Below are 100,456 nucleotides of genomic sequence, written 5' to 3' on the forward strand. Positions count from 1 at the left end.
CGACCTCGGCCTGCTGCAGGCGGGGGCGGGCGTGAAGGGCGAGTTCGAGCAGCGCCTGAAAAACATCATTGAGGCGGTGCAGCAGTCGCCGCTGCCGGTGCTGCTGTTTATCGACGAGGCGCACACCATCATCGGCGCGGGCAACCAGGCGGGCGGCGCGGACGCGGCCAACCTGCTCAAGCCCGCCCTGGCGCGCGGCGAGCTGCGCACCATCGCCGCCACCACCTGGAGCGAGTACAAGCAGTACTTCGAGCGCGACGCCGCGCTGGAGCGCCGCTTCCAGATGGTCAAGGTGGACGAGCCGGACGACGACACCGCCTGCCTGATGCTGCGCGGCCTCAAGTCCCGCTACGCGGAGCACCACGGCGTGCACATCACCGACGAGGCCGTTCGCGCCGCCGTCACCCTCTCACGTCGTTACCTCACCGGACGCCAGCTGCCGGACAAGGCGGTGGACCTGCTCGACACCGCCTCCGCGCGCGTGCGCATGAGCCTCGACACCGTGCCCGAGCCGCTGACCCGCATGCGGGCGCAGCTCACCGCGCTGGATATGGAAAAACAGGCGCTGCTGGAAGACATCGCGGTCGGAAGCCACTCCCACGGCGAGCGGCTGGCGGCGATTGAGCAGGAGGAGGGCCGCATCCTTCTGGCGCTTGAGGCGCGGGAAGCCCAGTACGGCGACGAGCTGACGCTCACGGAGCAGCTGCTGGCCTGCCGCCAGGACATCTCCCGCCAGGCGGACATCACCGATTTGCAGCGCCGGCTTGAAGGCGTGCAGCAGGGCAACCCGCTGCTGGGGCTGGACGTGGACGCCCGCACCGTGGCGACGGTCATCGCCGACTGGACCGGCGTGCCGCTCTCCTCGTTAATGAAGGACGAGCAGACGGAGCTGCTGAGCCTGGAGGAGAGCCTGGCGACGCGCGTGGTGGGCCAGGACGCGGCGCTGAACGCCATCGCGCAGCGCCTGCGCGCCGCCAAAACCGGCCTCGCGCCGGAGAACGGCCCGCAGGGCGTGTTCCTGCTGGTCGGCACCAGCGGCACCGGCAAGACCGAGACCGCGCTGGCGCTGGCCGACGAGATGTTCGGCGGCGAAAAATCCTTAATCACCATCAACCTCTCCGAGTACCAGGAGCCGCACACGGTTTCCCAGCTGAAGGGCTCCCCGCCGGGCTACGTCGGCTACGGCCAGGGCGGCATCCTCACCGAAGCGGTGCGCAAGCGCCCGTACAGCGTGGTGCTGCTCGATGAGGTTGAGAAGGCGCACCGGGACGTGATGAACCTGTTCTACCAGGTCTTTGACCGCGGGTTTATGCGCGACGGCGAGGGGCGCGAAATCGACTTCCGCAACACGGTTATCCTGATGACCTCCAACCTCGGCAGCGACCATCTTATGCAGCTGCTGAATGAATCCCCGGACGCGACGGAGGCAGACCTGCACGAGCTGCTGCGCCCGATCCTGCGCGACCACTTCCAGCCCGCGCTGCTGGCCCGCTTCCAGACGGTGATTTACCGTCCGCTGGGCCAGGCGGCGATGCGCACCATCGTCGGCATGAAGCTGAACCAGGTGAGCAAACGCCTGGCGCGCCACTACGGCATGAAAACCGTCATTGCCGACGGCCTGATGGACGCGCTAACCGACGCCTGCCTGCTGCCGGACACCGGGGCGCGCAACATCGACAGCCTGCTGAACCAGCAGATCCTGCCGGTGCTGAGCCAGCAGCTGCTGACGCACATGGCGGCGGGGCAGAAGCCTGAGTCGCTGAGCCTGGGCTGGGATGAGGAAGAGGGGATTGTGCTTGAGTTCAGCACAGGAGAGGCACCATGAGCACAAACCCCGTAACCCGTTTTACCCACAACCACCACCTGCTTTCGGTAAAGGACTGCCCGTCCACCACGGACGTGCTGGCGTTTACCGGCAGCGACGCGCTGAGCGTGCCGTTCAGCTACCGCATTGAGTTCACCAGCGATAACCACGCCATCGGCCGGGAGATGATGCTGATGAAGCCCGCGTCGCTGACCCTGCAGGCGCCGGTGGACCAGGGCTTCGGCATCAGGATGCAGCAGCCGGTGCGGGTGATTCAGGGGGTGGTGAGCGGGTTCGAGCGGCTCGGCACCTCGAAGGACGAGACGCACTACGCCCTGACCCTGCAGCCGCGCCTGGCGCTGCTGTCGCGCTCGCACCAGAATGCGATTTACCAGGACATGTCGGTGCCGCAGATAGTGGAGAAAATCCTGCGCGAGCGGCACGGCCTGCGCGGGCAGGACTTCCTGTTCTCGCTTTCAAAAGAGTATCCGCGCCGTGAGCAGGTGATGCAGTACGGCGAGGACGACCTGGGGTTCATCACCCGCCTGCTGGGCGAGGTGGGCATCTGGTTCCGCTTTACCACCGACACGCGGCTCAACATCGACGTGGTGGAGTTCTGCGACGGGCGGCAGGGGTATGAGAAGGGGCTGACGCTGCCGTCGGTGCCGCCGTCGGGCCAGCACGCGCAGGGCGCGGACTCGGTGTGGGGCATGCAGTGCCGCCACAGCGTGGTGCAGAAGCAGGTCAGCACGCGGGACTACAACTACCGCCAGGCGAATGAGGACATGAACGCCCTCGCGGACGTGACGGGCGGCGACGCCACCACCTACGGCGAGGCGTACCACTATGCGGACAACTACCTGACGGCGGGCGGCGCGTACGACCGCAGCCCGGCGCCGGAGACGGGGGCGTTTTACGCCCGGCTGCGCCACGAGCGCTACCTGAACGGGCAGACGCGGCTGTCGGGGGTGACCAGCAGCCCGGCGGTGGCGCCGGGGCAGGTGCTGACCGTGACGGGCGGGTTTGAGGTGGCGGAGGCGTTTGCACGCGGGGTGGTCATCACCGCGACGGAGAGCGAGGCCCGCCGGGACCGGGACTTTGAGGTGCGCTTTACGGGGATACCGGACGGCGCGGAGACGGCCTTCCGCCCGGAGCCGGGAAAACGCCCGGTGATGGCGGGGACGCTGCCGGCGCGGGTGACCAGCACCACGGAAAACGACGCCTACGGGCACATCGACAAGGACGGGCGCTACCGGGTCAACATGCTGTTTGACCGCGACGGCTGGGAGACCGGTTTCGAGAGCCTGTGGGTGCGCCAGTCCCGCCCGTACGCGGGAGACACCTACGGGCTGCACCTGCCGCTGCTGGCGGGGACGGAGGTGGCGATAGGCTTTGAGGACGGCAACCCGGACCGGCCGTACATTGCCGGGGTGCTGCACGACTCGGCGCACGGGGACCACGTCACCATCCGCAACTACAAGCGCAACGTGCTGCGCACGCCGTCGAACAACAAAATCCGCCTGGACGACGAGCGCGGGAAGGAGCACATCAAGGTCAGCACGGAGTACGGCGGCAAGAGCCAGCTGAACCTGGGGCACCTGGTGGACGGCGAGAAGCAACCGCGCGGGGAGGGGACTGAGCTGCGAACGGATGACTGGGCAGCCGTGCGCGGTGGTAAGGGGGTCCTTATTACTGCACAGGCTCAGCCTCAGGTGGCTGGTCAGCAGCTCAGTATGAACGAGATCAAGCAGCAGCTTTCCGATGCGCTTTCTCTGGCGGAATCACTGTCTGACGTGATGCAGACAGCACAGCTTGAACAGCTGGATAGCGGTACGCAGAAGAGTTTTCTTCAACAGAGCGTTGATTCTCTACAACAACCGGTCATTGTTGCGGGAGCCCCGGGGGGAATTGCCCTCTCCACATCGCAGCATATGCAGCTTAGTGCTAATGGTAACCAGATTCTGACAGCAGCGGGGAACACGGAAGTCTCCTCACTGAAACGGATGGTGCTGGCGGCAAAGCGTGGTCTGGTGGCTTTTGCCCATGAAATGGGGTTGAAGCTGATAGCCGCTTCTGGAAAAGTGACCATTCAGGCGCAGACTGATGCAATGGAAGTGACGGCAATGAAAGGCATCACCATCACCAGCACGCAGGATGAGATTGTGATCTCCGCACAAAAGAAAATCACCCTTCAATGCGGTGGCTCTTATGTGACCATTTCGCCGGATAAAATTGAAAACGGCACCAGTGGAGAATTCAAGGTGAAAAGCGCGAACTTCGATTATGCAGGAGGCGCTACCCTCAGCGCCACAATGCCAGGGTTTACGGCCTGTGAAAATACAGCTGCGGAGGCTGCTTCATCTGGTAGTGCTACTGTACCGCTAAGTTAAGGTTAAGATATGTTGCCCGAGAATTATCTTTCTGAACGTGCTGATTTTCATACACACCAATATGCATTAGTTGACCGCGTATTGTTTGAAAAATTACCAGATTCATTTCCTGCTATCGAGCTTGTTACCCCCTTAACGGCCCCGCAGGCTAAACTGTATCCCTGGTTAATACCGCTGCGGGAAATGAGTGGTTCTCAATGGCGGGATTTGATTAGCGATATTCAACGTGCTAACGATTCTGCAGAAATGCCGATGATTTGTCTTTTTTTGAAAAGCGAACTCCCTCCTGCTGTCATAAAAAACAGCTTATTAAGTATGATGTTCATGTTGGATGATCATAAGCGGAGACACATCCTACGTTTTTACGATCCGCGCGTTTTATTTCATATTCATTGGATGTTAAGTTCATGGGAGTTTCGCAGTAGATTTAATACGCGTGAGATCCCTTGCTGGACCTTCTGGCTAGAAGGGAAGTGGCATTCTCTGGCGTTTGAACAAACGCTTCCTTTTGATACAAACGTATCAAATTTTTCTTTTGAGAAAATCCAACGAATAAATTTGATCAATAAAGTGATGGCTGAACTGCCACAGGATAATAATAATACTGCCCGGCAAGAAATGAGTCGGCGAGTAGATTCTCTTCTGAAAGAATGCCCTCTTCAATCAGACGTGGACAAAATAGCATTTGCGACTCAGGGCGCGATATTTGGAGATGGGTTCTGGAATACGGGGAAAATTAAGGCGCTATTAAATGAATCCAGAAATGAACCAGGATATTACTCCAGAATAACATCAAGCTGGAACGATACTGACTGGCAAGAAATATTAAACAAAGATAATCATTGCACCTGAAGGAGCGAGACTGATGACAGACAGTAAAGGATGTACATTTTGTATCCGTCGTGGGTTACCGATCTTACCCGTTCGCCCGGCCCTCATGTCGCAGAATGAACCATTGCCAGTGTTACCCGGCACGATAGCCATGCCCGTCAGCCCGCAGGGAGAATCAGCCTATACAACGCGATTGTTACGAGAAGGATTCTTGTATATCTATGATGAAATGGTGAAAGGTTGGCTGGACTATTATGTCACCTCAGAAGGATATTATTATCCGTTACCAGTGAAAGGTCCGGTGCCGCCCGATTTGGTGGCAGGCAAGACAAAACCCTGTGCCAATAATCCTTCTGACCTTGCAAAAGCGTCTCTTATCACATTACCTGTGATGCCGTCAGGTAAGAAAAATGGTTTGTTCTGGTTCAGTTGGTCTCAGGTACAGTGGACGGATGAAACCCGTAAAAAACACGAAGATGCTGGTTATCGTGCAAGCCATATGCAACGGTTTGATATCGATGCATGGCTTAACACAGCGCAGGGAAAAAATGTACTCAAATTAGCCCAATTAAAAAACGTTGTAGCAGAGTACAGTGATTCTGCATCCAGCAGTAAAATTAGAGATTATTCTGGTACAACATGGAAGACATTTAAAAGCCAGGATGCTGACATGCTGCTTAATGAATCGCAGAAACTGTTACCCGATAAAGGTGCAATAGTTTTCTTGCAGGATCCCGCCGCTGTTTTACAAGATATTTCCTCATTAATCACATATCAGCTGGATAAAAATATTTATCAGCATCCAAAATATAAGCGTGAAGTGGCACTGTTATCATCCATCACGATGCTGAAAAAAACGCTTAGGGAACAGTTTGCCCGTGAAATGGTGCTTGAGAGTGAAAATTATGAAAATCTCGAGAGGAATTCCTATACGTACAGTGTCCCGGGTGATATCAGAGCGGATATTTCTGCCCGAAAATCCGATGCAACACTTAATGCCAGGGTCGATGCGAAATGGGCTGAATACGAAAAGTACTATGATACTGTAAAGGTGGAAGAATTCCGCAAAACTTTTGAGTCACTTCTGGCTCAATATAATTCCACCATTGTTGCACCAATGACGGAAATGTATCTGGACTGGATTCAGGGAAATTATATCCATAGTTACTTTCTGCATAACTTTGATCCAATGTCACCTGAAAATGGCATAGTGTACGTTGAAACGGTGAGCCAGTGTATACAGGGAATGCAGGATAAAATAGGAACGCAAGTCTATTTCCGAAAGATGCTGTTGGGCGATCCGAATGACACGACGAATATTGTTGCACGTGCGTTGTCACTGAATCAAAAAACGTTAATTGAAGCCACGCAAAAGGCGATGCAGGGCAGCCCTGACTGGATGTCAATTCAGTGGAATGCGATTGCAGATACCTATAAAACAACCCTGGACCGCATGGCGGAAAACACAGCGGGTGTAGTGGGCAGGCTGGTGGCCCTGCTCGGTGGCCCACTTATGGGGGCAATAGACAGCGCATTGTCTTCGGGCACGATGTTTCATGCCATGGTCTCTCTTGGGGCTCTGAGTAATAAAGCGATTGTCACATTAACTAAAACGGCAACCCGCAAAGAGTTTGTATCACAGGTCGTCAGACAATTGGCCATTGAAGGCGGAGTGAGTAGCCGTTCCGCCACGAGTTCGCTTCGTCACTATGTTGACCGGGAGCTGCGCCGTTTGCAGATTGATGGTTTGCCGCTTGATGGTGAGCAGTCGAAAAAGTTTATTGCGATGATCAATGTTGAGGATGCTACAAGATTACGCGCCCTGCCTGAAGCGGAGCGCGGCAAAGCCCTGGCTAAAGTCATCAGAACATCCGCTTCTGTTGAGGCCGAGCAGTTCACCCGCTGGCAGGGCAGCGTTACCCGAGGCATTCAAAATTCTCAGCAGGCTTTCCCCTTTTTGCTAGGGGCTATTTCTGTCGCTTTCCAGTCGTACGCGCTATATAGTTCAATGGATTATAGGAGCAATACGCTGACGCCAAACCAGGATGAGGCGCAGAAGCGCTTTGCAGGAAATGTTGCAGCTGGAGTTGGGACGATGTTCGGTATTGTTGAGTCGGGGCTGAAGAAGATGAACTGGCTGGGTAGTACGCCTTCAATGCGAAGAGTTATAGGGTATAAATCTGTGGAATGGGTTGGGAAGTTACTTGGTGCCGCGGGCGGAGCGGTGGCTGCATATTATGATTTTTCTCATGCAGTAGATGAATGGCAAAAGGGAAATGAACATCGTGGCCTTGCCATCGCTTATGGATTCCAAACCGCCGCAGATATAACACTTATAGTTGCTTGCATTATTACTATACCTGTATGGATAATTGTTGTAGCGGTTATAACAATATTATTTTCATCGATATATATATTGTTTAATTGTCAGACTAAAATTCAGGAATGGTTAGCATCTTGCCTATGGAGAAAGATTCCGGGAGGTATGCCTAGAGATAAATGGCCTGAGATCTGGCCTGCGGAAACTGAGATGCAAGAGTTGAAACTTGCACTGGAGGAGGGAGTATAAGATGGACTATTACGGGTTATATCCAAAGTTTAAAGTAAATCGTCCGCTTAATGAAAGTGAAAGTGAGTTTCAATTTGACCGGAAACAATCTGTTCAGTCAGTTTGTGCTAATGTCATGGTTTCAGATTGTTCGGTAGTAAAAATTAATTCTACCTATCTTGAAGTTGTTGATAAATATTATGAGCAAAAAGGCATTGTAAGTACTGTTACGGCGTTTGGTATATTCCTTCTTTTAGGAATGCTTTCTGCAATGATTTTCACCTCAATTACAAGAGCACATTTTGATTGGAGTGATATTTGGTATTTACTTGCATTATGTATACCAACCGTACCCGTTATCGTTCTTTGCATTATCATACTTAAAACGGAATGGTTTGCCTGGACACACTATCCCATTCGCTTTAACCGTAAAGAACAGCTTGTCCATGTCCATCGTCTTAACGGCACGGTTTTTACCGTCCCATGGGATAAGGTATTTTTCACCACCGGACTGAGCCACCCTAAGGGTCCAACCAAGGCCTGGTATATCAGCGGGCATGTGCTGGCCGATGACGGGATTACCGTGACGGAAACTTTCTGTTTGCCGGCATCACACCTGATCCGTGAAGAGCTGTTCCGGCACTGGGAGTTTATTCGCCGCTATATGGAGGAAGGTCCGGAAGCGGTGGTGGATGCCGTGGATATCTGCATGCCGGTTGACGGACGGCGGGAAGGGTATAGTTTTGGCCTGCTGCGTCTGCTGATGAACTTCAGCGGCTCTACTATTTTTCTTTTCCCTCTGACGTTTCCGGTGTGTCTGGTGTTAAGCGTCTCCCGCTACATTGCGATGCTGACCAGCAAAATACCGACGTGGCCGCAGGAAGTGGAAGCGCTGTGCCGGATTGACCCGGACGATCCCGTGAATCTTAGCGCAGCCACTAATTCCAGACATCTGTGGCGTGATTTGTTTACAAACCCACCCCGGCATGTGTACTAGAAAACGGATGAAGCGAGTCCCAAACAAGGAATGAAAATGGCTCAGTTAAAACTTGTACCATGGGAAGGCGCGTAAGATGGACTATTACGGGTTATATCCAAAGTTTAAAATAAATCGCCTGCTTAATGAAAGCGAAAGAAATCTTCAGCTTCATCAGAAACAAGCTTTTCATTTCACTAATGAACAGACCATAGTTTCGGATGTGTCAGTAATAAAAATGAATTCAACCTACCTGGAAATGGTTGATAAATACTATGGGCAAAAAGGGTTTTCGAGTATTTTTGTAGGCTTTTCAATATGCCTTCTTATCTACGGCGTGATATCTATATCATATATTATTGTTAATCGAGGCTGTTTTTATTGGGGAGATGTGGGGCTATTTTTGACTGTCGTTGGCAGTTTTATTCCAATTGCTCTTTTTTTATTAAAATTACTCAAAACGGAATGGTTTGCCTGGACACACTATCCCATTCGCTTTAACCGTAAAGAACAGCTTGTCCATGTCCATCGTCTTAACGGCACGGTTTTTACCGTCCCATGGGATAAGGTATTTTTCACCACCGGACTGAGCCACTCTAAGGGTCCAACCAAGGCCTGGTATATCAGCGGGCATGTGCTGGCCGATGACGGGATAACCGTGACGGAAACTTTCTGTTTGCCGGCATCACACCTGATCCGTGAAGAGCTGTTCCGGCACTGGGAGTTTATTCGCCGCTATATGGAAGAAGGCCCGGAAGCAGTGGCGGATGCCGTGGATATCTGCATGCCGGTTGACGGACGGCGGGAAGGGTATACGTTTGGCCTGCTGCGTCTGCTGATGAACTTCAGCGGCTCTACTATTTTTCTTTTCCCGCTGACGTTTCCGGTGTGTCTGGTATTAAGCGTTTCCCGCTACATTGCGATGCTGACCAGCAAAATACCGACGTGGCCGCAGGAGGTGGAAGCGCTGTGCCGGATTGACCCGGACGATCCCGTGAACCTTAGCGCAGCCACTAACTCCAGGCATTTGTGGCGTGATTTGTTTACAAACCCACCCCGCCATGTGTATTAGAAAACGGATGAAGCGAGGCCCAAACAAGGAATGAAAATGGCTCAGTTAAAACTTGTACCATGGGAAGGCGCGTAAGATGGACTATTACGGGTTATATCCAAAGTTTAAAATAAATCGCCCGCTTAATGAAAGTGAAAGAAACGATCAGCTTCATCAAAAAGAACCTTCCTATTTAACTGATCAGCAAATTATTATTTCAGATGCATCCGTAGTAAAAATGAATTCGACCTATTTGGAAATGGTTGATAAATACTATGCACAAAAAAGTGTATTAAGTTTTTTCGCTTTTTTGGGTGGGTGTATACTGACGTGCACATTCATCAGTTTGCTATATGTATTTTTAAGTAGGGGATATTTCGACTGGGGAGATATATGGGTACTGGTAATCGTAGCCATAGTTTATGCACCAATCATTTTTTTTTCATGGGTACTACTCAAAACGGAATGGTTTGCCTGGACACACTATCCCATTCGCTTTAACCGTAAAGAACAGCTTGTCCATGTCCATCGTCTTAACGGCACGGTTTTTACCGTCCCATGGGATAAGGTTTTTTTCACCACCGGACTGAGCCACCCTAAGGGGCCAACCAAGGCCTGGTATATCAGCGGGCACGTGCTGGCTGATGACGGGATTACCGTGATGGAAACTTTCTGTTTGCCAGCATCACACCTGGTCCGTGAAGAGCTTTTCCGGCACTGGGAGTTTATTCGCCGCTATATGGAAGAAGGCCCGGAAGCGGTGGTGGATGCCGTGGATATCTGCATGCCGGTTGACGGACGGCGGGAAGGGTATGGTTTTGGCCTGCTGCGTCTGCTGATGAACTTCAGTGGCTCCACTATTTTTCTTTTCCCGCTGACGTTTCCGGTGTGTCTGGCGTTAAGCGTTTCCCGCTATATTGCGATGCTGACCAGCAAAATACCGACGTGGCCGCAGGAGGTGGAAGCGCTGTGCCCGATTGACCCGGACGATCCCGTGAACCTCAGCGCAGCCACTAACTCCAGGCATTTGTGGCGTGATTTGTTTACAAATCCACCCCGCCATGTGTTTTAAAAGCTAGTGAAACGAGTCCCGAGGTCTAATTATTTTCAGTTAACAGTGAGTAATTTATTATTTCCAGACTTTCCATAATGAGGAAAGTTAATACCACTCTAATAAAATCGTATTTAGATGTGTGGACGTCGCAAGCCTACTAAAAGTAAATTCATAACAAGGAAAATACGATGAAAGGCATCATTCGTAAAAATGACAAATTGTCCAGCGGTGGGTATGTTGCGGAAGGTTCAACAACCATGAAGTTTGGCGGTATTGGTGTTGCGCACAAGGATGACCCGGTTAGTTGTCCATTGGAAGGCCATAATCCTTCTTTTATTGCCGAAGGCCATCCAACCTTTAAAGATAACGGCAGGCAGGTTGCCTTTCACGGCTATAAATGTACCTGTGGTTGTACGCTTATTTCTTCCCTCGGAAATGCCACGACGAGTAAATAATGCCAGTCGATCTCACTTGTATACCTGAGCGAGCTGAAAACCGACCAGCTCCCTCAATCAGACGCTGGCTAATAATGTTGACGGTGCTAGCGATCGCAAATGGGCTGATTGTCGCCTGGCTTTGGCCCAGCGGCGTATCCACGCGTATTCCGTTATTTTGGATCTATTTTCCGGGTGGGGCGATTCTTATCTGGTCAATGCTGATTATTTTTCGGTTCGCGGTTTTTCTTGCACCGGTATTCGACAACGGTGGCTGGAATGATGCGCGCGAAAACGATTTGGCACTGGAGATCCTGCGTGGGCAGCGTAGCGTGGCGATGCTGGCTCAGGTTGTCCAGCTTCCACATCTGGTCGGCTCCGGGTCGTTATCTGGTCAGTTGCTGCTGCCAGATGGGATCGCGTTACCTCCTGATATTGATAGCGTCACGCAGAATATCATTCATCAGGCCCGGTTTAATGATTCATCACTTGCGAGCATAGACAGACTACAAATACGGCTTCAAGAGCTGCTGTCAGACCACCTGCTGCAGAACGCTTTGCGTCGTCTGCCTGCGCAAAGCTCTCTTACTGTCGCATTGCTAACAAACCATCAGGAGTTGCCTACTCCGGAGCTTCAGCAGATAACAGAAAATCTTTTTAGAGAGATAACTGGATTGTCACTCCCCCTTTCTTTTATTGATGGCGTCGGGCTGGAGATTCTGGATTGCTGGCTGGACGAGTGGGAAACGACTCACCCTCTACTGGTACTTACGGTGAATCAGAGTGAAAAGGATAGCGATGGTATGGGCGAAGCCGCCGTTGCGCTGTTGTTACAGCAGGATGAACGCTTTATTGAGAACGCAGCGGTATCTGTACACCGGCCTGAGTTGACTCATCCAGAGCAAGGAATGGGGTATGCCTTGCAACAGGCATTGCTATGGGGGATGACCACGCCAGATGACATTAGACAAATTTGGCTGACGGGCACAGGAATTGAAAACAAAGCCGATGGGCTTTTTTCAACTGCGGGGGTTCGTTTCCTGGCAGCGGGACAGCCCTGCGATATTGATTTACGTACCGGGCAAACCGGATGCGCATCGGCATGGCTAGCGTTAGCTGTAGCAGCAGAAAATGTTGTAGCAACTTCATCTCCACAGTTGGTTATGTGTGTTGACGCAGAACGTCAGTCTCCATGGTTTACGGTGATCCGCTCTCCGTCCAACACCGACTAAATTCATCTCTTTTCACCGTTGCTTATTGCTGTAACAGGACAGTGTCTGCTGTCTGCCAGCTTTTGTGCAGGAGTAAACTTTAGTGAAGCGCTTTAGCTCATCATTAAATATTTTTAAAAATCCAGGTCTTCAGCTCTGGCTACTCTGCTTTGCCATTCTGGGATTGGGCGGCGGAATTTTTCTTATGCTGATGCTGCATCCTGAGTGGATCAGCTTAGAGCGAGACTCCGTCGTGTGGTGGGTCTCGGTAATTATCGTTGCATTTATCACCCTTTTTATATTTGCGGGCGTCTTGATTCTGATGTTTACCAGCAGAAGCGTAGGTGGACACCGATATTTAAAAGCGAAACAGCGGGAAGTGGGGCCTGGTAAAAATTCTCCCGACGATAAAACGATTATAAGTGAAAATAAACGCTGTTTTCGCAGCGTTATGGCCCATCTTCGCCGCCGCTATGGTGCATTATGGCGCCGTAAAGTCCGCCTTCTGCTTATTACCGGTAATACCGCGACAATAGAAAACCTCATTCCCGGCCTGCAAACCCACCAATGGCTGGAAGGCGATCGCACCGTGCTGATTTACGGTGGCAGCTTAAATGACGACATTGATTTAGACAGATACAGCGAACTGCGCAAGCTGCGCCGCGGTCGTCCTCTGGACGGCATTATCCGCGTAATTTCAGAAGCGCAACCGCTTACCCCGCAAATAAGCGATAGCGACCTGCGCGGTCTGGAAAAAATCAGCGAGGCGCTGCGTTACTCCGCGCCCGTCTGGCTATGGCAGGTTTGCGACAGCGCGTGGCCGCAAGCCGGGCGTGAGCCGCAGGCGGTCGGTATTACGCTGCCGTCGCGGGCCACGCCGGAATATGTCAAAGAGCAGCTAGAGCGACTGCTTCCTCAATTACGAGAGCAGGGGCTCTCTCAGGTGGCTGAAGAGCACCAGCATGATTTCCTGCTGCGGCTGGCTCAGCGGCTTGAGCACGGGGAAAGCGAACGCTGGGCGTCACGTTTGACGCCGTGGATGTTCCGCGCGCAACAGCGCATCCCTCTGCGGGGGCTGACGTTTAGCCTTGCGGACAAGCCAGAGCATAACCTTGAACGTGCAGAGAATAGCGGTTTTCACGGCCATAAAAACGCCCTGACGCTGCCGGAAACCTGGCAAGGCATCCTCACCGACTGTACCCGCGTGCGAGGCCGTCGGGTTGGCATGGCCTGGGAGCAGACGCTGGCGTGGGCCATCATGGCGGTACTGGGCGTCTGGGGCGCCGGGCTGCTGCTCTCCTTCGCGCTGAACTACAGCCAGATTTCCTCGGTTGCCGACAAGGCCCGCACCCTGGTCGATCACCCTTCGGTGTCGGACTACCAGCTGACGGCGCTCCACGATTTGCGTAACGATGCGGGCCGTCTCCAGCACCGTATTCAGGACGGCGCGCCGTGGTACCAGCGCTTTGGCCTGGATCATAACCAGCAGCTGCTGGGCGCGATGCTGCCGTGGTACGGCGTGGCAAACAACCGCCTGATCCGCGATCCGGCCAGCGCGGCGCTGATGCAGAAGCTGCAAGCGCTGGCAAACTCGGCCCCCAACAGCGACCAGCGCGCGCAGCTGGCGAAACCGGGCTATGACCAGCTGAAGGCCTGGCTGATGATGGCCCATCCGGACAAGGTCGACGGCGCGTTTTATGCGCAGACGATGCAGGCCGTACAGCCAACGCGGATGGGCATCTCCACCGCGCTGTGGCAAAGCCTGTCGCCCGACCTGTGGGCGTTTTACATCACCGGGCTTCCGGCACAGCCGCAGTGGAAAATCACGCCGGACGCGGCGCTCGTCGGCCAGAGCCGCCAGGTGCTGCTCCAGCAGATTGGGCGGCGCAATGCGGAAGGTACGCTCTACGAGAACATGCTCAAATCGGTGCGCCGCAACTTTGCGGACGTCTCGCTGGAGGATATGACCAGCGGCACCGATGCCCGCCGCCTCTTCACCACCGACGAGACCGTGCCGGGCATGTTTACCCGTCAGGCCTGGGACGGGGGCATTCAGCAGGCGATTGAGAAAGCCGCGAAGTCCCGCCGGGACGAGATTGACTGGGTGCTCAGCGACAGCCGCAGGACCGTATCAAGCGATCTCTCCCCGGAAGCGCTGAAGGCGCGCCTGACGCAGCGCTACTTCACGGACTTCGCTGGCAGCTGGCTGAACTTCCTCAACAGCCTGCAGTGGAATCCGGTGCAGAACATCGCCGACGTGACCGACCAGCTGACGCTGATGAGCGACGTGCGCCAGTCTCCGCTGATTGCCCTGATGAACACCCTGGCGTGGCAGGGGCAGACCGGAGAGCAGAGCGAAGGGCTGTCCGACTCGATCATCAAGTCAGCCAAAGATCTGATCGGCAATAAAGACAAGCCGGTTATCGATCAGCAGGCCGCCGGGCCGCAGGGGCCGCTGGATGAAACCTTCGGGCCGCTGCTGGCCCTGATGGGGAAAAACAAAGCCAGCAACGTGATGTCGGCGGACAACTCCCTCAGCCTGCAAACGTATCTCACCCGCATCACCCGCGTGCGTCTGCGCCTGCAGCAGGTGGCGAGCGCGTCCGATCCGCAGGAGATGATGCAGACGCTGGCCCAGACCGTTTTCCAGGGGAAAAGCGTCGATCTGACCGATACCCAGCAGTACGGCAGCCTGGTGGCGGCAAGCCTCGGGGAAGAGTGGAGCGGGTTTGGCAACACGATGTTTGTGCAGCCGCTGACCCAGGCATGGGAAACGGTATTGCAGCCGTCGGCGGCCAGCCTGAACGAACGCTGGAGCCGCTCGGTGGTGGCGAACTGGCGCACGGCGTTTGACGGGCGCTTCCCGTTTGCCGACAGCAAGAGCGACGCCTCCCTGCCGATGCTGGCCGAATTTATCCGCAAGGACAGCGGCCGCATTGACCGCTTCCTGACCACCGAGCTGAGCGGCGTGCTGCATAAAGAAGGCAGCCAGTGGGTACCGGACAACGCGCACAGCCAGGGGCTGACGTTCAATCCCGCCTTCCTGAAGGCCGTGAACCAGCTGAGCCAGCTGTCGGACATCCTCTTTACCGACGGCAGCCAGGGGATCACCTTCGAGCTGCAGGCGCGTCCGGCGCCTCAGGTGGTTGAAACGCAGCTGACCATTGACGGACAGAAGCTGCACTACTTCAACCAGATGTCGGACTGGCAGTCCTTCCGCTGGCCGGGCGAGACCTACAAGCCGGGCACCATGCTGACCTGGACCTCCACCAGCGCGGGCGCGCGCCTGTTCGGAGACTACACCGGCACGTGGGGCTTCATTCGCTGGCTGGAGCAGGGCAAGCGTCAACAGCTTGACCGCAGTCAGTGGATGATGAGCTTTACCGCGCCGGATGGCCGCACCCTGCAGTGGGTGCTGCGCTCACAGCTGGGCAGCGGTCCGCTTGCGCTGCTGGGCATGCGTAACTTTGCCCTGCCGGACAACATTTTTAGCGTGGATGCGTCTGCCGCCGCGCAGGCGCTGAGCACCACGGATAACTCCCCCATGGATGAGATGGAATAATGGCTGCATTACAGAATGTGCTCCACGCCTGCGGCGTGGATGAAAATACCCTGCTGAGCCAGGCCCGGGCGCGCTGCGCCGACTGGGAGCGCTGGCTGGTGCCCGTGCAGGAAAATCAGCCTACGGGCGACGATCCGGGCTATGACGACGACTTCCAGCGGATCCGCGAAGAGGTCAACAAGCTCTCCGGTATTGATACCGCGCTGATCTGCGAGCTGGCCGAAAAGCTGCTGACCACCACCTGCAAGGATGTGCGGGTCATTGGCTTCTACGCGTGGGCGCGGCTGCATCAGGACGGTGAAGCCGGTTTTGCGCAGGGCGTTGAGCTGCTGGCGGCAACGCTTTCGCGGTTCGGCAACGATCTGCATCCGCTGCGCGCCCGCAGCCGCAAATCGGCTCTGGAGTGGCTCGGCAGCAGCCGCATGCTCGACAGCCTTTCTCTCTATCCTGAGGTCGATATGTCGCTCATGCAGCGCATCGCAGGCGCGCTGCTGCTGGCGGAGCAGGCGTTTGAGACGCTTGACGAGGCGTCCCGCCCGGAGCTGGGCGGTCTGTATCTGGCCCTGGATAACCGGCTGGTTCAGAGCGGCGGCGCGAACTCGATGGTGCCGCAAACCAGCCGCGAAGAGAGCGCGGGGTCCTCCTCGGCGGCATCTTCCGCGCCGATGATGAATGCCGTGACGTCGGGGCGGGATCTGCTCGATCAGGCCAAAGTGCTGGCGAAATACCTGCGCGACCAGCCCGGCGGCTGGCTGGCGGGGCATCATCTGCTCAAAAGCGTCCGCTGGGACACGCTGACGGAGCTGCCCCCGCTGGATGCCGCCGGGCGCACTCGCCTGGTTCCGCCCAAGCCCGACAACAAGGCGCATCTTAAGCGCCTGTATCTGCAGAAAAGCTGGTCCGAGCTGCTTGAGCATACCGACACGCTGCTGGCGCAGGGCGTTAACCACCTGTGGCTGGACGTGCAGTGGTACGCCTGGCAGGCGCTGGTCAAGCTGGATGCCGACAGCGTGCGCGCCGACATCATCTGTCGCGACCTCAAGGGACTTCTGGCCCGCCTTCCCGGGCTGGAAGCGCTGGCCTTCAACGACGGCACGCCGTTTGCCGACGAGGTGACGCTGGCCTGGATCAACGAAAGCGTGCTGGACGACATCTCCGGCTGGCAGGATAAGCCGGTTTCAGCCGCGGCCGCGGGCAGCGATGACGTGCTGGCCCTCGAGCCTGAAGTGCTGGCGAAAGCCGACAGCGAGGGCATTGAGGCCGCGCTCGGCTGGCTTCAGGGGCAGCCGGGCTACGCCACGCCCCGCGAGCGGTGGCTAATGCGCCTGCTCATGGCCCGGGTGAGCGAACAGTACGGTAAAAACGACATGGCGCTGCATCTGCTGCGCGAGCTCGACGCCAGCGCCCGCTCGCTGACGCTTGAGCAGTGGACGCCGGAGCTGATGTTTGAGGTTAAGGCCCGCAGCCTCAAGCTGCTGCGCGGCCGGGCCGCTCGCGGTGAGGTCGATAAAACGCGGCTGCAGGCCGATATGGATACGCTCCTCTCCGGCCTTATCGCGCTGGATCCTGCGCGCGCGGCGGTGCTGTGCGGGTAACCCCTCCCTAATACCACGACTAACATCTTTAACGAGAATGGCATCATGGCTGTAAATACAAACGATCGTCGCCCCATCACGACGCGGGATAAAACCTGGGCCAAACAGAGCGCGCTGTGGCTAAAAAACAAAGGCGTCACGCCGAATCAGATTTCGCTGGCAAGTACGGGATGCGCGCTGCTTTCCGGTCTCTGCTTTTTGTTCGCCTTTAACTTCTCCTCGCTCATCATCCGGGATGGCATATTGCTGCTGGGCGCGGCGCTGATTCAGGGCAGGCTCATCTGCAACCTGCTTGACGGCATGGTAGCCGTGGAGGGCGGGCTGGCAACGCCCGCCGGGCCGGTCTACAACGAATTGCCGGACAGGGTGTCCGACACGCTGATTCTGGTGGGCGTGGGCTATGGCCTGAGCGCGATCCCCTTCGCCGGCACGCTCGGCTGGATAGCGGCGCTGCTGGCGCTGATGACCGCCTACCTGCGCCTTCTGGGCGGAACCTGCGGCCTACGTCAGCATTTCCTCGGGCCGATGGCCAAACAGCACCGAATGGCGTTCCTTTGCGGCGGCGCGCTGCTGGCGCTTTTCCTGCCCGCGGCCTACGGCCAAAGGCTGCTGTTTCTGTGCCTGATGGTAATCAGCATTGGGTCACTTTTCACCTGCTGGCGGCGCGGGAAATGCATTCTGGACGAGCTGCACCTGAACGCGGTGACGCAGGAGGCAGCGGATGAATAACGTGCCTGAGACCACCCTGAGCAGCCGCCTGGTGAGCGGGTGCCTGATTCGCATATGTCGGCTGCTTACCGGCGTGCGCGCGCGCTGGCTCGCGCCGGTGCCCGACAGCGCATCGGTCAGAATTTACTATGCCAACCACTCCAGCCATCTTGACGGCATTGTGATTTGGGCCAGCATGCCCGCCCGGCTGCGGCCTACCGTTCGCCCCGTTGCGGCGGCGGATTACTGGGAAGCCTCGCCGCTGCGCCGCTACATCGCCCGCCGCATTTTTAACGCGGTGCTGATTAAGCGTCGGCCTTCCGCGGAGGAGGGGAGTCAGCCAAATAACGCGCTTGAGCTGATGAGCGAGGCCCTGAACCACGCGCAGTCGCTGATTATTTTTCCCGAGGGGACGCGGGGAAACGGTGAAGATATCTCCGCGTTTAAGAGCGGCCTCTGGCATCTGGCGCGAATGAACCCCGGCGCTCAGCTGGTGCCTGTCTACCTTGAAAACCTCAACCGCGTTCTGCCGAAAGGCTCTCGTCTGGTGGTGCCGGTTTTATGCTCCGCGACCTTTGGCGAGGCGATCTCTCCGCCCCAGGACGGAGAAGAAAAACAGGCATTTTTACAACGCGCCAGGGAAGCGCTGGAGGAACTTAAGTCATGAATTTTCAGGATCATGCCCTGATCGCGCTGCTGGTCGGTCTCTTTGGCCTCCTGCTTTTTGCCAGCATTACGGGCTTCATTATTGAAAAAGCCAAAGGCAGAACGCCGGTCATTATTAACCTCAACGCCCGCATCCGCGCGTGGTGGGTGATGTGCCTGCTCTCCGTGGCGGCGATGCTGTGCGGCCCGGTTGGCTCAACGCTGCTGTTCGCGATGATGTCGCTGCTGGCCTTAAGAGAGTGCATCACGCTGACGCCAACGCATCGCGGCGATCATGAGGCGCTGTTCTGGTGCTTCTTTATTCTTCTGCCGCTGCAGTACGTGCTGGTGGGGATACAGTGGTACGGCACCTTTGCCATTTTTATTCCGGTCTTCGCCTTTTTATTCATTCCAACCCGCATGGCGCTGGCCGGGGATTCAAAAAACTTTCTCGAGCGCAGCGCCAAAATCCAGTGGAGCATGATGATTGCCGTGTACTGCATTAGCTATGCGCCAGCGCTGCTGATGCTCCCCATTCCGGGCTATGAGCATCAGAACATTAAGCTGCTGCTGTTCCTGATGATCGTCGTACAAATCTCAGACGTCCTGCAGTACGTCTTTGGCAAGCTGATGGGCAAACGCCCCATCGCGCCTCGCCTGAGCCCGAATAAAACCGTTGAAGGGTTCGTGGGCGGCATCGGCACGGCGACGCTGGTGGGAACGCTGCTCTGGTGGATCACGCCCTTCGCGCCGTGGCAGGCCGCGCTGATTTCACTGGCGATCACGCTGCTCGGCTTTGCCGGCGGGCTGTGCATGTCTGCGATTAAGCGTGACCGCGGCGTGAAGGATTTTGGCGCCACGATCGAAGGCCACGGCGGCATGATGGACAGAATTGATTCCCTGTGCTTCGCCGCCCCCGTTTTTTTCCATATCGTTCGGTTTTGGTTTACCTGAGCCCCGACAGACACTAAGCCTCGCACAGAGAAATTATGGACGACTTAACCCTGCGTTATTACGACGCCGAAATGCGCTACCTGCTTGAAGCGGGCGAAGAGTTTGCCCGCGCGCATCCCGAGCAGGCGGCGATGCTTAACCTGGATAAAGCGGGCGCGCGCGACCCGTACGTAGAACGGCTGTTTGAAGGCTTTGCCTTCATGATGGGGCGGCTTCGCGAAAAGCTTGATGACGATCTTCCCGAGCTGACGGAAGGGCTGGTCAGCCTGCTGTGGCCGCACTATCTGCGCACCATTCCGTCGATGTCCATCGTGGAGTTCACGCCAGACTGGCGCGGAATGAAGGAGCCGATGCGCATCGCGAAAAGCTTTGAGGTGCTCTCGCGCCCGCTCGGCGAAAAAGGGACGCGCTGCCGCTACACCACGACGAAAGCGATCGACCTGCAGCCGCTGGCGCTGGAGCAGGCTCGGCTTACCACCGATCCCGATGGGCGCTCGGTGGTGACGCTGCGGTTCACCTGCAGCGAGCTGGCCGACTGGAGCCGCGTCGATCTCAGCAGCATACCGCTGTACTTCAACGCCGACGCGCCGCTGGCCTGCGCCATGCACGAAGCCTTTACCATGAATACGGCGCGGATGTGGCTGCGCCTGCCAGGCGATCGGGACAGGCGCCCGCTTGACGGCCGCTTTACCGCGCAGGGCTTTGGCGACGACGATACCCTGTGGCCAAAGGGCAGCAGCAGCTTCAGCGGCTATCAGCTGCTGCTGGAGTATTTCACCTTCCGCGAGAAATTCATGTTTACCGCGCTGCGCGGCCTGGAGGCGATCCCGCTCCCGGCGCAGCTGCCGTGGTTTGAAATTGACCTGGTGTTGTCAGAGCGCTGGGAGCATGACTTCACCTTTACCGAAAAGAATTTACGCCTTAACTGCGTCCCGGTGATTAACCTCTTCCCGCTGGAGTCCGACCCGCTGACCCTGAACTCGCTGCAGACCGAGTATCTGCTGCGGCCGATGCGCGTGCAGGACGGGCACACGGAAATTTATGCCGTGGAATCGGTGATGTCATCCAGCCAGCACGTCTACGTGCCGTTTTCCAGCTTCCGCCACAAGGGAGGGATGATGCGGCACGACGCGCCGGAGTATTACTACCATACCCGCGTGCGCCGGGGGCCGTCCGGGCTGCACAACACCTGGCTGATCCTCGGCGGTGAAGCCTTCGACAACCATACGGTGCCGGAGGATGAAAGCCTCTCCCTGACGCTAACGGGCACCAACGGCCAGCTGCCGCGCCGCGCGCTGCAAAGCACGATGCTGGACACCGTGATGAAAACCACTTCCGCCAGCATCGCGGTGCGCAACCTTTGTGCGCCAACGCTGCCCTGCTATCCCCCGGCCCGGGATCGCTTCCACTGGCGCGTGCTGAGCCACCTTGGCAGCGGCTTCCTCTCGATGATGGACAACGCCGAAGTGCTGCGCGGCACGCTGGCGCTGTATGAGTGGACCGACAGCGAGATGAACCGCCGCCGCCTGGAGGCCATCATCGACGTTAAGCACAGCGAAACGGAGCGTTTCGAGCAGGGGTATCTGGTGCGCGGCGTGCAGATTGAGGTGACGCTCGATAGCCACGGCTTCGCCGGACGCGGGGATATCTGCCTGTTTGGCGAGATGCTGAGCCGGTTTTTTGCCCTCTATACCGATATTTATCTGTTTAACCGACTGATTATTATCCTGCAACCCACCGGAGAACGCCTTGAATGGGAAGAGAAACACAGCCGTCGCATTCCCGGCTGACCCCGCGGCTGGAAGCCGACCTGCATCGGATCAACTTTTACCGTTTTTGCCAGCTGCTTGAAAAGCGCCAGCCCGGTAAGGCTCTGCTGGGCGCGACCAGCCATCCCGCTGACGATCCGGTCCGCTTTTGCCCGCATCCCGGCATGGGCTTTCCCGCCAGCGAGCTTAAGGCGGTGGAGTACGATGAAGAGGATGACGGCAGGCCGCCCGTTATTCGCACCACCTTTATGGGCATGTACGGCGTCGACTCGCCTCTGCCGACGGCGTATCTGGATGACATCACCCAGCGCCGGGAAGGGCACGAGGCGCTGCAGGGCTTTCTGGATATTTTCAGCCACCGCATCCTGACGCAGTTTTATCGCATATGGCGCAAATACTCCTATCCGGCCTCGTTCGAGCCCGGCGGTTCGGACGCTATTTCGCAGTCGCTGCTGGGGCTGGTGGGGCTGGGCATTCCCGGCACCGCCGACCACATCGCCACGCCGGTATCGCGCTTTCTGGCGCTGCTCGGCGTGCTGCGCCAGCCCGGCAAAACGCAGGAGGGCATGCAGGCGCTGGTTAGCCTGCTGGCGCCGAACACCCGTGTGAACGTCAGCCCTTACTGCCTGCGCCCGATTGAGATCCGCCAGCCGCTGGGGTTTTATGCCGATGCGGACTTTATGCTCGACGGCAATACGCCGCTCGGCGACGAGGCGATGGACGCCAGCAGCCAGCTGCTGATCGCGCTATCCACGGACGATGAACGGGAAGCGCAGGGCTGGAAGCCGGATGGCCTGCTGTATCAGGATTTTCTGGTGATGCTGCGGGTCTATCTGGGCTGGCGGTTTAAGGCCCGAATCACGCTGACGGCGAAAACCGCCCTGCTGACCGCTCCCCCGCTGGGAGAGGGGGCGTTCTGGCTGGGCATGAACGGCGTGCTGGGCGCGGAAAAGGAACCGCTTTCGGACGATATTCCGCCAACCTTTACCACAGAGCTGGGCTACTACACGGGCCTGGAGCCTGCTATTACACAACAAGGAAATCGACGTGTTACGTACAAGTTTGACTAAAACCGCCCGCTGGCTGCTGCCCGCGCTGGCGTTCGGCCTGGCGGGCTGCGGGCTGACGCAGAGCGTCACGGACGGTACAAAATCGGCCTTCACCTCTGTTTTCTATAAAAAAATTAAGACGCTGCATCTGGATTTTACCGCGCGCGAAGCGCTGAACACCGACGCGCGGGAAAACAATTCGCTATCGGAGTCCGTCGTGCTGCGCGTGTATCAGCTCAAGGACCGCAAGTCGTTCGACAAATCGGTCTATCAGCAGCTGCTGAAGGATGACGATGCGGCGCTGAAGGGCGATCTCCTGGCAAGCCGGGACGTCATCGTGAAGCCGGGCGGAGATGCGACCCTCGATATGCCAATGGAGGCGGACGCGCAGTTTGTCGCCATCGTCGGGTTATTTCGCCATCCGGACATGGAGAACAACACCTGGAAAGTGGTGTTACAGCGCGAGGAGCTCGATCCGGATGCCGCGCGCGTTCTCGAAGCCGGGAATAATCAGCTCACGCTACAGCCCGTTAAGGAAAAATGATGCCGCAGGGATATAACACGCCGTCGCTGTATGAAGTTCTGTATGGCAATTTTGCAGGCGGCCTTGAACTGAACCAGGTCAGCGAGGCGAATCAGGTGATTCTGTCCGTGCTGGACAACATGCAGCGTATCCTGAACTGTCGGGCGGGAACGCTGGCGCACCTGCCGGACTACGGTCTTCCGGACATGACCCGGATCCTCCAGGGCATGCCGGGAACGGCGCACCAGCTGATCACAACGCTTTCGGCGGTGCTGCTGAAGTACGAGCCGCGCCTGAGCAAAATCATGGTCGTGATGCTGGAACAGACCCAGCCCGGAGAGCTGCGCTACGCTATCGACGCCGAGCTTAAAGGCATCGGCCTCGTGCGCTACGGCACCGAGTTTATGCCGGAGGGGCGGGTGCTCATCCGGCACATGAAACAGCAGCAGTATCTCGACGCCCGTTCTGCAATTTAGCGCCCACTCTGGCGGATATCATCATGACGACACAACCTGAACGTAGCCTGAAAACCGGCGGCGACCCGCGCACGCTTGTGGATTACGCGCGCCTTCGCGATGAAATCAATAAACTTTCCCATCCGGCGCGCCCGGACGTGGACTGGCACTTAGCCGAGACGCTTTGCCTGTCGCTATTCGAGCAAAACGGCGTTGAGCTACAGACCGCGGCCTGGTATACGCTGGCCCGCACCCAGCTTGCGGGGCTGTATGGCCTGAATGAGGGGCTGGCGATTTTGTCTGCGCTGGTCTCCAGGCAGTGGGGCAGTTTCTGGCCGCAGCCGGTTCATGCGCGAATGGAGATCCTGAGCGCGCTCAGCAAGCGTCTTCAGCAGCACATGCGCACGCAGACCCTGACCTATAGCGATCTGAGCCAGCTTTACCAGGCGGAAGCGCACCTGAAGTCGCTCGATGACGTGCTGCAGCGTCTGGAGCTGAAGCATGCGGGGCAGATGGAGGCGCTGCGCACGCTGCTGCACAACGCGTCGGTGAGGCTGGAAAATAGCGCCCAAGACGCAGCACCGGACGGCGGGCACGGGATCGCGCTTCCGGCGGCGGCAGGCGGCCCGCCTGAAGGCGCGAAGTGGGTTTACGTGGCGCAGCCGGAGCCGCAGCCTAATATTGCCGTTCAGGAGTCGATGCCGCCGCCGACAAAGCCCTGGAAGCCGTTCGCGGCAGGAATGCTGACCATGCTGGTGGTCGCGGGCGCGGCAGCGTGGGGCTGGCAGTACCTGCATCAGCCCGATCCGCTGCGGGAGCAATTTTCTGCCTCTATCTCGTCCTTGCCCGCACCGCTTTCCGCAGCGCAAATTCAGTCCGTCAGGGAGAAAGGATTGCCAGCGGAGGAGGGGATTACCGAGACGCAAAGGCAGTTGGCGCGGCTCGCTCAGCTGAAGCCAGACTGGGCGATACGCTACGGCGACAGCCTGGTGCAGCAGGCCCAGGCCCTGTGGCCCGAGCAGGCGAAAGCGCTTGCGCAGCAGTGGCAGCAGCAGATCGCCGCCCAGGCAATGCCGGAGGAAAATCTGGAAGGCTGGCATCAGGGGATGGCGCAGCTTGAGCAGCTGGCTAACCGCCTGAACGCGCTGGACGAGCAGAAGGGGAAATACATCACCGTGAGCGAACTGAAATCCACGGTGTTCACCACGATGCAGTCTTTTAACCGCGCGGTTCCGGCAGAAGAGCAGCTTCGCCAGCTGGCTATACTGCCTGACGAGAAGCCCTGGCCTGCGGCGCAGAAAAGCCAGCTTGAGCAGCACCTGAGACAGTTATTGGTTCGCTATGCCCTGTTGGATCGGAAAACAGCGGACTAACGCAGTAGATTAAATATCACTATGACACAGGGAGGAAAAGTGTCTGCAAGAGAGCGTTTTTTTGAAAAAGTTAAGCAAAACCAGGATGCCGTTCCGCCAGGGAAAAATACCGTCGAAGCGGAAATTCAGACGTTCCGTTTAAGGATGGACGCTCTGGCGCAGCAGATTGACGAGTGGTTCGCGGGCTCCGGGATTGAGATCGTACAAACGATCAAAAATATCCATGACATGAGCACCGTCGGCTATAGCCTCAGCAGCGGTATCTGTCGCTACGGCATCACTGCCATCCATTTGCAAAATGGAGAACGCAGCGTCAGCATTTCGCCGGAGCGGCTTTGCTGCGGCGCGGAAAGAGGCTACGTCACCCTGCGCGTGGTGGACGCCAGCGGAGCGCTAAGCGACCTGGCGTTCAATATGAGCATGGCGCCCGACGCCGGCTGGTACATATGGGGAGAGCATCAAATACCCGAGGCAAAAGTTCTTATGACGGAAGACGTGTTTTTCCGCGCGGTGGAGAGGCTGGCCTGACCTTCTGAAGGTCAACAAATAAGCCCGCAGGGTTTGCGCCCTGCGGGCTTTTTGCTGGTGTGCCGAGCAGGTTTGAGCTTTGTCCTGGTTTGATAAATATCTGTTACCTGAATTAAAGGGGGCATATATCGGTTCATTCGAATGCACATTTTGCGTCGATTATGTGATACAGCGGCTTAATAGTGCGGAGGGGGGACTGGTACGACGTTCAGTATACGGACAGCCTGTGCGAGGGGGCACAGGCTGTCCGTTATAACAAAGGCTAAAAAACTGAAATGGGTCTACATGCTGATTTTACTTGTAAACTTCAGCTGTCGCATCAAAGTTTGGGCCATGTTCACGAGCGGCTATGATAACGTAGTACTTGCCACCTTTTTCATCGGCTAATTTTGAAAGCTGCTCGTGCAGGTCAGACGGTGAAGAGAACTGGCCACCGGAAGGCCCTACAGAGATATCACCGATGTGAGTAAGTTTAAAGTGTGCCACCTCTTCCTTGGTAATTAACTGAGAGGCGGAGGCGCCAAAAGCAATAGCGGATAAAACCAGTGCAGCTAAAATCTTTTTCATTATAGTATTTCTCCAGAGAAAAGTTTATCGCAAGCGTTTTCAGTCTCTATCAGGTTGCCGTATAAAGTATAGTTTAAGAATGGGCCTAAGACAGAAATATTATTCATTTTAAGAACGGACGTACCAAACCTATATCCCCTGGCTACGTCTGCGGTGAGCCGCGTAATTTCCCCGTCACCGCAGCATATCAATTCTGCAAATTCACCCGCAGCGGGGAGTCGTATAAACGGCTAACGTGGACTCTTCGCTCGAATCAGAAACCTTATACTTCTGACAACGCCGTTTTATGCCTGAACATCCATTCCCTTAGCCCTGGATTTTCCCCTTCATGCGCAGCGCATCAACAACGAGTGAAAACGCCGGGGAAGGCTGCTTGCGGCTGGGATAGTAAAGGTAGTAGCCCGGAAAAGGATGGCACCAGGGCTCCAGCACGCGCACGAGTCGGCCTTCTTTGATGTGCGAACCAAACTCTTCTTCCGGTAAAAAGGCGATGCCTAACCCCGCCAGCGCCGCGTCGACAACATGTTCCGACGTGTTAAACGTCAGCTGTCCGTTAACCCGGACGTTCAGCTCCCCTCCCTCGTGATCGAATTCCCAGACGTAAATCCCCCCCGAGCGGACCATGCGCATATTGATGCACTGATGCTGCGTCAGGTCATGCGGCGTCAGCGGGACCGGATACCGCTCGAAATAATCAGGTGAAGCCGCTGCCGCCATGCGCAGCTTCGGGCCGATGGGCATCGCGATCATATCTTTATCGATCGTATCGCCAAGCCGCACGCCCGCGTCAAAACGATCCGCCACGATGTCCCGAAAACCGTGGTTAGCATCGAACTCGATTTGAATATCCGGATATTCCCGCAGCAGCGGCGTCAGCTTGGGCAGCAGCGTCGTTTTCAGCACGTTCGGCCCGCAGGTGATGCGGACGGTTCCCGCAGGCTTGTCCCGCAGCTCGGTCAGCATGTCCAGCTCGGCCTCAATCTCGTCAATGCGATGGCCCACCGACTGCAGCAGGCGCTCCCCGGCGGCCGTCGGCGATACGCTGCGGGTGGTTCGCGTCAGCAGGCGGATTTGCATCCGCTCTTCCAGCCCGGAAATCGCCTGGCTTAGCGCGGGCTGCGTCACGCCAAGCTGCGCGGCGGCACGCGTAAAGCTGCCTTCCCGCGCCACGGTGACGAAAGAGAGTAAATCGTTGAGGTTGCGTCTGGCCATCTTCGTTCCCGTCTATTTATAAATTTTACTTATAAGGCTATTAAGAATTCATTAGCTAGTTTTGCCGCTGCCTATTGGTAACAATAATGCGATGAAAAAGTCAACGCTAACCGACCGGCAAACAAGCACCGTGACGCGCTGCTGATGCCATAACGATCGTTTCCAACTAACAACGTTCCTTATCCCCGACATCCCGGGGAGGGCATCGTATTCTCTGAAGATAAGAAAGGCTAAATGCGTAATCAGAAAACTGACGCCAAAAACCACGGCGGAGTAAGTGAAAAACAACGGGCGCACTGGGGCGGCGTGTTTGCTATGACGCTGTGCGTCTTCGCCCTGATCGCCTCCGAATTTATGCCGGTCAGCCTCCTGACGCCGATGGCGCAGTCCCTGAACGTCACCGAAGGCATGGCCGGGCAGGGGATCGCCATTTCCGGCGCGTTTGCGGTGGTGACCAGCCTGTTCATATCCCGGCTGGCTGGCACGCTTAACCGCAAAACCCTGCTGCTCGGCCTGACGTGCATCATGGCGCTTTCCGGGGCCGTTATTGCGATGGCGCCAAACTACCTGACCTACATGATCGGGCGGGCGCTGATTGGCGTCGTGGTCGGCGGGTTCTGGTCTATGTCGGCGGCGACGGCGATGCGTCTGGTGCCGGTGCACCGCGTTCCGCTGGCGCTGGCTATTTTTAACAGCGGCAACGCGCTGGCGACCGTTGTGGCCGCGCCGCTGGGCAGCTGGCTGGGTTCGGTCATCGGCTGGCGGGGAGCCTTCTTCTGCCTGCTGCCCGTCGCCATCGTCGCGTTTATCTGGCAGCTGCTCAGCCTGCCCGCCATGCCGGTGACGCGTCAGACTGCGGGGGCCGGCAACGTCTTCGCGCTGTTTCGCCGCCGGGTGGTCACGCTGGGCATGCTGGGCGTTGGGATCTTCTTTATGGGGCAGTTCACGCTCTTTACCTATATCCGGCCCTTCCTTGAGGCGATCACGAAGGTGGACGCCTCAGCGGTGACCCTCATCCTGCTGGTCATCGGCATCGCGGGCTTTATCGGCACCACGCTGGTTAGCCGGGTATTGAAGCGCGGATTCTACCCGACCCTGATGGCGATCCCCGTGCTGATGGCGTTCGTGGCGCTGGCCCTGATCGTCTTCGGCAGCCAGGCGGCCATCGTGACGGCGCTGCTCGGAATATGGGGACTGATTTCAACCGCCGCCCCCGTGGGATGGTGGGCGTGGGTTCCGCGCACGTTTCCGCAGAATGCCGAAGCGGGCGGCGGGCTGATGGTGGCGATGGTGCAACTGTCCATTGCGCTGGGCTCCACCGTGGGCGGCCTGCTGTTTGACCATCACGGCTACCAGAGCACCTTCTTCGCCAGCGCCGGGATGCTGATTATCGCAACCGTACTGATTTTCCTGACCTCACGCGCAGACGCCTCTGCCGGTGGTCTTTCATCACGCTCGTCCTGATAAGGTAACCATCATGAACAGATTTACATTAGCCCTGGGGATGCTCATCAGCGCATTTGCCGCCTCCGCGGCGGATATGTCCAGAGGTGCGGATAACTTTTATAAAAGCGACAAGGTGACGCAGCAGAAGGTCACCTTTAAAAACCAGTATCAGATGAACGTGGTCGGCAATCTGTTTATCCCGAAAGCGATCGGTCAGAACGCCAAAACCCCGGCCATCGTCGTGGGCCACCCGATGGGCGCGGTCAAGGAACAGAGTTCAAACCTGTATGCGCAGAAGCTGGCGGAGCAGGGGTTTGTGACGCTGGCTATCGACCTCTCGTTCTGGGGGGAAAGCGAAGGCAAGCCCGGGCACCTGATTTCCCCGGAAATCTACGCGGATGATTTCAGCGCGGCGGTTGATTATCTCAGCACCCGGCCGTTTGTTGACCCGCAGAACATCGGCGTGCTGGGCATCTGCGGCAGCGGGAGCTTCGTTATCAGCGCCGCGAAAATCGATCCGCGCATGAAGGCCATCGCCACCGTCAGCATGTATGACATGGGGTCCGCGTTCCGTAACGGCCTTAACCATTCCCAGACTCTGGAACAGCGTAAGGCCTTAATTCAGTCGGCCATTGAGCAGCGGTTTGCCGAGTTCAACGGGGCAGAGACCGCCTACATTCCGGGCACCGTGAATAAACTGGACGCCTCCACGCCGGAAATTCAGCGCGAGTTCTATGATTTCTACCGCACCTCACGGGGCGGCTACACCCCGCAGGGGGAGAAAGAGGAGCTGACGACAAAACCGATGCTGAGCAGTATCGGCAAGTTTATGAACTTCTACCCGTTCAACGATATTGAAACCATTTCACCGCGCCCGATGCTGTTTATCACCGGCGATCGGGCCCATTCAAAAGAGTTCAGCGAGGACGCTTTCAAACGCGCCGCTCAGCCTAAAGAGCTGTATGTCGTCCCGGGAGCAGGGCACGTCGATCTGTATGACCGCACGGACGTGATCCCCTTCGACAAGCTGACGGACTTTTTCCGTAAAAACCTGAAATAACGCCTTCAGTTAAGGAGCACGAGACATGAAATACAAACATCTGGGCCGAACGGGCCTGCGGGTGAGCCGCATCGGTCTTGGGACCATGAACTTCGGTGAACTGACGGATGAGCCGACCAGCTTCAGGATCATGGATGAGGCCGTGGACGCGGGTATCAACTTTTTCGATACCGCCGATGTTTACGGCGGGCCGCAGTCGCCGGATATGGCAAAGGGGTACGGGACATCCGAAGAGATCATCGGTAATTGGCTCGCGCGCAGCGGCAAGCGTGACCGGATCGTGCTGGCTACGAAGGTCTATCAGCCGATGGATACCGGGCCGAACGATAAGTATCTGTCCGCCTACCATATCCGCCGGGCATGCGAAGCCAGCCTGAAAAGGCTCAAAACGGATCATATCGATCTCTACCAGATGCACCATATCGACCGGAACACCCCCTGGGAGGAGATCTGGCAGGCCATGGAACAGCTGATCCGCGAGGGTAAAATCAGCTACGTGGGCAGCAGCAACTTTGCCGGCTGGGACATTGCCACTGCACAGTGCAAGGCTGACGCGCGCAACCTGCTGGGACTGGCATCCGAGCAGAGCCTGTACAACCTGACCCAGCGCACGGTTGAGCTGGAGGTCATTCCGGCGCTGCGCCACTACGGCATTGGCCTGATCCCGTGGAGCCCGGTCGGGATGGGAATGCTGGGCGGCGTGCTGCGTAAAATGGCGGAGGGGCGCCGGGCCGCACCGCACATGCAGACGCGAATCAATCACCTGCGGCCACAGCTGGAAGCCTGGGAGCAGCTATGCGATGAAATGGGTGAAACGCCAGCAGACGTTGCGCTTGCCTGGCTACAGCAAAATCCGGTCGTCACAAGCGTTCTTAGCGGGCCACGCACGGTTGAACAGCTTCGCCAGAATCTTAACGCGCTGTCCGTAACGCTAACGCCTGAAACGCTTAAAAAACTGGATGCCATCTGGCCCGGACCGGGCGGGGAAGCGCCTGAAGCCTACGCGTGGTAAGCATTTATCAGCGTTAACAATTACCGGCCTTCGGGCCGGTAAGCTCGTTATTTCAGTTAAAATTATTTATTACATAGCGCTAAAATATTAATAGAATGACCTGAATTATCTGATAAAGACGGTAATTTACCTCATAAGGTCGGTCATGAAATCCCTCAGCTTGCCAGACATTTATCGTTCAACAAATTTAAACACCATTGGGATGTGGGAAGATAATGCTGGGATCGGGAAAATCAGAGAGGAAAACTACTACGACCCGGTAAAACACGCTCTGGCAACAGGCATAAAGCCGCCTGTGCCATGTTCGGTCTCGCAGCTTATTGATGAATTGAACGAGCTCACAAAGGGCGATCCCCTCGCCGACATCCTGCCAGCACACAGTTTCCATTTCACCTTCTTACCGCTGACTCTGCCACTCTATGAGGCAAACGAGCGATTGCCCACGAAAGTTGAGCAATTGAAAAAGATCTGGGCTGCATATCATTCGAAAAGGATTGCGATCGGGAACCTTCGTTTAATCGCTTTGCCCAGCCAGTTGTTACTGGCGGGTATCCCAGATGAGCCAGCGATAGCGATGCGTCAGTCATTCTGCGAGAAAATTCTGGAATCTGACTGGAAAGATGAGCTGCTGATGCGGCACGGCAGCAGTCCGTTACCGGCACCGTTCTGGCACAGCACGATCCTGCGTTACAGCGCTGCTTTTATACCCGCAACCGTGCGGGAGTTTTTTTTGGAGCGTCAGGAAATTGATTACGGGGATGGCGTCGGAGAATTGACGTTAGCGAGGATAAATTATAATTGGGAAAAATTTTATCCATTAGAGGTTTAGTATTGGCGACGTAGCTACATGCCGGATGAAATTGATGTATTCCGCAGTGAAAACGGGCAAGCTTAGGTTCGCTCCTCACGTAACGCAGTACCTTGCCCCCGCCCGATTTGATAAGTCAGCCATCCCTCACAGAATGGCTGCATATTTTTTAATTTAGTGAAATACGAACCACGCTATCCGGGCCTTTCGTCGTGTTGTCGTCCTTAAAGTCCTGCTTTACCGTTACGTATAACGTTTTACCGTCCGGTGTTACCAGGAGGCTGTTTGGACGGCTGTTGAACGTCCAGCTGTTTTTCACAGCATAACTGCCGGCGTCAAGCTGCAGCACCTTCTTTGACTCGCGCTGGCTAATGAAAATTTCGTTGCGCCTGGCGTCAAACTTAATCCCCAGAGCATCCCCCTCAAGGCGCTTAATAACTTTCCCGCTGCGCTCATCAAATACCAGGGTGGTTTTGGCCTTTGAATCATCGGTCACGAACAGGCGCCCGGTGGCCGGATCTTCTGCCATATTCAGGAACAAATACGTTTTTTTATCGCCTGGCGTCCAGCGCTGTTCGATTTTATGCGTGTCCGGGTTAATCACCAGAATTTCACCTCCGCCATTGGCGGCATAAATGCGGTCCGTTAGCGGCGAATAGATAATCCCCGTCACCCATTTTCCGGCATTCTCGATGCGGGTTTTTAGCGTCATGGTGCTGGCATCAACCACGGAGATAAACCCAGGGTCGGCAACGCCGCCGATAAACAGTAGCCCCTTGTGGAAGAGGATTTCACGCGCACCAACCGGGTCGCCATCCTTATCTTTACCTTCAAACATCAGGCGCTGCAGCACCTTGCCGCTTTGCACGTCTACTTTCGATACCCCGCCATCCAGGGTGTTGGTTGTGTAGTAGACCTTGCCATTATCGTCCGCCGCCATGCCGAAATTTTTCAGGTCGGTATGGGTTTCACCTTGCGTGGCAAGCGTTGTGGGATCCAGCTTATAGAGCACCCCACCGTTGACGTTTTTGAAACTCTGCGCGCTCGCGACGTACAGCGCATTTGCCGCTGGGGAGTAAACCATCTCATACAGACCGTCAGCGAGTTCGCGCTGCTTGAGCGCAGCAGCATCCAGGGAAGCTGCTGACGCCGTTACGCTGAGGGTTAGCGCCGCAGTAAGAACGCTGAAGCCCCATGCCTTTCCTTTTAACCATTGAGAGTTGTTCATTTTTTGTTCCTGCCTTACGAGACGCGGTAATTTTTTATAAATATACGTTTATTTACATTTAACTTACAAAATGACCTGTGCATAATAAAGCAAATAATTATCATTTCCATTCTTATTTAGATAAATGATTTGCAAAAACGACAACTACTGACAGGTAACATGATGATTCTTAAAGGCAGGGTTAATCGCGCGAAAGCGTCCGCAGGGCTCATTCCTTCTCCCTTCTCACTATCACTCTTTGCGCTGGCGATGTACGCCGTCATGCATCCGGCACAGGCGGATGACAATACAAATGAACAAGAAATGGTTGTCTACGGCGACGGGAATGGAAGCGCCGACTCGGAACAGGATTATGCGGTAAAAACAACGCGTTCAGGCACCAAAATGCTGCTGACGCCGCGCGACATCCCCCAGTCAGTAAGCGTCGTAACACGCCAGCGTATGCAGGATCAGGATCTGCAAACCATTGACCAGGTATTAACCAATGCTACCGGCGTTTCGTCGCAGCAGGTTGATAGCGAGCGTTCGAGCTACTTTTCCCGCGGCTTTGAGATCACCAACTTCGCCTATGATGAGATCCCCACATCAATGGGCGACGCGTGGAACTTTGGCGATGCGCAGGAAGATACCGCCATTTACGATCGTATCGAGATTGTGCGCGGCGCGAACGGCCTGTTAACCGGCGCTGGCGACCCGGGTGCAACGGTGAACATGGTGCGCAAACGTGCCGACAGCAAAACCTTCAGGGGCAACGTCAGCGCAAGCTATGGAAGCTGGAACAAACAGCGTTATGTGGGCGACATCTCCGCGCCGCTCAATTCCGACGGCAGCCTGCGCGGGCGCGTAGTGGCAGGGTATCAGGATCAGGACAGCTGGCTCGACAGATATGGCAAGCGCAAAAAATTTCTCTATGGCGTCATTGAAGGCGATGTCACGGAACACACGACGGCCTCGCTGGGCTGGGATTATCAGCAAACAAACACCGCCAATCCGACCTGGGGCGGATTACCCAGCCTGTACAGCAACGGCAGCCGCACCCATTACGATCGCAACGTCAACACCTCGGCGGACTGGACGGGGTACCGCGTTGAATCACGTAAAGTATTTGCTAACCTCACCCACAGCTGGGATAACGGCTGGTCGGTTCGTTTCAATGGAACCCACGGCGAGCAAACGTTCAACGACACCCTGCTCTACGTGATGGGCAATCCGGATGCCACCACCGGTGAAGGTGCATCAGGCTGGGGAAGTAAGGATCGCGGCAAGCGCACCCTGGACTCCTTTGATACTTACGCAAGCGGGCCTTTTGAACTACTGGGGCGTCAACATCAGTTGATGGCCGGGGCCAACTATAGCCGACAGCACAATGCCACCTTCAGCGAAGACGGGCCGATGGACAGCGCTCGGATTGGCATCTTCAACAACAGCTGGGACGGCAGCGTGGCCGAGCCGGAGTGGGGCGACTGGTATCAAAATGCGGATGATATCGTGCGGCAAAAATCGGCGTATACGGCGACACGCCTGTCGCTGGCGGATCCGTTGTCGCTGATCGTTGGCGCACGTTATACCCAGTACAGCTCAGACGGCAGCAGCGGCGATATGCGTAAATACAACACCACGCCTTACGGCGGGCTGGTGTATGACATCAACGACAGCCTTTCCGCCTACGCCAGCTATACCTCAATTTTTGCTCCGCAAACCAAACGTACGAAAGAGGGAACATGGCTCTCTCCCGTCACCGGTAAAAACTATGAAACCGGCCTGAAGGCAGACTGGATGGACGGTCAACTAACCACCAACGTTGCCGTATTCCGCATCGAACAGGAGAACGCGGGGGAGGCCATCAGCGGAGAATTTGTTAATGGATCCAGCGAACAAGCTTATCGCGCAACCAAAGGCGCAGTGAGCAAAGGGGCGGAATTTGAGGTAAACGGTGCCTTGACCGACAACCTGCAGCTTACCTTCAGCGCGACCCGCTACGTTGCCCGTGATTCAGATGGCCGTTTCAACAGCTTCGCGCCGCAAACGCAGCTGAAGATGTTCAGCCGCTACCGCGTCCCGACGCTTCCGGAGCTGACCGTAGGCGGCGGCGTGAACTGGCAGAATAGGGTGTACAAAGATGTCACCGGTCCTGACGGCGAGACGCAGCGCCTCTATCAGGGCAGCTATCCGCTCGTCGATTTGTTCGCGCAGTATCAGCTGACGAAACGGCTGGCGGTGCAGGCAAACGTGCGTAACCTGTTCGACCGCGAATACTACTCCTACCTCGATGACTCTGCCGTGTATGGCGAACCGCGTAGCGTCTCGGTAAGCATGAATTACACATTCTAATGTAGTCAGCGTATCGTTTTTCCGGCTATTACCTGTTCCGAGTCTACCGGCCTTCGGGTCGGTAGTGAGGCCGGGACTTTGCTGAGCCACCCGTTTTTTCAGCGCCGGGGGCGTATTTGAAGTTCCTAGACGCTCTACCGGATGGCTTATCAGCAGGGCCATTTAGCCGCTATCGCGGAGTCTATTTTCAGTCTGGAGAGGGGATGTTGAGGGGAAATGCGAATGAATGCTTTAAAAGCATCACTGTCGGATGACGGCGGAAAAGCGTTAATCGCACTAACGAATGCGATAATATGCGCCATCACTTAGCGGAAATTTTCTTACACAGGACCAGAGGGATATCATCCTGCCGGATTAGATAGCTTCCTTCATCCTGCTGCTGAAGCTGATAGAGATAATCAACATTTTCACTGGTAACAGTGAAGGGAAGCAGGTAAGGGAAATCATCACTGATTGCTTCCTTCCCGAGAGAATTCTTGAGGCCCGTAAAGCGAACGTGGTAATCCTGACCGTCAGCCTGATAAACAACACCGGCGATTAATTTTACCGGTACGGTTACACCCGCCGGCGAAATATAGTCTCCTATGATTTGCAAACTCCCTTTTTCCCGGTACAGATAAAGAATGACTGCGGCATGCAGGCGGCTGCTGTTAACCTGGCTGTCAAAGGCCGATCTGCAGTGGATAATTTTTCCGGCTTCGCTGTTTTTCATATTCTGCAGAACATGAATGGAATAAATTAATATCAGCAAGCTGACCGCCAATACGGCTATTCTGATAATCGTAGATAGCCTGTTTTGCATACCCTGTCAGCCTTATTTTTGTTGTCGCACGAAAGAAGGAAAATACTGAGATGATTACGGTAGGAAGATATATATATCAGTGGTAACGAGCCACAGTCGGCCGTAACGTAAGACCATTTTTTCAGAAGTCGTTCAGTTTCTCCGCCGGTAAGCTGTTGCTGCTTATTAGTGTAAATTTCACATCCATTATGTTTACCGGAAAATACATAGTCTCCGGTGAAATCATCTTGACGGCTTAATCCATATTTACTGTATGCGATAAAGAATACCACCACCGAAAGAACAATCAGGAGCAAAGAAGCAGGCATAAGAAGACGGACCGCCAGAGAAGGTGCTGTTCGTCTAATCATCGTATTATCGCCATCGAAACGATGAAATTGGTCCCGGCGTTCATCCGGGGAAAAAACAGGATTATTATGGCCGTCAGCGATCGTCACCGACAGCGCTTCATTAAAGCGGAAGCCCTGTCGAGGGACGGTGATGATAAAATCATCACTGCTTTCTGCAACCTTCCGGAAAGCCTTGCGGGCGAGAAGAATATTCTGATACAGGGTGTTTGGCGAGACGTCCTTACTGCCTTCTCCCCAGCCGGCTTTATATAGCTCCTCCTGGCTGACGATATTTCCCTGCGCCGCCAGCAGCGCTTCAAGACAGCGGGCACAGGGCTCATTCAGTACTTCCGAAAGGTCTGGGTGAAGCAGGTTGGCCAGTGCGTTCTGCCCGCTGTGAAAGACTAACCTGCCGTCGATCAAAAACGTTTTATCCATGACTCCCTGCCTGCCGACTGAATTTCTACCCCTTCCGAGCTTAGTCCACCCTTTCTCCTGCTGCTATAAAAAACTTCAGGTATCTTAACCTGCATCAGCGAATATGGTTTTTTTGCTATTTATTTCAGTGAATTACCCGTCATGCACTCTGGCAAAGATTCTCATCAGTCTTAATTAAGGTGTTGATCCCTTTACCCGGGTGCTGCAGGTGCTAAGCTGCGGTCAGAAAGAAAAATCCTGGCCGCTTCGGACAGCCAGTTTAACTGAAACCGAATGAAAAAGGGGTAAAGCTCGACAAAAGGAAAAAAAATGGCATAAAACACTTCATGAAATTTATGGGCTATTTAAGAGAAAGGAAAAGCTAAGCTGATATGAATCCAGTATGCCAGACTGAAAATATAACTTATATCAGAGTTAATGCCTGGTGAATCCATGGTTATCAGGTAAGTGTTTTTAGTAAAATATTTCGTTTGATATTATGTGTTTAATTTAATTACTATACTGTGAGGAATTGTGAATTAGGCTCGGCGCTATTGCGGGAATGCAGGGTATGAATATGGAGATGCCTACCTTTGAGAAAATTTGGTTATATTCTGGGTGATGACAAAAATGGAGTGATAGTTCTGCGGGAAAACCGAGTCTTGATATCGTTAAAAATCCAGAAAAATATTCAGAGTCATGTTTATCTGAGGCAAACAATGTTTCGGTTGCTCGAGTTTTTGCTGGAAAAAGGAAAGTCTGGCCTGCTCCTTGATGAAATAATCATGAAAGCCGTATGGGAAGGCTATGGTCTCAGATCCTCAGCGCCACGCCTATGGCAGGTGATGCACGAATTAAGGAAGAAGCTCGATGAGCTTGGCGTTGAAGATAATTTTATCCTACGCGTGGAAGGTCGGGGTTATATAGTGAATGCCGCAAGTTATGAGCCCGTCTATATCAGAGCATCCTACGATCGTCTGAGTCGATTTGTATTGGCTCGTCAACAAAACACAGATACAGTTAAACGATTGAAGTAAATTACTGTACTTCGGACATCATACCCCTTTAGTGCTAGTTACGGCGCGTTAAAGAACATTTTTTAGAATGCAAGCCAAAAGGATTTAATTATCTTTTTTCAAACCACGCTCATATCACCTTCGTGAGGGAACTCTACATATTAGAAAAATTTAAGCATCTCATATTTCTTACCTCAATATTTTATTTCACCAATACCAAAGGAACGCCTTATGCATACCTTATTTAAAATGAAGTATCTGGCTTTGCTGGTTGCTGTCTCTTTTAGCGCTTCTGCAGAAATTATTTTTGCAGGAGATACAAAACAAACGAATATTAACGGCTCATTAACATCTTTTAAAGGGAATATTGTTGTTGGCAGTGCGGATCCCAGTGGTACCCCTGAAGCGCCTGCCGGGGAATTACGTGTAAACGAGGGTAGCCAGGCCACAGGAGACAGCAGCCTGTATATCGGAAATTCCTCGGGCGCTACAGGCCTTGTTACCCTGACAGGTGCGGGAACGTCTCTTACTATGGCTAAAAATATTTTAGTCTCTGTTATGGCGGGATCGTACGGAAGATTAAATGTGCTTGATGGTGCAGCATTGACATCTGAATTTTATGGCTCAGGTGCCGGCAGCGTCGGTTATATGCGGGATTCCACCGGGGAGGTCAACATCTCTGGACAGGGCTCAGTCTGGAACAGCAATGGAGCACTAAACGTTGGGGAAAACGGAAACGGTACCTTAACTATCGACAAGGGCGGCGTTGTTAATGCTAAGCAGGTTTCAGTAGGGCTCTATGCTGGCTCTCAGGGGCTTGTCAATGTTGATAACGGAACGCTGATATCGTCCGGTTACACTGTTATTGGGAATAATGGTACCGGTGTGATGAATGTTTTAAATGGCAGCCAGGTCACAAACTCCTTTACCGTACTCGGTAACGTCAATGGGCGCGGGGAACTGAATGTTTCAGGTCCGGGCACAGTCTACAACAGCCTGGATCACGTACATGTTGGTTCTAACTCTCAAGGCAGCGGGATCCTTACAGTATCCGATGGGGCCACATTAAACACGTCGTTATCCGGCACCTCGACAATCGGCGAATCGCTGGAAGTGGGGCGTCTTGCCAAAAATACTACGGGTAAGGTACTCATTACCGGTAATAATTCAAAGCTCGACACCAACGGGGGCCGGACCATAATCGGTAATATGGGCAGCGGAAGTCTGACTCTTCAAGAAAAGGGAGAACTGATGACTGAGGATATTACACTCGCCGCCAGCGTAGGGTCAGTTGGCAAGCTTAATATTGGTGCTGCGGCCGGTGAAGCAGCAGCGTCAGCGGGGCTCCTTAATCCGTCTGCAGATATCAATTTTGGCGAAGGTGAGGCCACTCTGAATTTTAACCATATTAACAGTGATTATATCTTTGGGAATACAATTCAGGGAACCGGTAACGTTGATGTTAATAATGGCGAGACCGTATTGACTGCGCAAAATACCTGGATTGGAGCCACAAATGTTAATAATGGTATCCTCAAAGCCGGTGCCGAAAATACCTTTAGCCGCAATGCGACCTATCGGATTGCTGAAGGTGGCATGCTCGATCTGAACGGCTATAGCCAGACGATTGGAAGCGTAACAAACAGCGGAATTATCAGTTTGAGTCGTGAAAACCCTGGCACCGTTTTGACCATTAATGGAGATTATGTTGGTGATGGAGGTCTCCTTAGCCTTGGGGCCCGCCTGGGTGATGACAGCGCCTTAACGGACAGGGTAGTGATTTCGGGCAGCACTTCCGGGAGCAGTGAGGTTGCTGTGACAAATCTCGGTGGATCCGGGGCGGCGACGCTCAATGGAATTGAAATTATTTCCGTGGCCGGAGACTCAAAAGGTGATTTCACCCAGCAGGGACGTATTGTTGCTGGGGCCTGGGAATACACGCTTGCGCGTGGTATGGGTCAAAATAATGCCAACTGGTATTTATCCAGTACGGCAGAGGTAGTACCGCCTGAGGGGGGAGAGGAGCCCGGTCCAAAACCCGCTCCAGAACCTGTGCCAAACCCTGATCCTGAGCCAACCCCAGAACCGGTACCCAATCCTGAACCTGAGCCAACCCCAGAGCCTGAACCCGGCAATAATGGCGGCGAACCTGGTACCGATACAAGCGCTGGCGGTGACAGTGGCAAAGGGATTCATATCCTGAGACCTGAAGGAGGCGCTTACGCTGCGAATGCCTATGCTGCTGATAATATGTTCATTACGACGCTTTCAGATCGACTGGGTGAGACTGAATACACTGACATGATGACCGGCGAACGCAAGTGGACCAGTCTGTGGATGAAGCACTCCGGAGGTCATACCCGGTTCAGTGATTCCACTGGGCAGCTCAAAACGAAAAGCAATCGCTATGTCCTGATGCTTGGTGGTGATTTAGCGACAGCTTATTCCGATGACGGTGCCGCTTTCCGCTTCGGCGCACTCGCAGGCTACGGATACAATCACAGTAACACCCGGTCAGGTTTATCAGGCTACCATGCTAAAGGTGTTGTTAATGGTTATACGACGGGCCTTTATGGCACATGGTATGGTGCGGGAAATAGTGAAAGGGGCGCCTATGCCGATGGCGTTTTCCAACACAGCTGGTTTAACAACAGCGTAAACGGTCAGCAACTGGCGGAAGAAAAATATAGCGCTAAGGGTTTCAGCGCCTCCCTCGAGACAGGTTATGTATTCCCGATGAGTGAAGGGACGCAATCAGTCTCCTGGTTTGTTCAGCCAAAAGCAAAGGTTCTCTGGTCAGGCATTAAAACGAATGATTTCAGAGAAACGAACGGAACCGTTGTAAAAACAAAAGGTGAAGACAATCTTACGACCAGTCTTGGATTAAAAACGTTCCTTAAAGGGCATCATGCGATTGATAACCATAAAGAACGTAATTTTAAACCATTCGCTGAGGTGAACTGGATCCATAACGTTAATAACCGCGGCGTTGATATGGATGGCATTAACGTCAGTCAGTCAGGAACACGTAACATGGGGGAACTGAAAGTGGGAGTAGAAGGGCGGATTGCGCCGGATCTGAATATTACTGGATATGTTAACCAGCAGATTGGCGGATACGGATACTCTGACACCTCTGCATCGCTTGGTATCAAGTACTCGTTTTAAATAGTTAAGGCAGCCCTTAAAGGGCTGCTTTTTTTATAACTGTTCGCCGGATAATTATAAAAGTCAGAAGCATGAGCTTTTCTGAATGCCAGGGGACTTTTTAATCACCACAAATTTATCGTTAAAAAGATACTTATCTAATCTGTATTTCCACTATTTTAACCCTCTAACCGGACGGAGTCAGTCAGATCGGACGGGCGCATCACCGGCAACTCAATGCCCACCTCAGGGGGAGGAACTGAACCCGCAGCCTGCTGAGCTGGGCATTATTCTCTCGTGCCTTGTTACGCTATGCATCCCGGGTAGGGAAGGTTGTGCTGTTGATGAGCGTGGATTAACGGATGACTGTGCGGCGCTGCTGCCACTGGCGGAGTTCAGCGGCATCAAAAACCACCTGTCGGGAAGAGAGGTGGACGGGGCGGGGAAAGTCGGTGTTTTTAATCAGGCGGTAAACCGACGATGCACTCATCGCCAGAAAATGGACCACCTGCCGCATACGCACGTTACCGCTTCTGCCGTCAGCTTTGAGCGAAGAGCTGGCATCGCTGTTAACGTATTAACCAGACTGCCACCCAAAAGTGTGCTTAAATCAAAAGGATCCCCCTAAAAAACATACTGTTGGCCTGATAGCTCAGGAGATAAAATTGCGTATTCAAACAAATCGATTATACCTTCGCCCAGTAATCTCATCAGATGTAGACGATCTTTTTAAAATCTATGGTGATCCCGCTACGAATACGTTCAATCCTGCGGGACCCTATCCGAATATTGACCATGCAAAAACGGTTCTGAACGGCTGGCTCGATCACTGGCAAACTCGTGGGTTCGGAAACTGGGCAATTTCGCTTCTTGCTGACCCAGAAAAAATTATCGGTTTTGGCGGGCTCAGGATCCGTAGTTATGGGGATCTCATTGTTAATAATCTTGGATATCGATTATCTACAGAGGCCTGGGGGAGAGGCTTGGCCACTGAATTTGCTTCACACGCGATAAAATTTGGATTTGAGGAGTGTAAACTCACGGAAATTTCAGCGGTTGTCCGAGAGAACCATCTGGCATCGCAGAAAGTGCTTCAGAAAACGGGGTTGAGATTTATCAAAAAGATCCATGACGTTAAAGATGCGCCGCCAAGCCTTCTGTATTCAATAAAAATGAATGAATGGTTAAGTAACTTACCGTGAACACATACATTTAATATTCACTTAAGGTTCATCCGCGGATTTCACATACTCATTTGGGGTACGTACGTTTTTAAAATATTTTTTCTTATGTTAATTCATTCTTACCTGAGCTCAAAAACGCTTTCTTCACAACGAAAGGCCATAAAATGAATATCGAAGCATTTGCTTTTGGCACTACCAACTGGGGTGAAGTCGAAAAAACAGAACATCCAGGGGAAACAGGTATGGCCTACTGGCGCACACAATTTTTCGGTCACAAGCCGAACCAAATCCGTGTGCGAATGGTTGAATATACCCCTGGTTACCTTGCGGATCATTGGTGCAGTAAAGGCCATGTCCTCTTTTGCCTGGAGGGAGAGCTCGAAACGCTGCTCGCCGATGGCCGTAAATTCACTTTAACTGCGGGGATGAGCTATCAGGTTGGTGATAACGCAGAACCACATCAGTCCAGAACCGCGACAGGCGCCAAACTCTTTATTGTGGACTGACGGATTCGTCGTTGTTGCGATTGCGACGTCGGGTTCTGGTACAGAGCGGAGAAGCTAACCACTATCAACCGCCTCTCGATAATTGCGGACAAAGAGAACCGGACTAGCGCATTGTATTTTATAATTTTTCGGCATCAGTTGTAGTAGTTGCTACATGAACAGACGTCTTGTGGACAAGCTTATACTTGCCGTACGCATTGTTTGCATTAACTGAGGAAGTTGATCCGGGCGGATGCCTGGCATGTTTTGTTCTGCGGTTTCTCGAATGCTTTCCCGATGTTTACGCTGGGAACCGCAGCAATCAGGCCTGTATTCTGCGCATAAATCATGACTTCGTTAATACGCTGACAAAGGCGTCGAACAGTCTCTAATGCACCTCTGGCCTGAACTGGCTGAACTGCTTTAACCAGAGTATGAGCTTTAATCTCAGTCACACTCATATCACCGATTGCTGGAAAAACATCTCTCTCAAGCGAACGCCAGATATCGTCGGCATAGTCCTCTGTTACGCTGGCTTTCTTCACATTCCACAATGCTCAGCAACTAACAGGAAAGTGTTGGTTTGGCCTCCTGAGAATTTCTTACCTGTTCTTTCTGATGTTCCTGAGGATCAATGTCTTTCGCCAATAAAACTCGAGAATCGGCTCTGAGTTTACGCGCATCAGAACGTGAGACGGCAGGGTAAACACCGAAGCTCTGCTTGGTTCGCTGCTTTGTCAGAGATCGATAGTAACGGAACTGCCAGAGCTTACTATCACTGGACTTGATTAACAGAGTAATCCCGTCATCGTCTTACATCTGGTAATCGGCATCTTTAGGTTTGGCGGCTTTTATTTCCGTATCGGTTAACGGCTTGGTTTTTCTTGCCATTGGGAGTCTGCATGCGTTTAGGCCCAACGAAAACCATAGAGCTTTTCGTTGGGCCTAAAAGGTTCGGATTTAATTAGTTGGCATCAGAGTTCGCGGGACAAATTGAGGGCACAAAAAAGCCCGCAGGGCTTGCGCCGTGCGGGCTCTTAGGACTTCATCGGATGACTCTGGTAATCACCGATGGAGAATTTTGGTGGAGCTGGCGGGAGTTGAACCCGCGTCCGAAATTTCTACATCCTCGGTACTACATGCTTAGTTTGTCTTTACATTCGCACGTCAGCTGCGAACAAACACGCCACTAACGAACTAGCCTGATTAGTTTTAACGCTTCAACCCCAGGCAGGGCTTCCACGCGATCTCTTTTGGGTTTGACCTCTCTTTGATCCCCGTCTTAAGAGCGGAAGCTAGGGAGAGAGGGCTCAGAGCAGGTTATTAAGCTGCTAAAGCGTAGTTTTCGTCGTTTGCGACTATTTTTTTGCGGCTTTTTACGAGGCAAACCGCCCCTCGGCATGCACCTTGGGTTTCGCAAATCCCGTCGAATCCAGAATCAGCCCCAATAGTGTTGAACTGAGTATACCAGATTTTACATCCTGGATACCAGCCCGAAACGCTAACTTATTGAATAGTACAATAAGTGTGCAGAATCAACGTCCTGCATTTTTCATAATGCGCGCTTTATCCAGCTGCCATTCGCGTTCTTTCAGATCCGTACGTTTGTCGTGCTGTTTTTTACCTTTCGCTACGCCGATTTTGACTTTGCACCACGCGTTTTTCCAGTACATAGAAAGCGCAACCACGGTGAAGCCTTCACGGTTAATACGTCCGTAGAGGGACTCCAGTTCACGTTTGTTCAGCAGCAATTTACGGGTGCGCGTAGGGTCGCAAACGTAGTGTGAAGAGGCGACGGTCAGCGGCGTAAAGTTCGCGCCAAACAGGAAGGCTTCGCCGTCTTTCAGGATCACGTAGCTATCACCAATGTTTGCCTTCCCGGCGCGCAGCGATTTTACTTCCCAGCCCTGCAGTGCAAGGCCAGCTTCAAATTCTTCTTCAATGAAATACTCGTGGCGAGCACGCTTGTTTTGCGCAATGGTCGCCGAGCCTGGTTTATGTGCTTTTTTCTTCGTCATAAGTGTCGTAAAGCCGTCGGTAATCTGATTTCAAAAAGTCACCTCATTGCGTCCCGTGAGGTCTAACGCGCTATCTTAGCACGAGATACGGCTTAGCGTTTTTTTAACAGGTGATAAATGTTATTATTTGTAGGTTGTGTGACCATGGAAAACGCTATGCCTCAGATTAGCCGTACTGCGCTCGTGCCTTACAGCGCGGAACAAATGTATCAGTTAGTGAATGATGTCCAGTCTTACCCAGACTTCATTCCTGGATGTACGGGAAGCCGGGTGCTTGAATCTGGCCCGACGCAGATGACCGCGGCGGTGGACGTCTCTAAAGCGGGTATTAGCAAGACGTTTACCACGCGTAATACGCTGACCGATAATCAGAGCATTTTGATGCATCTGGTGGATGGTCCGTTCAAGAAGCTCATGGGAGGCTGGAAGTTCACGCCTCTGAGCGCAGACGCCTGCCGCATCGAATTTCATCTGGACTTCGAGTTTACCAACAAGCTGATTGAGCTGGCGTTTGGCCGTATCTTTAAAGAGCTGGCCTCGAATATGGTTCAGGCGTTCACGACCCGCGCCAAAGAGGTTTACAGTGTCGCATAGAATCGCTGTGGAAGTGGTGTACGCCCTGCCGGAGAAACAATATCTTCAACGCGTAAACCTCGAGGAAGGGGCAACGGTTGAAGACGCTATCCGCGCCTCCGGCCTGCTAGAACTCCGCCGTGATATCGATCTGGCAAAGAACAAAGTTGGCATCTACAGCCGTCCGGTTAAGCTAGTCGACGAGGTAAAGGACGGCGACAGGGTTGAGATTTATCGCCCGCTGATTGCCGACCCAAAAGAGCTGCGTCGCCAGCGAGCGGAGAAATCGGGTAAGTAGCGCTTTTTTCCACCTGCGGCGCTGCGCGTGGTGGGGCTACAGTTCTGTACTTGTGTTCAGATACAAAAAAGGTGCTCATTGAGCACCTTTTTGCTTTTCTGCGACTGATTATTTGGTCAGGGCAGGCTTGTTGTCGATGTTAGTTAACACACCGCTGCTGTTAAAGGTCAGCGTCAGGGTTTGCTGGGTCACGTCTTCGTGGCCAGGCTGCTGACGGAATACATAGAACCAGGTGTTAGTGCCGAACGGATCGGACATCATCGGGGTTCCCAGTGCATAAGCGACCTGCTGTTGCGTCATACCCACACGGATTTTTGACACATCGTTAGGGGTGAGATAGTTCCCCTGGTTGATGTCAGGACGGTAAACCACTTTCTCCAGAGTGGAACAGCCTGCGGTCAACATCAGAAGAACCGCTGCGGCAGCGGTCAGCATTTTACAACGCATAGTGATTTGATTCCTTTTCGGGCCCGAGCAGAACGCGGCTCATATGTAATATGCCGATGATAATAGACCTTGCCCCACTTTGAAACCGGTCTGGCGGCGTTTTTATTGTTCTGTATGACCCTGAGATCCCGAAAAAGTTTACGCTGCCAGCAGTTCTTTCGCGTTTGCGAGGGTATTGCGCGTGACTTCGCTACCGCCCAACAGGCGTGCCAGCTCTTGCAGGCGCGCGCGTTTATCCAGCGGTTTCATGTGCGTTTCGGTCATTTCACCATCGGTTTCTTTGCTGACGATAAAGTGATGATGACCACAGCCTGCAACCTGCGGCAGGTGGGTGACGCACATCACCTGGGTCGACTCGCCCAATTGGCGCAGCAGTTTACCTACCACGGCTGCGGTTGGGCCGCTGATGCCTACGTCCACTTCATCGAAGATCAGCGCCGGGGTTTCCATTTTGCGTGCGGTAATGACCTGGATGGCCAGGGCAATACGCGAGAGCTCACCGCCGGAGGCCACTTTGGAAATAGGCTGCAGGGGCTGGCCTGGGTTTGTTGTAACGCAAAACTCAATGCGATCTGCCCCTTCCGCCGTCAGATGATTTTCTTCAAGGCGAACGTCGATGGTGAATACGCCGTGCGGCATCGCCAGCGTGCGCATGCTATCGGTAATATGCTGGCTGAGCTCCTGGGCATGCAGCATGCGGACATCATGGAGCTGTCTGGCCGTTACCAGCGCCTGCTGGTGATGGAGATTTACCGCCAGCGATAATGTTTCGAGAGAATCAGCCTGATCGTCTAACTGCCGTTGCTCCTCCAGCAGGGACTGGTAGTAGACCGGCAGCTCTTCCGGCGTAACGTGGTGCTTGCGCGCCAGCGAAATTTGACGGGAGATACGTTGCTCGAGTTCAAACAGGCGGTTCGGATCGAGATCCAGACGTTCACAGTAGTGGCGCAGCTCATCCCCGGCTTCGGAAATCTGAATGGCGGCTTCTTCCAACATATCCAGCACGCCGGAGAGCTTATTGTCCATGCCTACCAGTTCGGTTAAGAGCTGGCGAACGTTATAGAGCTGGCTCTGCAGGTTTACATCTTCACCATCCGCCAGCATGTTAAGCGCGGTCTGGCTGGTTGAGAGCAAATGACCGCTGTTAGCCAGGCGTTTGTACTCTTCATCGATCTGCTCAAACTCGCCCGGCTGCGGGTTGAATTCGTTCAGCTCTTTTAGCTGGTACTCCAGCAGTTCAGCCCGCGCGGCGCGCTCCTGGCTTTGCTGCTGGTGCTGCGCGAGTTCGCGGCAGCTCTGGTGCCACTGGCGGTAGTGTTCTGCCATCAGCTGAGTAAGCGCATACTCACCCGCGTAACCATCGAGCAGGGCTTTTTGATGTTCAGGCTTGACCAGCTGCTGGTGAGCGTGCTGGCCGTGAATCTGGATAAGCAGCTGGCCGAGTTCGCGAAGCTGAGAGAGCGGAACCGCGGTGCCGTTGATGAAACCTCGAGAGCGCCCATCACTGCTGATCACACGGCGAAGTAAACACTCACGTCCGTCTTCAAGCTGATTCGTCTCAAGCCAGCGCTGTGCGGCAGGGGTATCTTTCAGGGAGAAGCGTGCGCAGAGATCCGCGCGCGCTGCGCCGGCACGGACCATATCGCCCTCTGCACGGCTGCCGAGGCACAGACCAAGGGCATCGATAGCGATGGATTTACCTGCACCGGTTTCGCCGGTGATGGCCGTCATGCCGCTGTGGAAATCGATTTCGAGCTCGCGAACAATGGCGAAATTGCTGATGGTCAGTTGTGCCAGCATAATTGTTTTCCTGTATGAAAAACCATAACTGTGTTTTCATACAGTATAAACTGGTTTTTTATACAGTAAAGCGCTGGATGCAAAATCAGAACAATTTTTTTGACCAACCAAGTTTTGAGCTTAACGTATTGAAATAGCTGTAATCTTTTGGGTGTATGAGGTTCAGGTGGTAGTCGCAGCGGCGAATTAACACGTCTTCGCCTTCCTGGATTGGCAGCGCTATTTGGCTGTCGCAGCTGATCTCCAGGTCGTTACGGCGGTGCGAGAACCGCAAACGTATCGTGCTATCGCCATTGATGACCAGCGGGCGGGCAGAGAGCGTGTGCGGAAACATCGGGACCAGCGTGATCGCGTCCAGAGAGGGCGTCAGTATCGGACCGCCCGCCGAGAGCGAGTAGGCGGTCGAGCCGGTGGGCGTGGAGATAATCAGCCCGTCGGAACGCTGGGAGAAGGCAAAGATTTCGTCGATATAGACCTCGAACTCAATCATGTGCGCCACTTTGCCGGGGTGAAGCACCACCTCGTTGATGGCGGTGCTGATGCGCTTTTGGCAGTCCTGCTGGCACACCTGCGCTTCCAGCAGGAAGCGCTTTTCGCTGATGTAGTGGCCTTCCAGCACGTCCGCCAGCTGCTGCTGCGCGTTGTCCGGGTCGAGGTCGGTCAGAAAGCCAAGATTGCCGCGGTTGATGCCGATGACTTTGATATCGTAACGCGCCAGCGTCCTCGCTGCGCCCAGCATATTTCCGTCGCCGCCGACCACCACAGCGAGATCCGCCTGCTGGCCAATCTCCGCCAGCGTGCCGGTTTTTACGCCCTTGAGCTGTAGCTCCTGGGCAATTTGTTGTTCGACCATCACTTCATAGCCTTTGCCACACAGCCAGCGATACAACATTTCATGTGTCGTCAATGCGGTAGGGTGACGCGGATGCCCGACGATCCCAATACACCTGAAATGATTATTCATTTTCTGGAGGTCCTTGTGCCTGATGAATGATGACAATCTGTCTTGTTCCCTTGAATCCCGGAAACTGATCCCCATAATAAGCGAAGTTAGCGAGATGAATGCAGAAAAACGCGGAGAAATTCATGAGTAGTAAAGAACAGAAAACGCCTGAGGGGCAAGCCCCTGAAGAAATTATCACGGAACAGCACGAGGAAGTTGAGGCTGTAGAGCCTGACGCTTCTGCTGAGCAGGTGGACCCGCGCGATGAAAAAATTGCGAATCTGGAAGCTCAGCTCGCTGAAGCCCAGACTCGTGAACGCGACGGCGTGCTGCGTATCAAAGCGGAAATGGAAAACCTGCGTCGCCGCACCGAGCTGGACGTTGAGAAGGCGCACAAGTTTGCGCTGGAGAAATTCGTCAACGAACTGCTGCCGGTGATTGATAGCCTCGATCGCGCGCTGGAAGTGGCGGATAAAGCCAATCCGGACAACGCGGCGATGATCGAAGGTATTGAACTGACGCTGAAATCCATGCTGGACGTCGTGCGTAAATTCGGTGTGGAAGTGATTGCCGATACTAACGTTCCGCTGGATCCAAACGTTCACCAGGCGATTGCGATGGTTGAATCTGAAGAGATTGAAGCCGGTAAAGTGCTGGGCGTGATGCAGAAAGGCTATACCCTGAACGGCCGTACCATTCGCGCTGCGATGGTGACCGTGGCAAAAGCGAAAGCGTAATTTGCTATCCGTAGTGCCGGGTGGCGGCGTTCGCCTTACCCGGCCTACATTTTACTCGGCAATACTTTCCCGAAGTGGCTTCACGGGCAGGACCTTCACCTGCTTAATCATATTGTCCTGCACGTCCAGAATATCGATGTCGTATTGCTCAATACGAACCCGCGTTCCCGCTGCCGGGATCTCCTCCAGCGCCTCAAGGATCATGCCGTTAATGGTGCGCGCCTCGTCTTCTGGCAGATGCCAGTTGAAGGCTTTATTCAGTTCGCGAATGTTTGCGCTACCGTCGATCAGCACGGAACCGTCGTTCTGCGGGGTGACTTCCTCCGCCAGAGACGGAGACATCGAGGTCGTAAAGTCGCCCACGATCTCTTCCAGAATATCCTCGACCGTGACCAACCCCTGAATATCACCGTACTCATTGACCACCAGACCGACTTTCTTCTTGTTGCGCTGGAATTTCACCAGCTGCGTGCTGAGCGGCGTGCCTTCCGGCACGTAGTAAATCTCGTCGGCGGCGCGCAGCATCACCTCTTTGGTGAACTCTTTTTTCTCGGTCATCAGGCGGTAGGCTTCCCGCACGCGCAGCATGCTGATGGCATCGTCGAGCGAATCACGGTACAGCACGATGCGCCCGTGCGGCGAGTGCGTCAGCTGGCGAACAATCGCCTTCCAGTCATCATTGATATCAATACCCACGATTTCATTGCGCGGCACCATGATGTCGTTAACGCTGACCTTTTCCAGATCCAGCACCGAGAGCAGCATGTCCTGGTTGCGGCGGGAAATTTGCGAGCGGGATTCGTTCACGAGGGTGCGCAGCTCGTCTTTGCTGAGCGCGCTGCTGATGGTGACGTCCGCTTTGATGCCGACCATGCGCATCAGCAGGCGGGTGACCATATTCAGCAGCCAGACCAGCGGCATCATCAGGATCAGGAGCGGTGCGAGCAGAAAGCTGCTCGGATAGGCGACTTTTTCCGGATAGAGCGCCGCGATGGTTTTGGGCAGCACTTCGGCGAACACCAGCACCACGAACGTCAGCACGCCGGTGGCAATGGCGACCCCGGCGTTACCGTAAAGCCGCATGCCGACGATGGTCCCGAGAGCGGAGGCAAGAATGTTTACCAGGTTGTTGCCGATAAGTACCAGGCTTATCAGCCGATCCGGTTTTCGCAGCAGTTTTTCTACGCGACGTGCGGCACGGTTTCCCTGCTTGGCGCGATGGCGTAACCGATAGCGGTTGAGCGTCATCATGCCGGTTTCCGAGCCGGAGAAATAGGCGGAGATGACCACCATGACGATCAGCGTGACGATCAGCGCGGTGGTTGAGATGTGTTCCAGGGGGAACTCCTTTTATAACTTAGCCAGCAAATTGCTGAATGAAGCGGCTGCCGAAATAGGCAAGGGTGAGAATGCCTGCGCCCGCGACGTTGAACCAGACTACGCGACGACCGCGCCAGCCCTCATGATAATGGCCCCACAACAGCACAATATAGACAAACCATGCGACGATGGAGAGCACCGCTTTATCGATATTTTCAACGCTGAACAGGTTTTTCATATAAAACAGGCCGGTGCAGAGCGTTAGCGTCAGCAGGACCACGCCCACCTGCGTGATATGAAACATTTTACGCTCTATCACCATCAGCGGCGGCATTTCATGGCTGAAGGCCAGCTTCTTGTTTTTCAACTGGTAATCAATCCACGCCAGCTGCATCGCGTAGAGCGCGGCGATGATAAGCGTGGCATAGGAGAACAGCGACAGGCCGATATGCACCAGCATGCCCGGCGTTGCCTCCAGGTGCGTAATAAACTCGTTGGGCATAAAGGTGGCCAGCGCCAGGTTGATCAGCGCAAAGGCGTAGACAATCGGCAGCAGCAGCCAGCCGCGGTTTTTGGACGCAACGATCGTCATGACCGTGCAGATCATCAGGCTGACCAGCGAGCCGACGTTGAGCACGCTGAGGTTTTGCACGCTGCCGTCGCCGGGGATGATGCGCGATTCCAGCGCAAAGGCGTGGCTCACCAGCGCGATGACTGCCGAAAGAATAGCCATGCGCCGCCAGCCGCTGTTTTTTTGCAGCAGGCCGGGAATGATCAGCGCGAGGCTGACAGAGTAGGCAACAAGGGCGATCAGTGCGAAAACAGGCATATAGGCGTCGACGGTTGTCTAATTAAGAAAGAGAAGCAGTATAACGTTACGTGACGCCTGCTCCAACCGTTGCATAACAACAAAGCTGCCTTCATGTTATACTCCGGCAAAATTCTGTGTATGTGTCGCTTAAGCGACCCAACGTTTCTACCCCCAGGCGAATGACAATGTTTGATAATTTAACCGATCGTTTGTCGCGCACGCTGCGCAACATCAGCGGCCGCGGACGCCTCACCGAAGAGAACATCAAGGAAACGCTGCGCGAAGTGCGCATGGCGCTGCTCGAAGCAGACGTCGCGTTGCCGGTTGTACGTGATTTTATCAACCGCGTGAAAGAGAAAGCGGTTGGCCATGAAGTGAACAAGAGCCTGACCCCGGGTCAGGAGTTCGTCAAAATCGTTCGAAACGAACTGGTTTCGGCGATGGGCGAAGAGAACCAGGTGCTTAACCTGGCCGCGCAGCCGCCTGCCGTGGTGCTGATGGCGGGCCTGCAGGGTGCGGGTAAAACCACCAGCGTCGGTAAGTTGGGTAAATTCCTGCGCGAGAAGCACAAGAAAAAAGTGCTGGTGGTTTCGGCCGACGTTTATCGCCCGGCGGCGATCAAACAGCTGGAAACCCTGGCAGAGCAGGTCGGCGTGGATTTCTTCCCGTCGGACGTGGCCCAGAAGCCTGTCGACATCGTTAACGCGGCGCTGAAAGAGGCGAAGCTGAAGTTCTACGACGTGCTGCTGGTGGATACCGCCGGTCGCCTGCACGTTGACGAAGCGATGATGGACGAAATCAAGCAGGTGCATGCCTCTATCAATCCGGTAGAGACCCTGTTTGTTGTCGACGCCATGACCGGTCAGGATGCGGCCAATACGGCGAAGGCGTTTAACGAAGCGCTGCCGTTAACCGGCGTGGTGCTGACCAAGGTGGACGGTGACGCCCGCGGCGGTGCGGCGCTCTCGATTCGCCATATCACCGGCAAGCCGATCAAATTCCTCGGCGTGGGTGAAAAAACCGAAGCGCTGGAGCCGTTCCACCCGGACCGTATTGCCTCCCGTATCCTCGGCATGGGCGACGTGCTGTCGCTGATCGAAGATATCGAGAGCAAGGTTGACCGCGCGCAGGCCGAGAAGCTCGCGAGCAAGCTGAAAAAAGGCGACGGTTTCGATCTGACCGACTTCCTTGAGCAGCTGCGCCAGATGAAAAACATGGGCGGCATGGCAAGCCTGATGGGCAAGCTGCCGGGCATGGGCCAGATCCCTGACAACGTGAAATCACAGATGGATGACAAAGTGCTGGTGCGTATGGAGGCGATCATCAACTCGATGACGCTGAAAGAACGTGCGAAGCCTGAAATCATCAAAGGTTCGCGTAAGCGCCGTATCGCCGCCGGTTGCGGTATGCAGGTGCAGGACGTAAACCGCCTTCTGAAACAGTTCGACGACATGCAGCGCATGATGAAGAAAATGAAGAAAGGCGGCATGGCGAAGATGATGCGTGGTATGAAAGGGATGATGCCCCCAGGATTCCCCGGCCGCTGATCGGCCTGGCTTGTTTGCCATTTCGGCACCGGGGTGTGCTCGCCATCCTCACGTACTGCGTGTACGCTCCGGTGGCTGCGCGCACGCCGGTACCGAACTGGCCGCACCGCCGACGGCCTTTTATAGCAGACTTATCAACTGTTGATTGCAATTTCCCCAGAAATCAGTAAAATTTTCGGGCTTTTAATATGACACCCGGGCTCCGTTCCTCGATGGGGCCCGGTTGTTTTATTCACACAAGAGGATGTTATGGTAACTATTCGTTTAGCTCGTCACGGCGCTAAAAAGCGTCCGTTCTACCAGGTTGTTGTTACTGACAGCCGTAATGCACGCAACGGTCGCTTCATCGAGCGCGTTGGTTTCTTCAACCCACTGGCCGCTGGCGCAGAAGAAGAAACTCGTCTGGATCTGGATCGTATCGCTCACTGGGTTGGCCAAGGCGCTACTGTTTCCGATCGCGTTGCTACGCTGATCAAAGCAGCAAACAAAGCAGCTTAATCTGTCACGGTGGTCATGATGAGCAACAAAGCACCTGTTGAACCGATCGTATTGGGAAAAATGGGTTCTTGCTACGGTATCCGTGGTTGGCTCAGAGTGTTTTCCTCCACTGAAGACGCTGATAGCATTTTTAATTACCAGCCCTGGTTTATCCAGAAAGCCGGTAAGTGGGAAGAGGTCGAGCTGGAAAGCTGGCGTCACCACAATCAGGACATCATCATCAAGCTGAAAGGCGTTGACGATCGTGATGCCGCGAATGCGCTGACTAATTGTGAAATTGTCGTGGATTCGTCGCAGTTGCCACAGCTGGAAGAGGGCGACTATTACTGGAAAGACCTTATGGGTTGCCAGGTGGTCACTACCGAAGGCTACAGCCTGGGGAAAGTCATCGATATGATGGAAACCGGGTCCAATGACGTTCTCGTCATTAAGGCAAACCTGAAAGATGCATTTGGCATCAAGGAGCGGCTGGTTCCGTTCCTCGATGGACAGGTTATCAAGAAAGTCGATCTCACTACTCAAACGATTGAAGTAGATTGGGATCCTGGTTTTTAAATTCTCCGGATAAACGGTAAAAGACGGCGCTATGTGGATTGGCATAATTAGCCTGTTTCCTGAAATGTTCCGCGCGATTACCGATTACGGGGTAACTGGCCGGGCAGTAAAGAATGGCCTGCTGAGCATCCAGAGCTGGAGTCCGCGTGACTTCACGCATGACCGGCACCGTACCGTGGACGATCGTCCTTACGGCGGCGGACCGGGGATGTTGATGATGGTGCAACCCTTGCGGGACGCCATTCACACAGCAAAAGCCGCGGCAGGTGAAGGCGCAAAGGTGATTTATCTGTCACCTCAGGGACGCAAGCTTGATCAAGCGGGCGTGAGCGAACTGGCAACGAATCAAAAGCTGATTTTGGTCTGTGGACGCTACGAAGGGATAGATGAGCGCGTAATTCAAACCGAGATTGACGAAGAATGGTCTATCGGCGATTACGTTCTCAGCGGTGGTGAGTTACCAGCGATGACGCTGATTGACTCCGTTGCCCGGTTCATTCCGGGTGTACTGGGCCATGAAGCTTCGGCAACGGAAGATTCCTTTGCTGATGGATTGCTGGACTGCCCACACTATACTCGTCCTGAAGTGTTAGAAGGGATGGAAGTACCGGCAGTATTGCTGTCTGGAAACCATGCCGAGATACGTCGCTGGCGTTTGAAGCAGTCGCTGGGCCGAACCTGGCTTAGAAGACCTGAACTTCTGGAAAACCTGGCTCTGACTGAAGAGCAAGCAAAGCTGCTGGCCGAGTTCAAAACTGAACACGCGCGACAGCAGCATGAACATGATGGGAATGCGTAATACGCTCCCGAATATCAGTTTACCCAGGATAAGAGATTAAATTATGAGCAACATTATCAAGCAAATTGAACAAGAGCAGATGAAGCAGGACGTACCTTCCTTCCGTCCAGGTGACACCGTGGAAGTGAAAGTATGGGTTGTTGAAGGTTCCAAAAAACGTCTGCAGGCATTCGAGGGCGTGGTTATCGCTATTCGTAACCGCGGTCTGCACTCTGCATTCACTGTTCGTAAAATTTCCAACGGCGAAGGCGTTGAGCGTGTCTTCCAGACTCACTCTCCGGTAGTTGACAGCATTGCTGTTAAACGTCGTGGTGCTGTACGTAAAGCTAAACTGTACTACCTGCGTGAGCGTACTGGTAAGTCTGCTCGTATCAAAGAGCGTCTTAACTAAGATTCGCTTAAGCGACATCCTGTTAGAAAGGGCTGGCCGAAAGGCTGGCCCTTTTTTTATCCCATCGCATCTCTCGCGTTAACTCTTTTGTCATAAATCATTTACAATGCTTGCCTCTTGAATGGAGGGGAAGTGGATAACGCACTGCATCAGCACAAACGGAAACGCGCAGCGGCATTGACCGCGCTGTTTGCGATCCTGCTGATCGTCGTTGCGCCGCTTATCTCCGTCTCCCTGCAAAAAGATCCCATGAGCGCTATGCCGGGGATGCACCATCACGACATGAGCACGATGTCGATGGATGAACACCACGGCGATACGCCGCACGCTATGCCTGTCGATCACGCGGAAGCGTGCGGCTACTGCGTGCTGCTGGCCCACGTGCCGGGCGTGATGCTCGCGCTTATCGTGCTGCTCAGCGCGGTGCTGCTGAGAACTCGCGAGAAGCCGCCTCGCCATACGGTCAGCCACTGGCACTTCTCCCCCTGGCTTTACCCCGACACCCGCGCGCCGCCGCGGCAGTCTGCTTATTCCCTTTAAAAAAATACATCGCTAACTTTTTGCCTTAAAAGGAAAAGTATGACTACCTGCACTCCGCGCGCGGCATGGGGAAACCTGCTGCGTCGACTTCATTTCTATATTGGGCTGTTCGTCGGCCCGTTTATCTTCTTCGCCGCGCTGACCGGTACGCTGTACGTGGCGACACCGCAGCTGGAAGAGGCGATATACCGGCACGCCCTGCACGCTGACTCCGCGGGCGAGCGTCAGCCGCTGGCGGAACAGATCGCGGCGGCGGAAAAAATCGCGGGCGGCGAACTGCGCTTGCATGCGGTTCGCCCCGGTCTTGCCGGAGGAGACACCACGCGCGTTATGTTTGCCGATCCCGCGCTCGGCCCGTCAGAGCATCGGGCCATTTTTATCGATCCCGTTAGCCTCGAGGTGCGTGGCGACATGACGGTGTACGGCACCAGCGGGATCTTGCCGCTGCGCCAGAAAATTGACTACCTGCACACCTCGCTGATGCTTGGGGACGTCGGGCGGCTGTACAGCGAGCTGGCGGCATCATGGATGTGGGTCGCCGCGCTCGGCGGGATCGCGCTGTGGTTTTACACCCGGCCAAAGCGTCGTATCCACAATCGTTTTCAAAACCGCCGTCGCCTGCACGTGACGCTGGGCTGGGTTCTGCTGGGCGGAATGCTGCTGTTTTCCGCAACCGGATTAACCTGGTCCCAGTGGGCCGGAGGTAACGTCGACAGGCTGCGCGCGCAGATGAACTGGCTGACCCCGCAGGTGAACACGACGCTTTCCGGCCAACGGGAGATCGTGGATGAACATGCCGAGCATCGGGGTCATCATGGTGGAATGATGATGCCGGAAATGGCGATGGATTTGACGCAGTTTGACGGCGTATTACGCGCTGCCCGTAAAGCAGGGATTGACGCTAACAGGCTGGAGATCCGCCCTGCGAAAGCCGCGGATCGGGCCTGGACGGTAACGGAAATCGATCGCCGCTGGCCGACCCAGGTGGACGCCGTTTCCTTCGATCCTCACTCCATGCAGATCCTGGACAGAACCCGCTTTGACGATTTTCCGCTAATGGCAAAACTCACCCGCTGGGGCGTGGATTTCCATATGGGCATACTGTTGGGCCTGGCGAATCAGCTGCTGCTCATCGCCTTCGGCACCGCGCTGTGCGTGCTGATTATCTGGGGCTACCGGATGTGGTGGATGCGTCGCCCTGCGATGCCCGGCGGAAGTCCCGTACAGACGCTGTGTCAAAGTTGGCTGGGGCTGTCGGGCTGGGGAAAGACAATCACGGCGGTGGGCAGCGTGCTATTAGGGGTTGCGCTACCGGTCATGGGCGCAAGCCTGGCCGTGTTTGTGCTTGTTGACTGGCTGCGCTGGCGAGCGGCATCCGCTGTGTCGCTCGCAGAATCAACGACAAAATGACGTTACGGCGTGCTGATAACGACCGCCACGCGGCGGTTTTCAGCGCGCCCCTGCGCGGTGCTGTTGCTGGCAACAGGGTATTTTTTACCTAGCCCCTGCGTGGTGAGATTCGTGCGGGGGATATTCGCGCCTTTTGCCCAGGCATCCGCGACCGCGTTCGCGCGTTTCAGGGAGAGCGCCTCGTTGTAGCGCTCTTCACCGTAATTATCCGTATGTCCGTCCATGCGCGCGTGGTTTAAACCGGTTGCCGCGAGGCGGGAGGCCATGGTCTGGATCTGCGTTTCGCTTTCCGGGCGCAGCCTGGCGTCATTTTTGTCGAACAGGATCTTATCGGACAGCCCGAGCGACCAGTCGCCGTTCATTTCGTTAAAGCCATAAGACTTCATTGCCGCGACTTGTTCTGGCGTAAACTTGCCTTTTGGCGCCTGGCAGCCGGCCAGGATAAGTGATGCCAGCAAGCAGGGGGCGAGATATCGCTTTAACATTGTCTCTTCCTTTTGAGGTTATTGTTTTGAGCGCAGGTTTTTCACCTGATACATATTGCGATCGGCTTGCTCCAGTAATGCTTCAAGAGAAGCATTTTCCCACGCCAGAGCAAAACCAATGCTGAGTGACATTGTTGCCGTATGTCCGTTGTGCAGATCGAACGGACGGATAAACTGCTGCGAAAGCGCAGCGCAAATATGCCGGACTTCACGTTCTGAATGGACGCCATGCAGGACCATGGCAAACTCATCGCCACCGAGGCGGTAAGACTGATGGCGCTTATTGCCAAACTCGACCATTCTGCTGGCGACTTCGATAAGTACGCTGTCTCCCGCCGCGTGTCCCCAGGTGTCGTTGATATACTTGAAGTTATCACCGTCCAGGAAGAGCAGGGCGGAATGCGTTTTTGCCGCTAAATCTTCCATCAGTGCCGCAATGCTGTTGCGGAACGCGGCGCGGTTTGCGAGACCGGTCAGCGGATCGTGCATGGCCGTGCGGAGAAGCTGCGCATTTTTGGCCTGAAGCTTCAGCTGCCACTCCTCCATTTCATCCAGCAGGCTGTTGAAGTCCTCGCCAAAATGGTGGAACTCTTCGATCTGTCCTTCCGTCACCCGGCGCGAGAAGTTACGGTTGGTGCGAACATCGTGCACGACGTCGGTGATATTCTGCAGCGCAGCCACCACGCCGTTATGCAACGAGCGCGTCAGCGCGAGCGCAACGGCTGACGCCAGCAGAATACAGCCCGTAAGCACGGCAAAGGAGAGCCAGATAAAGTGGCTTATCAGGCTGTCGCGGGCGGTGAGGCGAATTTCGCCGATAGGATTGCCGTTATGCATAATGGGCTGCGAGACAGGAACCGGGAACAGCCAGCGGCTGACCAGCGTTCCCAGCGTATCCGTGTTGTCCTCTGGATCCCACGACCAGTAGGCAAATCGATTATTGTGGACGTTTAGCACCTCTGCCGCAGCGAATTGCCCCTGCTTGCCGAGCGTGGAAAGGGTTTCGTTCGCCGCCACTGAATCATTAAATACCAGCGAGGCCTCAAGGCTGTGGCTCATGGTTGCGCCCGTTAATTCAAGGTTTTTTTGCGCATACTGTTTTAGCGTTACCACGGATGCAAAACAGAGCAAAACCCATATAAACGTCATTGTAATGACAACGCTTATCATGCTGATACGTCTCAACGTTCTTTTAAACGTCGGGCGTGGTGTAGACGTGAAATCCTTATTCATGCTTCGTATTCCGTGCAAGCATTAATACATCCGGATTGACTCTTACGCCGCTGCGCGAAAGCGCATCCAGATTGACGGAAAACCTGACCCGGTTGTCTTCTATTATCAGGCAAAACGCACTGCCAATAAGACACTCCGGGTTTCGCTCGGAGATTAATAACAACGCCCGGCCCTGAAGCTGGTTTATTAATTCTACCTGGCTTGCTGGCGATTCGGTGCCAAAATAAAGGGCATTACACTGCGCGGACAGCGCGTCCTGACCGTTACGTATTACCACCGGGCGATAGGGGAGCGAGCTTTGCGGGTCCTGGCGGCTGAGCGCTGGAACATAACGGGATGAGGCAAAAATACACAGCGTGGGCTGGCCGGAAAGCGCGGGCCAGCGGGTATAGCTGACAATGCCGGAAACGATTGAACGTACGGATTTATCGGTCTCCGTGAGCGCACCGGCGGCCGTCTGACCTGTAATAAGGAGCAGCATGAGCACAAGAGTAAGTCGAGACAAAGAGATCAAGAATGTCGTTCTCACCAGAATCCGCCATACCGCTCTGGAAATAGCCGTCCTTAAGAGTTGGTGGCAGAGTATCATTGTTTATCAAAACCGTCATTATGTCAGAAATGCAACTATCTGGACTTAGGTTAAATCTTACAGTTGCTTTTGCCGCGGCGGGCTGAATGGCGAAATTAATTAAGCCTGCTGGCCCTCATGCTTTCATTCATTCCCTGCTGCCATGCCTCGCGCAGTTTTACAACATTCTCCGTACTCTCACAGCTTGCGGGAAAAGACTTACCTGCCAAACCCCAGGCGTGAATAAATCCTTCTTCACAGACTTTCTTTTGACCATCGGCATAGCCGCGAAGATATTCACCGCGATCGACTTCTTGACCGTGATAATTATCGGCAAGCGTCTGGTTATCTTTAACCGAAATACCGTTCATGGCGTCTTCCTTACCGAGCGTGAACCAGTCGGTGCCAGTCCAGTTCGGCTGGAACGTGTAGGGATTGATTTGACAGCCCGATAAGAGCAATACCAGAAGTGCAAGCGGGAACGGGCGCATGTCTATTCTCCTGTTTTCTTCAGCATAGCCTGGCAAAAATTAGTTGGGTGTAATTTTTTGTTTACTATTTTAGAGGCGTTTTTTGGCTTTAAATTGCTTGTTGTAAACTAATATTTACGTATTTTGGATTGAAATCTTTACTTGTTGTGATATTGTGGTTTCACCTCATCGAGGAAACCCACTATCGCAAACGAGCTTTACAGGATCGCAATCATGCAAAAAGACGCGCTGAACAACGTACATATTACAGATGAACAGGTTTTAATTACCCCGGATCAGCTGAAAGCCGAATTTCCGCTGAGCGTCGCGCAAGAGGCTCAGATCGCGCAGTCTCGCCAGACGATTTCGAACATCATCGCCGGTCGCGATCCGCGCCTGCTGGTGGTATGTGGCCCTTGCTCTATTCACGATCCTGAAACCGCCATTGAATATGCTCGTCGATTTAAAACATTAGCGGAGGAGGTCAGCGATAGCCTCTATCTGGTAATGCGCGTCTATTTTGAAAAGCCACGCACCACCGTTGGCTGGAAGGGATTGATTAACGATCCGCATATGGATGGCTCGTTTGATGTGGAAGCAGGCCTGAAGATTGCGCGTCGCCTGCTCGTAGAACTGGTCAGCATGGGTCTGCCGCTGGCAACCGAAGCGCTGGATCCGAACAGCCCGCAGTACCTGGGCGATCTGTTTAGCTGGTCGGCAATCGGTGCGCGCACCACCGAATCGCAAACCCACCGCGAGATGGCCTCTGGCCTGTCGATGCCGGTCGGTTTCAAAAACGGCACTGACGGCAGCCTGGCGACGGCAATCAACGCCATGCGCGCCGCCGCTATGCCGCACCGCTTTGTCGGGATTAACCAGGCGGGCCAGGTGTGCCTGCTGCAAACTCAGGGTAACCCGGACGGGCACGTGATCCTGCGCGGCGGGAAAGCGCCTAACTACAGCCCGGCAGATGTGGCTCAGTGTGAAAAAGAGATGGAACAGGCGGGACTGCGTCCGGCGCTGATGGTAGATTGCAGTCATGGTAATTCAAACAAAGATTACCGTCGCCAGCCTGCGGTTGCAGAATCTGCCGTGGCGCAGATTAAAGATGGCAACCGTTCTATTATCGGGCTGATGATTGAGAGCAACATTCATGAAGGCAATCAGTCATCGGAACAGCCGCGTAGCGCAATGAAGCACGGCGTGTCCGTCACGGATGCCTGCATCAGCTGGGAAACCACCGATGCGCTGCTGCGTGAAATCCACAAGGATTTGAGCGGCCATCTGGCGACGCGTCTGGGTTAAGAGGTTAGGTATGGTTGCTGAATTGACCGCGTTACGCGATCAAATTGATGAAGTAGATAAGGCGCTGCTGGATCTCCTGGCGCGCCGCATGGCGCTGGTAGCCGAGGTTGGTGAAGTTAAAAGTAAATACGGCCTGCCGATTTACGTGCCGGAACGCGAGGCGTCTATGCTCGCTTCCCGGCGTAAAGAGGCGCAGGCGCTGGGCGTGTCTCCGGATTTGATTGAGGACGTTCTGCGCCGCGTGATGCGCGAGTCGTATTCCAGTGAAAACGATAAGGGCTTCAAAACCCTCTGTCCGTCGCTGCGCCCGGTGGTGATTGTTGGCGGCGGCGGCCAGATGGGCCGCCTGTTTGAGAAGATGCTGACGCTCTCTGGCTATCAGGTGCGCATACTGGAAAAAGAGGACTGGGCGCGTGCGCCTGAGATCGTGAGCGATGCGGGCATGGTGATTGTCAGCGTACCTATTCACGTGACCGAACAGATCATCGAGAAGCTGCCGCCGCTGCCGAAGGATTGCATCCTGGTTGATTTAGCGTCCGTCAAAAATGGGCCGCTGCAGGCAATGCTGGCGGCGCACAGCGGTCCCGTACTTGGCCTGCACCCGATGTTTGGTCCGGACAGCGGCAGCCTGGCAAAGCAGGTCGTCGTCTACTGTGACGGCCGCCAGCCGGAAGCGTACCAGTGGTTCCTGGAGCAGATTCAGGTGTGGGGCGCGCGTCTGCATCGCATTAGCGCGGTCGAGCACGATCAGAACATGGCGTTCATCCAGGCGCTGCGCCACTTTGCAACCTTTGCATATGGCCTGCATCTGGCGGAAGAAAACGTTCAGCTCGAACAGCTGCTGGCACTCTCTTCGCCAATCTATCGCCTGGAGCTGGCGATGGTGGGGCGTCTGTTTGCGCAAGACCCGCAGCTGTACGCCGACATTATTATGTCGTCCGGTAACAACCTGGCGCTGATCAAGCGCTATTACCAGCGGTTTGGCGAGGCCATCACACTGCTTGAGCACGGTGATAAGCAGGCGTTTATCGACAGCTTCCGCAAGGTTGAACACTGGTTCGGCGACTACGCGACGCGCTTCCAGAGCGAGAGCCGCACGCTGCTGCGCCAGGCAAATGACAGTCGCCAGTAACGCGATGATGTATATACTGAAAGCCAGCATTGCTGGCTTTTTTTATTTGGGGAACTGTCATGGCTGAACCACAGCTGCTGTTGAACTATACCGGGCATCTGCCGGAGTGCCCGACGTGGAGCGAGGAAGAGAGTGCGCTCTACTGGGCGGATATTCTGGAAGGGGAGATCCACCGCTATCACCTGCCCAGCGCGGAACACACGGTGCTCTCTTTCCACGAAGAGGTAGGCTGTTTCGCCCTGCGTGAACGAGGCGGATTTATCGTCGCGATGCGTAACGCTATCTGGCTTGCCGACAGGCACGGGCTGCTTCAGCGCAAGGTCTGCGATAACCCTTCCAATCCGCAGCTTGCGCGCTTTAACGACGGGGGAACCGATCGCCAGGGGCGTTTTTATGCCGGTACGTTCTGGGGGCCGGGAGATTACAACGGCGCTATGCTGATGCGCATTGATAACGACCTGACGCCAAAGGTCATCCAGTGCGATATTCAAGGACATAACGGCCTGGCGTTTAGCCCGGACGGGCAGTGGATGTTCACCTCCGATACGCCAAACGGCGTTATCTACCGCACGCCGCTGGACGAGCGGGGCGAACCCGGCACGCGTGAGATCTTTCGCCGCTTTAAGGCGGGTGAGGGCATCCCCGACGGTGCCGCCGTGGACGTTGAGGGCTGCTACTGGAGCGCGCTGTTTGACGGCTGGCGCATCGCGCGGTTTTCACCGCAGGGGGAACAGATGGAAGAGCATCGGCTGCCCGTTCGCTGCCCGACGATGGTCTGCTTTGGCGGCGAGGGAATGAAAACGCTCTTTATCACCACCACGCGGGAAAACATGGACGCAGAGGAAGTGGCAAAATACCCGCTCTCCGGAGCCATCTTCACCCTGCCGGTTAACGTGGCAGGGATGAAGAAAAACCGCTTTATTGAGCGTTAAACGGGATCGACCGGCACTACGTTTTCGCTTGGATAGCAGCCCAGCACTTTCATCGAACGGGTGATTTCGCCCAGTTCGCGCAGGGCCTTCTGCATGGATGCGGATTCCAGGTTGGCCTGAACGTCAAGATAGAACATCTCTTCCCACGGGTTGCCGTTAATCGGGCGGGATTCCAGCTTCGTCATGATCAGGTTGTGGTTGCGCAGAACCAGCAGCGCTTCAACCAGGGCACCCGCCTGCTGGCCCGTCGCCATCAGCAGCGTTGTTTTAGCCGGTACCTGCTCAGAGACGTTAATGGCCTTGCGCGCCAGCACCACAAAACGAGTGATGTTTTGCGTCTGATTTGCCAGGTTGCGTTCCAGCACCTGTAAACCGTACAGCGCGCCGCCCGCTTCGTTGCCAAGTGCGGCGACGGTCGGGGAATTTATCTGCGCCACTTTCTCCATCGCCGCCGAGGTGCTTTCAGTGTACTCAATTTTCCAGTGCGGGTAGCGGTTCAGGAACTGGCTGCACTGCTGGAAGGGCTGCGGGTGGCTATAGACCGTCTCGATTTTGCTCAAATCCGTTGAGCCGGAGACCAGCACGCAGTGATCGATAGGGAGCGTCATTTCGCCGACCAGCGACAGGCTGGTGTGCTGCAGCAGATCGTAGACGTCGTTGATGGCGCCCGAGCTGGTGTTCTCGATCGGAACCACGGCGTAATCTGCCTGACCGGTTTCAACCTGATTAAAGATATCCGCGAACTTGGCGCAGCCGCTCTCAATAAACTCGTCGAAATGGCGAGCGGCGTACTGGCGGGCGGCCAGGTGCGAGTAGGAGCCTTTAGGACCCAGAAAAGCGATGCGCGCCGAGTGCGGGTTAGTTTTATTCAGATGCTGCTGGAGCAGCGCCTGCTGGGTCAGAACCGAGTCTTCAATGATGAGCTGGAACAGGCGGGTGATGTAATGGGCATCAAGGTGGTGCGCCTTGCCGAGCTGAATCAGGCGCTCCAGTAAATCACGTTCGCGGTCGATGTCGCGCACGGGGCGGTGGGACTCCAGCTTGGCCTTACCCACCTCGACGGCGAGCAGGCGGCGTTCAGCCAGCAGCGCCAGCAGTTTCTCATCCAGTGCGCTAATTTTTACGCGCAGATCCAGTAACGGGTTTTCCGGGGTCATAATGTTGTCTGTCTCGTTTATCGTTATCAATAAAAAAGGCCTCCCGCTGTGGGAGGCCTTGTTGTTCGTCTTCGCATTCTTTATCACACGACGAAACGCCTCCCAGTCAGGGGAAGGTAAAAAAGAATGCGAAGAAAAACGGCGTACGTTTCATTGATTCATCCTGTGATTGATAACCTTAAAGTACCCGTACTGTTTTAACCCTGTCAATAAAAAACGCGCCCGAAGGTGCGTTTAATAAGCCTGTCAAACAAGGCGCTCAACGTAAAATCAACACGTTACGAGCGCCTTTTAGTGCCTAATACACCCTAAAATGACCTAGTCGGTGGACATTATGTGGACGCGCCCACGCATAGGGTTAAAGCGTATGGCATCGGTCAAATAGTCAGGAGCAAAATGCGCATACACCATTGTCTGTTCAATTTTTGTATGCCCCAGTATCCTTTGCAGAGTGATTATGTTGCCGCCATTAATCATGAAGTGGGTCGCAAACGTGTGGCGGAAAACATGAACTGCCTGGCCTTTCGGGAGGTCTGGTTTAATTTTGCGCAGCACCTTGCGTACACGGTCATAACTCGTATCAAACAGCTTCCCTGATTTTCGTGTCAGTATGTAATCGGCAACTTCCTGAGATATCGGAACGGTGCGGGCAGGTCCGGTCTTTGTCTTCACAAAGTTAACCCTGTTCTTGATCACGTTCCTGCCATCCAGCTTGCTGGCCTCTCCCCACCTTGCCCCAGTGTTGAGGCTAAGAACAACAACACGGCGGTCATCATCGGTGAGTTCACTGGAACTCAGAAGCGCTTGTGTTTCCTCCTCTGACAGAAAGGCCATTTCTGTATTTTCCAACCGCAGCTTGCGTACGTTATGGAAGGGGTTATCGTGATGAAACTCTTCCATATCAATCAGGAGGGTAAACATGCTGGATATAGCGCAGAAATCTCTGTTAACCGTTCCGGCGGATACACCGCTATGTAACCTGTCAGCGCGATACTTCATCAAAAAGTTGCGAGTCAGCTCGTACACACGCGGCTCACCCATTTCACGATTGATTTTCTCCAGGCGTTTTCTGTATGAATCGCCGTAATTGTGGTTCTTCCCGTGATAGCTCCACCATAACGAGATCAACTCTGAAACAAGTCTTCTGTCCGCAGGTTTGTCCTGCCATTCTTTATCGTGAAAGTTTGTCAGTACGTACCGCTCGTACGCTTGTGCTTCGGCCTTCCTGTCAAATTTGCGTCGGATCCTTCTTCCTGAGGTTCCGCGCGGTCTAACGTCCACTTCAAAACGACCATCATCAAGCTTCTTAATCGACATAGCGAAGCCCTCCGATGTATGAATCATTATGTAAATTTTGCGCTAACGCATAGAAAAACCAGATGTTTAACCAGTTTTCCGGGTGGAGCGGGATGATGTTGTGTTGTCGTGCCCATCAGGGGAGAGAGACGGGGACACCTGCCCCGCGCTTGGTGCCGTCTTATCTGTCATTAACCAGAGTGTGTATTTTTCGAAGCGAGGGTGTCTGAGAACGGCGTCGATAATAGATAAACCAGCTTCCCTTTGACCGCTTTCATAATTACGTACAGTGCTGTGAGCAATGCCAATCAGCTCGGAGAACGCTATTTGAGTTAGACCTTCCGCCTTCCTTATTTGACGAAGTTTATGTCCATGTAGTCTTGACAATGTACTCATGTGAAGCTTATCCTCATTGTGTACTCAAATGTAGATTAAAAAGACCTAAGACGCCTTAAAGCGCCCTAGGAAACCAAACTAACGGAGGATACCACAGATGAAGGAGCCAGCAGAAAACGCACTTTCAGACCTGGTGACGCCTGAACTTTTTGCTGCGTATATAGGCAAAACACCCGCAGCGATTCGCAAAATGGCAATGGCTGGAAAATTGCCGGTGATCCGTATGAAAGACCCTCTGAACCCATCAAAAAAAGGAGGGGAAATTTATATTCATCGGGGGGAGTGGGATGCTTATGCAGCGCATTTGGCTCAGATTGCCCCACCTGAATGGCATGACTGGAAGAATCGTTTATTCACGACCGATAAAAGCGCTTGTTAGTAAAATAAATAGGATTGGGTCTTATCATGAAAACTAAATACGCCACTCTTATTCGTAGTCTGCTGCAAAACTATCATGCACAGGCAAAAGCCATCGATAAAGAAACATTCTCTGTCCATAGCGACGGCTTACAGTTAATGGAATTAAATATTCAATTGGCTAAATGTCTTGAGGGCATAACCTCTACTGCTCGCTTTAATAACGACAGTGATGATTTTGAAGAGCTACACAAAATCACGCTTATGGTCTTTGGTGGAAATATACCAACTGAAAATAATATTTCTGGCCTTATGTCACTGGCTACGTCTGCATTAAAAAGTAATAACTCGCATCTTAAATCTGTTGCAGCCTCACAACGATAAGGAACCGATATGAAACATTTAATGATTGAAATTGAAGCTATGGACGATAAACCAACAGCAGCAGTAACGGCTATCGCTGCCATATTCTTTAATCCTGAAACGGGGGAATTGGGGAAAACATTTTATCGTCGTATCAGTCTGGACGATGCAATGAGCAATGGCGGAACGGTTAGCGCTGCGGCGATCAACTGGTGGTTACAGCAGCCGTCTGAGGAACGGGACCAGCTTCTTTATGAAGATTGCCAGGACATTGAGCTGGCAGTTTGTGACTTCTATGATTTCGTTAATAAGAACATGACTCCTCTGGCGACGAAACTATGGTGCGGTTGCCCTTCTATGCATTGCAATATTCTGCGCCATGTTCTGGACAAGTATACCGGCATGGGCTTCGAATATGGTAATGAACATTCAGTCGTGACCATGGTTGAGCTGGCAAAAGCTCTTGGTCTGAATATGGATGCCATCATTCCATATACATTCACAAGAAACGCGTACAATCACGCTATCCACAATATTAAAATCGTTTCATATATCTGGATGTATCTCGACAAAATAGCCAGTGTGAAATAACGATGATTACAGTGACCTCTCATGCAAGTGAAAGTGTCATTAACAAGGCATTTTCAGTGCTGTCAGAATACTACAGTGGCAAAAAGGTATATCAGGTAATAAAGCCGCATCATTATTTTTCTGTGCATGTCTCTTATCGCTGGCGATTACTGAGCAAAGATAAGGGGCGGCACTGGGAGTTAATGACGCATGAACGATATAACAAACAATACCGAATATAGTTTTTGCCTTTAACACCTTTTTATATCTGGATTAATTATGAATGCCACAATACAGCAGGACGTTGTGCGCCGGCTCGTTCAGGATTTTGAGTTCAAGGAACGGGATAAATATTTGCAGCAGGGCGTATGCCCTAAATGCCGTAAACGCGAATTATTCACCAGCATTGAAAAGCCCTGGATCCTGAAGTGTGGCCGCGAAAACAACTGCGGACATCAAGTCGTTGTTAAAGAGCAGTATCCGGAAATCTTTGAGGACTGGTCAAAGCGCTATCAGGCCACGCCTGAAACCCCACACGCCGCAGCTGAGGCGTATCTGCGAGAGGCGCGGGGGCTGGATACTGAGCCGCTCAAGGATTGCTTTACCCAGGGCGCGTTCGTCAAAGACAACATGGGTTCGGCAACAGTCAAATTTAAGCTGGCGTGTGGTGCGACGTGGGAGCGCATCATTGACCAGCCGCAGCGCTTCGGTAAGCAGAAAGCGAACATCAGAGGCAGCTACGTTGGCCACTGGTGGGTTCCGCCGTCCGTGAACCTGCTGGAAGTGAACGAAATCTGGATCACTGAGGGTATTTTCAACGCGCTGAGTCTGTGCCAGGCGGGTTTACCTGCCGTGGCCACGCTGAGCAGCAACAATTACCCACTGGCGGCGCTGGATACCCTGGCGAAAGAGCTGGGCGAGAAACCCCGCCCACGCCTGGTATGGGCGTTTGATGGCGACAAAGCCGGCACAAAGCACACACTGGCCTTTGCTCCACGAAGTGAGGAGGCCGGCTGGAAGGTTCGCGCGGCGCAGCCGGTGAAATCCTCCTCCAGTCTGGACTGGAATGACCTCCTTTTGCGAGGTCGTTTCAACAAATCGGACATCAAAAATTATCGCTACTATGGCGATATTCTCCTGGCGAAAAGCCCGACAGAGAAAGCGCTGCTCATGCATCAGCATAATGAGTGGCATTCGTTCTATTTTGAGCATGACTCCCGCATGTACTGGTTTGAGCTGGATCTGGACAGGTACATGCGAGCCTATGAGCGCATCACCAATACCGGTACCGAAGTAGTGATGGAGTGGGAGGCCAAAGAACGGGCGGTTAAAGAGTCAGGGGGCGTGACCGAAATCGCCAACTGCTGGCTGACGCCGCTTTACTTCCAGCGGTCTGAACCTACGGACGAATCCTGGTATTACGTTAAGGTTAATATGCCGAACCGGCCAGCCGTGAAAGACACCTTCACCGCCAATCAGCTCACCAGCTCCGCCGAGTTCAAAAAGCGTCTGCTGCACATCGCCAAAGGGGCGGTGTACACCGGCAGTACCAAGCAGCTGGATAAGTTCATCCAGATGCGTCTTCCGGAAATCAAAGAAGTTAAGACGCAGAATTTCATCGGATATAACAAAGATTACACCGCCTGGTTGTTTAACCGTGTGGCCGTGTGTGATGGCCGGCTGTATGAGATGAATGACGAGGATTATTTCGAAATCAACAGCGCCAGCGTCAAGAGCCTGAGCCTCACGCCGGCGCTGGATCTGAATCCGAAGCTGAACGAATTCACCACGGGCTGGGTTGACGATATCTGGACAGCTTTTGGTGAAAAAGGGTATGTGGCACTGGCGTTCTGGCTGGGGTCGCTGTTTGCTGAGCAAATCCGCGAGCGTGACAAGTCTTTCCCGTTCCTTGAAATCGTGGGCGAACCCGGCACAGGTAAATCCACGCTAATTGAATTTCTCTGGAAGCTCGCCGGCCGTGAAGAATATGAAGGGTTTGACCCGTCCAAATCGACCGCAGCCGCGCGCGGCCGTAACTTTGCACAGGTCGGTAATCTGCCGGTTGTATTGATTGAAGGCGACCGCACTACAGATAACGCCAAACAACGCGCTTTCGACTGGGACGAGCTGAAATCACTGTATAACGGTCGTGCCTCCCGCGCCGTGGGTATCAAATCGAACAATAACGAGACCTACGAGCCTCCATTCAGGGGCAGCATAGTGATAGCGCAGAACGCCGACACGGACGGCAGCAAGGCGTTTCTGGAGCGTATTATCCATATCTATACCGACAAACGTGGCCAGTCCATCCAGACCCGCTATGCCGCCGAACGCCTTGAGCAGATACCTGTCAGCCAGGTATCCGGTTTTACCCTGCTGGCCACCATGCGCGAAAAAGAAATCATGGAAGCGTTTGGCCGTGGCTACGAACGCGCCCGTAGTGAGCTGGAGACTAACACCAATATTCGCCATATTCGTGTCGCCAAAAACCACGCGCAGCTGGTCGGTTTAGTGGAAGCGCTGGCGCTGGTTGTGCCGGTATCGGTGGAACGTATTGAGAAGACCCGCGAGGCCATCACCGCGCTGGCCGTTGAACGCTGTCAGGCGCTTAAAAAGGATCACCCACTGGTACAGGAGTTCTGGGAGCTGTTTGATTACCTCGACGAGCTGGCACCGCACGGCATTAACCATTCCTCTGATGAAGGGGAGATCGCAGTCAACTTTAACCATCTGGAAGAAGTAGCCGCCGCCCACCGGCAGCGCATTCCGTTCACGTTAACCGAAATCAAGAAGCTGCTTAAAAACGGCAATGAGCGCCGTTTTATCGACACCAAAACCACGCGCAGCGCTGTGAGTGAGCGCCATAACCGTGGCAAAGGTGAAATTCAAAGAATGCCGGAAACCTTCCGGTGCTGGATTTTCCGCAGGGAGAAATAATTATGTCAGAACAAAATTACGAGCAAAGGTCATTAAAACTGCTGGGGATAACAGCCAGACTGCAAACGCTGATGATTAATTAGCGCATTACCCCTCTTGAGCTGGTTAACTGCGCCAATGCAGCCCGTGCAATGTATTTGACTGCTACCAGCAACAAAAAATACGAGGTAACAGGCTTGGTTTTTTGTGATTTTTGCGACAGAGATAGTAGCGAAAAAGGGATGTTACTTATTGCAGGATCGCGGAATACTCACATCTGCTCTGAATGCGTGAATATTTGCCGCGAGACGCTTGATAAAAAATGGCCTGGCGGGAAATGAAACCCCGCCAGAAGGTTCAGGCGGCGATGCCGGCCTTTAATAAATCCAGCGTCATTTGCTTCTGTTCAGGCGAGAAAGAATTGAGGATCGTCTGTACCATCAAGTCCCCGGTTTTGGCGCTGGGGCTTAACGTGTGTGAGAACGTCAGGTTAAGCACAAAGGTATGACCGCATTCCACGTCAGAACAGGCGCAGTAAATATCTGAAATATGCGGGTGCTTGGGATTCGTCTTTTTGATGATCGCCTTTGCTCCGCACTCCGGACATTTAACTTTTAGTACCCGCATATTCCGCGCTCCATGACCCTGAAAACGCCTATATTTTAGCCTTTTTGGGGGCATTAATCACCTTCCAGCTCGCTGTCTTTCAGGAAATTCAGGTACAAATGCTGTGGAATATCGCTCTGATTAGCGACAGCCGCCGTAAACATGCGCTGGATGGGTAAAATTTCAGCCTTACGGTAGGTTTTAGCCGCTTTCTCAATATCCCCCATTATTGCGCCGTTCGTCGGGATAATCCCCGCCAGTCCTGCCGGGAAGCGGTGTGCGGTCAGAACGTCCTGCGCGCTGATGCTCTTGATGTTCTGAAACTCATCTTTGGCGCTGATATCGCCAATCGGGATAAATTTAATGCCATCCGGATCCCCTTTGGGGATATTCACGAACATGGTGCTGAAGTTCCCGATCCCCTTTGACTGTTCCAGCTTGCTGATAATTTCTTCTTCCACCTCGTCGGTCATGTTCGGGTCGTTGCAATAAATCATGCCGCCTGTGTGGCCACCGTTGTGGTAATAGCGGCGGCGGAAGATTGTCGCCTCACCGTTCAGCAGGGCGGAGTGAATGCCGCTGATGTAGTCCGGCAGGCCATAGACCGCCTGCTGCGGATCGTACTGTTTCAGGAAAATGATATCCTCCTCCGGGTAAATCATCGGTTCAGCCTGTTGCAGTACGACAAATTCGCCTGTTTTACGCTGGCGGGTGTACAGCGCCGGGAGCGGATACAGCGCCACCACATCCCCCCATCCGTTACGCACTTTCAGAATGGCCACATCACCGAACGTCAGCCAGTCGAATACGGCAGCGCCGAGCTGCTCATGCGTCAGCCCGCCATTCTCATAGTTAGCCGTCACCATGTTGCGGCGGGCATACAATACACCGCCGTGCTGTGCATTCAGGTTAACCAGCTGCGCCAGCGCCAGCCGGTCAATCGGCAGCGTCCAGTGCTCTGCCTCGTTGTCGTACCAGACATCGGTATAGTTTGTGCCGGTGGTCAAAATGGGTTCAGGTTTACCCAGGCTGATAAGGCTCATATGACGCGGTTTTGGGGCGCTGCGGCGCTCCCGGAATTTGCGTTTCTTCATGCTGCTTTCCCTAAGTTTCCCCAGCGGGATTTACGCTGGTTTCCGTAATTGAGTGGTTCATTGTCGATTGCGTGGGCGATAGCCCAGAAACTGTCTGCGTGGCCTGTCTCTGCTGTGCGGTCGGCAACGAACGTCATCGCGTTGCCGCTGGCCGTGGACGTGCGGCGGATGGTCATAAAGCTGGCGGCAATTTCCGTCTGTTCCTTATCCCATTCCACACGGCCGTCTTCGATAACGTCGATCATCTTCATCACCAGGCGGTTTTTGGTCTCGACGCCGTAGCGGATAGCGACAGTCTGACGCATGGCAAAGTGCTGAACGTCTTCATAGACACCGCTACCCAGCCCGGTGATATCAATGCCGATATAGGTCATGTTGTACTGGCCAAACAGCTTCTTAATCTGTGCCGCCTGCCACTTCCAGTTCATCCCCTGCCAGTGAAAGACCCGGAGTACGCGGAAGTTTTCAACGGCCAGTACGGGAGGCGCGATAATCACAAAGGTGGACGTGTCGCCGCTGCGTGCCGGGTCATAGCCCGCCCACACCTCGCGGTTGCCGAACGGTCGGGGCAGGGTTTCGTCATGGTCTTCCCAGGTGGCAGGATCCACACAGCAGCGTTCAACATGGGAGAACGAAAACACGCTGTCCTTACTGTCCACAAACACGCACATGTAAAGCATGTTGAACGTATCGCGGTTGTAGCGGTTGCGTAGCTTCTCGATGCTGGCCAGATGAAAACCGCCTGCGATCGCGTCCTCCATCGTGATGATGTAGCGCCACTGACCGTCCGGGCAGAGGCCTCCGCCGTCACGCAGCTGCTTCTCTGTCGGAAATTCGATCCGGGCGCGTTTTTTGTCGCCGCGCTTCCATTCTTCCCCCGTCCAGAACGGGTACGCCTGGTGGGTTTTGCTGCTGGGCGTGGAAAAGTAGGTGGTGCGCCATTTGTCGTGCGTGGCCATCGCACTGGCCACTTCGTTAAGTTTGGCGAAGTTCGGCACCCAGAAATATTCGTCACAATACAGGTGGCCGCTGTAGGACTGGGCGGTATTCTTGTTGGTGGAAAGAAAGCGCAGCTCCGCGCCGTTGGACAGGCGGATGGGGTTGCCGCTGAGTTCCACCCCAAAATACTTCTCTGCGATGTTCACGATGTAGCTGCGGAAGACTTCCGCCTGGGCTTTGGATGCCGAGAGGAATATTTGCGGATCGCCGGTCATAACCGCATTTTCAAATGCTTCTATAGCAAAATACCAGGTCGCGCCAATCTGACGGCTCTTGAGGATGTTCCTGATTTGCTGATGAAGATTGGCACGGAGGTGCTTCTGGTACCCGAAAAGGGTTTCCTGCGCGAACCGGTCAAAGTCCTCCTGGGTGAGCTTACTGATATCGTTCTTTTTGTATTTTCCGCGCTTACGCGATTTTTCGCCGTCGCCGGACTGCCGCGACGCAGCTGCATCACCTTCGCTGTGTTTAATTTCAGCCAGCTTTTCCTGATGCTTGTTATGCTGCGCACGCAGTTTCACCAGATGCGCTACAAGACTGTCCAGCTCGCGCAGCTCCAGCTCCGATTTACCCTCACGCAGCGTCAGCGACTGCACGCGGCGATTAAGTGCGTCCTCTGTAGACTCATGGCTGAGCAGCTCCGCCCAGGCATATTTCTCCGCCCAGTAATAAACGATGCGCCGGTTTGGTAAATTAAGTTCGCTGGCTATTTCCTGCGGGGTATAGCGTTTCAGGTATAGCGCCCTTGCCACTCCTTTTAGTTCTTCGCTGTATTTCGCCATCGGCTTCCTTGCCTTTATTTCTGCCTTAGTCAATAAGCGAATTATTCAGCAATTCAGCCGTAAATTTCGAAAATTAATTCTGCTTAATTCGGTTAACAGGCATATCCGAATTTCTCCGAAATAACTGGAGTGCGTGAGCGTCTTTTATTGGTGATACTGAAACTCGCAGCATGAACGGAGGCAATATGTCAGGTTCACAACTGGCAACAAACTGGATTTGTATCGCCACTGCGGGTGAAACGGTTGATAAGCGAGCCATTGAAGAACAATGGTTACTTGATGCGGCTGAATTATATGATCCCAATGTATATACGGCGCTGTTATGGCCGGAACATACCCGAAATTTCGGGAATATGGGTGAAGTGCTGGAAGTAAAAACCGAGCGGGATGATGAAGGTATTCTTCGTTTATATGCCCGTCTCTGTCCGGCAATTGCATTGCTTCAGGCAAATGCGAAAGGTCAGCTTTTATTTTTATCACCGGAGTTTACACCGGACGGCAATTTCAGAAGTACAGGAAAAACCTATCTGGAAGGGCTGGCTGTTACTGACAGTCCGGCCGGGGTAAATACCACACGGCTACGTTTCAGCCGCACAAAAGGAAAACGCGTGGGGCCATATAAGCCGCTGGCGTTTGATGAAGTCAGGGAATTTAAAAAGGAAAAGGGAATGTCAAAAACAGCGAAGAAAGGCTGGCGTCATTTTTTCAGTATCGAAGAACCGGAACAGACGCCTGACCCGGATCCGGCACCGTCCGATGCATTGCAGGCGCTGGCGGATGCGCTGGCCGCACTGGAAGATCGCGTCACCGCGATTGAAACAGCCATGTCCGATGTGCAGGACGATGTTGATACCGTGAAAGAGGTGGTGGACACCGAAGATTTCGCGCGTCTGGTCGGCAACCTGCCGGAGCTGGTGAAGGGCTTTAGCAAGCTGAACGATAAAATCACCAAGCTGCCGAGCAAGCAGTTCAGCAAGGGCAAAACAGGCTTCAAGTTCCTGTAAGGGATGATGCTGATTTTCTTTAAGGAAAAAGAATATGCAATTGAATGCAAAAGCCCGTCAGTTTCTGCGCCAGTACCACACGGGGCTGCGTGAATCCTACGGCGCTAATGAAGATGATCGCTGGTTTGCGCTGACCGACCCGAAAGAGACCCAGCTGCGTAATGCGTTGATGGAACAGTCTGACTTTCTGAATCTGATCACTGTTGCTGATGTTGACCAGTTACAGGGGCAGGTTGTGCCGGTTGGCAGCTCTGGCCTGTATACCGGGCGCGTGCAGGATGGTCGTTTTCGTAAAAAAGTGGGCGTGAGCGGTAACGACTACAAGCTGGTCGAAACCGATTCCTGTGCGGCGCTGACCTGGCAACTGCTGTCTGTCTGGGCGAACGCCGGCGATGAAGGTGAGTTCTTCCAGCGCGTCCAGGAATTTACCAACCTGTCCTTTGCGCTGGATATGCTGCGTATTGGCTTTAACGGTAAAACCATTGAGGACACCACGGACGCCGAGAAGAACCCGAACGGTGAAGACGTGAACAAGGGCTGGCACCAGATCGTCAAAGAATGGAAGGATGGCCAGCAGATTATCACCGATTCTGTTGTGCTGGACGGCGACGGTAAAGGCGATTACGTGTCCCTCGATGCGATGGCATCCGACCTTATCAACGCCAAAATCCCGGCGCAGTACCGTAATGACCCGCGTCTGGTGGTGCTGGTTGGCGCTGACCTGGTGGCGGCTGAATCTTTCCGCCTGTACCAGAAAGCAGATAAGCCGACCGAGAAGATCGCCGCGCAGCTGCTGTCCGATAGTATTGCCGGCCGCACGGCTTACGTCCCGCCGTTTATGCCGGGTAAACGTATGATCGTCACCACGCTGCCTAACCTGCACATCTACACCCAGCGCGGCACGCGCCAGCGTAACGCTGAGTTTGTGGAAGATCGTAAACAGTACGAAAACAAATACCTGCGTAACGAAGGCTATGCGGTTGAATATCCGGAACTGTACGCCGCGTTTGATGAAAGTGCGGTAACTATCGGGGCACCTGTCGTGCCACCGGCTGGAGAGTAAGGGGAATCTGATGCAACTGTCACCGGCACAGCGCCACAGCGCACGAATTGCAGCAGAGAGGTTACTGCGACAGCAGCAGGCGCTGGACACGGAAACCAGCCTGCATATTCAGCTCGTGGCGCTCGAAAAAGATGTTGCCGCAGCTGCGGCCATTGAGAGCCGCGCCGAACGTATGGCGTTCAAGCGGGATGTACTGCTGCCGCGCTGGATGCCAACGGCGCAGGAGTGGCTTGACAGTGACGGTGCGAATCAGAATCCCGTTTTTGCCTGGTGTGTCGTCTGGCTGTTTGATACCGGCCAGTTTGACCAGGCGCTGGACTGGGCGGACGTGGCCGTAGCACTGGGGCAGGAAACCCCGGCCGCGTTCGGCAGTACGTTCCCGGTGTTTGTGGCGGATACGGTGTTGTCCTGGGCGGAAGCGGAAGCCGTTGAGGGACACGATGTAGAGCCGTATTTCGGCCGCACGCTGGGGAACGTGATGCAGCACTGGAATGTGTATGAGGTCATTAAGGCTAAATACGTGAAGTTTGCCGGTCTGCACCTGCTGCGCGATGAAAACGGAGAGCCACGCGCAGCGGCAACGGAAGACAGGGAAGTATTGCTCAGGGCGAAGGAACTGCTGGAGCAGGCGAAGGGATTCGACCCTAAATGTGGTGTTGGCACGATGTTGCAGCGTATCGCTGCACGTCTGCGGGTACTTGATAAGTGAAAGGCTACCGACCCGAAAGCGGGCGCGGTGGAGGGGATCGCATAAGCGTATCGCCCGTGGAAACCGGTCTGCCCGCTTTTTTTCCGGAGAAACAGGATGTTCAGCGGAACCTCGATTGATTTTGATGATGCCATTCTGACGAATGATGGCTTCTGGCCAGACCTGAGCGTGAAGGATTTTCAGTCCCAGCGCACCATTCCGGCCGATATCGACGCGGCCACCATCCGCCAGGCGCTGCTGACCGCAGCCGGCGAAATCAATGACGATCTCGTTAAGGTCGCCGCGAAATATCAGGGCGATGGCCACACCAGCGCGGAAGCCGTGCCGGGAGTGGAAATTGACGGTGAAAACCTGCTGTGCGCCCGCTACCGCAAAGCGGTATATGCCCGCGCCAAAGCTGACCTGATGGGTGAGTTTGCATCCATTGGACGGCGAGAGAGCCATCCGGGGCAGGAGAGCGACGAAACGCGTTCGAGCCTGATTGCAGAATCCACGCTGACGGTGCGGCGTATCAAGGGGCTGAAACGTATTACGGTGGCCATGATATGAGCCAGCTTAAGCAACTGACCGATTTTCTCATTGCGAACATGCCAAAGCGGGCAATGCAGGGATTTGACAGCCAGATGGACGAAATCACGTTCATTCCGGCACAGCGGGATAACGGGCTGGGGCAGTATCGCCTTGCCATCATCCGCTATAACGCCGTCCTGACGTGGGAGCGCTATCCGTACCGTGAGTACGATCCAAAAATCCTGATGGCGCTGTTTATGTCCTGGCTGACGCAGGACGATCGGGGGCTGCTGGAGGAAACCGGCATAGATAGCGAGCTGCCGGAGTTCGATATTGAAACCATCGACCAGGAGACAGCCATTATGGTTGTGACGCTGCCGATGGCCGAAGAACTCAACATGGTTCCTGACCCAAAGGGCGCGATCCCGTTCGATGGCCAGCGCTGGCGACTGGATGAGCCGGAAATCTGGACGGCGGACGAAATCAACATTATCCCACTTACTGAGGGGCAGGAATGATTCAGGGAGAGCTGAATCAGGAGCAGTTCCGGCAGCTCCAGATGGCGCTGGCCAGCATGGAATTACCGCCGCCGAAACGCCGCCGCCTGCTATGGCGAATGGCTAAATACGGTGTGGAAGCAGCGTCCAAACGTAACGTGCGCAACCAGCAGGCTCCTGAAGGGGAGAAGTGGCAGGCAAGGCAGACGCGCCGTAAAGGCAAGATGCTGCGCAACATGCCGAAGCTTATCCGCATCCGGGAGATGCCGGAAACAGAGTCCGTCAGGCTGTATCTTGCCGGCGGTCAGTACCGAAACGCGAAGGGTAAACTTTCTGCCGGGGTGGTGGGTTACGTCCAGCAGAACGGCATGAGCGTTACCGTAAATCGAAAGCAGGTGACGGGCAGTGAGCAGGGGGACAAGCCTGCATCACTTAGACAGGCGAAACGCCTGCGTAAAGCCGGGTATAAGGTCAGGCGTGGTAAACGCTGGCGTAAGCCCGGATATAAGGAAATACAGGAAAAAATGACCGCCCGGCAGGCTGGCCTGCTTATCCGTAAGCTGGAGGACAAGCCGGTCAAAACGTCATGGCAGATTGATTTACCTGCCAGGGCGTTTTTGGGAATTGGTCAGGAAGATTTTAACAAGGCGCTGGCACGACAGCTTCAGGCTGTCGGGTTCGGACTGGATGTTAACGCGCAGGATATCAGGGGGAGAGTATGACCTGGCCAATTGTAACCGTGAACCAGGTAAACCAGCTGCTGGGTGAAACCAATGAGGTGGAGCGCACGCTGCTGTTTATCGGTACCGGTACAACCAATGTTGGAAAGACGCTGGCCGTCAACGCTCAGAGCGATTTTGATGCGCTGCTGGGTGACGGTGACAGCCAGTTAAAAAAAGATGTGAAAGCAGCACAGGCGAACGCTGGCCAGAACTGGTGGGGATTTGTCCACGTACTGGCCGCAGACAGCGAGCCGGATGCATGGGTGAAGGCCGTTAAAGCTGCACAGGTATCGTGTTCTGTTGAAGGAGTCGTGCTGTCGGATGATGTCTCTGATAAAACGACGATTAACCAGGCGGCGACGCTGCGATCGGAGTTAGTGGCTGAATACGGCCGCTGGGTCTGGTTCATTCTGGCGGTTCAGGGGATGCAGGATGAGGAGGCGCAGGCCGATTACCTGACCCGCCTGTCCACGCTTCAGGATGGCATTGCCGAGAAATCTGTCCAGCTGGTTCCCCGTCTCTGGGGTAACGAACCTGGCGTGCTTGCCGGTCGCCTGTGCAATCGTGCCGTCACCATTGCTGACAGCCCCGCGCGGGTGAAGACCGGGGCGCTGCTGAACATGGGGAGCGATGATCTGCCGAAAGACGGTACTGGTGCGGTGCTGGAGCTGGCCACGCTTCAGGCACTGGAGGCGCAGCGCTACAGCGTGCCTATGTGGTATCCGGACTATGACGGCTATTACTGGTCTGACGGCCGCACGCTGGACGTTGAGGGCGGCGATTATCAGTCCATCGAGACGCTGCGCATTATAGACAAGGCCTCGCGCCGCGTACGTCTGCTGGCGATCGGTAAAATTGCCGACCGTGCGCTGAACAGCACGCCCGGAAGCATTGCCGCACACCAGACGTTGTTTGCCCGTCCGCTGCGCGAAATGTCCACGGCCGCGAACATCAACGGCGTGTCATTCCCCGGCGAGGTAAAACCGCCGCAGGATGGCGATATCACGATCGTCTGGAAGACAAAAAAGGCCGTAGATATTTACATGGTGGTGCGCACGTATGAGGTGCCGCTGCAAATTACTATCAGCCTGCTGCTGGATGCCAGCCTGGAGACAAGCGCATGACCAGACGTATTTCCGGAATGTCTTTTGACTTCTACATGGACGGTGAAATGGTTCATGCGGAGAAAATTTCGCTCGATATCACAGATAACACGGCCGCGGCGCAGACGCGCGGCGTGCCGGATGGCTGGGTGGATGGCGATGTTTCCGCAGAAGGTGAGCTGGAGCTGGCCACCAAGGCACTGAAATCGCTTAAAGCGCGCGCGCAATCTGCCGGTTCATGGCGTGGTATTCCGGAGCTGGACTTCCTTTTCTACGCAAAGGCTGGAAACGAAGAAACCAAAGTGGAGGCATTCGGCTGCAAGCTGCTACTGAACAATCTTCTGGATCTCGATCCCAAAGGCGGGGCGCTGTCCACGCGGAAAATTAAGTTTCTCGTGACCAGTCCGAAATTTATCAACATTGACGGCATCCCGTATCTGGAAGCGGAAGCCACGGAAAACCTGATTGGATAAGAAGGCAGGAATGCAGGAGTACGAGAAAGGATTTATTGCGCTGGCCGTCATGGGAGCATTGATTGCACTGGGAAAGATGCTGAACAGCGGTGAGCCAATCACCGTGCGTTTACTGGCCGGTCGCCTCATTGTTGGCAGCGCGCTGTCACTGCTGGCAGGTGTGGCTCTGTATGTGGTACCGGATATTCACCCCCTGGCGCTGGTTGGCATCGGTTCGGGGCTGGGGATACTGGGTCTTAACGGCGTGGAAGCCTGGCTGCGTAAGAAGGGTATTGGCGATTTTCTGAGTAAGGGGACAGGGAAATGACTCTGAGCGAGAAACAACAGCTTTTCACCGTGATGGTGGCAAATCTGATCCAGTGGGCTGAGGAGCGCGGCTACCGGCTGACGTTCGGTGAAGCATACCGCACGCCGGAGCAGGCCGCGCTGAATGCGAAAAAAGGCAGCGGAATCACTAACAGCCTGCACACCCAGCGTCTGGCCGTAGACTTCAATCTGTTTATTAATGGCCAGTACCAGACCGACAGCGCCGCATACCTGCCGCTGGGCGAGTACTGGGAATCGCTTGGCGGTACGTGGGGCGGGCGCTTTAAATCGCGTCCTGACGGTAATCACTTCAGCCTGGAGCACAACGGGGTTCGCTGATGGATCAGCCGCTTGCAAGGATAATTCTGGTTGCGCTGACGTTTGGAAGTGGCTGGACGGTGGCAGGGTGGTACCGGGACAGTATTGACCTGGCAATCCAAAAGACTGCCGCCGCTACGGGTAAGCAGCTGGCAGACGTGGCCAGTGCGTCAGGGCGAGTACTGGAGAATCAGCTGGAGGCTTTGAAAAATGCGTCACCGCGCGAAATCCGCACTGAAGTGGTTAAGCCGGTATTCACTAACGTGTGCATGTCTGATGACTTTGTCCGCATGTACAACGAAGCCGCAGCCGGCACCGAGCGTGCGCTTTCAGGAAAATCTGCTGACTAAATGCACCGCGCAGCTGCCGCGTCTGAGCGGTACGCGAGGTAAAGACGCAGCAGATGTATTAACACTTTATCTTGAACTGTACGGCCAATGTGCCGCACGTCATAACCAGCTTGTTAACGAAATTTATCTAAGAGAGAGACTTATTTATGGAAAAAATTAACCTTACTGTTTGCGGTACTAATATTACCTTTGAGCCAAATCAGACCGCGTATAATAAGTTTATTAACGAAATGTCGATAGATAATAAAGTTTCTCCGGCACACAATTATCTTACGCGTATTGTGGCGACTGACAGCAAAGAAGCACTGGCCGAAATTTTAAAACGCCCAGGGGCAGCGCTACAGCTTGTAGGTAAGGTAAACGAAATTTATGCGCCTGAGCTGGAAATTGAAGTAAAAAACTAACCAGACGAGTCCAGGCTATTGAAGAGAATGGACTCGAACAATATTTAATATTGCGTCGTCATTATCTCCCGCATGGTGAAGATACTATAGATGATATTTCAGCTGCTGTCTGGCTTGATAATCGTCATTGGGAATATATGCGCATTGCGGTAGCTAACGGAATTAGCACAGCGTTCAAAGGCACGGAATGAAACAATTAGATTTTACATTGAGCCTTATTGATAAACTGACTCGTCCGTTAAAACAGGCACAGGCCAGCGTGTCCGGCTTTGCGGAAAAATCTAAGAATGCCTTTAAACAGATTGGTGCCGGCGGGTTGGCCATGTGGGGAGTGGCGCAGACGATCAAAGTGTCACTTTCCCCGGCTATTGAGATGTACGACGCGTTGAACGATGCCGCCGCGAAAGGGATTGACGACTCCGCCATGAAGTCGGTGCAGCGCGATGCGTTGCGTTTCAGCATGACCTACGGTGCCAGCGCGGTGGACTTCGTGAAGTCAACGGAAAGTATCAATGCTGCTATCGCCGGTCTGAGTGATACCGAGCTGCCGAAAGTGACGAAAGTTGCCAATATGCTGGCCTTTACCATGAAATCCACTGCGGCAGACACCTCGGAATTTATGGGGCAGATGTTCGGTAACTTTTCCGCCGAAGCGGACAGGCTGGGGAAAGTCCAGTTCGCTGAGCAGCTGGCGGGAAAAATGGTCTACATGCGTAAAACCTTCGGTACCGAGATGGGAACCATCAAAGACCTTATGGAAGGTGCGCGCGGCGTCGGGACGAACTACGGCGTCGGGATGGACGAACAGCTGGCTGTGCTGGGGCAACTGCAACGCACGCTCGGAACGGAGGCCAGCAGCGCCTACGAAGGCTTTATGACCGGCGCGATAGATGGTGCCAAAAAACTGGGGCTGTCGTTTACCGATGTGAACGGCAAAATGCTGTCCATGCCTGACATGCTGACGAAGCTCCAGAATAAGTATGGCAAAAGTCTGGATGGAAACTTGAAAGCGCAGGCGGAGCTGGATGCGGCCTTTGGTGATAGTTCAGCGGTGGTAAAACATCTGTATGGCAATGTAGCGTTACTTCAACGCAACATCACCGAGCTGGGCGGAGCTGACGGGCTGAAGCGCACGCAGGAGATGGCGGCGAAAATGGTTAAGCCATGGGATCGCTTCGTGCAAATCCTCAAAGCTATCCAGACAGTCATCGGCCTGACGCTGATCCCCGTCCTGTATCCGGTGCTGAATCGCCTGGCAGATATGGGGCAGACGTTCGCACGCTGGATGCAGATGTTCCCCAATATTGCGCGCGTTATCGGGTATGCAACGCTGGCGCTGCTGGGGTTCGCGGCTGTGGGCGCGAGCGCCAACATTGTTATCGGTGTCTCTAAATTCATCATCATGGGGTTGACCGGTGTCTGGCGCCTACTCGTTGCCGTGGTGAAGTCTTACACCCTGGCGGTCTGGCTTGCGCAGAAAGCGGTGCTGGCGTGGGGCATTGTTCTGAAAACCCTGCGCGGTGTGCTGCTGGCGGTGCGTATGGCCGCGATGCTGGCCGGTATCAGTATCAACCTGATGAGCTGGCCGGTTCTGCTGGTCATCGCAGCCATTGCGGCACTGGTCGTCGGCTGTTACCTGCTGGTTAAACACTGGGATGCTATTAAAGCCGCCGTTATGGACAGCGCCGCCTTTAAGGCTGCGGCGGAGGTGGTGAAGTGGCTGGCGAGCGTGTTCAGTTCGGCCTGGGATTCGATCGTCGCCGGCTGGAACGGCTTCATTGCGCTGCTCACCGGCTTTTCTCCGTCAAAGGCGTTAAGCGGCATGGCCAGCGGCATCGTGACGCTGTTTGACAATATCTGGCAGACCATCAAAGGGGGGTTCCTGAAGTCCTGGAACTGGATCGTTGGGAAGCTGAACAAGATACCGGGCGTCAGTATCTCGATGGCGAGCGAGAGCCAGCCAGCGCTGACCAGCAATACGCTCTCAACGGGCGGAGAGTTAAAAGGCGTTGACCGGGGCGGTATCAGCAGCACGATCAGCAAAAATTCAAAATCTGTAACGGACAACAGCAAGAAGATTGGGGAAGTGCATTTCCATACGAAAGAGGCACTTTCGCCCGCCCAGCTAATGGAATGGCAGGAGCTGAATGCATGAGTGATTTACTTTATATCGACCTGCTTATTGAGGGGCGAGATTTTGTTCTTAATACGGGAAACGAGCCTGAGCTGTGCAATAACCGGAAAAGTATCGGGCAGGATATTGTCCACTCCATTATTGAAAGCGGCCTGGCCACGCAGCTGATTGCGGAGCGAAGCCCGACTCTGCGCGCGGATATTTTTACCCAGCTGGAGCTGCTGGTTGAAAGTGACGATCGCATCGTGCCGGGTACGGTGGAAATTAGCGAAGAAAGCGCAAAACGGCTGTGGGTAACAGCCAGTACATACGATTTCGGCAGCATTACCTACCAGGTGAACCTATGACGGAAAAGCCACAGGTCGATTTTGAAGAGGTGGTTAAAGCCAGCGGGATGCCGACTACGGAAGATGAAGCACGTTCTCGTTTTGATGCCGTAGTGGACGATGAAGGGATGATTACCAACACGTCCCGCATGTCACCGTTCTGGAGGCTAATCACGGCGATAGTCACCGCGCCAGTGATGTGGCTGAAGGATGTGCTGGTTGCCGTCGTGCTGCCCGGTATGTTCGTGGCCACGGCAACAGGCCAGATGTTACGCCTGCTGGCCTGGGCGGTGAACATCACCCCAAAACCAGCCAGCGCTGCCGAGGGGGTAATCCGCTTTTTCAAAGATGATAACAATCAGGCCGTGACGGTTAAGGCCGGCACCGTGATACAGACCGAGCGAATTAACGGAAGAGTTTACGCCGTGTCTACGGTCGCAGATGTGACGATCCCCGCCGGCACGCCCAGCGCGCTACTGGAAGTAAAAGCGACGGGGACGGGCGGGGCACATAACCTTGCGCCGGGGTATTACCGCATTCTGCCGGTAGCGGTGGACGGTATCAACCATGTGACCAGTGAAGAGAACTGGCTGACGGTGCCGGGGGCTGACGAAGAGAGCGACGACGAGCTGCGCGAAAGATGCCGTAACCAGTTTAACCTGGTGGGAAATTACCATACCGACGCGGTGTATCGCTCGATGATTGCCGGCGTTGCGGGGCTGAGTATCGACAGGATTTTTTTTGAGCATGACGCGCCGCGCGGGCCAGGTACCGCCAATGCGTTTTTGTTGCTGGACAGCGGGGTTGCGTCTGACCCGTTTATTGATGCTGTGAACGACTATATCAACACGCAGGGACATCATGGCCACGGCGATGATATGCAGTGTTTTGCCATGCCGGAAACCCGTCACGATCTGGTTGCGACGGTGTGGGTTAAAAACCTGAGCAACCTTGAGCAGGAACAGCAGGAAACCCTCAGGAAGGGTGTGGAAAACCTTATCCGTTGCGCCTTTCGTGAGAACACGGACTATGACGTGAAAAAAACTTGGCCATACTCGCGCTTTTCCTTTTCACAGCTGGGGCGAGAAATTCATAAGACGTTCCCGGACTCGGACTCTCTGGAGTTCACGCTGAAAGACATTACCAGCGAACTTAGCGTGCCGCGCCTGAGTTCGCTAACGGTGGAGTTGCGCGATGAATGACTTTCTGAAAAAGCTGGCCGGAATGGCGTTGCCGTCATGGATGGATCAGGGAGAGCCGAAAAAGCTTCTGAAGGCGGTACAGACTTTTTGGGCAGAAATTTACGGCTGGGTTACGTGGCCATTACGGCAGTTTGATCCGCTGACCTGCAACGAATCGATATTGACGCTTCTCGCCTGGGACAGAGATATCAGCCGGTTTAAAGGGGAACCGCTGAAGCTGTTTCGTCGGCGCGTCGCGTACGCTTTTGTAAACGCTGCTGATGCTGGCTCTGTTGAAGGGTTCATTAATATTTTTGACAGGCTGGGTATTGGTTACGTGGAGCTGCGGGAGCGCCAGCCAGGGATTGACTGGGACGTGATACTGGTGCGCGTCTCTGACAGCCAGATTGCGGACAATGCCGAACTGATGATCCAGATTATCCGGCAGTATGGGCGAACGTGCCGACGCTATCAGTTTGAGGTGATCACTTCTGAAAATTTAGCCATCCGTGCTGGATGGGATCAGGGTGAATATGTGGTTTATCCGGCGAGGATTGCCGGTGCGGAAACAAGCAGCGCGACATTCAGCGCGAGCTTACAGGGAGAGTAGTGTTTATGTCACAGACTGCTATCACGCTGGTATTTGAGCAGTGGGAAGCACAACAGGCGTCAACGGGGGAGCCGGTGCTGCTCGATGAGTTCGTTTTCGCCCTGGTGCCGGGGCTTGACCCTGATTCACCTGTCGATCGCAATGAAACTTTGCCGCCGGCTGCGCAGATTGTATGCCGCGAACCCGTTACCCGCAAAGGGGTGGTGAATGAAAATGCGGTTGTACACTCGGTTGTACTGGGTGCCGATGTTGGGGATTTTTCCTTTAACTGGATTGGGCTGATTAACAAGGCCAGCGGCACGCTGGCGATGATTGTTCATGCACCTGAACAGCAGAAGCTAAAAACGAAGGAGGGACAGCAGGGCAACGTCCTGACACGTTCGTTTCTGATGGAGTTCACTGGCGCGCAAACTGAAACAGCAATTAATACGCCGGCTGAAACATGGCAGATTGATTTCACCGCACGTATGGCCGGTATGGATGAGCGCCAGCGCCTTGAAAATATCGATGTTTACGGCGCTGCGGCGTTCTTTAATGACGGATATCTGGTTGCCAAAAAGGGGACGCAATATTTTGTGACCGCTGGCACGGGGTACGTTCGTGGCCTGCGCGCGCATCTTGCTGAAAACCAAAATATCACGCTAAAAGCCGGGGCGACTAAGATATGGCTGGACGTGGCATGGTCGGGAACCCTCACCAGCGTATGGAGTGTGGCAAGTAAAATCACGTTGGCTGAGAGTATGGAAGACTACGTGCAGAACGGTGTTCAGCACTACGTTTTTGCCGTAGCAAGGATTGATGAAAATGGCGTAATTACTGATCTGCGGCCTGTGGCACAGTCTATTCCAGATTTGGGCAGCAAGTTTTTACAGCGCTCGTTAAATCTGAGTGATCTTGATTCGAAGCAAGAAGCGCGCGAGGCGCTGGAGTTGAAAGGCGGCGCGCTTCTGGATGTTGGAATGTCTGCCGGAACGGTTGCTGCGGGTGATGACCCGCGATTTTATCCTGTGGGCGCACCTATACCGTGGCCGTCAGATGTAACTCCAGCCGGCCATGCAATTATGCAGGGGCAGTCATTCGACAAGGCTGCTTATCCTTTACTGGCCATTGCGTATCCGTCAGGCGTTATACCTGATATGCGCAGCTGGACGATCAAGGGTAAGCCAGCGTCTGGGCGTAACGTTCTGTCCTATGAGCAGGACGGCAACAAGTCACACGCCCACACGGCCACGGCAGCGGCAACTGACCTCGGTACAAAAACGACCACATCCACTGACCTTGGAACAAAGGCTACAACAAACACGGATTTGGGCACGAAAACATCCTCATCGTTTGATTATGGGACAAAAACAACCAGTTCGGCCGGTGCTCACACCCATACATTTCAGAAGATGAGTCTGCCTGGTTATCAGGGGCGAAAAGGGTCTGCGGGTACTTATTACGAGCTGGACAGCTACAGCAACGTCAATACCAGTTCAGCCGGTGCGCATACGCATACCGTTGCTATCGGAGCGCATACGCACACCGTAGCCATAGGAGCGCATAGTCATTCCGTCGTCATGGGGGCGCACGCCCATTCTGTCGTTCTGGGATCGCACACTCACAACATTACTGTTTCTGCGGCAGGTAATGCAGAAACGACCGTTAAAAACATTGCATTCAACTATTTAGTGAGACTTGCCTGATGGAATTTGAAATGTATGAAGAGGCCCGGACCATCCGGGTTTATAACCTGCGCGCAGACACGCGTGAATTTATTGGGGAGGGTGATGCATATATTCCCCCTTTCACCGGTCTGCCTGCTGACTGCACCAGCATCGCGCCGCCAAAAACGCCGAAAGGAAAAGTCGCTGTGTTTTCTGACGAAGCACAGTCATGGTCTTTGGTTGAAGATCATCGCGGCGAAACGGTTTACAGCACCGAAACCGGCGAAAGTTTTTTAATTCTTGAGTTGGGGCCCTTGCCAGACCTCTTTACGAAAAAAACACCTGCCGGTGAGTTTCAAAAATGGAACGGCAAAGCCTGGGTCAAAGATGTTGAAGCCGAACAATCTGCGATGCAAGAGGCCGCGATAAGTACAAAAGCTTCACTACTTGCCAGGGCTGGCGAGCAGATTTCATTACTTCAGGATGCGATCGATCTCGGAATGGCAACAGAAAAAGAATCCAGCCAGCTGACCGAATGGAAAAAATATCGTGTCCTTCTGAATCGTATTGAAGTCACCGGTAACGATGAAATTATCTGGCCGGAGGAGCCTGACAATGTGGCGTGAGGCCAGAATTGCATTTACTGATTCGGTGGCGGCGCTGAATTGTACCGTTATTCCAGCGCATCCGTGGATTTACGGGCTGGGGCAGCAGACAGAAAACGGGGCTTATCTTAGCCCTGTTAATGCGATTACATACATGGTTGATAAGCTGGCAGGCATGGGAGGGACGGCTGATATCGTGATCATGATGGTGGCTGGCCAGACGCACAGCAGCTTTATGGACGGACTGAATCAACTGGCCGATGTTTTTCCGCTGCCAGCGTTCGTCCAGGTTAAGCGCCTTGCCCAGTCAGCGGTGGAGCTGGCGGCAGAGAAAATGCAGATACCAGCGAAATACAGTCCTGAACTGGGTGCGGCAATCCCTCTGTCCGTTCCAACGAATCGCATGGCTCTGGCTGCTGCTGCCGTGAAAAAGGCACAGGAAGAGGCCGCTGCGGCTGTAGATATGGATGAACTCAAAAAGCAGTTGACCGAGTTCGCACAGCTGCGTGATGGGGTGCTGGGTGATATTGCCAGTGGGCTGGAAGAATTGCAGGGAAAAAGTGCAAAAGCATGGGTATTTACGGCGAGAGGCGATCTGACCGCTACCTTGTTGGAGCTGGTAAAAGGAATACCGCTTCAGTCTTCGGTCTATACGGCCGCGATGATGCTTATTGGCGATAATCTTGATGGCATAAAAGGGATGATACATGACATCGACACCGACTCTGGCGCTTAACGGTGAGGCGATTCTGCTGAAAAACATGCGGGTAACTGTTACGCAGCAGTTTCAGGACAAAGACCAGTCTGGCCAGACCAGCGCAACTACAAAATCCGAACAGGGCGCGAAGGGTAAGGAGCTGCGCATTACCGGCGAGGTGCCTTTTAAAAACAAGGCTGTGTTGCGGCGTATTTTCGAGCTGGCCAGCGCTACAGATGCCTGTGGCAAGCGGCAGAAATACCGCGTTGCGCATGATGTGGCAAGGTCGGTTAACTTCCGTGAAGCAACTTTCACCGGCACGCTGGATGCTCCACAACAGGACGGGAAAATGTCCTGGCTTGTAACGTTTACCCTGGCTGAACATATCAGCGTTCAGGAGAAGCGGGAGGCGAGAGCGACGGGTAAGACAACTGCTAAAAAGCAGGGGGGAGGGCAGGCCGGAAGCCAGTCTGCGGCAGAAGATGATGAAAAAATGACGTGGTTCGAACGTAAAATTTTGAAGCCTGTTAATGATGCGCTGGGGTAAAGATGAAGCCGATTAAACGCCTGTACCTTTCTACAGATGAGGTTCATCTGGCTGATGCCAGTCTGGTGCTGGAGTTGAACCGCTGCGGCCGGGGCTTTATCACTGCGGAAACCGCTCAGGACTATACGGGCAAAGTGGTGCGTCTCGATGTCGGTTACACCGATCTCCTTTTACGCTGGTTTACGGGATACGTGGAGCGCTCACAGCCAGCGGATAACGGATTCCAGCGGCTGTTTGTTCGTGAACTGGTTGGCGTGTTTGAGCGCCTATGGCTATGTTCACTTCAGCATCCGACATTGCGCAGCGTAGCCAGCTGGCTGGAAGAGAACAGCGGCATCACTGTGCTGGTGCCTGATGCTGATTATGCCGACAAACCAATCCCCCATTTTACCCATAGCGGTAGCGGGTATCAGCTGCTTGATAACCTGGGCAAAGCCTTTGGTATTACAGATTACATCTGGTATCAGCTGCCGGATGGCGGGTTGTATGTCGGAGGGGCGGAAAAATCACTCTTTTCCGGAAAGCCAGTCGAAATTCCTGCCGAGTTTAGCCAGGGCGCGGCGGCAGGGAATTGTATGACGCTGCCTGTTATTCAGAGCCTGCGGCCGGGAGTAGAGATGAACGGCGAGCGTATTACGCGTGTCCACCTAACAAACGACACGATCGCAGTCACATGGACACCGCGCAATAAGGCCACTGGCCAGCCACTGCAAAAAACGCCTGTACAGCGCCAGATTGAGAGCCATTATCCGGAGCTGGCATCCGGGCTGCACCTGCCAAAATTCGCGCGGGTCATCGCGCCCACCGAAGCCGTAAAGAGTGGTAATTTTGCCGATCCGTTCCGGCCGCGCTATGCCGTGGACGTGCAGCTACTTGACGCTGACGGAAACCCGGATAAAGGTACGCCCGTTTATTCAGCCGTCCCGCTGCCGGTTCCGATGGCCGGAAATGATTCCGGGATGTTCCAGTTTCCGCCTGAAGGGACGCTGGTTGAAATAGGGTTTACGGGGGGGCGGCCTGATAAACCATTTGTGCGTCAGACGCTGCCTGACGGTACCAGCCTTCCGGATATTAAGCCTGGTGAACAGCTCCAGCAGCAGCGTGCTGAAGTGTCGCAGCGAGTGACACAGGCCGGCGACTGGGTACGGCAGACGGATCAGGTTATCAGCGAAACATCGATGGCGCGAATCGTGACGGCGGACACCGAAAGCCGTGAGCTGGTGAGCCGGGAAACGACCATTAAGGCCACGGATAAGACCAGCGTTATCGGCACGTCCACGCTGATGGCCGGAGCCATTCAGCAGGTCAGCACAGGTAAGTTTAGCCAAGCGATTCAGGGTAGCCGGCTGGCCACTGTCGGCGGCAGTGATGAAATGGCCGTGACCGAAGATGCCACCGTTACGATCGGCAAGAACCTGACGGAGCAGATTGGCCAGATTCGGAAAAGCGTCGCGGCCATACAGCAGCAGATTATCGCGCCGGTTGTATGGATCGGTTCCGACAGCATTAACGTGGCGCAGCTGATGCTGGATACGCTTGACGTGGTTAAGCAGTTGGCAGAACTGACGGCCAGCCACACGCACAGCAATACCGGCACGCCGACAAACGCCGGCGATATCCGCAGCGCCGGCGCAAAAGCTGACACCCTGAACGGTAAATACTCCCCCGTAATCGGCAAGTAATTTGTTGATTGCATGATGGTTGATAGCGGGTACCTCAGGTTATAATGCGCGTATTAAATGAACATATTCGGGGCGCTAAACCGCTTCCGAAATTGGCGGAGAAGGGAATATGATTACACTGGAAGATATGCAGGTGGCGCTGGCAAAGGCGCATGCTGAGAAAGTTGAAGTGCAGGCACGTTTAAGGATGGCTGCTGCTGAGTTGGTCGATAGCTATCGTGAGTCACTGGGGGTTTCGACGGAACAGGGTAAAGCAATTGTGTCTACCGGTGTTGAGAAATATTCTGATTTCGTCAGTATGCCTGTTGCCATGATGGAGATTGGTACAAACCGAACGTTGGAGTTCTGTTTGTCAACGACCATTCAGGATTTGAGGGTGTCTAAGTTTGTAATCTCTGTTTCTATCAGTATGCGTGAAAAAGATGAGTTTATTAGTGTCAGAATCGAGAACGATACCGTACCTATCCTTGTGCTTAGGGACGGCGTGGAAGCACGATTCTCCGAGGCCGTTGAAGCAATCAAACAGGCTGTTATCCGTAGCATTGAACGTCTCGCCTGATATCAGGCTCTTTACTAAGCAAGCCCGCTCATCGTAGCGGGTTTTTTATATCCCTCTCAAACGACCCAGAACGCTCTCAGCGCATCGCATCATTACATCCAGGTAAACACTTTCCTGCAATCAGCGCAGCGGCGCATAACTGCGCCTGTGAATCCTGAGCGTGACGAAATAAAGACGGAAGTGACGAAAACGGCGCTACACCGCACCCGCCTGCGGTTTTCGTGTTGAAAATGATTTCAGTTTTTCCGGTGGTACAAAACACCCCGGCAGACCGCTCCAGCGCTGAGGCTTTGACGTCCGATCCCAAACTGAAATGTGTGAAACAGATTTCAGAGATTTCAGTTTTTGGACAATGGCCAGCTGGTCGCCTCATAAGTGAAAGCCCCGCGCCATGCGGTGTCAGGTGTGATTACGTAACTTTTTACGTAACGGTCGGAGCGGGATCTCGTTAGTGTTTAAAAACAGAGAGCCGCAGCTGGCGCGGGTTTGCGGGGAACCGCCCGAACTGGCGCAACTGAAATACTTTGCACAGCTCCGCCCGCGCCCATCCCTGCGCACACATACCGCTATCAGCGACCAAATCAGTAACAGAAAGAGATACAAATTTACCAACAAATCAGGGTGATTTCTGACCAATTCCGACATTTCCAAAAATTGAGGGGGGGCATCGGAAAACCGTCACAAACGTCACAAGATTTATAAATGCTCTGTATCTATATGAAATTTAATAATAAATAGGCATATCTATAACCATCACAAAAGCATCACATAAGCATCACAGTGTGACGGTCTCAAAACATCACAACTCTGTTTTATAAGTCACTGAATTTATTGTGTGTGACGGTTTGTGTTACGTTTTGTGATGGTTTGATCGTCACAAGATTTAGTCAATTAAATCATATGGTTGATGACTATTTTTAATGGCTGTGATGGTTGTGACGGTTTTCCGATGGCCGACTTAAATACAGGGCAGGGTTAAGCTCATGTTTATTGACATCCCGCGCCCTGATAGTTATTGATCGGCATGAGCGATCAATAAAGCGAAACTGATCGTCCTAAGTAATTGGAAATTAAACGGAGTGGGACATATGGTGAGCGCATTCCAGTAACCAGGTGATGATTATCAGATGAAACTTTTTGCAATGAAGCACTGCCAGGATTGCGGTCAGAAGCGTTCTTTAATTGAAAGATTGTTTGCGATTGATGACGAGCGCTGCGATCTATGCCACTTCCGCTTTGTCAGGTCGATACGTGAAAGAAGATAATCACGTTTGTATGCTGGCTCACGAATGTTTGAACGGTTGATGGATCTTTATACGGCGGGCGCTTTGAGGTATTCTTTAATAAGTATTTAAGGCTGTCTGTATCAGCAGCTTTGGTGTTACAGAGGTTAATATGGCCAAGCAATCAACTCACACAACTGTTGCAGCGTTCGCAGCGAGCCTTTTGGCTTCACTAGCGCCTGTGCCAGCACAAAGTACAACTTTGCCGGCAACGGCTGTTGAAGTTAGTGGTATGCACGGTGTAGCTGCGTCACTTACTTATAATTTACCGAGCGGACAGATTTTTCTGCCTCTCAATGAAGCCGCTGACTATCTTAACCAGCTCAATGAGCGTCAGAGATTTCTTTTGAATGCTGTCGTTCGCGACAGGCAGAGCAGAGGAAAGGGTCCATTGTTCGCGATCTCTTCGCGGATGAAGCGCCTTTGTTCTGATGGACTCAAAAATCATGAGCGCATTAAAGAAGCCATCCAGCTGGTGATGAAAGGGGATAATATTTATAAAACTTTCCCCGGCGATTTAGCGCGACAAGCTAAGTACAAAGCCGATCTTATGCGTTTTGGTCGTGCTCTTGCTCAGAGTGAGTTTCTTTACCGTGATATGTTGTCTTATATGGAACAAAGCGAGGCTCCTAAAAAGACTGTGCATTTAACTGACATGCCAGGGGACGAAGAAGTAAAAGCCTGGATTAAAGCAGAGCATAAAAAGCTTGGGCTTAATGCATAGGGGCTGTGTTGATGGTTTGCATTGTAAGCGTTCATGCTGACGTAGAAATGCCGGGTGTGGCCAGGAGTTATGCCAAAGCTTTTGAGAACTGGAAAAACTCAGGAGTATTACCGGATCGTTTTGGTAGTGAAGGTCAGTGGGAAGATAATTCAAGATTGTGCGATTCTTATGTTTACAAGCTCCACATTCGATTGCCCTCAGAGCCTGGATGGAAGAAGACCAAAGCACAGATTGACAGGCATTCAAACCATTATCTGGTCTTTTCGAGGCACTGGCTTGATTACGATAACATTCAGATTATCAGCATTATGAGTCCTAACGGCCATGAGAAGGCCAGAACCTCTTTCATGGCTGAACTGGAGAGAAGGGCCGAAGATTTTCAGAACAGCTAAACCCCGCATATGCGGGGTTTTTTATTGTGATGTGGTCGATATGTGGACATTGGTTGAAATAATTCCTTTTATTTCAATGTGCTACAAGGGAATTAAACGCGCCCGAAGGCGCGTTGGCGGTACACTCAATTTAAAGGATTACTCTTCTTCAACTTCTTCCGCGAAGCTGGCGTCTTTCACCGATGCTGCAGCGCGACGGGCTTCACCTTTGTGTTGCACTTTATTGAGCTGCCGTTCCAGCTTGTTGATCAAATCGTTGATAGCCGTATACATATCTTCATGTTTTGCGCTGGCGACCAGATGGCCGTTTGGAGTATTGATAGTTGCGTCAGCGATGAAACCCTGCGGCTCTTTGGACAGAATGATATGTGGGTTAATCAGATGAGTTTGCCATTTATCCAGTTTGGCGAGACGGTCTGCGACGTGCTGGCGAATTGCCGGAGTAATTTCCATTTGTTTACTGGTAATGTTCATTGTCATAAATTTTACCTCTTGTCTTTCCGTCTTGGTGATTCCAGCATACCTCTTCGAATGTCAAAATGTGTGATCTAAATCACGTATTTTTGTCACTTTTTGTCAACCGCATATTTTTGTGAGGAAGGGCATGAAGAGGCGATTTATACCTTGTCGAATGGTGCGTTTGGGGTCATAGTTGACGGGTTGTGTTGGCGCGATCTCACTCCAGTGCGACGATAAAATGGATACAAAAACGGCAGCCCGAGGGCTGCCGTTTTGCTTCTGTTCTTTTGCTGAACGTCAGTATCAGGTGTTGCTGCTGTTGGCCGCGATGATCTTCGCTACCTTGTCAGCCTGGGCGGTCATCTGCATCTGACGATAGGCGTTCTCCATCAGCTTCAGGCCATCGCGCGTTGCCTGAGTATCCGGGTAATCGCGCAGCATACCTTCTACACGGTTAACCACCGCAACCCACGCGCCGCGGCGGGTGTAGTATTCTGCGACCGAATATTCATATTTCGCCAGACGGTCTTTCAGGAAGACCAGACGTTTGGTGGCATCGGTGATGTACTGGCTGTTCGGATAGCCGCGAACCAGTTTGGAGAAGTCGTTGAATGCATCACGGGCGTGCTGAGGATCGCGGTCAGAACGATCGACGCCGAAGAAGCCCTGTAGCGCACTGTCATCCAGCGCCATATTAGTCAGGCCGCGCATGTACATGACATAATCGATGTTAGGATGAGTAGGATTCAGACGCATGAAGCGATCGATGGTCGCCTGAGCCAGCGGCAGATCGGCATTTTTATAGTAGGCGTAGATGAGATCTAACTGAACCTGCTGCGAATAGGGACCAAATGGATAGCGATTATCCAGCGCTTCCAGTTGCGTTATCGCCTGTTTCCAGTTACCGTCCTGCAGTTTTTGTTGTGCAGTCGCATAGATTTCATTCGGCGGATTGTCAGGGACCTGTTCATTTGAACCGGAGCAGCCCACCAAAGCCAGGCTCAACGTGGCCGCTGCCACCAGATATTTCATGCGCGTCATGACGTTTTGACTTTCCTCAAATGTTTGTCCGGGAGAATCTCAGTTCCTGCTCCCGATTAAGACCAGCTACAATAGCACACTATATTAAACGGCAAAGCCGTAAAACCCAACGTTAAACAAAGAAGCAGTTTATGGCACAACGAGTAGAACTCACCGCAACAGTCTCCGAAAATCAGCTAGGCCAACGCTTAGATCAGGCTTTGGCCGAATTGTTCCCTGATTATTCGCGTTCACGCATAAAAGAATGGATTTTAGACCAGCGCGTGCTGGTTAATGGCAAGATCTGGGACAAGCCAAAAGAGAAAGTGTTAGGTGGAGAAGCCGTCGCCATCAATGCTGAAATCGAAGAAGAAGTCCGCTTCGAGCCGCAGGATATCCCATTGAACATCGTCTATGAAGACGATGACATTCTGGTGATTAACAAGCCTCGCGACTTTGTCGTTCATCCGGGGGCGGGCAATCCAGACGGCACGGTGCTGAACGCGCTTCTCCATTATTATCCGCCGATTGCCGACGTTCCGCGCGCCGGTATCGTTCACCGTCTGGATAAAGACACCACCGGCCTGATGGTGGTGGCAAAAACCATTCCAGCCCAGACGCGCCTGGTGGAGTCGCTGCAGCTGCGCGAAATCACCCGTGAATATGAAGCGGTTGCGATTGGCCACATGACCTCGGGCGGTACGGTTGAAGAGCCGATCAGCCGTCACCCGACGAAGCGCACGCATATGTCCGTGCACCCAATGGGGAAACCGGCGGTTACGCACTATCGCATTATGGAGCATTTCCGTATCCATACGCGTCTGCGTCTGCGTCTTGAAACCGGGCGTACCCACCAGATCCGCGTTCACATGGCGCACATTACCCATCCGCTGGTGGGGGATCAGGTCTACGGCGGTCGTCCGCGTCCGCCAAAAGGCGCATCGGAGGAGTTCATCAGCGTTCTGCGTAAGTTCGATCGTCAGGCGCTGCATGCGACTATGCTGCGTCTTTACCACCCGATTAGCGGGATCCAGATGGAGTGGCACGCGCCGATTCCACAGGACATGGTGGATCTTATCGACGTCATGCGCGCTGACTTTGAAGAGCATAAGGATCAAGTGGACTGGTTATGACCAAGCTGATTGTCCCGGAGTGGCGGCTGCCGAAAGGCGTTGCGGCCTGCAGTTCAACCCGTGTCGGTGGCGTAAGCCAGGGGCCATGGGCGTCGCTGAACCTTGGCGCGCACTGCGGCGATAACCTTGAGCACGTTGAAGAGAACCGCAAGCGCCTGTTTGCTGCGGGGAATTTGCCCTCGAAACCGGTCTGGCTGGAGCAGGTGCACGGTAAGGACGTTCTGAAGTTAACAGGTGAACCTTACGCTTCAAAACGCGCCGATGCCTCTTACAGTAATACTCCGGGAACAGTGTGTGCCGTCATGACGGCCGATTGTCTGCCCGTTCTGTTTTGTAACCGGGCGGGTACAGAAGTCGCAGCTGCGCATGCGGGCTGGCGCGGCCTGTGTCAGGGCGTGCTGGAAGAGACCGTCGCCTGTTTCGAAGATGAACCTGCCAATATTCTTGCCTGGCTTGGCCCGGCAATTGGCCCACGCGCGTTTGAAGTCGGCCCGGAAGTTCGCGACGAGTTTATGGAGAAAGATCCGCAGGCGGTAGAGGCGTTTACGTCCGCGGGTGAAAAATATCTGGCCGATATTTATCAGCTTGCACGCCAGCGCCTCAATAATATCGGGGTGACGCAGATCTTCGGTGGCGATCGCTGTACCTTCACTGAAAAGGGTGATTTTTTCTCTTATCGCCGCGACAAGACGACCGGCCGTATGGCAAGTTTTATTTGGCTGATATAACCTAAAGAATCAAGACGATCCGGTACGTGCCGTTTTCTTTTCACATAATTCAGGTCATTAACCTTGAATAATTGAGGGATGACCTCATTTAATCTCCAGTAGCAAATTTGACCTGTTATGGGAGGAGTTATGCGTCTGGATCGTCTTACTAATAAATTCCAGCTTGCTCTCGCCGATGCCCAGTCTCTCGCACTGGGGCACGACAATCAGTTTATCGAACCTCTTCATTTAATGAGCGCCTTGCTGAATCAGGAAGGGGGTTCGGTACGTCCATTATTAACGTCTGCCGGTATTAATGCCGGGCAGTTACGCACGGCCATCGATCAGGCCCTGAGCCGTTTACCGCAGGTAGAAGGTACCGGCGGTGACGTCCAGCCGTCGCAGGATCTGGTGCGCGTCCTGAACCTTTGCGACAAGCTGGCGCAAAAACGTGGGGACAACTTTATTTCGTCAGAGCTGTTTGTTCTGGCGGCGCTTGAATCACGCGGTACCTTGACCGACCTGCTGAAGTCTGCCGGTGCGACCACCGCCAACGTGACCCAGGCGATTGAAAATATGCGCGGAGGTGAAAGCGTGAACGATCAGGGAGCCGAAGACCAACGTCAGGCTTTGAAGAAATTTACGGTCGATCTGACCGAGCGCGCCGAGCAGGGCAAACTGGACCCGGTGATTGGCCGTGATGAAGAGATTCGCCGCACCATTCAGGTATTGCAGCGCCGCACCAAAAATAACCCGGTGCTGATCGGTGAGCCTGGCGTCGGTAAAACCGCCATCGTCGAAGGGCTGGCGCAGCGTATTGTTAACGGCGAAGTGCCGGAAGGGCTGAAAGGCCGCCGCGTTCTGGCGCTGGATATGGGCGCGCTGGTGGCCGGGGCGAAATACCGCGGCGAGTTTGAAGAGCGTCTGAAAGGCGTGCTCAACGATTTGGCGAAACAGGAAGGCAACGTCATTCTGTTTATCGACGAGCTGCACACCATGGTTGGCGCGGGTAAAGCTGACGGCGCGATGGATGCCGGGAACATGCTGAAACCTGCCCTGGCGCGCGGTGAGCTTCACTGCGTTGGCGCAACCACGCTCGATGAATATCGTCAGTACATTGAAAAAGACGCTGCGCTTGAACGTCGCTTCCAGAAAGTGTTTGTTGCTGAGCCAAGCGTAGAAGATACCATCGCGATCCTGCGTGGTCTGAAAGAACGCTATGAGCTGCACCACCATGTGCAGATCACCGACCCGGCGATTGTTGCAGCAGCGACCCTTTCGCACCGTTATATTGCTGACCGTCAGCTGCCGGATAAGGCCATCGACCTGATCGATGAAGCGGCATCCAGCATTCGTATGCAGATCGACTCCAAGCCGGAAGAGCTGGACCGGCTCGACCGTCGTATTATTCAGCTCAAGCTGGAACAGCAGGCGCTGATGAAAGAGGCAGATGAAGCCAGTAAGAAACGCCTGGATATGCTTAACGAGGAGCTGGAAGATAAAGAGCGCCAGTACTCTGAGCTGGAAGAAGAGTGGAAAGCGGAAAAAGCATCGCTTTCTGGTACTCAGACGATCAAAGCCGAGCTTGAGCAGGCGAAAATCGCGATTGAACAAGCGCGTCGCGTTGGCGATCTGGCGCGGATGTCTGAGCTGCAGTACGGCAAAATTCCCGAGCTGGAAAAACAGCTCGAGGTTGCCACGCAGTCTGAAGGCAAAACGATGCGCCTGCTGCGTAATAAGGTGACGGACGCGGAGATTGCCGAAGTGCTCGCGCGCTGGACCGGGATCCCTGTAGCCCGCATGATGGAAGGCGAGCGTGAAAAACTGCTGCGCATGGAGCAGGATCTGCATAATCGCGTTATCGGTCAGAATGAGGCGGTCGAAGCGGTTTCTAATGCGATTCGCCGTAGCCGTGCGGGGCTTTCCGATCCAAACCGCCCGATTGGTTCGTTCCTGTTCCTTGGTCCTACCGGGGTGGGTAAAACCGAGCTTTGCAAAGCGCTGGCTAACTTTATGTTCGACAGCGACGACGCGATGGTCCGTATCGATATGTCCGAGTTTATGGAGAAACACTCCGTCTCGCGTCTGGTGGGCGCGCCTCCAGGATATGTCGGTTATGAAGAAGGCGGCTACCTGACTGAAGCAGTGCGCCGTCGTCCTTATTCCGTCATCCTGCTGGATGAGGTGGAAAAAGCGCACCCTGACGTATTTAACATTCTACTGCAGGTTCTGGACGATGGGCGTCTGACGGACGGGCAGGGGAGAACGGTCGACTTCCGCAATACGGTCGTCATTATGACCTCGAACCTGGGTTCTGATTTGATTCAGGAACGCTTCGGCGAACTGGACTACAGCCACATGAAAGATCTGGTGCTGGGTGTTGTCAGCCAGAGCTTCCGCCCTGAGTTCATCAACCGTATTGATGAAGTCGTGGTGTTCCATCCTCTGGGTGAGAAACACATTGCGTCGATTGCACAGATTCAGCTGCAGCGTTTGTATAAACGTCTGGAAGAGCGTGGGTATGAAATCCATATCTCCGATGAGGCGCTGAAGCTGCTCAGCGAGAATGGTTACGATCCGGTGTACGGCGCGCGTCCACTAAAACGCGCTATCCAGCAGCAGATCGAAAACCCGCTGGCTCAGCAAATCCTTTCTGGGGAGCTGATTCCAGGCAAAGTTATCCGTCTGGAAGCCAACAACGATCGCATTGTAGCAGTGCAGTAAGTCACAAAACGCAAAAACGGGCCGCTTGCGGCTCGTTTTTGTTTAAAAACCAGGCGAAAATGAAGGTCTGTTATCCCGATTGCCTGGAAAGTGAGCGGTTAGTAAATAATTTTCACTTTATTCTTGCGGCCGCGAAATAACTCCCTATAATGCGCCTCCACTGACACGGAACAACGGTTTACAGGCCGCCGGGTTAGCGGAGAAAAGCAAATTAAATGCTTGACTCTGAAGCGGGAAAGCGTAATATGCACACCCCGCGTCGCTGAGAAAACGAAGCGGCACTGCTCTTTAACAATTTATCAGACAATCTGTGTGGGCACTCAAAGTGACATGGATTCTTAACGTCCTCGGACGAAAAATGAATACCAAGTCTCTGAGTGAACACGTAATTCATTACGAAGTTTAATTCACGAGCATCAAACTTAAATTGAAGAGTTTGATCATGGCTCAGATTGAACGCTGGCGGCAGGCCTAACACATGCAAGTCGAGCGGTAGCACAGAGAGCTTGCTCTCGGGTGACGAGCGGCGGACGGGTGAGTAATGTCTGGGAAACTGCCTGATGGAGGGGGATAACTACTGGAAACGGTAGCTAATACCGCATAACGTCGCAAGACCAAAGAGGGGGACCTTCGGGCCTCTTGCCATCAGATGTGCCCAGATGGGATTAGCTAGTAGGTGGGGTAACGGCTCACCTAGGCGACGATCCCTAGCTGGT

General features: G+C 54.0%; 100 protein-coding genes, 1 rRNA gene, 1 other RNA gene, 2 pseudogenes and 1 other annotated feature. Of the genes and pseudogenes, 77 read left to right on the top strand and 27 right to left on the bottom strand.

Annotation, left to right across the window (positions count from 1 at the left end; genetic code table 11):
* From AB8804_RS16290 to AB8804_RS16385, 20 genes and pseudogenes are all read left to right on the top strand, one after another.
* A partial coding sequence (locus AB8804_RS16290; RefSeq protein ID WP_371187965.1) for an AAA family ATPase occupies window positions 1-1,825 on the top strand: 1,825 nt, incomplete at its 5' end.
* Entirely contained in the window at window positions 1,822-4,194 is a 2,373-nt protein-coding gene (locus AB8804_RS16295) for a type VI secretion system Vgr family protein (RefSeq protein WP_371187967.1), read from the top strand. The genes AB8804_RS16290 and AB8804_RS16295, both read left to right, overlap by 4 nt.
* Before the next feature lie 9 nt (window positions 4,195-4,203).
* Window positions 4,204-5,046, top strand: a complete 843-nt coding sequence (locus AB8804_RS16300; RefSeq protein ID WP_371187969.1) for a DUF4123 domain-containing protein — start codon at window positions 4,204-4,206, stop codon at window positions 5,044-5,046.
* Between the two features lie 13 nt (window positions 5,047-5,059).
* The gene (locus AB8804_RS16305; RefSeq protein ID WP_371187971.1) at window positions 5,060-7,594 is read left to right on the top strand and encodes a T6SS effector BTH_I2691 family protein; all 2,535 of its coding nucleotides are present in this window, start codon (window positions 5,060-5,062) and stop codon (window positions 7,592-7,594) included.
* Between the two features lies 1 nt (window position 7,595).
* Window positions 7,596-8,570, top strand: a complete 975-nt coding sequence (locus tag AB8804_RS16310; RefSeq protein ID WP_371187973.1) for a DUF6708 domain-containing protein — start codon at window positions 7,596-7,598, stop codon at window positions 8,568-8,570.
* 76 nt (window positions 8,571-8,646) lie between these two features.
* Window positions 8,647-9,621 carry a DUF6708 domain-containing protein gene (locus AB8804_RS16315; protein ID WP_371187975.1) on the top strand — a complete coding sequence of 325 codons (975 nt, stop codon included), beginning with the start codon at window positions 8,647-8,649 and terminating at the stop codon, window positions 9,619-9,621.
* A gap of 76 nt (window positions 9,622-9,697) precedes the next feature.
* Complete coding sequence (locus AB8804_RS16320) at window positions 9,698-10,672, top strand: DUF6708 domain-containing protein (protein ID WP_371187977.1); 975 nt, start codon at window positions 9,698-9,700, stop codon at window positions 10,670-10,672.
* Between the two features lie 170 nt (window positions 10,673-10,842).
* A complete protein-coding gene (locus AB8804_RS16325) occupies window positions 10,843-11,109 on the top strand; it encodes a PAAR domain-containing protein (RefSeq protein WP_371187979.1) in 267 nt (88 codons plus the stop codon).
* Complete coding sequence (locus AB8804_RS16330) at window positions 11,109-12,320, top strand: hypothetical protein (protein ID WP_371187981.1); 1,212 nt, start codon at window positions 11,109-11,111, stop codon at window positions 12,318-12,320. The genes AB8804_RS16325 and AB8804_RS16330 overlap by 1 nt, the downstream gene beginning before the upstream one ends.
* A gap of 442 nt (window positions 12,321-12,762) precedes the next feature.
* Window positions 12,763-15,861: pseudogene (locus AB8804_RS16335) on the top strand (ImcF-related family protein); the annotation flags it as partial.
* Window positions 15,861-17,456: a type VI secretion system protein TssA gene (gene tssA / locus AB8804_RS16340; RefSeq protein WP_371187983.1), complete on the top strand. Its 1,596-nt coding sequence runs from the start codon at window positions 15,861-15,863 to the stop codon at window positions 17,454-17,456. The pseudogene AB8804_RS16335 and the gene tssA, both read left to right, overlap by 1 nt.
* 45 nt (window positions 17,457-17,501) lie before the next feature.
* Window positions 17,502-18,185, top strand: a complete 684-nt coding sequence (locus AB8804_RS16345) for a CDP-alcohol phosphatidyltransferase family protein (RefSeq protein WP_371187985.1) — start codon at window positions 17,502-17,504, stop codon at window positions 18,183-18,185.
* Window positions 18,178-18,831, top strand: a complete 654-nt coding sequence (locus AB8804_RS16350; protein ID WP_112013075.1) for a 1-acyl-sn-glycerol-3-phosphate acyltransferase — start codon at window positions 18,178-18,180, stop codon at window positions 18,829-18,831. Before AB8804_RS16345 ends, AB8804_RS16350 begins: the two co-directional genes overlap by 8 nt.
* A complete protein-coding gene (locus AB8804_RS16355; protein ID WP_371187988.1) occupies window positions 18,828-19,763 on the top strand; it encodes a phosphatidate cytidylyltransferase in 936 nt (311 codons plus the stop codon). Before AB8804_RS16350 ends, AB8804_RS16355 begins: the two co-directional genes overlap by 4 nt.
* Window positions 19,764-19,798: 35 nt before the next feature.
* On the top strand, window positions 19,799-21,553 hold the full coding sequence (gene tssF / locus AB8804_RS16360; RefSeq protein ID WP_371187990.1) for a type VI secretion system baseplate subunit TssF: 1,755 nt from the start codon (window positions 19,799-19,801) through the stop codon (window positions 21,551-21,553).
* On the top strand, window positions 21,517-22,602 hold the full coding sequence (gene tssG, locus AB8804_RS16365; protein ID WP_371187992.1) for a type VI secretion system baseplate subunit TssG: 1,086 nt from the start codon (window positions 21,517-21,519) through the stop codon (window positions 22,600-22,602). The genes tssF and tssG overlap by 37 nt, the downstream gene beginning before the upstream one ends.
* A complete protein-coding gene (gene tssJ, locus AB8804_RS16370) occupies window positions 22,580-23,125 on the top strand; it encodes a type VI secretion system lipoprotein TssJ (protein WP_371187994.1) in 546 nt (181 codons plus the stop codon). The genes tssG and tssJ overlap by 23 nt, the downstream gene beginning before the upstream one ends.
* On the top strand, window positions 23,125-23,580 hold the full coding sequence (gene tssE / locus AB8804_RS16375) for a type VI secretion system baseplate subunit TssE (RefSeq protein WP_112013070.1): 456 nt from the start codon (window positions 23,125-23,127) through the stop codon (window positions 23,578-23,580). Before tssJ ends, tssE begins: the two co-directional genes overlap by 1 nt.
* A gap of 23 nt (window positions 23,581-23,603) precedes the next feature.
* Window positions 23,604-24,932, top strand: coding sequence for a VasL domain-containing protein (locus tag AB8804_RS16380; protein ID WP_371187996.1), 1,329 nt, complete (start codon window positions 23,604-23,606; stop codon window positions 24,930-24,932).
* Window positions 24,933-24,971: 39 nt separating this feature from the next.
* Window positions 24,972-25,460 carry a hypothetical protein gene (locus AB8804_RS16385; RefSeq protein ID WP_371187998.1) on the top strand — a complete coding sequence of 163 codons (489 nt, stop codon included), beginning with the start codon at window positions 24,972-24,974 and terminating at the stop codon, window positions 25,458-25,460.
* Window positions 25,461-25,754: 294 nt separating this feature from the next.
* Here the strand turns inward: AB8804_RS16385 and AB8804_RS16390 are convergent, their stop codons facing one another.
* Window positions 25,755-26,027, bottom strand: a complete 273-nt coding sequence (locus tag AB8804_RS16390) for a DUF1471 domain-containing protein (protein WP_371188000.1) — start codon at window positions 26,025-26,027, stop codon at window positions 25,755-25,757.
* A gap of 306 nt (window positions 26,028-26,333) precedes the next feature.
* Window positions 26,334-27,239: a LysR family transcriptional regulator gene (locus tag AB8804_RS16395; protein WP_371188002.1), complete on the bottom strand. Its 906-nt coding sequence runs from the start codon at window positions 27,237-27,239 to the stop codon at window positions 26,334-26,336.
* Between the two features lie 234 nt (window positions 27,240-27,473).
* Here AB8804_RS16395 and AB8804_RS16400 point away from each other — a divergent pair, with 234 nt between their 5' ends.
* The 4 genes from AB8804_RS16400 to AB8804_RS16415 all read left to right on the top strand — a co-directional run bounded on the left by AB8804_RS16400 (window position 27,474) and on the right by AB8804_RS16415 (window position 31,586).
* Entirely contained in the window at window positions 27,474-28,703 is a 1,230-nt protein-coding gene (locus AB8804_RS16400) for an MFS transporter (RefSeq protein WP_371188004.1), read from the top strand.
* A gap of 13 nt (window positions 28,704-28,716) precedes the next feature.
* Window positions 28,717-29,745 carry an alpha/beta hydrolase gene (locus AB8804_RS16405; RefSeq protein WP_371188006.1) on the top strand — a complete coding sequence of 343 codons (1,029 nt, stop codon included), beginning with the start codon at window positions 28,717-28,719 and terminating at the stop codon, window positions 29,743-29,745.
* Window positions 29,746-29,770: 25 nt separating this feature from the next.
* Window positions 29,771-30,757 carry an aldo/keto reductase gene (locus AB8804_RS16410; RefSeq protein ID WP_371188008.1) on the top strand — a complete coding sequence of 329 codons (987 nt, stop codon included), beginning with the start codon at window positions 29,771-29,773 and terminating at the stop codon, window positions 30,755-30,757.
* Window positions 30,758-30,902: 145 nt separating this feature from the next.
* Entirely contained in the window at window positions 30,903-31,586 is a 684-nt protein-coding gene (locus AB8804_RS16415) for a hypothetical protein (RefSeq protein ID WP_371188010.1), read from the top strand.
* A 148-nt stretch (window positions 31,587-31,734) separates the two neighbouring features.
* Here AB8804_RS16415 and AB8804_RS16420 read toward each other — a convergent pair whose 3' ends face one another.
* Complete coding sequence (locus AB8804_RS16420; RefSeq protein ID WP_371188012.1) at window positions 31,735-32,793, bottom strand: YncE family protein; 1,059 nt, start codon at window positions 32,791-32,793, stop codon at window positions 31,735-31,737.
* 162 nt (window positions 32,794-32,955) lie between these two features.
* Here AB8804_RS16420 and fhuE point away from each other — a divergent pair, with 162 nt between their 5' ends.
* Complete coding sequence (gene fhuE / locus AB8804_RS16425; RefSeq protein ID WP_371188126.1) at window positions 32,956-35,124, top strand: ferric-rhodotorulic acid/ferric-coprogen receptor FhuE; 2,169 nt, start codon at window positions 32,956-32,958, stop codon at window positions 35,122-35,124.
* A 301-nt stretch (window positions 35,125-35,425) separates the two neighbouring features.
* On the opposite strand, the gene AB8804_RS16430 is transcribed toward fhuE, so the two are convergent.
* Window positions 35,426-35,926 (bottom strand): hypothetical protein, encoded by a 501-nt coding sequence (locus tag AB8804_RS16430; protein WP_371188014.1) that lies wholly within the window; start codon window positions 35,924-35,926, stop codon window positions 35,426-35,428.
* Window positions 35,893-36,693: a transcriptional regulator gene (locus AB8804_RS16435; RefSeq protein WP_371188016.1), complete on the bottom strand. Its 801-nt coding sequence runs from the start codon at window positions 36,691-36,693 to the stop codon at window positions 35,893-35,895. Before AB8804_RS16435 ends, AB8804_RS16430 begins: the two co-directional genes overlap by 34 nt.
* A 572-nt stretch (window positions 36,694-37,265) precedes the next feature.
* On the opposite strand from AB8804_RS16435, the gene AB8804_RS16440 reads away from it, so the two are divergent.
* Window positions 37,266-37,709 (top strand): transcriptional regulator, encoded by a 444-nt coding sequence (locus AB8804_RS16440; protein WP_371188018.1) that lies wholly within the window; start codon window positions 37,266-37,268, stop codon window positions 37,707-37,709.
* Window positions 37,710-37,919: 210 nt separating this feature from the next.
* Window positions 37,920-40,856, top strand: coding sequence for an autotransporter outer membrane beta-barrel domain-containing protein (locus tag AB8804_RS16445; RefSeq protein ID WP_371188020.1), 2,937 nt, complete (start codon window positions 37,920-37,922; stop codon window positions 40,854-40,856).
* A gap of 334 nt (window positions 40,857-41,190) precedes the next feature.
* Here AB8804_RS16445 and AB8804_RS16450 read toward each other — a convergent pair whose 3' ends face one another.
* Window positions 41,191-41,352 (bottom strand): AlpA family phage regulatory protein, encoded by a 162-nt coding sequence (locus AB8804_RS16450; RefSeq protein ID WP_371188128.1) that lies wholly within the window; start codon window positions 41,350-41,352, stop codon window positions 41,191-41,193.
* Window positions 41,353-41,500: 148 nt separating this feature from the next.
* Here AB8804_RS16450 and AB8804_RS16455 point away from each other — a divergent pair, with 148 nt between their 5' ends.
* Window positions 41,501-42,037: a GNAT family N-acetyltransferase gene (locus AB8804_RS16455; protein WP_371188022.1), complete on the top strand. Its 537-nt coding sequence runs from the start codon at window positions 41,501-41,503 to the stop codon at window positions 42,035-42,037.
* A 146-nt stretch (window positions 42,038-42,183) separates the two neighbouring features.
* Window positions 42,184-42,525: a DHCW motif cupin fold protein gene (locus tag AB8804_RS16460; RefSeq protein ID WP_371188024.1), complete on the top strand. Its 342-nt coding sequence runs from the start codon at window positions 42,184-42,186 to the stop codon at window positions 42,523-42,525.
* 153 nt (window positions 42,526-42,678) lie between these two features.
* Here the strand turns inward: AB8804_RS16460 and AB8804_RS16465 are convergent.
* From AB8804_RS16465 to smpB, 3 genes and pseudogenes are all read right to left on the bottom strand, one after another.
* Window positions 42,679-43,395: pseudogene (locus tag AB8804_RS16465) on the bottom strand (integrase domain-containing protein); the annotation flags it as partial.
* Window positions 43,396-43,586: 191 nt separating this feature from the next.
* Window positions 43,587-43,950: a transfer-messenger RNA gene (gene ssrA / locus AB8804_RS16470) on the bottom strand.
* Between the two features lie 89 nt (window positions 43,951-44,039).
* Window positions 44,040-44,522 (bottom strand): SsrA-binding protein SmpB, encoded by a 483-nt coding sequence (gene smpB, locus AB8804_RS16475; RefSeq protein ID WP_006178063.1) that lies wholly within the window; start codon window positions 44,520-44,522, stop codon window positions 44,040-44,042.
* Window positions 44,523-44,678: 156 nt separating this feature from the next.
* On the opposite strand from smpB, the gene AB8804_RS16480 reads away from it, so the two are divergent.
* Window positions 44,679-45,116 (top strand): type II toxin-antitoxin system RatA family toxin, encoded by a 438-nt coding sequence (locus AB8804_RS16480; RefSeq protein ID WP_371188026.1) that lies wholly within the window; start codon window positions 44,679-44,681, stop codon window positions 45,114-45,116.
* Entirely contained in the window at window positions 45,106-45,393 is a 288-nt protein-coding gene (locus AB8804_RS16485; protein WP_371188028.1) for an RnfH family protein, read from the top strand. The genes AB8804_RS16480 and AB8804_RS16485 overlap by 11 nt, the downstream gene beginning before the upstream one ends.
* A 108-nt stretch (window positions 45,394-45,501) precedes the next feature.
* Here AB8804_RS16485 and bamE read toward each other — a convergent pair whose 3' ends face one another.
* From bamE to nadK, 3 genes are all read right to left on the bottom strand, one after another.
* Complete coding sequence (gene bamE / locus AB8804_RS16490) at window positions 45,502-45,840, bottom strand: outer membrane protein assembly factor BamE (protein ID WP_112013059.1); 339 nt, start codon at window positions 45,838-45,840, stop codon at window positions 45,502-45,504.
* A gap of 138 nt (window positions 45,841-45,978) precedes the next feature.
* Window positions 45,979-47,640 (bottom strand): DNA repair protein RecN, encoded by a 1,662-nt coding sequence (recN, locus tag AB8804_RS16495; RefSeq protein WP_371188030.1) that lies wholly within the window; start codon window positions 47,638-47,640, stop codon window positions 45,979-45,981.
* A gap of 85 nt (window positions 47,641-47,725) precedes the next feature.
* Window positions 47,726-48,604: an NAD(+) kinase gene (gene nadK, locus AB8804_RS16500; protein ID WP_042717523.1), complete on the bottom strand. Its 879-nt coding sequence runs from the start codon at window positions 48,602-48,604 to the stop codon at window positions 47,726-47,728.
* 122 nt (window positions 48,605-48,726) lie between these two features.
* On the opposite strand from nadK, the gene grpE reads away from it, so the two are divergent.
* On the top strand, window positions 48,727-49,320 hold the full coding sequence (gene grpE, locus AB8804_RS16505; RefSeq protein WP_146745797.1) for a nucleotide exchange factor GrpE: 594 nt from the start codon (window positions 48,727-48,729) through the stop codon (window positions 49,318-49,320).
* A gap of 51 nt (window positions 49,321-49,371) precedes the next feature.
* Here grpE and AB8804_RS16510 read toward each other — a convergent pair whose 3' ends face one another.
* Window positions 49,372-50,658 (bottom strand): HlyC/CorC family transporter, encoded by a 1,287-nt coding sequence (locus AB8804_RS16510; RefSeq protein WP_371188130.1) that lies wholly within the window; start codon window positions 50,656-50,658, stop codon window positions 49,372-49,374.
* Window positions 50,659-50,677: 19 nt separating this feature from the next.
* A complete protein-coding gene (locus AB8804_RS16515; protein WP_371188033.1) occupies window positions 50,678-51,469 on the bottom strand; it encodes an inner membrane protein YpjD in 792 nt (263 codons plus the stop codon).
* 167 nt (window positions 51,470-51,636) lie between these two features.
* On the opposite strand from AB8804_RS16515, the gene ffh reads away from it, so the two are divergent.
* From ffh to AB8804_RS16550, 7 genes are all read left to right on the top strand, one after another.
* Complete coding sequence (gene ffh, locus AB8804_RS16520; protein WP_003863132.1) at window positions 51,637-52,998, top strand: signal recognition particle protein; 1,362 nt, start codon at window positions 51,637-51,639, stop codon at window positions 52,996-52,998.
* A 249-nt stretch (window positions 52,999-53,247) separates the two neighbouring features.
* Entirely contained in the window at window positions 53,248-53,496 is a 249-nt protein-coding gene (rpsP, locus tag AB8804_RS16525) for a 30S ribosomal protein S16 (protein ID WP_003863133.1), read from the top strand.
* A gap of 15 nt (window positions 53,497-53,511) precedes the next feature.
* A complete protein-coding gene (gene rimM, locus AB8804_RS16530; protein ID WP_006178053.1) occupies window positions 53,512-54,051 on the top strand; it encodes a ribosome maturation factor RimM in 540 nt (179 codons plus the stop codon).
* 31 nt (window positions 54,052-54,082) lie between these two features.
* Complete coding sequence (gene trmD / locus AB8804_RS16535; protein WP_371188039.1) at window positions 54,083-54,850, top strand: tRNA (guanosine(37)-N1)-methyltransferase TrmD; 768 nt, start codon at window positions 54,083-54,085, stop codon at window positions 54,848-54,850.
* 43 nt (window positions 54,851-54,893) lie between these two features.
* Window positions 54,894-55,241 (top strand): 50S ribosomal protein L19, encoded by a 348-nt coding sequence (gene rplS / locus AB8804_RS16540; protein ID WP_006178051.1) that lies wholly within the window; start codon window positions 54,894-54,896, stop codon window positions 55,239-55,241.
* 132 nt (window positions 55,242-55,373) lie between these two features.
* Window positions 55,374-55,781, top strand: coding sequence for a DUF2946 domain-containing protein (locus AB8804_RS16545; RefSeq protein ID WP_371188042.1), 408 nt, complete (start codon window positions 55,374-55,376; stop codon window positions 55,779-55,781).
* Between the two features lie 39 nt (window positions 55,782-55,820).
* A complete protein-coding gene (locus AB8804_RS16550) occupies window positions 55,821-57,191 on the top strand; it encodes a PepSY-associated TM helix domain-containing protein (RefSeq protein ID WP_371188044.1) in 1,371 nt (456 codons plus the stop codon).
* 2 nt (window positions 57,192-57,193) lie between these two features.
* On the opposite strand, the gene AB8804_RS16555 is transcribed toward AB8804_RS16550, so the two are convergent.
* The 4 genes from AB8804_RS16555 to AB8804_RS16570 form a co-directional block, all read right to left on the bottom strand.
* Complete coding sequence (locus AB8804_RS16555; protein ID WP_371188046.1) at window positions 57,194-57,676, bottom strand: OmpA family protein; 483 nt, start codon at window positions 57,674-57,676, stop codon at window positions 57,194-57,196.
* A gap of 18 nt (window positions 57,677-57,694) precedes the next feature.
* A complete protein-coding gene (gene dgcN, locus AB8804_RS16560; protein WP_371188048.1) occupies window positions 57,695-58,909 on the bottom strand; it encodes a diguanylate cyclase DgcN in 1,215 nt (404 codons plus the stop codon).
* Window positions 58,902-59,438: a YfiR family protein gene (locus AB8804_RS16565; protein ID WP_371188050.1), complete on the bottom strand. Its 537-nt coding sequence runs from the start codon at window positions 59,436-59,438 to the stop codon at window positions 58,902-58,904. The genes dgcN and AB8804_RS16565 overlap by 8 nt, the downstream gene beginning before the upstream one ends.
* Before the next feature lie 155 nt (window positions 59,439-59,593).
* Window positions 59,594-59,968 carry a DUF2799 domain-containing protein gene (locus AB8804_RS16570; protein WP_371188052.1) on the bottom strand — a complete coding sequence of 125 codons (375 nt, stop codon included), beginning with the start codon at window positions 59,966-59,968 and terminating at the stop codon, window positions 59,594-59,596.
* 213 nt (window positions 59,969-60,181) lie between these two features.
* On the opposite strand from AB8804_RS16570, the gene aroF reads away from it, so the two are divergent.
* The 3 genes from aroF to AB8804_RS16585 are packed head-to-tail and all read left to right on the top strand — an operon-like array spanning window position 60,182 to window position 63,316.
* Window positions 60,182-61,252, top strand: coding sequence for a 3-deoxy-7-phosphoheptulonate synthase AroF (gene aroF, locus AB8804_RS16575; protein WP_371188054.1), 1,071 nt, complete (start codon window positions 60,182-60,184; stop codon window positions 61,250-61,252).
* A gap of 10 nt (window positions 61,253-61,262) precedes the next feature.
* On the top strand, window positions 61,263-62,384 hold the full coding sequence (gene tyrA / locus AB8804_RS16580; protein WP_371188056.1) for a bifunctional chorismate mutase/prephenate dehydrogenase: 1,122 nt from the start codon (window positions 61,263-61,265) through the stop codon (window positions 62,382-62,384).
* Between the two features lie 59 nt (window positions 62,385-62,443).
* Window positions 62,444-63,316, top strand: a complete 873-nt coding sequence (locus tag AB8804_RS16585; RefSeq protein ID WP_371188058.1) for an SMP-30/gluconolactonase/LRE family protein — start codon at window positions 62,444-62,446, stop codon at window positions 63,314-63,316.
* Here the strand turns inward: AB8804_RS16585 and pheA are convergent.
* From pheA to AB8804_RS16605, 4 genes are all read right to left on the bottom strand, one after another.
* The gene (gene pheA, locus AB8804_RS16590) at window positions 63,313-64,473 is read right to left on the bottom strand and encodes a bifunctional chorismate mutase/prephenate dehydratase (protein ID WP_371188060.1); all 1,161 of its coding nucleotides are present in this window, start codon (window positions 64,471-64,473) and stop codon (window positions 63,313-63,315) included. The two genes, AB8804_RS16585 and pheA, sit on opposite strands and share 4 nt — an antisense overlap.
* 29 nt (window positions 64,474-64,502) lie before the next feature.
* Window positions 64,503-64,628, bottom strand: a sequence feature (Phe leader region).
* On the bottom strand, window positions 64,580-64,627 hold the full coding sequence (gene pheL / locus AB8804_RS16595) for a pheA operon leader peptide PheL (RefSeq protein ID WP_371188132.1): 48 nt from the start codon (window positions 64,625-64,627) through the stop codon (window positions 64,580-64,582). (Overlaps the previous feature by 48 nt.)
* Window positions 64,629-64,791: 163 nt before the next feature.
* Complete coding sequence (locus AB8804_RS16600; RefSeq protein ID WP_202561001.1) at window positions 64,792-65,790, bottom strand: tyrosine-type recombinase/integrase; 999 nt, start codon at window positions 65,788-65,790, stop codon at window positions 64,792-64,794.
* A 66-nt stretch (window positions 65,791-65,856) separates the two neighbouring features.
* Window positions 65,857-66,165: a helix-turn-helix domain-containing protein gene (locus tag AB8804_RS16605; protein WP_233132168.1), complete on the bottom strand. Its 309-nt coding sequence runs from the start codon at window positions 66,163-66,165 to the stop codon at window positions 65,857-65,859.
* A gap of 97 nt (window positions 66,166-66,262) precedes the next feature.
* Here AB8804_RS16605 and AB8804_RS16610 point away from each other — a divergent pair, with 97 nt between their 5' ends.
* From AB8804_RS16610 to AB8804_RS16630, 5 genes are all read left to right on the top strand, one after another.
* Window positions 66,263-66,544 carry a Cox family DNA-binding protein gene (locus tag AB8804_RS16610; RefSeq protein WP_371188063.1) on the top strand — a complete coding sequence of 94 codons (282 nt, stop codon included), beginning with the start codon at window positions 66,263-66,265 and terminating at the stop codon, window positions 66,542-66,544.
* A 26-nt stretch (window positions 66,545-66,570) separates the two neighbouring features.
* Entirely contained in the window at window positions 66,571-66,906 is a 336-nt protein-coding gene (locus AB8804_RS16615; protein ID WP_200083597.1) for a hypothetical protein, read from the top strand.
* A gap of 9 nt (window positions 66,907-66,915) precedes the next feature.
* Complete coding sequence (locus AB8804_RS16620) at window positions 66,916-67,476, top strand: 3'-5' exonuclease (RefSeq protein WP_371188065.1); 561 nt, start codon at window positions 66,916-66,918, stop codon at window positions 67,474-67,476.
* A 258-nt stretch (window positions 67,477-67,734) separates the two neighbouring features.
* Window positions 67,735-70,392, top strand: coding sequence for a toprim domain-containing protein (locus AB8804_RS16625; RefSeq protein WP_371188067.1), 2,658 nt, complete (start codon window positions 67,735-67,737; stop codon window positions 70,390-70,392).
* A 131-nt stretch (window positions 70,393-70,523) separates the two neighbouring features.
* The gene (locus tag AB8804_RS16630) at window positions 70,524-70,712 is read left to right on the top strand and encodes a ClpX C4-type zinc finger protein (protein WP_371188069.1); all 189 of its coding nucleotides are present in this window, start codon (window positions 70,524-70,526) and stop codon (window positions 70,710-70,712) included.
* Window positions 70,713-70,728: 16 nt separating this feature from the next.
* On the opposite strand, the gene AB8804_RS16635 is transcribed toward AB8804_RS16630, so the two are convergent.
* From AB8804_RS16635 to AB8804_RS16645, 3 genes are read right to left on the bottom strand one after another with little or no spacing between them, the layout of a single operon-like run.
* Entirely contained in the window at window positions 70,729-70,998 is a 270-nt protein-coding gene (locus AB8804_RS16635; RefSeq protein WP_074136332.1) for an ogr/Delta-like zinc finger family protein, read from the bottom strand.
* A gap of 53 nt (window positions 70,999-71,051) precedes the next feature.
* Window positions 71,052-72,071 carry a phage portal protein gene (locus AB8804_RS16640; protein ID WP_371188071.1) on the bottom strand — a complete coding sequence of 340 codons (1,020 nt, stop codon included), beginning with the start codon at window positions 72,069-72,071 and terminating at the stop codon, window positions 71,052-71,054.
* Window positions 72,068-73,852, bottom strand: a complete 1,785-nt coding sequence (locus AB8804_RS16645) for a terminase large subunit domain-containing protein (protein WP_371188073.1) — start codon at window positions 73,850-73,852, stop codon at window positions 72,068-72,070. The genes AB8804_RS16640 and AB8804_RS16645 overlap by 4 nt, the downstream gene beginning before the upstream one ends.
* Before the next feature lie 185 nt (window positions 73,853-74,037).
* On the opposite strand from AB8804_RS16645, the gene AB8804_RS16650 reads away from it, so the two are divergent.
* From AB8804_RS16650 to AB8804_RS16775, 26 genes are all read left to right on the top strand, one after another.
* The gene (locus AB8804_RS16650) at window positions 74,038-74,856 is read left to right on the top strand and encodes a GPO family capsid scaffolding protein (RefSeq protein ID WP_371188075.1); all 819 of its coding nucleotides are present in this window, start codon (window positions 74,038-74,040) and stop codon (window positions 74,854-74,856) included.
* 34 nt (window positions 74,857-74,890) lie between these two features.
* Window positions 74,891-75,919, top strand: coding sequence for a phage major capsid protein, P2 family (locus AB8804_RS16655; protein WP_202560992.1), 1,029 nt, complete (start codon window positions 74,891-74,893; stop codon window positions 75,917-75,919).
* A 10-nt stretch (window positions 75,920-75,929) separates the two neighbouring features.
* The gene (gene gpM / locus AB8804_RS16660; protein ID WP_371188077.1) at window positions 75,930-76,628 is read left to right on the top strand and encodes a phage terminase small subunit; all 699 of its coding nucleotides are present in this window, start codon (window positions 75,930-75,932) and stop codon (window positions 76,626-76,628) included.
* A 96-nt stretch (window positions 76,629-76,724) separates the two neighbouring features.
* The gene (locus AB8804_RS16665; protein ID WP_371188079.1) at window positions 76,725-77,177 is read left to right on the top strand and encodes a head completion/stabilization protein; all 453 of its coding nucleotides are present in this window, start codon (window positions 76,725-76,727) and stop codon (window positions 77,175-77,177) included.
* Window positions 77,174-77,656, top strand: coding sequence for a phage tail protein (locus AB8804_RS16670; protein WP_371188081.1), 483 nt, complete (start codon window positions 77,174-77,176; stop codon window positions 77,654-77,656). Before AB8804_RS16665 ends, AB8804_RS16670 begins: the two co-directional genes overlap by 4 nt.
* A complete protein-coding gene (locus tag AB8804_RS16675; protein WP_371188083.1) occupies window positions 77,653-78,357 on the top strand; it encodes a hypothetical protein in 705 nt (234 codons plus the stop codon). The genes AB8804_RS16670 and AB8804_RS16675 overlap by 4 nt, the downstream gene beginning before the upstream one ends.
* Window positions 78,354-79,481, top strand: a complete 1,128-nt coding sequence (locus tag AB8804_RS16680) for a DUF2586 domain-containing protein (protein WP_371188085.1) — start codon at window positions 78,354-78,356, stop codon at window positions 79,479-79,481. Before AB8804_RS16675 ends, AB8804_RS16680 begins: the two co-directional genes overlap by 4 nt.
* Window positions 79,478-79,933 carry a phage protein gene (locus AB8804_RS16685; RefSeq protein ID WP_371188087.1) on the top strand — a complete coding sequence of 152 codons (456 nt, stop codon included), beginning with the start codon at window positions 79,478-79,480 and terminating at the stop codon, window positions 79,931-79,933. Before AB8804_RS16680 ends, AB8804_RS16685 begins: the two co-directional genes overlap by 4 nt.
* Before the next feature lie 10 nt (window positions 79,934-79,943).
* Window positions 79,944-80,240: a holin gene (locus AB8804_RS16690; RefSeq protein ID WP_371188134.1), complete on the top strand. Its 297-nt coding sequence runs from the start codon at window positions 79,944-79,946 to the stop codon at window positions 80,238-80,240.
* A complete protein-coding gene (locus tag AB8804_RS16695; protein WP_371188089.1) occupies window positions 80,237-80,578 on the top strand; it encodes a M15 family metallopeptidase in 342 nt (113 codons plus the stop codon). The genes AB8804_RS16690 and AB8804_RS16695 overlap by 4 nt, the downstream gene beginning before the upstream one ends.
* The gene (locus AB8804_RS16700; protein ID WP_371188091.1) at window positions 80,578-80,907 is read left to right on the top strand and encodes a hypothetical protein; all 330 of its coding nucleotides are present in this window, start codon (window positions 80,578-80,580) and stop codon (window positions 80,905-80,907) included. The genes AB8804_RS16695 and AB8804_RS16700 overlap by 1 nt, the downstream gene beginning before the upstream one ends.
* The gene (locus AB8804_RS16705) at window positions 80,879-81,067 is read left to right on the top strand and encodes a hypothetical protein (RefSeq protein WP_371188093.1); all 189 of its coding nucleotides are present in this window, start codon (window positions 80,879-80,881) and stop codon (window positions 81,065-81,067) included. Before AB8804_RS16700 ends, AB8804_RS16705 begins: the two co-directional genes overlap by 29 nt.
* Window positions 81,054-81,311, top strand: coding sequence for a putative phage tail assembly chaperone (locus AB8804_RS16710; protein WP_371188095.1), 258 nt, complete (start codon window positions 81,054-81,056; stop codon window positions 81,309-81,311). Before AB8804_RS16705 ends, AB8804_RS16710 begins: the two co-directional genes overlap by 14 nt.
* 50 nt (window positions 81,312-81,361) lie before the next feature.
* Window positions 81,362-81,502: a hypothetical protein gene (locus AB8804_RS16715; protein WP_371188097.1), complete on the top strand. Its 141-nt coding sequence runs from the start codon at window positions 81,362-81,364 to the stop codon at window positions 81,500-81,502.
* Window positions 81,499-83,466 (top strand): phage tail tape measure protein, encoded by a 1,968-nt coding sequence (locus tag AB8804_RS16720; RefSeq protein ID WP_371188099.1) that lies wholly within the window; start codon window positions 81,499-81,501, stop codon window positions 83,464-83,466. Before AB8804_RS16715 ends, AB8804_RS16720 begins: the two co-directional genes overlap by 4 nt.
* Window positions 83,463-83,792, top strand: a complete 330-nt coding sequence (locus tag AB8804_RS16725) for a DUF2590 family protein (RefSeq protein WP_371188101.1) — start codon at window positions 83,463-83,465, stop codon at window positions 83,790-83,792. Before AB8804_RS16720 ends, AB8804_RS16725 begins: the two co-directional genes overlap by 4 nt.
* Window positions 83,789-84,973 (top strand): baseplate J/gp47 family protein, encoded by a 1,185-nt coding sequence (locus tag AB8804_RS16730; RefSeq protein ID WP_371188103.1) that lies wholly within the window; start codon window positions 83,789-83,791, stop codon window positions 84,971-84,973. Before AB8804_RS16725 ends, AB8804_RS16730 begins: the two co-directional genes overlap by 4 nt.
* Window positions 84,966-85,562, top strand: coding sequence for a phage tail protein (locus tag AB8804_RS16735; RefSeq protein ID WP_371188105.1), 597 nt, complete (start codon window positions 84,966-84,968; stop codon window positions 85,560-85,562). Before AB8804_RS16730 ends, AB8804_RS16735 begins: the two co-directional genes overlap by 8 nt.
* 5 nt (window positions 85,563-85,567) lie before the next feature.
* Window positions 85,568-87,247: a phage tail protein gene (locus AB8804_RS16740; protein WP_371188107.1), complete on the top strand. Its 1,680-nt coding sequence runs from the start codon at window positions 85,568-85,570 to the stop codon at window positions 87,245-87,247.
* Window positions 87,247-87,834, top strand: a complete 588-nt coding sequence (locus AB8804_RS16745; RefSeq protein ID WP_371188109.1) for a tail fiber assembly protein — start codon at window positions 87,247-87,249, stop codon at window positions 87,832-87,834. Before AB8804_RS16740 ends, AB8804_RS16745 begins: the two co-directional genes overlap by 1 nt.
* Complete coding sequence (locus tag AB8804_RS16750) at window positions 87,824-88,549, top strand: hypothetical protein (RefSeq protein ID WP_371188111.1); 726 nt, start codon at window positions 87,824-87,826, stop codon at window positions 88,547-88,549. Before AB8804_RS16745 ends, AB8804_RS16750 begins: the two co-directional genes overlap by 11 nt.
* Window positions 88,521-89,057 (top strand): hypothetical protein, encoded by a 537-nt coding sequence (locus AB8804_RS16755; protein WP_371188113.1) that lies wholly within the window; start codon window positions 88,521-88,523, stop codon window positions 89,055-89,057. The genes AB8804_RS16750 and AB8804_RS16755 overlap by 29 nt, the downstream gene beginning before the upstream one ends.
* Window positions 89,058-89,059: 2 nt before the next feature.
* A complete protein-coding gene (locus AB8804_RS16760; protein ID WP_371188115.1) occupies window positions 89,060-90,739 on the top strand; it encodes a hypothetical protein in 1,680 nt (559 codons plus the stop codon).
* A 109-nt stretch (window positions 90,740-90,848) separates the two neighbouring features.
* The gene (locus AB8804_RS16765; protein WP_371188117.1) at window positions 90,849-91,298 is read left to right on the top strand and encodes a hypothetical protein; all 450 of its coding nucleotides are present in this window, start codon (window positions 90,849-90,851) and stop codon (window positions 91,296-91,298) included.
* Window positions 91,299-92,693: 1,395 nt separating this feature from the next.
* Window positions 92,694-93,305 (top strand): iron-sulfur cluster assembly scaffold protein SufA, encoded by a 612-nt coding sequence (locus AB8804_RS16770; protein WP_086626656.1) that lies wholly within the window; start codon window positions 92,694-92,696, stop codon window positions 93,303-93,305.
* 11 nt (window positions 93,306-93,316) lie between these two features.
* Window positions 93,317-93,697, top strand: coding sequence for a type II toxin-antitoxin system YafO family toxin (locus AB8804_RS16775; RefSeq protein ID WP_086626657.1), 381 nt, complete (start codon window positions 93,317-93,319; stop codon window positions 93,695-93,697).
* 138 nt (window positions 93,698-93,835) lie between these two features.
* Here the strand turns inward: AB8804_RS16775 and raiA are convergent, their stop codons facing one another.
* Window positions 93,836-94,177 (bottom strand): ribosome-associated translation inhibitor RaiA, encoded by a 342-nt coding sequence (gene raiA, locus AB8804_RS16780; protein ID WP_112013036.1) that lies wholly within the window; start codon window positions 94,175-94,177, stop codon window positions 93,836-93,838.
* A 282-nt stretch (window positions 94,178-94,459) separates the two neighbouring features.
* Window positions 94,460-95,197, bottom strand: a complete 738-nt coding sequence (gene bamD / locus AB8804_RS16785) for an outer membrane protein assembly factor BamD (RefSeq protein ID WP_232960953.1) — start codon at window positions 95,195-95,197, stop codon at window positions 94,460-94,462.
* Between the two features lie 131 nt (window positions 95,198-95,328).
* On the opposite strand from bamD, the gene rluD reads away from it, so the two are divergent.
* From rluD to AB8804_RS16805, 4 genes are all read left to right on the top strand, one after another.
* Window positions 95,329-96,309, top strand: a complete 981-nt coding sequence (gene rluD, locus AB8804_RS16790; RefSeq protein WP_371188120.1) for a 23S rRNA pseudouridine(1911/1915/1917) synthase RluD — start codon at window positions 95,329-95,331, stop codon at window positions 96,307-96,309.
* The gene (yfiH, locus tag AB8804_RS16795; protein WP_371188122.1) at window positions 96,306-97,037 is read left to right on the top strand and encodes a purine nucleoside phosphorylase YfiH; all 732 of its coding nucleotides are present in this window, start codon (window positions 96,306-96,308) and stop codon (window positions 97,035-97,037) included. The genes rluD and yfiH overlap by 4 nt, the downstream gene beginning before the upstream one ends.
* 129 nt (window positions 97,038-97,166) lie before the next feature.
* Window positions 97,167-99,740, top strand: coding sequence for an ATP-dependent chaperone ClpB (gene clpB, locus AB8804_RS16800; RefSeq protein WP_371188124.1), 2,574 nt, complete (start codon window positions 97,167-97,169; stop codon window positions 99,738-99,740).
* A gap of 424 nt (window positions 99,741-100,164) precedes the next feature.
* Window positions 100,165-100,456 (top strand): 16S ribosomal RNA (locus tag AB8804_RS16805); the annotation flags it as partial.

This window comes from Enterobacter sp. KBR-315C3_2022, from assembly GCF_041399425.1.
GTDB lineage: Bacteria > Pseudomonadota > Gammaproteobacteria > Enterobacterales > Enterobacteriaceae > Enterobacter.

Excerpts from the sequence above, each read along its gene's own strand:
- AB8804_RS16710 (WP_371188095.1), top strand. The coding sequence starts at position 81,054 with ATGGAAAAAATTAACCTTACTGTTTGCGGTACTAATATTACCTTTGAG.
- AB8804_RS16300 (WP_371187969.1), top strand. The coding sequence starts at position 4,204 with ATGTTGCCCGAGAATTATCTTTCTGAACGTGCTGATTTTCATACACAC.
- AB8804_RS16305 (WP_371187971.1), top strand. The coding sequence starts at position 5,060 with ATGACAGACAGTAAAGGATGTACATTTTGTATCCGTCGTGGGTTACCG.
- AB8804_RS16315 (WP_371187975.1), top strand. The coding sequence starts at position 8,647 with ATGGACTATTACGGGTTATATCCAAAGTTTAAAATAAATCGCCTGCTT.
- AB8804_RS16345 (WP_371187985.1), top strand. The coding sequence starts at position 17,502 with ATGGCTGTAAATACAAACGATCGTCGCCCCATCACGACGCGGGATAAA.
- AB8804_RS16325 (WP_371187979.1), top strand. The coding sequence starts at position 10,843 with ATGAAAGGCATCATTCGTAAAAATGACAAATTGTCCAGCGGTGGGTAT.
- AB8804_RS16615 (WP_200083597.1), top strand. The coding sequence starts at position 66,571 with ATGAAAACTAAATACGCCACTCTTATTCGTAGTCTGCTGCAAAACTAT.
- AB8804_RS16650 (WP_371188075.1), top strand. The coding sequence starts at position 74,038 with ATGTCAGGTTCACAACTGGCAACAAACTGGATTTGTATCGCCACTGCG.
- tssE (WP_112013070.1), top strand. The coding sequence starts at position 23,125 with ATGCCGCAGGGATATAACACGCCGTCGCTGTATGAAGTTCTGTATGGC.
- AB8804_RS16730 (WP_371188103.1), top strand. The coding sequence starts at position 83,789 with ATGACGGAAAAGCCACAGGTCGATTTTGAAGAGGTGGTTAAAGCCAGC.
- tssA (WP_371187983.1), top strand. The coding sequence starts at position 15,861 with ATGGCTGCATTACAGAATGTGCTCCACGCCTGCGGCGTGGATGAAAAT.
- AB8804_RS16775 (WP_086626657.1), top strand. The coding sequence starts at position 93,317 with ATGGTTTGCATTGTAAGCGTTCATGCTGACGTAGAAATGCCGGGTGTG.
- AB8804_RS16680 (WP_371188085.1), top strand. The coding sequence starts at position 78,354 with ATGACCTGGCCAATTGTAACCGTGAACCAGGTAAACCAGCTGCTGGGT.
- AB8804_RS16610 (WP_371188063.1), top strand. The coding sequence starts at position 66,263 with ATGAAGGAGCCAGCAGAAAACGCACTTTCAGACCTGGTGACGCCTGAA.
- AB8804_RS16765 (WP_371188117.1), top strand. The coding sequence starts at position 90,849 with ATGATTACACTGGAAGATATGCAGGTGGCGCTGGCAAAGGCGCATGCT.
- AB8804_RS16620 (WP_371188065.1), top strand. The coding sequence starts at position 66,916 with ATGAAACATTTAATGATTGAAATTGAAGCTATGGACGATAAACCAACA.
- gpM (WP_371188077.1), top strand. The coding sequence starts at position 75,930 with ATGCAACTGTCACCGGCACAGCGCCACAGCGCACGAATTGCAGCAGAG.
- AB8804_RS16750 (WP_371188111.1), top strand. The coding sequence starts at position 87,824 with ATGTGGCGTGAGGCCAGAATTGCATTTACTGATTCGGTGGCGGCGCTG.
- AB8804_RS16420 (WP_371188012.1), bottom strand. The coding sequence starts at position 32,793 with ATGAACAACTCTCAATGGTTAAAAGGAAAGGCATGGGGCTTCAGCGTT.
- clpB (WP_371188124.1), top strand. The coding sequence starts at position 97,167 with ATGCGTCTGGATCGTCTTACTAATAAATTCCAGCTTGCTCTCGCCGAT.
- AB8804_RS16640 (WP_371188071.1), bottom strand. The coding sequence starts at position 72,071 with ATGAAGAAACGCAAATTCCGGGAGCGCCGCAGCGCCCCAAAACCGCGT.
- bamD (WP_232960953.1), bottom strand. The coding sequence starts at position 95,197 with ATGACGCGCATGAAATATCTGGTGGCAGCGGCCACGTTGAGCCTGGCT.
- AB8804_RS16460 (WP_371188024.1), top strand. The coding sequence starts at position 42,184 with ATGAATATCGAAGCATTTGCTTTTGGCACTACCAACTGGGGTGAAGTC.
- yfiH (WP_371188122.1), top strand. The coding sequence starts at position 96,306 with ATGACCAAGCTGATTGTCCCGGAGTGGCGGCTGCCGAAAGGCGTTGCG.
- tssG (WP_371187992.1), top strand. The coding sequence starts at position 21,517 with ATGGGAAGAGAAACACAGCCGTCGCATTCCCGGCTGACCCCGCGGCTG.
- rluD (WP_371188120.1), top strand. The coding sequence starts at position 95,329 with ATGGCACAACGAGTAGAACTCACCGCAACAGTCTCCGAAAATCAGCTA.
- AB8804_RS16380 (WP_371187996.1), top strand. The coding sequence starts at position 23,604 with ATGACGACACAACCTGAACGTAGCCTGAAAACCGGCGGCGACCCGCGC.
- AB8804_RS16755 (WP_371188113.1), top strand. The coding sequence starts at position 88,521 with ATGACATCGACACCGACTCTGGCGCTTAACGGTGAGGCGATTCTGCTG.
- AB8804_RS16605 (WP_233132168.1), bottom strand. The coding sequence starts at position 66,165 with ATGAGTACATTGTCAAGACTACATGGACATAAACTTCGTCAAATAAGG.
- recN (WP_371188030.1), bottom strand. The coding sequence starts at position 47,640 with ATGCTGGCACAACTGACCATCAGCAATTTCGCCATTGTTCGCGAGCTC.
- AB8804_RS16405 (WP_371188006.1), top strand. The coding sequence starts at position 28,717 with ATGAACAGATTTACATTAGCCCTGGGGATGCTCATCAGCGCATTTGCC.
- rplS (WP_006178051.1), top strand. The coding sequence starts at position 54,894 with ATGAGCAACATTATCAAGCAAATTGAACAAGAGCAGATGAAGCAGGAC.
- AB8804_RS16410 (WP_371188008.1), top strand. The coding sequence starts at position 29,771 with ATGAAATACAAACATCTGGGCCGAACGGGCCTGCGGGTGAGCCGCATC.
- AB8804_RS16675 (WP_371188083.1), top strand. The coding sequence starts at position 77,653 with ATGATTCAGGGAGAGCTGAATCAGGAGCAGTTCCGGCAGCTCCAGATG.
- AB8804_RS16355 (WP_371187988.1), top strand. The coding sequence starts at position 18,828 with ATGAATTTTCAGGATCATGCCCTGATCGCGCTGCTGGTCGGTCTCTTT.
- dgcN (WP_371188048.1), bottom strand. The coding sequence starts at position 58,909 with ATGAATAAGGATTTCACGTCTACACCACGCCCGACGTTTAAAAGAACG.
- rpsP (WP_003863133.1), top strand. The coding sequence starts at position 53,248 with ATGGTAACTATTCGTTTAGCTCGTCACGGCGCTAAAAAGCGTCCGTTC.
- AB8804_RS16310 (WP_371187973.1), top strand. The coding sequence starts at position 7,596 with ATGGACTATTACGGGTTATATCCAAAGTTTAAAGTAAATCGTCCGCTT.
- AB8804_RS16585 (WP_371188058.1), top strand. The coding sequence starts at position 62,444 with ATGGCTGAACCACAGCTGCTGTTGAACTATACCGGGCATCTGCCGGAG.
- tyrA (WP_371188056.1), top strand. The coding sequence starts at position 61,263 with ATGGTTGCTGAATTGACCGCGTTACGCGATCAAATTGATGAAGTAGAT.
- raiA (WP_112013036.1), bottom strand. The coding sequence starts at position 94,177 with ATGACAATGAACATTACCAGTAAACAAATGGAAATTACTCCGGCAATT.
- AB8804_RS16685 (WP_371188087.1), top strand. The coding sequence starts at position 79,478 with ATGACCAGACGTATTTCCGGAATGTCTTTTGACTTCTACATGGACGGT.
- AB8804_RS16695 (WP_371188089.1), top strand. The coding sequence starts at position 80,237 with ATGACTCTGAGCGAGAAACAACAGCTTTTCACCGTGATGGTGGCAAAT.
- AB8804_RS16295 (WP_371187967.1), top strand. The coding sequence starts at position 1,822 with ATGAGCACAAACCCCGTAACCCGTTTTACCCACAACCACCACCTGCTT.
- AB8804_RS16430 (WP_371188014.1), bottom strand. The coding sequence starts at position 35,926 with ATGCAAAACAGGCTATCTACGATTATCAGAATAGCCGTATTGGCGGTC.
- pheA (WP_371188060.1), bottom strand. The coding sequence starts at position 64,473 with ATGACCCCGGAAAACCCGTTACTGGATCTGCGCGTAAAAATTAGCGCA.
- AB8804_RS16655 (WP_202560992.1), top strand. The coding sequence starts at position 74,891 with ATGCAATTGAATGCAAAAGCCCGTCAGTTTCTGCGCCAGTACCACACG.
- AB8804_RS16415 (WP_371188010.1), top strand. The coding sequence starts at position 30,903 with ATGAAATCCCTCAGCTTGCCAGACATTTATCGTTCAACAAATTTAAAC.
- AB8804_RS16740 (WP_371188107.1), top strand. The coding sequence starts at position 85,568 with ATGTCACAGACTGCTATCACGCTGGTATTTGAGCAGTGGGAAGCACAA.
- AB8804_RS16760 (WP_371188115.1), top strand. The coding sequence starts at position 89,060 with ATGAAGCCGATTAAACGCCTGTACCTTTCTACAGATGAGGTTCATCTG.
- AB8804_RS16630 (WP_371188069.1), top strand. The coding sequence starts at position 70,524 with ATGTATTTGACTGCTACCAGCAACAAAAAATACGAGGTAACAGGCTTG.
- AB8804_RS16480 (WP_371188026.1), top strand. The coding sequence starts at position 44,679 with ATGCCTCAGATTAGCCGTACTGCGCTCGTGCCTTACAGCGCGGAACAA.
- aroF (WP_371188054.1), top strand. The coding sequence starts at position 60,182 with ATGCAAAAAGACGCGCTGAACAACGTACATATTACAGATGAACAGGTT.
- AB8804_RS16745 (WP_371188109.1), top strand. The coding sequence starts at position 87,247 with ATGGAATTTGAAATGTATGAAGAGGCCCGGACCATCCGGGTTTATAAC.
- AB8804_RS16435 (WP_371188016.1), bottom strand. The coding sequence starts at position 36,693 with ATGGATAAAACGTTTTTGATCGACGGCAGGTTAGTCTTTCACAGCGGG.
- AB8804_RS16395 (WP_371188002.1), bottom strand. The coding sequence starts at position 27,239 with ATGGCCAGACGCAACCTCAACGATTTACTCTCTTTCGTCACCGTGGCG.
- AB8804_RS16725 (WP_371188101.1), top strand. The coding sequence starts at position 83,463 with ATGAGTGATTTACTTTATATCGACCTGCTTATTGAGGGGCGAGATTTT.
- rimM (WP_006178053.1), top strand. The coding sequence starts at position 53,512 with ATGATGAGCAACAAAGCACCTGTTGAACCGATCGTATTGGGAAAAATG.
- AB8804_RS16330 (WP_371187981.1), top strand. The coding sequence starts at position 11,109 with ATGCCAGTCGATCTCACTTGTATACCTGAGCGAGCTGAAAACCGACCA.
- AB8804_RS16450 (WP_371188128.1), bottom strand. The coding sequence starts at position 41,352 with ATGCGGCAGGTGGTCCATTTTCTGGCGATGAGTGCATCGTCGGTTTAC.
- AB8804_RS16555 (WP_371188046.1), bottom strand. The coding sequence starts at position 57,676 with ATGTTAAAGCGATATCTCGCCCCCTGCTTGCTGGCATCACTTATCCTG.
- AB8804_RS16400 (WP_371188004.1), top strand. The coding sequence starts at position 27,474 with ATGCGTAATCAGAAAACTGACGCCAAAAACCACGGCGGAGTAAGTGAA.
- AB8804_RS16735 (WP_371188105.1), top strand. The coding sequence starts at position 84,966 with ATGAATGACTTTCTGAAAAAGCTGGCCGGAATGGCGTTGCCGTCATGG.
- AB8804_RS16600 (WP_202561001.1), bottom strand. The coding sequence starts at position 65,790 with ATGTCGATTAAGAAGCTTGATGATGGTCGTTTTGAAGTGGACGTTAGA.
- AB8804_RS16515 (WP_371188033.1), bottom strand. The coding sequence starts at position 51,469 with ATGCCTGTTTTCGCACTGATCGCCCTTGTTGCCTACTCTGTCAGCCTC.
- AB8804_RS16350 (WP_112013075.1), top strand. The coding sequence starts at position 18,178 with ATGAATAACGTGCCTGAGACCACCCTGAGCAGCCGCCTGGTGAGCGGG.
- nadK (WP_042717523.1), bottom strand. The coding sequence starts at position 48,604 with ATGAATAATCATTTCAGGTGTATTGGGATCGTCGGGCATCCGCGTCAC.
- ffh (WP_003863132.1), top strand. The coding sequence starts at position 51,637 with ATGTTTGATAATTTAACCGATCGTTTGTCGCGCACGCTGCGCAACATC.
- bamE (WP_112013059.1), bottom strand. The coding sequence starts at position 45,840 with ATGCGTTGTAAAATGCTGACCGCTGCCGCAGCGGTTCTTCTGATGTTG.
- trmD (WP_371188039.1), top strand. The coding sequence starts at position 54,083 with ATGTGGATTGGCATAATTAGCCTGTTTCCTGAAATGTTCCGCGCGATT.
- AB8804_RS16770 (WP_086626656.1), top strand. The coding sequence starts at position 92,694 with ATGGCCAAGCAATCAACTCACACAACTGTTGCAGCGTTCGCAGCGAGC.
- AB8804_RS16445 (WP_371188020.1), top strand. The coding sequence starts at position 37,920 with ATGCATACCTTATTTAAAATGAAGTATCTGGCTTTGCTGGTTGCTGTC.
- AB8804_RS16665 (WP_371188079.1), top strand. The coding sequence starts at position 76,725 with ATGTTCAGCGGAACCTCGATTGATTTTGATGATGCCATTCTGACGAAT.
- AB8804_RS16670 (WP_371188081.1), top strand. The coding sequence starts at position 77,174 with ATGAGCCAGCTTAAGCAACTGACCGATTTTCTCATTGCGAACATGCCA.
- AB8804_RS16570 (WP_371188052.1), bottom strand. The coding sequence starts at position 59,968 with ATGCGCCCGTTCCCGCTTGCACTTCTGGTATTGCTCTTATCGGGCTGT.
- AB8804_RS16390 (WP_371188000.1), bottom strand. The coding sequence starts at position 26,027 with ATGAAAAAGATTTTAGCTGCACTGGTTTTATCCGCTATTGCTTTTGGC.
- grpE (WP_146745797.1), top strand. The coding sequence starts at position 48,727 with ATGAGTAGTAAAGAACAGAAAACGCCTGAGGGGCAAGCCCCTGAAGAA.
- AB8804_RS16720 (WP_371188099.1), top strand. The coding sequence starts at position 81,499 with ATGAAACAATTAGATTTTACATTGAGCCTTATTGATAAACTGACTCGT.
- AB8804_RS16700 (WP_371188091.1), top strand. The coding sequence starts at position 80,578 with ATGGATCAGCCGCTTGCAAGGATAATTCTGGTTGCGCTGACGTTTGGA.
- fhuE (WP_371188126.1), top strand. The coding sequence starts at position 32,956 with ATGATTCTTAAAGGCAGGGTTAATCGCGCGAAAGCGTCCGCAGGGCTC.
- AB8804_RS16645 (WP_371188073.1), bottom strand. The coding sequence starts at position 73,852 with ATGGCGAAATACAGCGAAGAACTAAAAGGAGTGGCAAGGGCGCTATAC.
- AB8804_RS16635 (WP_074136332.1), bottom strand. The coding sequence starts at position 70,998 with ATGCGGGTACTAAAAGTTAAATGTCCGGAGTGCGGAGCAAAGGCGATC.
- smpB (WP_006178063.1), bottom strand. The coding sequence starts at position 44,522 with ATGACGAAGAAAAAAGCACATAAACCAGGCTCGGCGACCATTGCGCAA.
- AB8804_RS16690 (WP_371188134.1), top strand. The coding sequence starts at position 79,944 with ATGCAGGAGTACGAGAAAGGATTTATTGCGCTGGCCGTCATGGGAGCA.
- tssF (WP_371187990.1), top strand. The coding sequence starts at position 19,799 with ATGGACGACTTAACCCTGCGTTATTACGACGCCGAAATGCGCTACCTG.
- AB8804_RS16625 (WP_371188067.1), top strand. The coding sequence starts at position 67,735 with ATGAATGCCACAATACAGCAGGACGTTGTGCGCCGGCTCGTTCAGGAT.
- AB8804_RS16320 (WP_371187977.1), top strand. The coding sequence starts at position 9,698 with ATGGACTATTACGGGTTATATCCAAAGTTTAAAATAAATCGCCCGCTT.
- AB8804_RS16550 (WP_371188044.1), top strand. The coding sequence starts at position 55,821 with ATGACTACCTGCACTCCGCGCGCGGCATGGGGAAACCTGCTGCGTCGA.